The sequence below is a fragment of the Paenibacillus sp. JT31N7 genome, assembly GCF_059692095.1.
On record NZ_JCAUAT010000005.1, the window covers coordinates 1 to 115,343 of the forward strand.

The 115,343-nt window shown below is 55.5% G+C and carries 102 protein-coding genes, 1 pseudogene and 2 riboswitches (1 of these 105 running past the window's edge); of the genes and pseudogenes, 26 read left to right on the forward strand and 77 right to left on the reverse strand.

The features are described from left to right. Nucleotides 1–353: 353 nt before the first annotated feature. The 9 genes from AC58P5_RS20470 to AC58P5_RS20510 all read right to left on the reverse strand — a co-directional run bounded on the left by AC58P5_RS20470 (nt 354) and on the right by AC58P5_RS20510 (nt 17,110). Nucleotides 354–3,389 (reverse strand): DUF5704 domain-containing protein, encoded by a 3,036-nt coding sequence (locus tag AC58P5_RS20470; RefSeq protein ID WP_497389820.1) that lies wholly within the window; start codon nt 3,387–3,389, stop codon nt 354–356. 526 nt (nt 3,390–3,915) lie between these two features. Continuing rightward, nucleotides 3,916–5,190 (reverse strand): S-layer homology domain-containing protein, encoded by a 1,275-nt coding sequence (locus tag AC58P5_RS20475; protein WP_497389822.1) that lies wholly within the window; start codon nt 5,188–5,190, stop codon nt 3,916–3,918. A 293-nt stretch (nt 5,191–5,483) separates the two neighbouring features. Further along, nucleotides 5,484–6,890 carry an NCS2 family permease gene (locus tag AC58P5_RS20480; protein WP_497389824.1) on the reverse strand — a complete coding sequence of 469 codons (1,407 nt, stop codon included), beginning with the start codon at nt 6,888–6,890 and terminating at the stop codon, nt 5,484–5,486. 186 nt (nt 6,891–7,076) lie between these two features. Beyond that, a riboswitch (purine riboswitch) is annotated at nt 7,077–7,176 on the reverse strand. Nucleotides 7,177–7,348: 172 nt separating this feature from the next. After that, nucleotides 7,349–8,893, reverse strand: a complete 1,545-nt coding sequence (guaA, locus tag AC58P5_RS20485; RefSeq protein ID WP_497389826.1) for a glutamine-hydrolyzing GMP synthase — start codon at nt 8,891–8,893, stop codon at nt 7,349–7,351. 64 nt (nt 8,894–8,957) lie between these two features. After that, nucleotides 8,958–11,930, reverse strand: a complete 2,973-nt coding sequence (locus tag AC58P5_RS20490) for a DUF4129 domain-containing transglutaminase family protein (protein ID WP_497389828.1) — start codon at nt 11,928–11,930, stop codon at nt 8,958–8,960. Next, nucleotides 11,917–13,764 (reverse strand): DUF58 domain-containing protein, encoded by a 1,848-nt coding sequence (locus AC58P5_RS20495; RefSeq protein ID WP_497389830.1) that lies wholly within the window; start codon nt 13,762–13,764, stop codon nt 11,917–11,919. Before AC58P5_RS20495 ends, AC58P5_RS20490 begins: the two co-directional genes overlap by 14 nt. A 9-nt stretch (nt 13,765–13,773) precedes the next feature. Beyond that, on the reverse strand, nt 13,774–14,754 hold the full coding sequence (locus tag AC58P5_RS20500) for an AAA family ATPase (protein ID WP_497389832.1): 981 nt from the start codon (nt 14,752–14,754) through the stop codon (nt 13,774–13,776). Nucleotides 14,755–14,816: 62 nt separating this feature from the next. After that, nucleotides 14,817–16,193 carry a polysaccharide deacetylase family protein gene (locus AC58P5_RS20505; protein WP_497389834.1) on the reverse strand — a complete coding sequence of 459 codons (1,377 nt, stop codon included), beginning with the start codon at nt 16,191–16,193 and terminating at the stop codon, nt 14,817–14,819. A 146-nt stretch (nt 16,194–16,339) separates the two neighbouring features. Then, nucleotides 16,340–17,110 (reverse strand): nucleotidyltransferase domain-containing protein, encoded by a 771-nt coding sequence (locus tag AC58P5_RS20510; protein ID WP_497389836.1) that lies wholly within the window; start codon nt 17,108–17,110, stop codon nt 16,340–16,342. A 162-nt stretch (nt 17,111–17,272) separates the two neighbouring features. On the opposite strand from AC58P5_RS20510, the gene AC58P5_RS20515 reads away from it, so the two are divergent. Next, on the forward strand, nt 17,273–18,433 hold the full coding sequence (locus AC58P5_RS20515; protein ID WP_497389838.1) for a Gfo/Idh/MocA family protein: 1,161 nt from the start codon (nt 17,273–17,275) through the stop codon (nt 18,431–18,433). A 29-nt stretch (nt 18,434–18,462) separates the two neighbouring features. On the opposite strand, the gene bcp is transcribed toward AC58P5_RS20515, so the two are convergent. From bcp to AC58P5_RS20540, 5 genes are all read right to left on the reverse strand, one after another. Then, complete coding sequence (gene bcp / locus AC58P5_RS20520; RefSeq protein WP_497389840.1) at nt 18,463–18,927, reverse strand: thioredoxin-dependent thiol peroxidase; 465 nt, start codon at nt 18,925–18,927, stop codon at nt 18,463–18,465. A gap of 167 nt (nt 18,928–19,094) precedes the next feature. Continuing rightward, nucleotides 19,095–19,832, reverse strand: a complete 738-nt coding sequence (locus tag AC58P5_RS20525; RefSeq protein ID WP_497389842.1) for a hypothetical protein — start codon at nt 19,830–19,832, stop codon at nt 19,095–19,097. Between the two features lie 154 nt (nt 19,833–19,986). Next, complete coding sequence (locus tag AC58P5_RS20530) at nt 19,987–20,772, reverse strand: ABC transporter permease (protein WP_497389844.1); 786 nt, start codon at nt 20,770–20,772, stop codon at nt 19,987–19,989. A gap of 3 nt (nt 20,773–20,775) precedes the next feature. Further along, nucleotides 20,776–21,570 carry an ABC transporter permease gene (locus tag AC58P5_RS20535; RefSeq protein ID WP_497389846.1) on the reverse strand — a complete coding sequence of 265 codons (795 nt, stop codon included), beginning with the start codon at nt 21,568–21,570 and terminating at the stop codon, nt 20,776–20,778. After that, the gene (locus AC58P5_RS20540) at nt 21,563–22,645 is read right to left on the reverse strand and encodes an ABC transporter ATP-binding protein (RefSeq protein ID WP_497389848.1); all 1,083 of its coding nucleotides are present in this window, start codon (nt 22,643–22,645) and stop codon (nt 21,563–21,565) included. Before AC58P5_RS20540 ends, AC58P5_RS20535 begins: the two co-directional genes overlap by 8 nt. Nucleotides 22,646–22,920: 275 nt before the next feature. On the opposite strand from AC58P5_RS20540, the gene AC58P5_RS20545 reads away from it, so the two are divergent. Beyond that, nucleotides 22,921–24,015, forward strand: coding sequence for an LCP family protein (locus AC58P5_RS20545; protein WP_497389850.1), 1,095 nt, complete (start codon nt 22,921–22,923; stop codon nt 24,013–24,015). Nucleotides 24,016–24,140: 125 nt separating this feature from the next. Beyond that, nucleotides 24,141–25,451, forward strand: a complete 1,311-nt coding sequence (locus AC58P5_RS20550) for a glutamate-1-semialdehyde 2,1-aminomutase (RefSeq protein WP_497389852.1) — start codon at nt 24,141–24,143, stop codon at nt 25,449–25,451. 301 nt (nt 25,452–25,752) lie between these two features. On the opposite strand, the gene AC58P5_RS20555 is transcribed toward AC58P5_RS20550, so the two are convergent. The 7 genes from AC58P5_RS20555 to AC58P5_RS20585 all read right to left on the reverse strand — a co-directional run bounded on the left by AC58P5_RS20555 (nt 25,753) and on the right by AC58P5_RS20585 (nt 35,111). After that, the gene (locus AC58P5_RS20555) at nt 25,753–27,519 is read right to left on the reverse strand and encodes a sensor histidine kinase (RefSeq protein ID WP_497389854.1); all 1,767 of its coding nucleotides are present in this window, start codon (nt 27,517–27,519) and stop codon (nt 25,753–25,755) included. A gap of 42 nt (nt 27,520–27,561) precedes the next feature. Next, a complete protein-coding gene (locus AC58P5_RS20560) occupies nt 27,562–29,133 on the reverse strand; it encodes a response regulator (protein WP_497389856.1) in 1,572 nt (523 codons plus the stop codon). Between the two features lie 93 nt (nt 29,134–29,226). Beyond that, a complete protein-coding gene (locus AC58P5_RS20565; RefSeq protein ID WP_497389858.1) occupies nt 29,227–30,867 on the reverse strand; it encodes an extracellular solute-binding protein in 1,641 nt (546 codons plus the stop codon). A gap of 91 nt (nt 30,868–30,958) precedes the next feature. Then, complete coding sequence (locus AC58P5_RS20570; protein WP_497389860.1) at nt 30,959–31,855, reverse strand: carbohydrate ABC transporter permease; 897 nt, start codon at nt 31,853–31,855, stop codon at nt 30,959–30,961. A 25-nt stretch (nt 31,856–31,880) separates the two neighbouring features. Then, the gene (locus AC58P5_RS20575; RefSeq protein WP_009676918.1) at nt 31,881–32,849 is read right to left on the reverse strand and encodes an ABC transporter permease; all 969 of its coding nucleotides are present in this window, start codon (nt 32,847–32,849) and stop codon (nt 31,881–31,883) included. Nucleotides 32,850–33,058: 209 nt separating this feature from the next. Beyond that, on the reverse strand, nt 33,059–34,078 hold the full coding sequence (bioB, locus tag AC58P5_RS20580) for a biotin synthase BioB (protein WP_497389862.1): 1,020 nt from the start codon (nt 34,076–34,078) through the stop codon (nt 33,059–33,061). 274 nt (nt 34,079–34,352) lie between these two features. Next, nucleotides 34,353–35,111, reverse strand: coding sequence for a sugar phosphate isomerase/epimerase family protein (locus AC58P5_RS20585; protein WP_497389864.1), 759 nt, complete (start codon nt 35,109–35,111; stop codon nt 34,353–34,355). A 171-nt stretch (nt 35,112–35,282) separates the two neighbouring features. Between AC58P5_RS20585 and AC58P5_RS20590 the strand changes: the two genes are divergently transcribed. Continuing rightward, the gene (locus tag AC58P5_RS20590; RefSeq protein ID WP_497389866.1) at nt 35,283–36,176 is read left to right on the forward strand and encodes an AraC family transcriptional regulator; all 894 of its coding nucleotides are present in this window, start codon (nt 35,283–35,285) and stop codon (nt 36,174–36,176) included. Nucleotides 36,177–36,465: 289 nt separating this feature from the next. On the opposite strand, the gene AC58P5_RS20595 is transcribed toward AC58P5_RS20590, so the two are convergent. From AC58P5_RS20595 to AC58P5_RS20640, 10 genes are all read right to left on the reverse strand, one after another. Next, a complete protein-coding gene (locus AC58P5_RS20595; protein WP_497389868.1) occupies nt 36,466–36,696 on the reverse strand; it encodes a hypothetical protein in 231 nt (76 codons plus the stop codon). A 59-nt stretch (nt 36,697–36,755) separates the two neighbouring features. Continuing rightward, nucleotides 36,756–37,391, reverse strand: a complete 636-nt coding sequence (locus tag AC58P5_RS20600; RefSeq protein ID WP_497389870.1) for a hypothetical protein — start codon at nt 37,389–37,391, stop codon at nt 36,756–36,758. Nucleotides 37,392–37,553: 162 nt separating this feature from the next. After that, nucleotides 37,554–38,414: an inositol monophosphatase family protein gene (locus AC58P5_RS20605; RefSeq protein WP_497389872.1), complete on the reverse strand. Its 861-nt coding sequence runs from the start codon at nt 38,412–38,414 to the stop codon at nt 37,554–37,556. A 144-nt stretch (nt 38,415–38,558) separates the two neighbouring features. Further along, nucleotides 38,559–39,053, reverse strand: coding sequence for a S24/S26 family peptidase (locus AC58P5_RS20610; protein ID WP_497389874.1), 495 nt, complete (start codon nt 39,051–39,053; stop codon nt 38,559–38,561). Continuing rightward, entirely contained in the window at nt 39,053–39,880 is an 828-nt protein-coding gene (locus tag AC58P5_RS20615) for a hypothetical protein (protein WP_497389876.1), read from the reverse strand. Before AC58P5_RS20615 ends, AC58P5_RS20610 begins: the two co-directional genes overlap by 1 nt. A 207-nt stretch (nt 39,881–40,087) precedes the next feature. After that, nucleotides 40,088–40,864: an enoyl-ACP reductase FabI gene (gene fabI, locus AC58P5_RS20620; protein ID WP_497389878.1), complete on the reverse strand. Its 777-nt coding sequence runs from the start codon at nt 40,862–40,864 to the stop codon at nt 40,088–40,090. A gap of 220 nt (nt 40,865–41,084) precedes the next feature. Continuing rightward, nucleotides 41,085–42,086 carry a UV DNA damage repair endonuclease UvsE gene (uvsE, locus tag AC58P5_RS20625; RefSeq protein WP_497389880.1) on the reverse strand — a complete coding sequence of 334 codons (1,002 nt, stop codon included), beginning with the start codon at nt 42,084–42,086 and terminating at the stop codon, nt 41,085–41,087. A 273-nt stretch (nt 42,087–42,359) separates the two neighbouring features. After that, nucleotides 42,360–42,683 (reverse strand): hypothetical protein, encoded by a 324-nt coding sequence (locus AC58P5_RS20630; protein ID WP_042234930.1) that lies wholly within the window; start codon nt 42,681–42,683, stop codon nt 42,360–42,362. Between the two features lie 163 nt (nt 42,684–42,846). Then, the gene (locus tag AC58P5_RS20635) at nt 42,847–43,986 is read right to left on the reverse strand and encodes a D-alanine--D-alanine ligase (RefSeq protein ID WP_497389882.1); all 1,140 of its coding nucleotides are present in this window, start codon (nt 43,984–43,986) and stop codon (nt 42,847–42,849) included. Nucleotides 43,987–44,019: 33 nt separating this feature from the next. Further along, nucleotides 44,020–45,042 (reverse strand): amidase domain-containing protein, encoded by a 1,023-nt coding sequence (locus tag AC58P5_RS20640; protein ID WP_497389884.1) that lies wholly within the window; start codon nt 45,040–45,042, stop codon nt 44,020–44,022. 252 nt (nt 45,043–45,294) lie between these two features. Here AC58P5_RS20640 and acnA point away from each other — a divergent pair, with 252 nt between their 5' ends. Next, nucleotides 45,295–48,003, forward strand: a complete 2,709-nt coding sequence (gene acnA / locus AC58P5_RS20645) for an aconitate hydratase AcnA (protein WP_497389886.1) — start codon at nt 45,295–45,297, stop codon at nt 48,001–48,003. Between the two features lie 209 nt (nt 48,004–48,212). Here the strand turns inward: acnA and AC58P5_RS20650 are convergent, their stop codons facing one another. From AC58P5_RS20650 to AC58P5_RS20660, 3 genes are all read right to left on the reverse strand, one after another. Continuing rightward, nucleotides 48,213–48,416 carry a DUF1272 domain-containing protein gene (locus tag AC58P5_RS20650; RefSeq protein ID WP_497389888.1) on the reverse strand — a complete coding sequence of 68 codons (204 nt, stop codon included), beginning with the start codon at nt 48,414–48,416 and terminating at the stop codon, nt 48,213–48,215. A 361-nt stretch (nt 48,417–48,777) separates the two neighbouring features. After that, complete coding sequence (locus AC58P5_RS20655; protein ID WP_497389890.1) at nt 48,778–49,728, reverse strand: cation diffusion facilitator family transporter; 951 nt, start codon at nt 49,726–49,728, stop codon at nt 48,778–48,780. Nucleotides 49,729–50,250: 522 nt separating this feature from the next. Beyond that, complete coding sequence (locus AC58P5_RS20660) at nt 50,251–50,991, reverse strand: IclR family transcriptional regulator (RefSeq protein ID WP_497389892.1); 741 nt, start codon at nt 50,989–50,991, stop codon at nt 50,251–50,253. A gap of 297 nt (nt 50,992–51,288) precedes the next feature. On the opposite strand from AC58P5_RS20660, the gene AC58P5_RS20665 reads away from it, so the two are divergent. Both AC58P5_RS20665 and AC58P5_RS20670 read left to right on the forward strand, forming a co-directional pair. Further along, nucleotides 51,289–52,302 (forward strand): alpha/beta hydrolase, encoded by a 1,014-nt coding sequence (locus AC58P5_RS20665; RefSeq protein ID WP_497389894.1) that lies wholly within the window; start codon nt 51,289–51,291, stop codon nt 52,300–52,302. A 68-nt stretch (nt 52,303–52,370) separates the two neighbouring features. Further along, on the forward strand, nt 52,371–54,137 hold the full coding sequence (locus AC58P5_RS20670; protein ID WP_497389896.1) for a Fe-Mn family superoxide dismutase: 1,767 nt from the start codon (nt 52,371–52,373) through the stop codon (nt 54,135–54,137). Between the two features lie 123 nt (nt 54,138–54,260). On the opposite strand, the gene AC58P5_RS20675 is transcribed toward AC58P5_RS20670, so the two are convergent. The 22 genes from AC58P5_RS20675 to AC58P5_RS20780 form a co-directional block, all read right to left on the reverse strand. Continuing rightward, nucleotides 54,261–55,046: a DeoR/GlpR family DNA-binding transcription regulator gene (locus tag AC58P5_RS20675; RefSeq protein ID WP_497389898.1), complete on the reverse strand. Its 786-nt coding sequence runs from the start codon at nt 55,044–55,046 to the stop codon at nt 54,261–54,263. A 228-nt stretch (nt 55,047–55,274) separates the two neighbouring features. Next, on the reverse strand, nt 55,275–56,459 hold the full coding sequence (locus AC58P5_RS20680; RefSeq protein WP_497389900.1) for a saccharopine dehydrogenase family protein: 1,185 nt from the start codon (nt 56,457–56,459) through the stop codon (nt 55,275–55,277). A 186-nt stretch (nt 56,460–56,645) separates the two neighbouring features. Then, complete coding sequence (phnW, locus tag AC58P5_RS20685) at nt 56,646–57,773, reverse strand: 2-aminoethylphosphonate--pyruvate transaminase (RefSeq protein ID WP_497390405.1); 1,128 nt, start codon at nt 57,771–57,773, stop codon at nt 56,646–56,648. Between the two features lie 43 nt (nt 57,774–57,816). Then, nucleotides 57,817–58,662, reverse strand: a complete 846-nt coding sequence (gene phnX / locus AC58P5_RS20690; RefSeq protein ID WP_497389902.1) for a phosphonoacetaldehyde hydrolase — start codon at nt 58,660–58,662, stop codon at nt 57,817–57,819. Nucleotides 58,663–58,782: 120 nt separating this feature from the next. After that, entirely contained in the window at nt 58,783–60,543 is a 1,761-nt protein-coding gene (locus tag AC58P5_RS20695) for a putative 2-aminoethylphosphonate ABC transporter permease subunit (RefSeq protein ID WP_497389904.1), read from the reverse strand. Between the two features lie 18 nt (nt 60,544–60,561). After that, complete coding sequence (locus tag AC58P5_RS20700) at nt 60,562–61,605, reverse strand: putative 2-aminoethylphosphonate ABC transporter ATP-binding protein (protein WP_497389906.1); 1,044 nt, start codon at nt 61,603–61,605, stop codon at nt 60,562–60,564. A gap of 71 nt (nt 61,606–61,676) precedes the next feature. Next, nucleotides 61,677–62,783, reverse strand: a complete 1,107-nt coding sequence (locus AC58P5_RS20705; RefSeq protein WP_497389908.1) for a putative 2-aminoethylphosphonate ABC transporter substrate-binding protein — start codon at nt 62,781–62,783, stop codon at nt 61,677–61,679. 258 nt (nt 62,784–63,041) lie between these two features. Next, nucleotides 63,042–63,629, reverse strand: a complete 588-nt coding sequence (gene folE, locus AC58P5_RS20710; protein WP_497389910.1) for a GTP cyclohydrolase I FolE — start codon at nt 63,627–63,629, stop codon at nt 63,042–63,044. Then, on the reverse strand, nt 63,619–64,227 hold the full coding sequence (locus AC58P5_RS20715; protein ID WP_497389912.1) for a TetR/AcrR family transcriptional regulator: 609 nt from the start codon (nt 64,225–64,227) through the stop codon (nt 63,619–63,621). Before AC58P5_RS20715 ends, folE begins: the two co-directional genes overlap by 11 nt. A 94-nt stretch (nt 64,228–64,321) precedes the next feature. After that, nucleotides 64,322–64,564, reverse strand: a complete 243-nt coding sequence (locus AC58P5_RS20720) for a YneF family protein (protein ID WP_497389914.1) — start codon at nt 64,562–64,564, stop codon at nt 64,322–64,324. Between the two features lie 78 nt (nt 64,565–64,642). Next, nucleotides 64,643–65,674: an HD-GYP domain-containing protein gene (locus AC58P5_RS20725; protein WP_497389916.1), complete on the reverse strand. Its 1,032-nt coding sequence runs from the start codon at nt 65,672–65,674 to the stop codon at nt 64,643–64,645. Continuing rightward, complete coding sequence (locus tag AC58P5_RS20730) at nt 65,671–66,267, reverse strand: methylated-DNA--[protein]-cysteine S-methyltransferase (RefSeq protein WP_497389918.1); 597 nt, start codon at nt 66,265–66,267, stop codon at nt 65,671–65,673. The genes AC58P5_RS20725 and AC58P5_RS20730 overlap by 4 nt, the downstream gene beginning before the upstream one ends. Before the next feature lie 72 nt (nt 66,268–66,339). After that, nucleotides 66,340–67,587: a tRNA epoxyqueuosine(34) reductase QueG gene (gene queG / locus AC58P5_RS20735; RefSeq protein ID WP_497389920.1), complete on the reverse strand. Its 1,248-nt coding sequence runs from the start codon at nt 67,585–67,587 to the stop codon at nt 66,340–66,342. A 148-nt stretch (nt 67,588–67,735) separates the two neighbouring features. Further along, nucleotides 67,736–68,344, reverse strand: a complete 609-nt coding sequence (lepB, locus tag AC58P5_RS20740) for a signal peptidase I (protein WP_497389922.1) — start codon at nt 68,342–68,344, stop codon at nt 67,736–67,738. Between the two features lies 1 nt (nt 68,345). Then, nucleotides 68,346–68,897: a DUF402 domain-containing protein gene (locus AC58P5_RS20745; protein WP_497389924.1), complete on the reverse strand. Its 552-nt coding sequence runs from the start codon at nt 68,895–68,897 to the stop codon at nt 68,346–68,348. Nucleotides 68,898–69,185: 288 nt separating this feature from the next. Then, complete coding sequence (locus tag AC58P5_RS20750; protein WP_016423621.1) at nt 69,186–69,617, reverse strand: GNAT family N-acetyltransferase; 432 nt, start codon at nt 69,615–69,617, stop codon at nt 69,186–69,188. 384 nt (nt 69,618–70,001) lie between these two features. Then, nucleotides 70,002–71,324, reverse strand: a complete 1,323-nt coding sequence (locus AC58P5_RS20755) for a 6-phospho-beta-glucosidase (protein ID WP_497389926.1) — start codon at nt 71,322–71,324, stop codon at nt 70,002–70,004. A 23-nt stretch (nt 71,325–71,347) separates the two neighbouring features. After that, nucleotides 71,348–72,310 carry an N-acetylglucosamine kinase gene (locus AC58P5_RS20760; protein WP_497389928.1) on the reverse strand — a complete coding sequence of 321 codons (963 nt, stop codon included), beginning with the start codon at nt 72,308–72,310 and terminating at the stop codon, nt 71,348–71,350. A 54-nt stretch (nt 72,311–72,364) separates the two neighbouring features. Further along, the gene (locus tag AC58P5_RS20765; RefSeq protein ID WP_497389930.1) at nt 72,365–73,393 is read right to left on the reverse strand and encodes a LacI family DNA-binding transcriptional regulator; all 1,029 of its coding nucleotides are present in this window, start codon (nt 73,391–73,393) and stop codon (nt 72,365–72,367) included. Between the two features lie 63 nt (nt 73,394–73,456). Beyond that, on the reverse strand, nt 73,457–74,836 hold the full coding sequence (locus AC58P5_RS20770; RefSeq protein ID WP_497389932.1) for an ABC transporter substrate-binding protein: 1,380 nt from the start codon (nt 74,834–74,836) through the stop codon (nt 73,457–73,459). A 31-nt stretch (nt 74,837–74,867) separates the two neighbouring features. Next, a complete protein-coding gene (locus AC58P5_RS20775) occupies nt 74,868–75,752 on the reverse strand; it encodes a carbohydrate ABC transporter permease (RefSeq protein WP_497389934.1) in 885 nt (294 codons plus the stop codon). Continuing rightward, nucleotides 75,749–76,642 (reverse strand): carbohydrate ABC transporter permease, encoded by an 894-nt coding sequence (locus AC58P5_RS20780; RefSeq protein WP_376129824.1) that lies wholly within the window; start codon nt 76,640–76,642, stop codon nt 75,749–75,751. The genes AC58P5_RS20775 and AC58P5_RS20780 overlap by 4 nt, the downstream gene beginning before the upstream one ends. Nucleotides 76,643–77,059: 417 nt before the next feature. Between AC58P5_RS20780 and yfhS the strand changes: the two genes are divergently transcribed. Further along, nucleotides 77,060–77,248 carry a mother cell protein YfhS gene (gene yfhS, locus AC58P5_RS20785; RefSeq protein WP_497389936.1) on the forward strand — a complete coding sequence of 63 codons (189 nt, stop codon included), beginning with the start codon at nt 77,060–77,062 and terminating at the stop codon, nt 77,246–77,248. Between the two features lie 94 nt (nt 77,249–77,342). Further along, a complete protein-coding gene (locus tag AC58P5_RS20790; protein WP_009676925.1) occupies nt 77,343–77,957 on the forward strand; it encodes a superoxide dismutase in 615 nt (204 codons plus the stop codon). 380 nt (nt 77,958–78,337) lie between these two features. Here AC58P5_RS20790 and mutY read toward each other — a convergent pair whose 3' ends face one another. Next, nucleotides 78,338–79,654 (reverse strand): A/G-specific adenine glycosylase, encoded by a 1,317-nt coding sequence (gene mutY, locus AC58P5_RS20795; protein ID WP_497390407.1) that lies wholly within the window; start codon nt 79,652–79,654, stop codon nt 78,338–78,340. Nucleotides 79,655–79,994: 340 nt separating this feature from the next. Between mutY and AC58P5_RS20800 the strand changes: the two genes are divergently transcribed. Then, nucleotides 79,995–80,549, forward strand: coding sequence for a hypothetical protein (locus AC58P5_RS20800; protein WP_497389938.1), 555 nt, complete (start codon nt 79,995–79,997; stop codon nt 80,547–80,549). A 262-nt stretch (nt 80,550–80,811) separates the two neighbouring features. Here AC58P5_RS20800 and acpS read toward each other — a convergent pair whose 3' ends face one another. From acpS to AC58P5_RS20845, 9 genes are all read right to left on the reverse strand, one after another. Beyond that, nucleotides 80,812–81,198 carry a holo-ACP synthase gene (gene acpS / locus AC58P5_RS20805; protein ID WP_497389940.1) on the reverse strand — a complete coding sequence of 129 codons (387 nt, stop codon included), beginning with the start codon at nt 81,196–81,198 and terminating at the stop codon, nt 80,812–80,814. Nucleotides 81,199–81,666: 468 nt separating this feature from the next. After that, a complete protein-coding gene (gene nadE / locus AC58P5_RS20810; protein ID WP_497389942.1) occupies nt 81,667–82,476 on the reverse strand; it encodes an NAD(+) synthase in 810 nt (269 codons plus the stop codon). A 132-nt stretch (nt 82,477–82,608) separates the two neighbouring features. Further along, nucleotides 82,609–84,894, reverse strand: coding sequence for a glycosyl hydrolase family 18 protein (locus AC58P5_RS20815; protein ID WP_497389944.1), 2,286 nt, complete (start codon nt 84,892–84,894; stop codon nt 82,609–82,611). 509 nt (nt 84,895–85,403) lie between these two features. Further along, a complete protein-coding gene (locus AC58P5_RS20820; protein WP_009676320.1) occupies nt 85,404–85,838 on the reverse strand; it encodes a BrxA/BrxB family bacilliredoxin in 435 nt (144 codons plus the stop codon). Nucleotides 85,839–85,963: 125 nt separating this feature from the next. Continuing rightward, nucleotides 85,964–86,092, reverse strand: coding sequence for a hypothetical protein (locus tag AC58P5_RS20825; protein ID WP_497389946.1), 129 nt, complete (start codon nt 86,090–86,092; stop codon nt 85,964–85,966). Between the two features lie 275 nt (nt 86,093–86,367). After that, nucleotides 86,368–87,066: a PspA/IM30 family protein gene (locus AC58P5_RS20830; RefSeq protein WP_497389948.1), complete on the reverse strand. Its 699-nt coding sequence runs from the start codon at nt 87,064–87,066 to the stop codon at nt 86,368–86,370. Nucleotides 87,067–87,068: 2 nt separating this feature from the next. Then, nucleotides 87,069–87,581 (reverse strand): PspC domain-containing protein, encoded by a 513-nt coding sequence (locus AC58P5_RS20835; RefSeq protein ID WP_497389950.1) that lies wholly within the window; start codon nt 87,579–87,581, stop codon nt 87,069–87,071. Between the two features lie 3 nt (nt 87,582–87,584). Then, nucleotides 87,585–88,247: a PspA/IM30 family protein gene (locus AC58P5_RS20840; protein WP_497389952.1), complete on the reverse strand. Its 663-nt coding sequence runs from the start codon at nt 88,245–88,247 to the stop codon at nt 87,585–87,587. Between the two features lie 35 nt (nt 88,248–88,282). After that, entirely contained in the window at nt 88,283–88,576 is a 294-nt protein-coding gene (locus tag AC58P5_RS20845) for a LiaF transmembrane domain-containing protein (protein ID WP_497389954.1), read from the reverse strand. A gap of 225 nt (nt 88,577–88,801) precedes the next feature. On the opposite strand from AC58P5_RS20845, the gene AC58P5_RS20850 reads away from it, so the two are divergent. The 3 genes from AC58P5_RS20850 (at nt 88,802) to AC58P5_RS20860 (ending at nt 91,945) form a co-directional block, all read left to right on the forward strand. Continuing rightward, complete coding sequence (locus AC58P5_RS20850; RefSeq protein WP_497389956.1) at nt 88,802–89,869, forward strand: metallophosphoesterase family protein; 1,068 nt, start codon at nt 88,802–88,804, stop codon at nt 89,867–89,869. A gap of 290 nt (nt 89,870–90,159) precedes the next feature. Then, nucleotides 90,160–91,434 carry a BaiN/RdsA family NAD(P)/FAD-dependent oxidoreductase gene (locus tag AC58P5_RS20855; RefSeq protein WP_497389958.1) on the forward strand — a complete coding sequence of 425 codons (1,275 nt, stop codon included), beginning with the start codon at nt 90,160–90,162 and terminating at the stop codon, nt 91,432–91,434. 184 nt (nt 91,435–91,618) lie between these two features. Continuing rightward, entirely contained in the window at nt 91,619–91,945 is a 327-nt protein-coding gene (locus tag AC58P5_RS20860) for a DUF3139 domain-containing protein (protein WP_497389960.1), read from the forward strand. A gap of 356 nt (nt 91,946–92,301) precedes the next feature. Here the strand turns inward: AC58P5_RS20860 and AC58P5_RS20865 are convergent, their stop codons facing one another. The 3 genes from AC58P5_RS20865 to AC58P5_RS20875 all read right to left on the reverse strand — a co-directional run bounded on the left by AC58P5_RS20865 (nt 92,302) and on the right by AC58P5_RS20875 (nt 94,812). Then, nucleotides 92,302–92,781 carry a hypothetical protein gene (locus tag AC58P5_RS20865; RefSeq protein ID WP_497389962.1) on the reverse strand — a complete coding sequence of 160 codons (480 nt, stop codon included), beginning with the start codon at nt 92,779–92,781 and terminating at the stop codon, nt 92,302–92,304. Between the two features lie 98 nt (nt 92,782–92,879). Beyond that, nucleotides 92,880–94,094: an ABC transporter permease gene (locus AC58P5_RS20870; protein WP_497389964.1), complete on the reverse strand. Its 1,215-nt coding sequence runs from the start codon at nt 94,092–94,094 to the stop codon at nt 92,880–92,882. Between the two features lie 19 nt (nt 94,095–94,113). Next, nucleotides 94,114–94,812: an ABC transporter ATP-binding protein gene (locus AC58P5_RS20875; protein WP_497389966.1), complete on the reverse strand. Its 699-nt coding sequence runs from the start codon at nt 94,810–94,812 to the stop codon at nt 94,114–94,116. A 132-nt stretch (nt 94,813–94,944) separates the two neighbouring features. On the opposite strand from AC58P5_RS20875, the gene AC58P5_RS20880 reads away from it, so the two are divergent. The 3 genes from AC58P5_RS20880 (at nt 94,945) to AC58P5_RS20890 (ending at nt 98,676) form a co-directional block, all read left to right on the forward strand. Continuing rightward, entirely contained in the window at nt 94,945–95,259 is a 315-nt protein-coding gene (locus AC58P5_RS20880; RefSeq protein WP_497389968.1) for a hypothetical protein, read from the forward strand. A 200-nt stretch (nt 95,260–95,459) separates the two neighbouring features. Further along, on the forward strand, nt 95,460–96,413 hold the full coding sequence (locus AC58P5_RS20885) for an aldolase catalytic domain-containing protein (protein WP_497389969.1): 954 nt from the start codon (nt 95,460–95,462) through the stop codon (nt 96,411–96,413). A gap of 166 nt (nt 96,414–96,579) precedes the next feature. Then, the gene (locus AC58P5_RS20890) at nt 96,580–98,676 is read left to right on the forward strand and encodes a hypothetical protein (RefSeq protein ID WP_497389970.1); all 2,097 of its coding nucleotides are present in this window, start codon (nt 96,580–96,582) and stop codon (nt 98,674–98,676) included. A 551-nt stretch (nt 98,677–99,227) separates the two neighbouring features. Further along, nucleotides 99,228–99,423, forward strand: a riboswitch (cobalamin riboswitch). A 5-nt stretch (nt 99,424–99,428) separates the two neighbouring features. Here the strand turns inward: AC58P5_RS20890 and AC58P5_RS20895 are convergent. Further along, nucleotides 99,429–99,626, reverse strand: coding sequence for a hypothetical protein (locus tag AC58P5_RS20895; RefSeq protein ID WP_497389971.1), 198 nt, complete (start codon nt 99,624–99,626; stop codon nt 99,429–99,431). Between the two features lie 86 nt (nt 99,627–99,712). On the opposite strand from AC58P5_RS20895, the gene nrdI reads away from it, so the two are divergent. From nrdI to nrdF, 3 genes are all read left to right on the forward strand, one after another. Then, nucleotides 99,713–100,072 carry a class Ib ribonucleoside-diphosphate reductase assembly flavoprotein NrdI gene (gene nrdI, locus AC58P5_RS20900; RefSeq protein WP_497389972.1) on the forward strand — a complete coding sequence of 120 codons (360 nt, stop codon included), beginning with the start codon at nt 99,713–99,715 and terminating at the stop codon, nt 100,070–100,072. Next, nucleotides 100,059–102,143: a class 1b ribonucleoside-diphosphate reductase subunit alpha gene (gene nrdE / locus AC58P5_RS20905; RefSeq protein WP_497389974.1), complete on the forward strand. Its 2,085-nt coding sequence runs from the start codon at nt 100,059–100,061 to the stop codon at nt 102,141–102,143. The genes nrdI and nrdE overlap by 14 nt, the downstream gene beginning before the upstream one ends. Nucleotides 102,144–102,367: 224 nt before the next feature. After that, a complete protein-coding gene (gene nrdF, locus AC58P5_RS20910; RefSeq protein WP_497389976.1) occupies nt 102,368–103,327 on the forward strand; it encodes a class 1b ribonucleoside-diphosphate reductase subunit beta in 960 nt (319 codons plus the stop codon). 444 nt (nt 103,328–103,771) lie between these two features. Here nrdF and AC58P5_RS20915 read toward each other — a convergent pair whose 3' ends face one another. The 4 genes from AC58P5_RS20915 to AC58P5_RS20930 all read right to left on the reverse strand — a co-directional run bounded on the left by AC58P5_RS20915 (nt 103,772) and on the right by AC58P5_RS20930 (nt 108,420). Beyond that, nucleotides 103,772–105,145 (reverse strand): TolC family protein, encoded by a 1,374-nt coding sequence (locus AC58P5_RS20915; RefSeq protein ID WP_497389978.1) that lies wholly within the window; start codon nt 105,143–105,145, stop codon nt 103,772–103,774. Between the two features lie 142 nt (nt 105,146–105,287). Then, complete coding sequence (locus AC58P5_RS20920) at nt 105,288–106,514, reverse strand: ABC transporter permease (RefSeq protein ID WP_497389980.1); 1,227 nt, start codon at nt 106,512–106,514, stop codon at nt 105,288–105,290. Further along, complete coding sequence (locus AC58P5_RS20925) at nt 106,495–107,784, reverse strand: HlyD family secretion protein (RefSeq protein ID WP_497389982.1); 1,290 nt, start codon at nt 107,782–107,784, stop codon at nt 106,495–106,497. Before AC58P5_RS20925 ends, AC58P5_RS20920 begins: the two co-directional genes overlap by 20 nt. A 66-nt stretch (nt 107,785–107,850) precedes the next feature. Then, on the reverse strand, nt 107,851–108,420 hold the full coding sequence (locus tag AC58P5_RS20930) for a TetR/AcrR family transcriptional regulator (RefSeq protein WP_497389984.1): 570 nt from the start codon (nt 108,418–108,420) through the stop codon (nt 107,851–107,853). 232 nt (nt 108,421–108,652) lie between these two features. On the opposite strand from AC58P5_RS20930, the gene AC58P5_RS20935 reads away from it, so the two are divergent. Further along, on the forward strand, nt 108,653–109,354 hold the full coding sequence (locus AC58P5_RS20935) for a response regulator transcription factor (RefSeq protein WP_497389986.1): 702 nt from the start codon (nt 108,653–108,655) through the stop codon (nt 109,352–109,354). Then, on the forward strand, nt 109,344–110,711 hold the full coding sequence (locus AC58P5_RS20940; protein ID WP_497389988.1) for a sensor histidine kinase: 1,368 nt from the start codon (nt 109,344–109,346) through the stop codon (nt 110,709–110,711). Before AC58P5_RS20935 ends, AC58P5_RS20940 begins: the two co-directional genes overlap by 11 nt. Before the next feature lie 222 nt (nt 110,712–110,933). Here the strand turns inward: AC58P5_RS20940 and AC58P5_RS20945 are convergent, their stop codons facing one another. After that, nucleotides 110,934–111,431 carry an Hsp20/alpha crystallin family protein gene (locus AC58P5_RS20945; RefSeq protein ID WP_497389990.1) on the reverse strand — a complete coding sequence of 166 codons (498 nt, stop codon included), beginning with the start codon at nt 111,429–111,431 and terminating at the stop codon, nt 110,934–110,936. Nucleotides 111,432–111,585: 154 nt separating this feature from the next. On the opposite strand from AC58P5_RS20945, the gene AC58P5_RS20950 reads away from it, so the two are divergent. From AC58P5_RS20950 to AC58P5_RS20970, 5 genes and pseudogenes are all read left to right on the forward strand, one after another. Continuing rightward, the gene (locus AC58P5_RS20950) at nt 111,586–111,813 is read left to right on the forward strand and encodes a spore germination protein (RefSeq protein ID WP_103996433.1); all 228 of its coding nucleotides are present in this window, start codon (nt 111,586–111,588) and stop codon (nt 111,811–111,813) included. Beyond that, nucleotides 111,810–111,989 (forward strand): annotated as a pseudogene (locus AC58P5_RS20955) (spore germination protein GerPB); the annotation flags it as partial. The gene AC58P5_RS20950 and the pseudogene AC58P5_RS20955, both read left to right, overlap by 4 nt. Nucleotides 111,990–112,380: 391 nt before the next feature. Further along, nucleotides 112,381–113,079 carry a spore germination protein GerPC gene (gerPC, locus tag AC58P5_RS20960; protein WP_497389992.1) on the forward strand — a complete coding sequence of 233 codons (699 nt, stop codon included), beginning with the start codon at nt 112,381–112,383 and terminating at the stop codon, nt 113,077–113,079. Then, nucleotides 113,076–113,258 carry a spore germination protein GerPD gene (locus AC58P5_RS20965; RefSeq protein ID WP_009676346.1) on the forward strand — a complete coding sequence of 61 codons (183 nt, stop codon included), beginning with the start codon at nt 113,076–113,078 and terminating at the stop codon, nt 113,256–113,258. Before gerPC ends, AC58P5_RS20965 begins: the two co-directional genes overlap by 4 nt. A 3-nt stretch (nt 113,259–113,261) precedes the next feature. Next, nucleotides 113,262–113,747 (forward strand): spore germination protein GerPE, encoded by a 486-nt coding sequence (locus AC58P5_RS20970; protein ID WP_497389994.1) that lies wholly within the window; start codon nt 113,262–113,264, stop codon nt 113,745–113,747. On the opposite strand, the gene AC58P5_RS20975 is transcribed toward AC58P5_RS20970, so the two are convergent. Both AC58P5_RS20975 and AC58P5_RS20980 read right to left on the reverse strand, forming a co-directional pair. Then, nucleotides 113,729–114,427, reverse strand: a complete 699-nt coding sequence (locus tag AC58P5_RS20975) for a response regulator transcription factor (protein WP_497389996.1) — start codon at nt 114,425–114,427, stop codon at nt 113,729–113,731. The genes AC58P5_RS20970 and AC58P5_RS20975 overlap by 19 nt on opposite strands. Then, on the reverse strand, nt 114,424–115,343 hold the 3' portion of the coding sequence (locus AC58P5_RS20980; RefSeq protein ID WP_497389998.1) for a sensor histidine kinase. The gene runs 559 nt beyond the window's last position; only the last 920 of its 1,479 coding nucleotides appear in the window; its start codon lies beyond the right edge, outside the window; the stop codon is at nt 114,424–114,426. Before AC58P5_RS20980 ends, AC58P5_RS20975 begins: the two co-directional genes overlap by 4 nt.

Consider the following 115,343-nt stretch of genomic DNA (forward strand, 5'->3'; position numbering starts at 1 on the left):
AAGCTCAAAAATTCGTTGCTGACGAGAATTTCTTCTCATTAATGTCTCGATTTCTCGAGACGCTTCAATCACTCGTTGTTCAGTTTTCAAAGGACAATCTTGTAGGACCTTGCGGCCTATGTCGTTAGCGCTTGTCTCAGCGACAACTTTTATACTATAACACAGTCACACTCATTTATGCAAGCTTTTTTTTGTAATTCTTTTTTCGCGGCGTGTTTCGTTGTTGCCGGCAAGAAGTAACTTTACCAGCATCCGACGTCTTTTGCAACAACCATTTTGTGGAAGAGGAAAAGAGCCTTGATTCCGACTCTTTTCTCTGCCTACTTTTTGCTAACAATTGTTTGACCTAATGACTAATGAGTACCGTTAGAGCCGAAATCATCGTAGCTCGAAAGATCTCCATGATAAAAAACAATGTCTCCGTCCGTCACCGGGAATGTATGTCCCTTTATGTCGGTAACGCTATGCACGCCCCCCTCCATCTGCCATTGGTTATTCAATGGGCCATGGATATATTGTAGATAAGGCATGCTTACAGCGCCTGCACGGATGCTTTCAATATTGAAGTTCACAACGATGTAACCATTCCGTAAAAAGATCGGCGACCTATCGTCAAGTGTCTGTTTCCGACCATAGGTGGCGAGGTCGGTTCCTTTCGGTACGGCATAGACCGCTGCAGGCAAGCTGTACTCCCCGTACCATTTTTGATCGGAAGCGAGAACCCGGGCGTTATCGACTCCCGCCGGAATGTTTTGCGTCCCCCCAATAAAAGTCCGCACCTGCCGGGACAAAATGAGCCAATGATAAGTTCCGATCCACGTCGGATTGGCCGCTTTCTTCATATAATCGACCGTAAATGCCGCACGGTTCGTGAAGGAACCCGGAGCCTGATCGAAAAGATACCCCGCCGTCTGCTCAAGCTCCAGCGCACTCAAATTCCGAAGCCGGTCGTTTAATACGACGAAACGCTTTTCCTGATCCTGCTGAGAACCGATGCGGACGAAAGGTTGATTCTCCGTATGATAATACAAATCAACGGGCTGTCTTTTGCCTCCTTCATTAGAAACGAAATAAAACGCAGGCGTAATCCGCACACCATCGTCCGAACCGAACATATTGCCCTTGGTCTTGAGATCAAACTTGATATGATAGCCTGTTTTAACCGAAATGTTCTTATATCCCGCTTCGGGGTGGCTTCCCGGATGAATCGGGAGGATGAAGGGATAGCCTGTCGGCCGCGGTTGACCGTCGATCCCTTTTGCCCCTATCCAATATTTCGTGCCCGTGTGTGCTGCGCTTCCTTTAGCCTTACGAAACACGTTTTCCCAATTGTAGTCTGCAATGTCCGTCACTTTAAAATCATAAAGTCGTCCGATCACATCGACCGGAACCGTATCTGTGGCAACGTGATGAGTCAAGTTCAGGTTAGCCTGCGGTTCTGTCGTAAACGATGCCGGAGCATTTTCCGCAATAGAGCGAAAAAGAACGCTGTAAGGCCCTTCGTCGACCCAAACAGGCATATAAAACGCGGCAGTCAATTGTCCTACCGGTATGTCGATCCACGTATGTTTCGGTATGAACTTCATAGAAGCGTCGTAAGTGTCAAACGGGAACCACACTTGTTTCTGCCTAGTGTACTTGGCGTACTCACGAATTCCGTAGCCCGGGATGCCGAGGTGCGGACCCGTTGTGGGAACGGTTACGCTAAAAGGACGGTCAAGGATAAGCGCTGAGCGGTCATAGGCAGGCGTCGTTTTCTGATTATGCGCCTGATCGTCCGAAACCGAAGGCACCATAATGACCGGCGTGTGAACCGTGACGGGATTGATTCCGGGGATGTCGAAGGTTTTGTCCGTTCCTCCTTTAATATTCCCGGGAAGAAGCGTGTAAGCGATTGTTCCGTTTGTGGGCTGGGACTGCCGATTGGCCAGCGTTTTGCTGATCACGTAGCTGGCCTCGTAAAGAGTATCCGGACCAATCCTTGCAGGCTCCGGAATAGGCTTGGGTACTGGAGCCGCGGCGTCGTGAATCCGGTTGTCCATAAGCGTGACCCCATTAAACACGAGGAGATCATTGCTCACTTTGTTAGCGCCGACCGCAGCTTCCGCAGCAGACTGAAACAAGCCGGTCTCATTCATAGGCGGGCCTCCGCCGGTACCCAAGTTTACGTAATTGCAGTTGGCGGGCTGTACGTGAGAGGATACCTCGTCTTTATTCGTGCTTGTTAGGACGGGCGGCGTGTAATTTTTAGCGTCCAAGGTAACCGAACCGCCATATCCGCTAAGAGCATAGTTGCTGAGGCGCGCCTGCTTGAGACGGTAAACCTCCAGGTTATCGATTTGCCAGTAGCCGTAAGGGCGCTTCACGGTCATCGTTTGAGTAACTGTCTGGCTCATGGGAATCGGAATACCGGGTGGAGGAATGGGAATGGTCCATACATACGTTTTGGTGACGGGGACGCTATAGGTGACCTCTCCGGTCATGTTGGTAAATTTGTTTTGAAAGAGGTAGTGGAGGCTAAATACATTGGCATAGAGGTTTTCGGAAGTGGGAATGCCTTCGAGGACGTTAAAGGTTTCGGCACCGCGCTTGTCGGCACGAAGCATGCCGCTTGCTTGAGGATCCATGGAGAGGCCGTTTTGCGAGGGGCCTTTTGCCGGCGGATTGATCACCGGGCTGCATCCATTGGTTCCTCCGCCAGTACCCGGACTTCCTCCTCCTGAGGAGCCGCAATCTTTTACCGTCAGCGTGACCGATTTCTTCTCATCCAGATGCTGAAGATCATCTTTAAAATGCGCTGTTATTTCCGTTGTTCCTGCTGCTGCTTTCAGGGTGATTTTGCCCGTTTGATCAATGGCTGCGATGGAGGGATTGGAACTGGTCCAAGTAAGTTTATCGTGTTTTTGAAGGGGCCAGGAGGTGCCGTCCGGCTTAGTAAGCACGGCTTCCGCCTGCTGAGGAGAGGAATCGGAGGTGCAAAATTCGGGCTTCGGGAGATTGATGACAAGGCCGGGGTCTGTCGTAACCGTAATTTCAGCAGCATCCGAGATGCGGTAATCGCCGTTATCCCAAATGGCTCTTACCTTAACTTTACCGGCCTTCTTTCCTTGAACTTGTCCCGAGGCATTCACAGTCGCGATGGTTTCGTCCTCGGATTTCCATGTAGTTTCGGTTGTTCGAGTAGCCACGTCAACTTCTTTTCCCCACTCGCTCGCTCCCCAGTCTTTTGTTTTGACGTTTGCCTGGAGTTGAACTTTTTGACCTACGGAAATGGACGAGTCGGGGGTTACGTTGATTTCTTTTTCTTCATAGATGTCTCCTGCCCAGGTGATGTCGACTGGAGTTTCGTACATGACCACTACTTTCGGGCAGCCATTCGGCCTCTTCATAAACTCCCTGTAGTCGGATTCGATATAATCCATACCTGTATAGGTATTTAACAAGGCGTAACTATCGTTGATTATGTCGGGTTTTGATCCTGGAATGACGGGTTCATATGAAACTGCATCGTGATATGTAACCTCATACAATCGAACTTTATCAACTTTATCACTTTGAATCGTCCTACCGTTATACTCCCATGTTTGGGCTTTCCATTTCGATAAGTTTATATCATCTTCCATGGATGACTTTATGGGAAAAGGATTATCACAAACTTTATTCCACTCTACATCTTTTTGTTTAGTACCGTTTGAATAATCGGCTCGGAATTTCCCATTATCTAATTGGTACCAGTATACACCAGGATTAGCGGTCACACTTCCCGAAAGTGCCATTTTATTATTAGAACTCTTTGACAATTTAGGGGGCTCCAATGCTCTTGCAATTTGGATAGAGCAACATAAAATCAAAAGAATTTGTAATCCAATTATAGTGATAAATTTTGCTTCATCGTCACTTCTTCTTATCCCTTTCTTATTGTGATAAGTATATCATTACAAAATCGTTATTATCGGCTGTTAGGCTATAAGAAAGAGATGGTCGATTTTCAGGTAAAGTAGTTTGTATAACTTGCGAAACCCAGAAAAATTCATCTTTGCTGCTATTAAGAAGTTCATTGTTATCTCGATTGGATAAGGTCTTTAAACCAAAACGATTAACATTGTCTCCAAGTAACCTTGTAGATGAAGTGATTCCATTTCCCATCGAATTCCCCAATTCTAAATTAGTTAAATCTTTAACGTTGGATTGAACTGCAATTTCACTATACAAAACATACTTACCTTTTTGGTACTTCTCAACATTTTCAAGAAACATAGGCTTATAAATGCTGACATTGTTGTCATTATCGGAATCCACTGCGATTACGCGGTTGATTTTCATTGTACCGATGCCGCCTCTGAGAGAAATATTTTTGCCTCGAATAAAAGAAAAATCTCGGATTACACCGTTATAATCCATCCCGTACTTATACTTCGTTATAGTCGTCAAATTAGACCCTGTAATCCCCACCTCTCTCAGCTCGTTAAGCGCCTTGTATTGTTCGGCTTTGTTGCCTTCCACCTCCATAAAACGCATCAAGATGGCGGATACTTCCGCTCTTGTGGTCGCTTGGGCGAGCCTGAAGGTGCCGTCTTCAAACCCCTCCACGATGCCGGTGCCTTTTACAAGAGCCACGTAAGGAATCTGCTTGTTGGAAATGCCCCCTTTGTAGGTTTCCGGTGTCGGCAGCAGGGTATCCGCCGTGTCCTCCAATGCCTGCTTAAAGCTTGACTCCGATTGGACGAGCCCCGACGAGATCCATTTGATCATTTCATAACGTGTCAGTTCCCGGTCGGGTGAAAAGCCGTCCTTATAATCGCTTTGGTCGATAAAACCGAGAGCAGCAAGTTTATTGACCTCCGTTTGGCTCCAGTGGTTTTGTAAACCCCGGAGTGTGCTTTCAGCCGGTACTCGATCTGCTTTCTGCTTTGTAGCCCGGTTCAGCATAGCCGCGAATTCGGCACGCGTAATTTTCCCGTCCGGATGAAAGGTGCCGTCGTTATACCCTTGTACCAGGTTAAGCTCGGCTGCCTTCCGGATGACCGTTTCGGCCCAGTGCCCCCCTACATCGCTAAAAGACTGGACCGGAACAGCTACGGCAGACCCGGCCGTAAGACCAACTGCTTTGGCATCATGCGGAAACAAAGCAGCCGTCCCCAAAAAGATGGCGGCTCCCCAGCTGCTTTTGCTTTTTTTGAAAAAAACCATTAAAAAACCTCCTCGGCACATATTAAAAATAGAATTAGGCACAGCAAAACAAACATAGAGAGCAAAATGAACAGCCAGCTTTAGCTTGTGTACAGCAATAAAGAGATAAAGGATGACAGGAAAGGAGTTAGAAGAGGCGAGCGGGAGGGCTGAAGAGGAAAAACAAAGGCACAAAACCTAGTATATACGATCCATCAAAATTTGGAAATAGTGAAAATATAATCAAATACATAAACATAAAAAAACCGGCCTTTCGGATTCAATCCGAGGCCGGTCCGTGGCTTTGCAACCCTTTAACCGCTCACGCCTATAAACACGTAGCGCGCGATAACGAGGACGAACAATACCCACATGAGCCAGTGAATGCTGTGTTTCTTTTCAACGCGGCTGCTCAGCTGAGAAATAACCGCCAGAATGACATAACCTACAATGCCGAGAGAAATACCGTTGGCAATGCTGTAAGTGAAAGGCATGAACGTGATGGTCAGGAACGCCGGAATCCCGATCACGAGATCCTGGAAGTCGATGTCACGCACCGCCTGCATCATCAGAACGCCTACGACGATCAAGGCCGCGCCTGTCGCGGAACCCGGAATCAAAGCGATAATCGGCGCGAAGAACAGGGCGAGAATGAACAGGATACCCGTCGTGAGCGAAGTCAGACCGGTACGGCCGCCTTCCGCTACACCGGCGGAGCTTTCCACATAAGCGGTTACGGTACTTGTACCCAGCATGGCGCCGCCGCTCACTGCGAAAGCATCGACGAACATCGCTTTACCGACGCGTTTGTTGCCTTCTTCTTTGTTTTTCATGATGCCGGCACGGTTAGCCGTACCCACAAGTGTTCCGAACGTGTCGAACATTTCGACGAACGTAAAGGTCACAATGACCGATACGATGCCGACGCCCATAATACCGGCAAAATCAAACTCCCAGAAGTTAAGCTGGCCGAGGTCAGGAATCCAAGGCGTCTGCGGATTATTCAGCGAGCTCAGGTCAACGTATCCCATCAGAAGAGCGATAATCGTCGTGCCTACAATTCCGAACAAAATCGCACCGCGTACACGGAGCACCATCAGAATGGAAATCAGGACGAGGCCGATCAGGGCCATAATCACGTCCGGGCTTTTGAAGCTGCCCAGCTCGATAACGGTTTCGAAGCCCTTAAGCGGAGTAAACTGGCCTTTCGGAATATCGTTAACGGATTCAGCCGCAATCGTCATGAGACCGGTATTTTTCAACCCCACGATGGTGATAAAAAGACCGATACCCACTGTAATCGCGTGCTTGATTCCGTCCGGAATCGCGACGAGCAGCATCTGCCGCAGTCTTGTAATGGTCAGAATGATAAAAATGATCCCCGAGATAAAGACGGCGGTCAGAGCCATCTGCCAAGTAATCGGGTTGCTGGTGGAAGCGGTGGAAACCACGACAGTCGCAAAGTAAGCGTTAAGTCCCATACCCGGCGCCAGTGCGACCGGAAAGTTCACGAACAGACCCATGGCGATGGTAAAAATACCGGCGGCCAGAGCCGTCGCGAGAAATACGGGATACCACTCCATGCCTGTTTTGCCGAAAGCGGTCAAGATGTTCGGATTAATAACCAGCACGTAAGCCATAGCCATAAACGTGGTGATGCCCGCCATAATTTCGGTCCGTACGTTTGAGCCGTTTTCCTTTAATCTAAAAAAACGATCCATTGCAACGAAATCCCCCTTAAATTGGATGAGAACAACAAAAAGCCCGGGCGACGTTTTATCACCTGGGCCGGTTGCAAGAAAGAGCGGCTCCCACAGTCATCGGTCACTTCCTTTGGAAATAAACTTCCCTAATTTGCCGGAGCAAATTCGCGATCGTCCATTTCAAAAAGAGGCGCCAAAGGCCGCTGGGCTGCACGTTCTTTTCGTAGCCAGATCATTACGGTGACCTCGTAGAAACTTCCGGGCCAATCCCCGGAATTATACGAAAAGCATTCAATTTTGTCATTCCTCTTCATTCTAGTAAGCGAATCGGATCTTGTCAATACGGAATAACGAATATTTAACTGGCAAAAAAGAGTTAATGTTCGGGATTTTTTCCATGTGGGACGGAGAAGAATGGAGGCGATAAAAAAGGCCAGAGCCCTTTCGGTAAGGGTCCGGCCTTGTCTCTTTTTATGCTATTCCCATTCAATAGTTGCAGGCGGCTTCGACGTTACGTCGTAAACGATACGATTGACGTTGTCCACTTCGTTGACGATCCGCACGGAGATTTTCTCCAGGACGTCCCAAGGAATACGCGCCCAGTCGGCCGTCATACCGTCGATGGATGTAACGGCACGGATGCCTACGGTGTAGGAGTAAGTCCGGGCATCGCCCATAACGCCAACGCTCTTCATGTTAGGAAGAGCCGTGAAGTACTGCCAGATTTCCCGGTCGAGACCGGCTTTGGCGATCTCATCGCGGAGGATCGCGTCGGAATCGCGGACGATCTTCAGCTTTTCTTCCGTTACTTCGCCGAGAACACGGATCGCAAGACCCGGGCCCGGGAACGGCTGACGCCAAACGATGGCGCCCGGAAGGCCGCATTCTTCGCCGACTTTGCGTACTTCGTCCTTGAAGAGCGCCTTCAGAGGCTCGACAAGCTGGAACTTCATGTCTTCGGGAAGTCCGCCTACGTTGTGGTGAGATTTGATTGTGTGAGCCGTTGCCGTGCCGCTCTCGACAATATCCGTGTACAGCGTACCTTGAGCGAGGAAAGCGAAATCGCCCAGCTCTGCGGATTCTTCTTCGAAGACGCGGATAAACTCGTTGCCGATAATTTTGCGTTTCTGCTCCGGATCGCTCACTCCGGCCAGTTTGCCGAGGAAGCGGTCGCGCGCGTCGATTTTGACAACGTGCATATCGAACTTGCCGACGAAGGTTTCCATTACACTCTCGGCTTCATCTTTACGGAGCAGGCCGTGGTCGATGAACATACAGGTCAACTGATCGCCGATTGCTTTGTGAATCAAGATGGCTACAACGGAAGAATCTACGCCGCCGCTCAGTGCGCACAACACTTTACGGTCGCCGACTTGTTCGCGGATATCGCGAATCGTATCTTCGATGAAGCTTTCCATGCTCCAGTCACCGGTGCATTCGCAAATATCGAAAATGAAGTTGCGGATCATTTCGTTGCCTTGCGCCGAGTGGCGGACTTCCGGGTGGAATTGTACGGCCACTATGTTTTTATCCGGGTGGCTCATCGCCGCGATCGGACACGTTTCCGTACTTGCGTCAAGAACGAATCCTTCCGGCAGATCGCAGACATGGTCCCCGTGGCTCATCCAGACCACTTGCTTGGAATCCAGATTCTTCGCAAGACGGCTGTGAGACTGGAATTCAACTTCCGATTTGCCGTATTCGCGCGTAGCGGCGCGTTCCACTTTACCGTTCAGCTGGTGCGCGATCATCTGCATGCCGTAGCAAATGCCCATGATCGGAATGCCGAGATCATACACACCAGGGTCTACGACCGGAGAACCTTCTCCGTATACGCTGGTCGGTCCGCCCGAGAAAACGATCCCTTTCGGGTTCAGTTCGCGGATTTTGTCCGCTGAAGTATTGTAAGGGAGCAATTCGCTGTAAACGCCAAGGTCGCGAATGCGTCTGGCGATCAGCTGATTGTACTGCCCGCCGAAGTCTAAAACGACAATCAATTCGTGTGATTTTTGGATATCCATGGTCCGCCTCCTAGTATAATCTTGATCATTATATATAACAAAGGCGGATGAATCAAGGCATACTCTAGCCTTCGATCCGCTTCCAAAGCTCCAAAATGCGCCCTTTGCCGATAATCCCGGCGCCGCTGCGGTCGTAGCGGACTTCCTCGTACAAAGAGGCAAATTCCTCCAGCGCCCGTCGGCGGCCGGGATCAAGTCCCGCGAGCCCCGCGACGTACTCCCGGAGTGTCTGTTGCGGGGCAAGGCGGCCGTGGCTGCGGAACACTTTCAGCCACAGCCGCTCCATTAGCGCCGTGCTGCCCGTGCCGCGGCGGAGTGCCGCGCTCTTGCGCAGCGGCGCCTTGTATGCGCGGCGCGGGACAAAGCGCCGCAGCAGCCAGACCGCGCCCAGCAGAGCGAGCAGCGCGGCCGAACCCCGGGCGGCCGGCGAATCGGCCGCCCGGGCAAGTGCGGGCAGCAGCTCTGCTGCCCAAGGGCTGGCCGTGTCCGTCTCCTCTACCGGCGAGGAGAGGGCTGCGGGCACGGCCTCGGCTCCGGCGCCGGACGGAGCCGCGAAGCCGGGCGTCGGCTCGAACGCGAGCCAGCCGGCGCCCGGGATGTACGCTTCGGCCCACGAGTGGGCGTCGCGGCTGCGGACGGTAACCGCCAGGCTGCCGTCCGGGCCGCGCTCGCCCGCTTCGCCGGGGGCGAAGCCTTTGACCCAGCGGGCGGGAATGCCCGCCGCGCGCAGCATGACGACCATGGCCGACGAGAAATGGTCGCAGTATCCCAGCTTGTCGACGAACAGGAAGTGGTCGACAAAGTCTTCGCCGGCGGCGGGGAACGTCGGCTTGTCCATGCTGTAGCGGTACTCCGAGCGGAGGTACCGCTCCAGGGCGAGCGCCGCCGCGAGGCGGTCCTGCCCGCTGCCGGCGGTCACGCGCTCCGCAAGGTCGCGGACGCGCTGCGGCAGCCGGTCCGGGAGCTGGAGGTAAGCGGCGAGCTTGGCAGGGACACCTGCGGTTTTGCTGCTGCCGGGGGCGGCTATGCTGTCGGCCGCCGTGTTCCGCTCGAGGCTTCCGGCTTCCGCGCTTACGGTTTCGCTACGGCTGCCGTTGCCTCCGGCAGCGGGAGTACGACTATCAGCCGCCGCATTTGCTTCGCTGCTGTCAGCAGTGCCGGATCGTTCGCCCGCGCTTTCCGTACGGTCAGCATTTGCACCGCTCGCCTCGGGGCCGGGTCCGCTGACGGCACCTGCATTTGTTTCGCTGCCGCTTGCAGCGTCAGTATGCTCGTCTGCGGTTCCCCTGCCGCTGACGTTTGTGCCGCCGGCTCCCGGGGTGCTATTCGCTGCGCCAGAGTAGTCACCTGTGGTTCCCGTATCACTGGCGTTTCCGCCACTACTACCTGAACCGGAACCGCCTCCTGCGGTCCCCATACCCCCGGCACTTTCGCCCACGGCCCCACTCTCTCTGCCATCTCCGCTATTCCCCGTTCCAAGCCCGCTGCTGCGCAGCCCGCTTCTGATTTCGGCGTCGCTCACTGGCGTGAACGAGGATGCTTGCGGGCCCGGCTCAGGCATGGACCAACTGCTGCCGAATGCAAACGGTTCGACCGTTATCCGGTAGGAATGCAGCGGATCGTCCGTCACGGGGAGGGAAATTTTGCCGCTTTCTTTGTTCAGCCAGAGGGCCTGCGGCTTCACGGACTGGCCGGAAGTATTTCGGGCATCTTCCAACTTCAAAATTTGGCCTCCGGCAAACAACTGCATCCCCAATTGCCCCGAAATCCCAGTAACCTCCTGGGTATAGGGGACTTTCGCAGTTGCGGCTGCATCAGTAGTTTCCCGAACTGTCGAAGCTGTATTCCTTTCTTCCGGGGACTGTCCGTTACCGGCCGCTGCGGACTCGGTTTCTTCGGGCGACCCGCCCCCGTTAGAAACCGAAGTCTTTCCAGCCGAAGCCGTGTAGCCCGGCAAGTCCGGGAATGCCGGACGGAGCGTGCCGGAAGACTGAGACCAGCCCCGCCCGTCATAGACGCTCTTGGCTTCCCCGCGCCAATACGCGAGAGCCGGTGTCCGGGCAGTGAACACAACCCGGTTGTCGGAAATCAGCGCACCGCCCAACACGGAATCATCGGTTCCGTATCCCGAAATTCTCAGGGAGGAGGATGAGCCGTTTGCCTGTCCGGCGCCTGAACCCGCATGCCCTCGCGTAAGCGCAGCCCACTTGTCTGCGGCGGCGGACCAGCTCAGGGGCTTCATTTTTGCCGCCGATCCGGCTTCGCTCGCTGCCCAGGTACCCGCCGCATAGAAAACGGCCGCAAGAAGGATACTGAGGCCCATCCACGGCAAAGACCCGCCTCGGCCGGTTTCAGCGATGCCGAATTGTCTCCGCAGACGGGGAACGGTCAAGCCCGCAAGCAGAAGCAGGCCAAGCACCCCGGTGCGGATCAAACCGGGTGTCGTGTCGATACCAAAACCGGCCTGGAGGAGCACCAGATACGCGCCGGTTGCGGCTGCAAACCAACCCCCGTTTTGCCGATGCAGGAGCAGTTGATGGGAGGCCGAAATAAAAGCGGCCGCACCGAACAGAAACAGCAGCGACTCGGTCAATCCGCTAAGTGCGCCAAGTTGACCGGATGCCATATAGTCGAGGTCAGTCAAAAACGTTTCCCAAAGCCGGGCCGGCCAAGCGCCGAAAGGAAATAGCTCCTTTTGAAACTGATAGCCTGAAACGGCGGCAATTCCGACCAGATTAAGCGTCCACAACAGCGTAAAGGAACGCACGCCGGCTGAAAGCAGCAGAAAGTATCCGAACATCACCGCATAAGGAGTGATGCCGAAAGGCTGGAACTCGCCGGCTCCGAGAGCAAGCGGATTCAGCCATTCGAGCAGAAGCATATACCAAATCACCGTCAGCGCAGCGTCCCGGATCCAGGAGGTTTTCCCTTGATTTCCGTTCTCTACGAGGCGGCTTGCGGCTTTGTTCTTTCCAGAAGAAGCCACGGAACCCGCTGCTTCATAGGATGAAAAAAGCGGCTTTTTAACCCATTGCATCTCCCGCCCCTCCCTCTTTTTGCTTCTCTTTATCCGCTAGGATGCCAGGAGGGACAGACGAATGCTCAGTAAAAAAATCCGAACTTCCGTACAATGGGGATTCGGGCGCCAGATAAGCGTTCCTGCCGGGTCTCTCCGTCTCTTTAACTCCCGCGGAATGATCGGCAGATACAGGAACTTTCATCCGTTTCGCTTTATCTTTTTTCATGAAAAATTTTTGTTTATTGACGGCGGAGCCAGATCTTTTCGTGCCTTGTCTGTTTCCGGCGTCCGTTGCCTCGGCCATTAATCTATCTTCTTCTGCGGCAAAACAAGCCACCTCTACCCCCGCTTCACGCAGCACGGAGAGACGTCTTTGCTCCAGCGGCGTAAGCATGTGCATTTTTGAAACGTACACAATCTGAAGGGGGCGTCTTGCGGTTTGCAGCTCCATAGCGCACCTAATTACGGCTTCATCCAATCGCGAAGTCAGATACAGCAGCGTGACGCCCGGGCCTCTGGAAGCATGCTCCTTACGCAGCATATGAAGCCCTTTGCCTGTCTCGCCCCGGACGGCCGCAAGCAGTTCCAGAGGCGCGTTTGCCAAGGGAGCCGAAGCCCCGTCATCCGGGTCGAACGAGGACGCGCCCCGGAACCCGGGAAAGCTGTACGGCTGCGCCGTTTGAGCAAGTACGGCCCTTTCCCGGAAGGAGGTCCCCGTAACGATTCCGCCGGTTCCCGTTCCCGGTTCAAGGACGGCATAGGCGGCGAGACGAATCCGCTTCTCCAGCATGGCTTGTCCCATACGACAAGGGCCGGATGCCGAATGTTTGCCGAGAGTATGTTTCCTTTTGCCGAATGTAAGGCGGCGTGTTGCTTGCGGATATTCATCTGTTCTATCCGGATCATTCCATTGCGCCCGGCCGGAATCCGTTGTTTTCATGGTACTGCCTTCGCCGGTTTTAGCCGTTTCTGCGGTTTCGGCCATTTTTCCGCGAAAGCCTCTGAAGCCGCCCATACCGCTCCTACCCTTCATGCTGTTTATACCCTTCATGCCGTTCATACCGCTTCTCCCGTCTTTCCCGGCCAAATGCGTGCAATCGCACCCGGCGGTGTCCGCTCCCCCGCAGTCCGGGTCCGTGTCGAGCACGATAATCCGCGATGGTTTAACCACCCCGGAACGCACCTGCGTCTGCAGCGAGCCTGTACGGGCGGTCGCTTTCCAGTCGATCCATGACAGGGGATCTCCCGCGCCATAGGCCCGTATGCCGGCAGACACGCCGGTTGTACGGAGCCTGGACGGCTTCCCGCGGCTTTCGCTTTCCGCACCCGGCACGCCGCGCAGTCCGAAAGATTCAGGCGCCGGATAGGCCGTGAAAGCGGCTTCCGATTTCACGACGCGCCTTTTGGTGAACAGCCCGAATAAATCTCCGCAAAGCAGTTCTGTCCGTTCCAAAACGTACTTTCCCCTCCCTAAAGCGTCCAGGCTGTATGAAAGTGAGACAGTCGACGCGGTCCAGGGAAAACAAAGCAGCGACCTGCAGCTGCTCTCTTCCCGCCCCTCATGCACCCAGTGTTCGCGGACGACCATCCAGCATACGGGCAGCAGAGAGCGCTGAGTCACGACAAGCTTCACTTCCGCGTTCTGACCGGCAAAAAGCCTGGACGCCCCGAGGCTGCGGGAAACCTCCGCCCCGTTAAGCGTGAAGAAAAGGACGCAAGCGCCGGAGACCGCATTCGCCCAGAGCAGGCACTCGATGATCAGGGGAGCCAGTCCCCCGAAAACGAGGTAAAAGGCATGCGCCCCTGCCGCTCCCGCAACACTCCCCGCCAGATTCAGCCAAGATTTCATCATAGCGTCCTCCTAGCGGACAGCCGCAAAGCGCAGCACGGGAATCGGCACCGATGCGACGGCCGCTTCCACCGCCGCGCGCGGGGTCCTGCCGCCGATAAGCGCGTCGGTCGAGGGCAGCAGCCGGTGGGCGAATACGGGCACGGCCAGGAATTTGATGTCGTCGGGCACGACGTAGCGGCGGCCCTGCATCAGCGCCCTGGCCTGAGCGGCCCGCATCAAGGCCGCCGATGCTCGGGGACTGGCTCCCAGCCGCAGATCGGGATGCCTCCGCGTGGCCGCGGCGAGGCTTACGATGTACTCGCGCAGAGATTCGTCGACGTTGACGGTGGCGGCCTCGTTCTGCAGCTGCACCCATTCCTCCTGCAGAAGAACGGGTCTCAAGCTGCCCTCCGAACGCCGTTGAAGCTGCTGCTCCAGCATGCTGACTTCGTCCCCGTGCTCCGGATAGCCCAAAGAAAGCTTCATCAGGAAGCGGTCCAGCTGCGCTTCGGGAATGGGATACGTCCCCTCATGATCGAGCGGGTTTTGCGTGGCGAGCAGCAGAAAGGGCTTCGGAAGCTCGTAGGTGACACCGTCCACAGTTACGCTGCGCTCCTCCATCGCTTCCAGGAAAGCCGCCTGCGTCCTGGGCAGAGCGCGGTTCAGCTCATCGGCCAGAACGAAAGGATTCATAATCGGTCCCGGTCTGAATTCGAAGGCGGCGGTTTGCGGCTGGAATACGGAAACTCCCGTAATATCCGACGGCATTAAATCCGGCGTGCACTGAATTCTTATACAGCCGCAGCCTACAGTGGCCGCCAGACTGCGGACAAGCAGCGTTTTGCCTACGCCCGGCACATCTTCCAGAAGGACATGGCCTCCGCACAGCATGGCAATGACGCTTTTCTCGATCACATCCCGTTTGCCGAAAACGACTTTGGCGACTTGGTCGACTACTTTTTGAAGAAGAGTATGGGGCTGGTCAAATAAGAACGTCCGATTGGAAATCACGGGGAAAGCCTCCTAGTGAAATGATATATTCCCAGTGTTCCCCGTTCTCTATGGAAATAGACTTACAGTTTGCTAGTAAAAAGAGCGGTTCCGCCGGATACCGACACTTCCCTCCCGCTTTCATCCGCGCGATAGTCCAGTATGTCCCCGCCCAGCAGCTCTACCGTCTTCCTCAGAGGGACATATAGAGTCCCGTCGAGAAGGCGCATATTCGGCAAATGATAGACGGCCGTCACCTCAGCCAACAGACGGACCGACAAGGTGTAATCGCGCAGATTGTAGTCCAGCCGGGTAAATCCGTAGTCGACGCTCGCCGTCAAGGCCGCCTGGTCCCAGCTGACCCTGGCCCCCAATTGCTGCGCAAGCACCCGCAGAGGCACCTCAAGCCGCTCCTCGCGGAAAAGAGCCTGCTCGGGCGGAAGCACCGTTCTCCTTCCGTCTACGGTCAGCGTCAGAGGAAGCTGCGGTTCCGCCTGCCGGGGCCGGATGGAGCCCGCTCCTACGGCCGTTTCTGCGCCGGACGGGACAGGCGTGCGCCCGCCGGAAACGGAGGCGGCCCAGTCTCTCATCGCGGCAGCCGTCCGGGCGAATTCCGCTTCGCCGGGTGCGCTCCGCTGCCACCGCTCGGCTTTGCGGACGGGGAACTGCGCGGGCTTCACCCCGTCGTCCAGCTTCGCGAAGGCGTAGCCCTTTTCCCTGAAGTACCGGATGACCTCCGGGAGCGCTTTTACCGTTTCCTTATGCCCGGTGCCGTCATGAAACAAAACCGTCAGCTCGTGCTTGAGCGGAGCTTTGCGGACCGAGCGGATGATTTCCGCCGCGCGAACGCCCGTACGTTTGGAATCCTCGCTGTCGATATCCCAATCGTAAAGCGTATACCCCGCTTCCTTCATGTAGTAGAAGTAGAAGGCATCGAAATTCTCGGCAGTCCCTCCCGGGGCACGCACCAAGCCGGTCCGGAAACCGGCCGCTTTCTCGATAGCCCGGTCGGTTTGCTCGATCTGCTTCCAGAAGCCGTTGTAATCCGAGTACAGCTTCTTGTAGGTATGATCATAGCTGTGATTACCGAGCGCGTGGCCCTCGGAGACGATCCGCTTGACCAGCTTCGGATTTCCCTCCACATGCTCTCCGACGACAAAAAAGGTGGCGGAGATGCCTTCTTTGTGCAAAATATCCAGCACTTCCGGCGTATATTTGCTCGGTCCGTCGTCGAATGTCAAATAGACCGTCGGCTTGTCGGAAACAGCGTAGGACCGACCAGTGGTTACCTTATTACCCCCGCCTTTAAGCGCTTCATAAATATTCTCTGCCGGGTCGCCGTCCGCTTCGGCCGCATAAACTTTTTGCACAGGCTGTATAGAGGGAAATTCAACGAAAATAAGGAGAAGGATAAGAGCGATCCGGGTGAAGCAAAAGTGGGGCAACTTCGTTATCGGCATGACAATCCCTCCGCATTATTCAATCATTTAGCTGCTGATAGAGTATATGAGAGAGTTGCCGAAGGTATGCTTTTGCGCGTAAAAAAGAGCCCGGCTGACGCCAGGCTCCCATACATAAGCGGTATGCGATTCGTAAATCTAGCATTTTATTTCCAGACGAGGGTTAAATAGCGGCGGTATACATCGTCAAGCAGAGGCGTCGGGTCCGCCAGCTCCGCCTTGCTTGCCGCGGCCACCTCCGTCAGATGTTCGATCTCTTTCCCGATGAATGCGTGAATCTCCTCGACCCTTGCTTCGAGGTCCAGCTCTTCCCCCGCTATTTTTCTCCTTAAAAGCTCGTTTATCTGATCTCTCAACCCGGATTCGGGCAGAAGCCTATCTACCAGCTCCTGAAAAAGAATAGGCGGGTTCGTGTCGTTCTCCTCGATCCATTTGCAGGCCAGAATCGGACGGAGCACGTAGAAATATTTTTTGATACGGACCTGGTCCCTTTGGAGGTATTCCCGGAAATTGCCCTTCGCCATGCTCAGATAATGATGAAGAGACGCCTTGGGCGAGAACACCTCGCTGCGGAGGCGAAGCATCTCTTCCTTGAAGCCGTAAGCTTCCTGATAGACAATATCCGAAATCAGCCACTCCATAAGAGGCGGATTCGATTTGCGGAACAGCTTCAGCGCCTTCCGGATGTCCCAGCCGTTTATATCGAGCATCTCGTTGATCGGCACTTCGATCACGTCTCTTTTATCGTCGATGGAAAGATACCACTCCGGTCTGCGGACATAAACAAACCGGACGTCGTAGTCGCTGTCTCTGGAAGGAAAACCCCAGGCGCGGCTTCCCGACTCTACGGCAAACAAGACTTTTACCTGCTCGTTCTCTTCGATTTCCCTTAATTTTTCACGTATGACCGCTTCCATAAAAGCCCTCCGGTTTCCGAAATTTTTCAGTTCTTCAATCAATCCGGCGCTTTTTGGGGTAAAAGCAAATTAAAAGCTTAATCCCTAACCTGCTGCCTGTTCCAGGGAGCTGAACGTTAGCGCAGTTAACCAAAAACCAGACTAATTAAAGAGGTGAAACGAATGGGTGATATTAAAGTCGGCGTGATCGGGTCCGGTTTCTCGGCAATGGCCCACATCGAGGCCCTCCAGCGGGTGCCTTCGGTTCAAGTCGTTGCGATTGCTTCATCACGGCTGTCGCATGCGGAAGAAGCGGCGGCCCGTTACCGGATTCCCATGTATTACGGGGACGCCATGGAGCTTATCCAGGATCCGGATATCGACGTTGTACACAACTGCACGCCCAATCATCTGCACTACACGTTCAATAAGGCGGCTCTCCTTGCCGGCAAACATGTCTTGTCCGAAAAGCCGCTCTCCGTTACCGCCGAGGAGTCGGATGAACTGCAGAAGCTTGCGCGGGAAAAAGGTCTCGTCGCCGGCGTGGCGTTTATTTACCGCCACTATCCCCTCGTCGAGGAAATCAAGCAGCAGATCGCTTCCCGGACCTACGGCAAGCCCCACTACGTGCTGGGCGGTTACCTCCAGGACTGGCTGCTGTACGAGACGGATTATAACTGGCGCATGGATTCGCGCCTCAACGGACCTTCCCGGGCGATGGCGGACATCGGTTCCCATTGGTGCGATACCGTCCAGTACGTGCTGGGCACCCGGATCGTGTCGGTCTTCGCGGACCTTGGAATCGTCCATCCCGTGCGGTATAAGCCCAAAGACGAGCGAGCCACTTTCACGAACGCGGCGCCCAAACCGGAGGATTGCGAACGCGTCGAGGTGGACACCGAGGATTTCGGGTCCATTCTGGTCCGGTTCGAGGACGGCACCAAAGGCGTCTTCTGCATCTCCCAGGTCAGCCCCGGCCGCAAAAACAAGCTGTATTTCGAGATTTCCGCCGAAAAAGGCGCCCTGCGCTGGGACCAGGAGGAAGCGAACCGGCTGTGGATCGGCTCCAGGGATGTTCCCAATCAGATCCAAATGCGCGATGCCAGCCTGATGAGCTCCCAGGCCGCCTCCATCACCCATTATCCCGGCGGTCATGAAGAAGGCTGGCCCGACGCGCTTAAAAACCTGCTGCTCGACTACTATTCTCTCATCGGCAAGCGCAGAGCGCGGACGACGGACGAAACCCGTTCCAAGTTCGCTACCTTCAATCAGGCCTGCGGTGTGATGAGGATCGTCGAAGCGGTCCTGCAAAGCCATGAGCGCCAGCGGTGGGTGGACGTGTAAGTTTCGTAAGCGTGTTTCTTCAAAACCGCTTAGTTTTCCTTCAGATAAGCCAGCGCTTCCTCGATATGGCCTTTGACTTTGACCTTGCGCCATTCCTTGACAAGGATGCCTTCTTCGTCGATGAGAAACGTCGAGCGTTCGATTCCCATGAACGTTTTACCGTACATGCTCTTCTCTTTCCAGACTCCGTAGATCTCGGCTACCGCGTGATCTTCATCGGCCAGCAGCAGGAAAGGCAGGCTGTACTTGTCGATAAATTTCTCGTGCCGTTTCAGGGAATCCGTGCTGACGCCCAGAATGACGGCGTTTAAAGACTGGAATTCCGTATGCTTGTCCCGGAAATCACACGCCTGAGTCGTGCATCCCGGCGTCATGTCCTTCGGGTAGAAATACAGGATCACTTTTTTTCCTTTAAAATCGGACAATTTCACCTGCTGCCCGGTATTGGCCGGCAGTTCGAAATCCGGTGCTTGCTGCCCCGTGTTTATACTCATATCGGGAGCCTCCTTCGGTTCGTCGTTTTTGCATTAGTTTCCATTATACTCATCTAGCGGATTTATTGGAAATCGAGTTCAGGCCCGGTACGCAAAAAGACCGGCAGCGTTGTCCGCTGCCGGTCTTTCTTTCATTCCCATGACCGCATTGCTGCATGCCGCCGTTCTTACTCGGCCTGCTCGGTTTGGACTTGCTTCTGATCTTTCTTCTGAGGCTTGTCGCCCTTCTTCGCATCCATAAATTTCTCCAGCGAAGGAGTCAGCTCTGTTTTCAGCTTCTCGAGAAGCTGCTCTCTCGTGATACCTTTGGCCTCTGCAATCTCGGCGACGGTTTTACCGGCTTCCTGCTGCGTTTTCAGCTCTTCCTTGGTAATCCCGAGGATAGCTGCAAGCTTCTCCGGATCTACAAAGCCGCCTCCACGTCCGTGTTTACCGCCTTTGAAGTTCTGCAAGCCGGTAATCGTGACGGCATGCTCGATGCGCTTTTGAAGGTTGGTTTTCAGTTCGGCTGCCTTTGTGCTGTCGATTTTGCCTTCGGTTACTTTGGCATCAATCTCTTTCGTGGAAGCTTCCACCAGCTTCTTCACCAAATCCGCCTGGCTGATGCCTTTGGCTTCGGCAAGCTGGGCCAGAGACTTGCCCGCTTTCAACTCGGTGATCAAGGCGTTTTCTTCCAGACCGAGAACGGCTGCCGCATCCTTCAGGTAAGATCCCGGACCGCCGAATTGTCCGAAAGGTTTGCGGTCCTTGCCGTCATGCTTGAATGGAGCCGATTGCCGAGTCGGCGTCTGGCCCGAATCGGTGCTGTCGGCTGCGAATACTTGGCTGGAAAGAGCAGCTCCTCCGCCGAGCAGAAGTGCTGCGGCCAATGTGGATACCATCAATTTGCTGCGTGTTTTATTCATCCTTATTTCCACCTTTCAAATGGGGGGCTTGTTTATGCTACATCCCAAGTATAGGCAGAAATTATGACGGAACTTTTACACCAAACTTAGCGGCACCTAAAACTTTGCTGAAAGCAACCTGAAAATTGTGGCACTTTCCGTTTCACCCGAAGAATCAGGACCCCGCCCCGCGGTAACGTTTGACCCCGATGTTCCATACGCTTAGGCCGATCGTTATGAAAATAATCCCCATGACCGGCGTCAACAGGGCAAAGCCCTTCCAATTGAGCGGATCCAGGAAATAAGCCGCCGGATAAAAACCGACGAAAGCGAACGGCAATATCCAAGTCAGAATACCGCGCAGCAGCTTGTTGTAAATCGTGACCGGATAACGCCCGTAGTTCTGGATGTTCCAGATCAGAGGCATAATGCCGGTCGGCGAATCCGAGAAGAACGCCAGCGCGCTCAGCGAGACGTAAATGCCTCCGTATATCAGCACACCCGATACGACCAGCATCAGCATGACAAGCGGATCGCTCCAGTGGACCGGCAAATCGAGCTGAACCCACGAGTAGATCATCACGACCAGTCCGGCGAGAGCGCTGAACAGAGCGGCCGGGTCCATGTTTTCCAGCATAACCTGCCACAGGCTGTGGGCCGGACGGGTCAGAATGCGGTCCATTTCCCCTTTAACGATGTAACGCTCGCTGAAATTCCACAGGTTGAAGATCGTGGAGAACAACCCGTACGGGATCATAAAGAAGCCGTAAATAAACAAAATCTGATCGCGGTTCCACTCCCCGAGGAGCGCGGTCTGCTGGAAGACGACGAGAATAAACACGAGGTTCAACCCGTTGAACAGCAAATCCGAAACGACCTCGATCCAGAAATCCGAGCGGTAGGTCAGCCGGGTTTTCAAATAATTTTTCAGGTAATCGAGAATAAGCGATAAATAGAACATGCGTTAACCCCCCTGCACGAACAGCCGGGTTCTTGCTTTATGCCACATGAAGGCAATCGGCACAAGAAGCACGACGAACCAGATGACTTGGATCGAAACGGCCTGCCATACGGCGCTTCCGGTCAATTTGCCGGTAATCACCGATCCGGGCAAATAAGTAATGGCCTGAAACGGCAGCCATTCCAAAAGCTTCGCCGTCCAGCCGGGGAACATCGTGATCGGCAGGATCAGCCCGGAGAACAAATCGACCGCCACACGCTTCATCCGCATCATACCCTCGCTGTTTTCCAGGAAAAAGGCGGACAATCCCGTCATAATATTAATCTGGGAATTGATTAAGAAAGCAAACAGCAGCATGAGCAGATAGACGAGCCACAAGGAAATATCCGTCGGCAGCTCGACCGGGAACAAGAGTGAGACGATCACGAGACCCGGCGTCGTAAAGAGAAGAAACCGGAATATACCTTCTCCAAGACCCTGCATCATTTTGTACACGACATAATTGTAAGGACGGATAAACTGGATCGCGACGCTGCCGTCCCGGATTTCATTGGCTATTTCCCGGTCCAGGTTATTGAAGTAAAAAGCTCGGCTCATCCAGGACACGACGATATACGTCGTCATCTGCCCCAGCGTCTGGCCGCCCAGCGTTTCCTGACTGCCGTAAATCGCCTTCCACAGAAAGTAGTAGGAACCGATGTTGAGCGCGTACACCAGAATGCCGCTGTAATAGTTAACCCGGTAGGCGAGCATGGTTATGAACCGGATGCGGATCAGCTCCACGTAAGCCTTATACATGCGGCACCGCTCCTTTGTCCTCTTCGGCCCCGCTGCCCGGCTCCCCCGCTTCCGGCGAGGACGGCTTACGGACTTCGGCCGAACCGGATTTATAAATTTCGCGGACGATATCGTCGGTATTCGTCTCCAGGATGCGGATATCCGCAATCTGGACGACACCGACGATACGAGCCAGAACGTCGGACACGTTCGCGCTCCGCTGCGGGATGAACACACGGGCGTCCAACGGGCTGTCCTGCTCCCAGGTCACGTCCAGACCTTCCGTGAGCAGCTTCAGACTTTCAAGCGGCACCGGGTCGTTGAACTGCAGCACCACTTCCTTGCCTTTCCCCCACGTCTCCTTCAGCTGATCGAGACCGCCGTCGTAAATGATGCGTCCGTCGTCCAGCATGATGACCCGCGAGCAAAGAGCTTCGATGTCTTGAAGATCGTGCGTGGTAAGCAGGATAGTCGTCCCGTAGCGCCGGTTCAGCGATTTCAGGAACTCGCGGATCTCGGTTTTCACCACGATATCGAGCCCGATCGTAGGCTCGTCCAGGAAAACGATCGCGGGGTTGTGCAGCAGGGAAGCCGCAAGCTCGCAGCGCATCCGCTGGCCGAGGCTGAGCTTCCGGACCGGTCTGCTCAGCAGCTCGCCCAGCTGGAGCCGGTCGGACAGCTCGTCCAGCCGCGCTTTAAAATCGTTTTCCGGCACCCGATATACTTTCTTGAGCAGTTGAAACGATTCAATGACGCCGATATCCCACCACAACTGGCTCCTCTGGCCGAAAACGACCCCGATGCCTTTGACGAAAGCTTCGCGTTCCTTGTAAGGGATATAGCCGTTCACCTGAAGATGGCCCGAGGTGGGAACGAGAATGCCCGTGAGCATTTTGATCGTCGTCGATTTGCCGGCGCCGTTCTCTCCGATGTAACCGCAAATCTCTCCCTCGGGAATTTCAAAACTGATATCTTTAACGGCCGTAACCTGATTATATTCACGGTCGAACAGATCGCGAAACGCTCCTTTGAGCCCGCTTCTGCTTTTCTGCACGCGGAACTCTTTGCGGAGATCTCTCACTTCGATGGCTGGCATGTTTTCCTCCTGCTGTTTAGTTGGACTGGGAAACTTTGAAAGCCCTGTGAATTCATGTGTAACTTGCGGCAGAGAAGAAGTTGCCCCTATAATGAAATACATGAGTTCGCCATTCCCACCCCTCATCATACAACAAAAGAGCTTTTTGTAAAAACACCCGGAGGCAGCTCCGGTACAAATCGCGGGAATACGGAAGCCTTGTTTCAGCGGCCGGATATCCAGTTAATCATGTACAGACAACGCCTACTTTTTAGATAGAAAGGGAATGAACTCACATGCCGAAGCCTAAAAAAAGACGGGTAAGACCGTGGCGGATGCTGATTGTCGCGATTGTGTTCGCCCTAATCTGCACCGCAGGCTATTTTGCTTACAGCATATACAGCTTCGCCGATAACATTAACAATAAAGACGAGATCGGCAATTTCGATCCGATCTACCAGGGAGACGACTATAAACCTCCTGTCTGGGAGGGAACCGGGCGTGTGAACGTGCTGCTGCTCGGCGCGGATTCCAGAGGTGTGGAGAACGGGGAGCCGCCGCGCTCCGATACGCTTATGATCGCCTCCATCGATCCCGTGACCAAAAAAGCCTCCCTGATGTCGATCCTCCGGGACACCTGGGTCAAAATCCCCGGCAACGAGGAAGGCCGCATCAACTCGGCCTTTACGATCGGGGGGCCGAATCTGGCGATGAAAACCGTCAGCGAGCTGACCGGGATTCCGATCCAGTACTACTTGTACACGGATTTCAAAGGCTTTATCGCCCTCGTGGACGCCATCGGCGGAATCGATCTCGAAGTCGAGAAGGACATGAAGTACACGGACGCCGCGGACGGGCACGTATTCGATATTAATTTGAAAAAGGGCATGCAGCATCTGGACGGCCAGACCGCTCTGCAGTACGTGCGGTTCCGTCACGACGCCCAGTCCGACTACGCCCGAACGGAACGCCAGCGCAAATTTTTGACGGCCGTAGCCGATAAAATGCAGACCACGCAGTCTATAATCAAGCTTCCGTCCATTTTGAAAAAAATGGAGCCTTACATTCATACGAACCTGTCGGTCGGCGATATGCTCAAGCTCGGCTCGCTTGCTTTCGATGCCAGGGCCAAGGGAATCCAGAGCATCCAGCTGCCTCCCGAAAATCTGCTCATCGAGCGGAGAATCGGCGGCGCACAGGTACTCTCCGTCGATAAAACGAAGCTCAAACGCTATCTGGACGATGTGTTCGAGGGCATGGCGGACGTTCCCGGAGCAGGAACAGGAACCGGCACGGGTACCGGCTCAAGTTCGGGCAGCAGCTCGTCCGGCGGCGGTTCAGGAAGCACGACTTCCGGAAACTCCGGCACCACCAAGAACTCCAGGCAGTAAAAGCTTTCTAACGTGACCGTCTCCTCCAGGGAGACGGCACGTTATTTTTCTTCCCGGCCTCCGCCATTCGGTGTTAGGCTATAGAGAACACGATCCCACTACATAAACAAAGGAGTTACCAAGCCATGAATCATACACGTTCCGAAAAGCTCCATGAAGAAGCGCTCCAGCACATTGTCGGCGGAGTCAACAGCCCTTCCCGTTCGTTCAAAGCGGTCGGAGGCGGCGCTCCCGTATTTATGAAACGTGCGGAAGGGGCCTACTTCTGGGATGAGGACGATAACCGATACATCGACTATCTCGCCGCGTACGGGCCGATTATTACGGGGCACGCCCATCCGCATGTCACCGAGGCAATCTGCCGCGCCGCCCGCAACGGCACGCTCTACGGCACTCCGACGGAGCTTGAAATCACCTTCGCCCGGATGCTGAAGGAAGCCATTCCGTCGCTGGACAAAGTCCGCTTCGTCAACTCCGGCACGGAAGCCGTCATGACGACCATCCGCGTGGCGAGGGCTTACACCGGCCGCACGAAGATCATCAAATTCGCCGGGTGCTACCACGGCCATTCCGATCTCGTGCTCGTCGCGGCCGGCTCCGGCCCATCCACGCTGGGGACGCCCGACAGCGCCGGCGTGCCCGCTTCCATCGCGCAGGAAGTCATCACCGTGCCGTTCAACGATATCCCGGCACTGGAAGAAGCCCTGGCGCGCTGGGGCGACGACATCGCCGCGGTGATGGTCGAGCCCATCGTCGGCAACTTCGGCATGGTGATGCCGAAGCCGGGCTTCCTCGAAGGGCTCTGCGCCGCCGCGCGCGCAAACGGCTCCCTCGTCATCTACGACGAGGTAATTACCGCGTTCCGTTTCCATTACGGAACGACGCAAACCTACGCGGGCCTGAACAGCCGGCCCGAGGAGATCGAGCCCGACCTTACGGCGCTCGGCAAAATCATCGGCGGCGGACTGCCGATCGGCGCTTACGGCGGCCGTAAGGAAGTGATGGAGCAGGTCGCTCCGCTCGGACCTGCGTACCAGGCCGGCACGATGGCGGGCAACCCCGCCTCCATCTCCGCCGGCATCGCCTGCCTCGAGGTGCTGAGGCAGCCCGGCACGTACGAGCGCCTCGAGCAGCTCGGCGCTAAGCTGGCGGACGGCCTCCGCGAATCGGCCTCCCGCCACGGCGTCGCGCTGACCGTGAACCGCATCGCCGGCGCGATCTCGACGCACTTCTGCGACCATCCGGTCACGAACTACGACGAGGCGCAGGATACGGACGGCGAGCGGTTCGGCCGCTTCTTCCGGCTCATGCTGGAGCGCGGCATCAACCTCGCGCCGTCGAAGTACGAGGCGTGGTTCCTGACCACCGCGCACACCGACGAAGACGTGGCGCGCACGCTGCAGGCGGCCGACGAGGCCTTCCGCCTGCTGGGCTGAAGCTTCGGGGCGGAAGAGGCGTTCTTACGGCGTCTCCACGCAGCCCTGTCCCCGTCTCTTGTCCGTCGCATTTGTGATGCCGGTGTAGGCCCGAGCTTCGTATCCGCGTGCACGAAAAGCCGGACATCGGCTCAAGCGGCCGCTCCATTCGCGCCGTAAGCGCCGCCTTACGCCCGCTGAGGTGCGCACCGCAGCGAGAGGCCCAGCCTTTGCCGTTCACAGAGACCGCTTCGCTTGCGCAGCCTGCCCCCATACCAAAAGCTCCCGCTCTGCTTAGGCAGACGGGAGCTTTTTTGCATGGTCACCCTCGGTTCTTCTGGTGCTTGTAGGTCGGTATGCGCAGCAGCACGGCGGTGCCGATTCCGGGGCGGCTTGCCAGCGAGACGCCATATTTTTTGCCGAAATGAAGCTTGATCCGCTGGTCCACATTGCGGATGCCGTAACCGGATTCCACCTCAGCCAGAGGATCGAAAAGCTTGCGGAACCGGTCCTGCGGGATACCGTTGCCGTCATCGATGATTTTCAGATGAATATCGTCGCCGATGATTTCCCCGCTGATCCGGATGTGAATGTGATCGCCGCACCAGGCGTGCTGGAGCGCATTTTCGATAAAAGGCTGCACGATGAGCTTCACCGTATCGTACCGGTTCACTTCCGGCTGGATATCGAAGAGGACCTCCATGCGGTCGCCGTACTTGATCGATTGAATGTCCACGTAAGCCTGAACCTGTTCCAGCTCCTTGCTCAGCGGGATGAAGGTGCGTCCGTCATTGAGGGTCAGCCGGTAAAATTTGGCCAGTCCGATCACCATCCGGTGAAGCTTGTCGATATCGCCGAACCGGGCCAGACGGCTGATGGACGACAAGGTGTTATACAGAAAATGCGGGTTGATCTGCGCCTGCAGCGACTCCAGCTCCGCCTCTTTTTTCTGGAGATTCGTGAGATAGACTTCCCGGATGAGCCCTTCCGTGTGCTGCCCCATATCGTTCAGCGCGGCCGCAATCTGGGCAAATTCGTCCCGTCCTTCGTACGCCATCCGCTTGCGGAATTCCCCTTCCCTGAACGCGTGCAGGACGGAGACGATTTTGGTCACCCTTTTGGAGAAGAACCGCGAAAACATCCAGCCCACGAAAAAAATGACCAGAACGGAAATCAGACACACGATCGCCGTCAGCATCCGCACTTTGTCCGCATCCTGCTCCATGATCGCGGTAGGAACGAGCGAAACAACGCTCCAGTCCAGTCCTTCAAGAGGCTGGCGCAGTACGAGATGATTTTTAGTCCACGATTCATCCCATGTCTTGCCTGTCATGTTCGTATCGGCCGCCGACGAGTAAAGGATGTCTCCCTGGGGACCGACGATATAGATGGCGCTGCCTTCCCCGACTTTCGTATAATCCACGCTTTCAAAAAGATCCTGCAGATGGGCGGTAACCCGGATGAAGCCGATCTCCCTCAGCTCCACCCCGTTGGTCGTATCCACGATTCTGCGCAGCAGAGAAAGCCGGCCGAAGCGGGCGTCGTCCTCGATCTGCCGCCACTGCATCGTCGTTCCGTAGCGCTCGGGCGGAAAGCTCTTATACCAGTCCGCTCCCTCGATCCGGTTCATATGGTAGAGCTCATACAGCTTCCCTACCGTCATAAGGGGATCGATATTCTCGTGATTGTAGTACACTTCCGGCAGGGTTTCATTGTGCAGATAGACGGATAGCCACAGCCTAAGGCTGCTCGATTGAATAGTCTGCATCATTTTGGGAAGGAGGTAAGTCGTCGTCGCGTCGTAGCTTACCCAGCCCTCTTCGTAATGCTTTAAATGTTTGGCCAGCGTCGTATCCCCGTAAATCATATTCGTCAGACGTCTCGTATCCTCGATTTTGTACTGGATATTGTCTCTGATCTGTCTCATCGTGCCCTGCACGCTGCTCTCCGCCTGCTCACGCACCGACTTCACCAAAGTAGAAACCGCGAACGAGCCTACAATGATCACCGGCACGAGAATGCAGAGCGCGTACGAAAGCATGAGCTTATAGCCGAACGGAACGAACCGCCGGCGCCCTTCCGGTTTCATCCGTTCCGGCTCCTTTCCTGCATCCGGGGCGCATCCCCGCCGTTAGTGGCTTCTTCTGAACTGCATGGGGGTCATACCGAACGTTTCCTTGAACTGCCGGCTGAAATAAGGCAGATATCTGTAGCCGATCCTGTCCGCCACCTCGTAAATCTTAAGCGTGGGATCTCCCAGAAGCTCCTTCGCCTTCTCCATCCGCAGAGCAATCACGTAATCGCTGAAATTTTGGCCGGTTTCTTCTTTGAAGACATGGCCGAGATAGTTGGGGGAAAAAGAAAAACGGTCCGCCACGTCACGCAGTGTCACATTCTCCTGGAGCCGTTCCTTGATGTACTCCATCATATCGCGGATCAGCTTGCGGTTCTTGCTCTGATTTCCCATGTTCAACTTCTCCGAAATTTCGAAAAGCATGCGTCGCATCCAGCTCCGTATGTCCTCGATGGTTTCGAATTGCAGCAGGATGTCAAGGTTTTGCAGCTCCATCCCCAGCAGCGTGAACAACTGCTCGTTTCTCGTCTGGAGATAGCCGTCCAGCTTGACGATCAGGTATGTGGCGAAGTTATGGATCGTAAAACGCGACCGCAGACAAACCGCCACGTTAAACAGCCGATCGATTTCATCATGAATGCCGACCAGGTCATACTGGACCATCGCGGTGAACAGAGCGTCGAGCCGGAATTCAAGCTGCTTGGCGTCGGCGATTTCTTCCTTCGGAATTTCGCGGGCCTCTATAATCTTCGCTTTGCCGTAGAACATCTTGGCATCGAGTGCGGCGAGCGCCTCACGGTAAGACTCCTGCAGAGACGCCGGATCGCCAGCCGGGTTGCCGAGCCCGATCGTAATCGTAAAAGGAAAATGCTCTTTGACGTAAGCGATCACTTCCTGAAGCTCTTTGATCCCCTTCTCATCGGCCGTAACCAGCAGGCCCAGGCGCTGCTTCGTAATCCGGCACATATGGGTGATTCCGCGCGGCCGGCACAAATCCATGATTTGTCCGCCGAAATCGTTAAGCATATCCTGGCGTTCCTTGGCCGTATACGGATTCAGCTTCCACGACAGATCGTCGGTTTCCAAAACCGCGGCCCGGATGGGATACCGGATCGGTTCCAGACCTTCCTCGGTCAACAAGTCATCGAGTTCCTGCCGGCCTGCCGTGCCTTCCAGCAAACGAAACACATATTCATTGTGCACAATCGGTCTCATCTGCTCGAAGGCCCGTTCCGTTTTGCGGCGCTTTTGTTCGCGGTTGAGATCCCCGATAATCGTTTCCAGCGATTGGATCAGTTCGTTATCATCCATGGGCTTTAACACATAACTGCACGCTTTCAAGGAAAGCGCTTCCTTAACATAGCCGAAATCCTGATGCCCGCTGACGAAAATAACCCGCAGTCCCGTATGCCGCTCCAGCGCCTTACGGGCCAGCTCCAGACCGGTCATGCTCGGCATTCGTACGTCCGTCACGAGGATATCGACCTTCTCCTGTTCCATAACCCTTACGGCATCGAAGCCGTTATTGACGGCCCCGACCACATGAAGACCGAGACGCTCCCAAGGGATGAAAGTCTGCATGCCCTCCAGGTCCAATATTTCATCATCTGCCAGCAGCACGTTATACATGTGGTTCTCCTTTCCCGGCGAATAGCAAAAGAGGTATACCCCAAGTATACCTCTTCTGCCCGCCTAGGCGGCATTAAATTTCCAATCAACTTCTTATTTGCCGATTTTTTTCTTGTTTTCCTGCCAGCGTTCCGTTTGGTATTTCAGCAGTTTGGCGTATCCGGCAGCCTGAGCGTCTTTCTCCGCTTTATCCATGATGGATGTCACTTCCGCATCGCTTTTCGCGAAGAGAGCTTTCGCGCGGGATTCGGTGAAGATATCCTTAACCCGCTGCTGTACCATACCTTCTTCCGTGTTGGAAGGCGGATCGAGATTTACGAACTCCGTACGGTTAAATACGGTTTTCCATGCCACTTGCGTCTGGTTTCGTGTTTCCCAGCTTTGCTTTTCAGGAGGAAGCTTCAGCTCGATATCCGTCTTCGCCGTATCGATGTAGGTCGTATTGCCGACCCATTGCAGGTTGACGAGAGAATCCATCAGCTTGGCGCGTCCGGTTGCGTCGCTGTAGTATTTATCCGTGAATTTAGGTGTGCCTTTCTCGTCTACGCCCTTCCAGTATTCGCCTTCAGGACCCCAGAACATAACGCGCTGTCCTTCTTCTCCGGTCATCCAATCGAGGAAGGCAAAGATCGCTTCCGGATTTTTCGCGCTCTTCGTAATAACGTTTACGTTCCAGCCAAGTGTTGCGTAGTGGCCAGGGAATACTTTGGTTTTGTCCACGCCTTCTTTATGAACCGGCCAGATCATTTGGTAGCCAGGGTGGCTCGGATCCTTCGTTTGAAGAGCCGTCGTGCCTTTGGAGCCGAATTCCGTCACGCTGGAAGCCGCCATAACCGCAACTTTGCCGTTGTTCACTTTCTCGTCGATCTGGTCTTTCGTTTGAGTCAATACGTCTTGAGTAATCAATTTCTCACGGAAAAGCTTGCTTGAGTAAGTCAGAGACTCCCGGTAAACCGGATCCGCGAAGATCGATTTCAGCTCGTTGCCTTCCGGAACGGCACGCATGGAGATGTTCGTGACCGGATGATCGTTGGCGAAGCCCGGGTACATGATTTCAACGTTCTGCGCCTGCACGCCGGAATCGAACGGAGTCACGTCCGGATATTTCGCTTTCACTTGTTTCAGGTAAGCGTACAGATCATCGTAGGTTTCGAGCTTCGGTTCGCCCAGTTCTTTGTAAATTTTCAGGTTGATCATATAACCCGCGTTGCCTGCAGGACGCTGCGTATACCAGTTCGGGAACTGATAGAGCTTGCCGTCGCTGGAGCGCAGCATGTTGAGAGTCGCTTCTCCCGCCCACTTCTTCAGGTTAGGATATTTGTCGAGGTATTCGTCGAAAGACACCAGCATGCCTGCCGCACGCAGTTTCTCTACCTGGGCTCCGCGCTCCAGCCAGATGACATCCGGCAGCTCTTTGGAAGCCATCAGCGTATTGAACTTCTGCTCGGAGTTCCCGCCGTTAGGTACGCCCGTTACGTTGACTTTCTTATTTTCTTTTACCCATTTTGTAGCAAGATCCTGGCCCCACACCGGCATAGTGAACCAGTCGTAGTTGCCGTAGAAGCTGATATCCAACTGCTGCTCGCCGAACTTCACTCCGGTCGATTGAGTAGTACCTGGTTTGCCGGAATCCGAAGCAGCCGGTTTGCCGTCGCTGCTGCAGCCGCTAAGCACCGCGATGGAAGACAGCACGGTAATGAGCGTGAGCGAGACCCCTTTTTTCCATTTTGCCATTTGTGACACTCCCCTTATATCGATATTATAATCTATGTGGTCAATCGTGTTGCACGTGGTTGCGCTTACATTCCGTTCGAAAAGCGAAGATCTACTCCTTGAGGGAGCCGATCATAACGCCTTTGGAAAAATATTTCTGAACAAACGGATAGATGAGCATAACGGGCAGGGTAGAAACGACCATCGTGGCCATCGACAACGATTTGGTCGTAATCGACTGCATCTTGGACAGTTGGGTCAAAGCCGCAGAGTCGAGATTGGAAAGCTGCTCCGACATAATATTGGAGTTCAAAATTTGTCTCAGCAACGTTTGTACCGGGTACAAATCGGTGTTGTTCAGGTAGATGCTGGGCAGAAACCACTCGTTCCAGTGCTGAACCGCCGTGAACAGTCCCAGCGTGGCGATAACGGGCCCGGACAAAGGAAGCACGATCCGGAAAAAAATCGACCAGGTGCTGCAGCCGTCCAGCTTGGCGGCTTCTTCAAGCCCCGCCGGAATACTCCGGAAGAAAGTCATGAAGATAATCATGTTCCAGACGTTGATCAGTACCGGCAAGATCATGACCCAGAACGTATCCATCAGGCCGAGGCCCCGGATCAGCAGGAAGGACGGGATCAGGCCGCCGGTGAAATACATCGTGACCACGGCCATAACCATGTAATATTTACGGAAGACAAGATCGCGCCGGGACATCCCGTAGGCGAAGATGGAGGTCGCCAGAATGCCGAAAATGGTTCCCATCACCGTGCGGCTGATCGTAATCAGGAAGCCTTGAATGATCCTCTTGTCTTCAAAAACGATGTTGTAGTTTTCCAGTGTAAATTCACGCGGCCAGAAGGTGATACCGCCCATCATCGTGTCTTTCCCGCTGTTGAACGAAATGACCACCGAATTCCAGAACGGATACAGCGTAATGAAGGCCAGAAGTATCAGCAGCGTATAAATGACGACCGTCATGAAGCGGTCCCCAAAGCTTGCTCTCAACATGTTGTGCCCGCCTCTCTTTCTCCAGCTACCATAGACTTTGCCCCGTTCTGCGGGCAAGTAAGTTGGCGCCGCTCAGCAGAACAATACTGATCACCGCTTTAAACAATCCGACTGCCGTCGCGTAAGAGAACAACTGGTTCTGAATGCCGGTCCGGTATACGAACGTATCCAACACGTCCGAGTATTCACGAAGGACCGGATTCGCACTGAGCAGAAGAATATCTTCGTATCCGCCGTTGGCGCCCGCGTTCATCAGACTTCCGATAGCGAGAATGAGGAAAATGATGATGACCGGGAAAATGCAAGGCAATGTAATCAGATAGATTTGCTTAAAACGCGACGCTCCGTCGATCGAGGCGGATTCGTATAAAGCCGGATCGATTCCCGCGATAGCCGCCAAGTATACGATTGAGCCGAACCCGATATCTTTCCATATCCCCGTGGAGATCAGGATCGTCCAGAAATATTCCGGAATAGCCAGGAAGTTGATCGGCTCGTCGATCATGCTCAACTTCTGCATAGCGATGTTCAAACTTCCGTTGTCCGTGGACAGGAAGGACGTCACGAATCCCGCTACGACAACCCAGGATAAGAAGTGAGGCAGGTACGTGACCGTTTGTACGACGTTTTTGAAAAACTTGTTCCGGACCTCGTTCAGCATGAGGGCCAGTATAATAGGCGCCGGGAATGCGATCAAAAGCTTGAACAAGCTGATCATGATCGTGTTTCTCATGACCCTCGGAAAATCAGGAGACTCGAAAAACATTTTAAAATGCTTAAGCCCTACCCAAGGACTTCCGAAAAAACCGTTGAAAAGATCATAATCCTTAAATGCGGTCAACACTCCGTACATCGGAATGTAATGGAAGATAAGAAGAAAAACAATCCCTGGCAGTACCATGAGCTGAATATCCCACTGTTTGAAAAAACGCTTCCATATCGACGGGCTTTTCGCCTCTTTACTTACGCTGGTTTCTACTGCAACTTGTGCCATTGTCTCCCCCCTTTCCGGCCTTAGCCGATAGACTAATTGTATACGCTTTCGCTTTGTCCGCCCATTTGACGGAACAACGAAAATTAATACTATTCAATGCAATTCACATTGATTTGTATAAAAATGCAAAAAAAGCAGAGGGCGTTCTGCCCTTCTGCTCTTTTTCCGCTCGAGATTTTCCGCTGCGTTAATTACTTAAAAAAGACCGCCTACAAGGCGCACAGTTCGATCTCGAAGCCGAGGTCCTCCAGCATCCGGTGGTCTTCGCCGGCTTCCTGGCCTCCCGTGGTCAGATAATCCCCCAGGAAAATGGAGTTCGCCGCATACAGGCCCAGAGGCTGCAGCGATTTCAGATTCACTTCCCGGCCGCCTGCGATGCGAATTTCCTTCGACGGGCAAATCAACCGCATGAGCGCGAGAATTTTGAGGCACTGGCGGGGGTTCAGGCTCCGCCGGTCCGCCAGCGGCGTGCCGGGAATCGGGTTCAGGAAGTTGACGGGAATGGAGTCGGCATCCAGCTCACGCAGCGCGAAAGCCATCTCCGCAAGCTCCTCGTCCGACTCGCCCATTCCCGCAATAATTCCGGAGCAGGGCGACATTCCGGCCTGCTTCGCCTGCTCTACCGTCCGGACCCGATCATCGTATGTATGCGTGGACGTAATTTTGGCGAAATGGGAAGCACTCGTGTTGAGATTGTGGTTGTAACGGTCCACCCCGGCTTCTTTCAGGCGCACAGCCTGCTCGTCCGATAAGATGCCCAGACAGGCGCAAATTTTCAGGGGCATTTCCCCTTTAATGGCCTGCACGGCTTCAATTACCTGATCCAGCTCACGGTTAGTCGGTCCTCTGCCGCTGGCCACGATGCAGTAGGTGCCCACCTTCATCTCCAGCGCTTTCCGCGCCCCCTCGATGAGAACATCCTTCTCCAGAAGCGGGTACTTGGTAATGGGAGCCTTGGACACGATGGATTGAGAGCAGTAGCCGCAGTCCTCGGGGCACAGTCCGCTTTTCGCGTTAATAATAAGATTGAGCTTAACCTTGCGTCCGTAGTAATGCTTGCGTACACGGAAAGCCGCCTGCATAAGAGGCAGCAGCTCATCGTCGTCGGCCCGGAGTACGGTCAGTGCCTCTTCCAGCTCGAGCTTCTCGCCCCGGAGCGCCTTGTCCGCGTAATGATCCCATCTCGCCAGGATTCCCGCTCCCGCCGCCGTTTGTAGTTCCTTATGCATGCTCAGCACATCCTTTCCTGCCAAAAAAAAGTTGAATAATCATCCGAATTTTACATGCCATAAATTTCGCCCGGCCATTAATTGTTAACCAAATAAAATAAATAAAGGTTTACAATCAGGTTTATTGTAACAGGATTTCCCCTACACGGGAAGTTATTTCCTGATTCCTAGGTAGTACAGACAAATCCGTCCCCTCTCATGGCTACAAAAAAAGAGCGCCTCCCCGAAGGGAAGTGCTCTTCCTGAAACGCCGGAACCCCGGCGGGTTAACTGCTTACCGATAGTTTTGGCGCAGCCATTCCCGGCTTGCCGCAATGCTTTCAAACGGCGGATTCTGGCATTCGTCCTGTTCGACGATGAACCACTTCGTGCCGATTTCTTCGGCGGCGGCCAGCACCGGCTTCAGGTCGACTTCGCCTGTGCCCAGCTCAACCGTGAGCAGCTTGCCGTCTTCCTTGCGCAGGTCTTTCACGTGAAGAAGCGGCGTTCTGCCCGCATACTGCTTCATAACCCCGATCGGATCGAAGCCGGCGTTATGAGCCCAGCACACATCCAATTCCACGAACAGTTCATTTTTCGGGAGCGCGGAGAAAAATGCGTCAAACATCGTCTGATCGCCGATTTTCTCTTCAAACTCGAACGAATGGTTATGATAGCCGAAGGCGATTCCGTGTTCCGCGAAACGTCGGCTGCTCTCCTTGAGAATGTCCACGATTTCACGGAAGCCTTCCTCGGTACGTTCAGGCGGAAACCAGCCGGGGCAGGCGACATACTTGCTGCCGATGGCCACGTTCATTTCGATTTCTTCATCCAGGTTTTCCTGAAGACGGTGAATGCCCACATGACTGCCGACCGAAGTCAGGTTCAGTTCTTTCAGAAGTTCACTCAATTCACGGGGAGAAAGTCCTCCGTAACCGGCAAATTCTACCCCTTCATACCCGAGCTCCGCCACTTTCCGCAAGGAGCCTCTGAAGTCTTTCTCCGTTTCCGAACGCAGGGTGTATAACTGCACGCCAATTCCGATCTTTGTCATCTACGATCACCTTTCCTCTGTCCTGGGTTATGGGGATGTCGGAAGGGAAACGCTTCCCTCCGCTAAAAAACCTCTCCTTCTATTGATACCATACCTCGTTTATAATGAGAATGAATGATCCACGCAGAACATGAACTATTTCGCTAAATTATCAAAAAGGAACGATGCCTCGTGACAGGAATTCAGGACCCGGCGTCAGCCGTTAAAGATGAGGTCCATATTTTGTCCGCCGGTTATTCGGTGCACCGCAAGCCTTTCGTCTCCAATCAGCGGGACGGAATCCAATACTATTTGCTGCGTCTTCAGACGGAAGGCACCTGCCAGGTTTGGCAGGAAGGCCGCTACGTAACCGCAGAGCCGGGCGATCTTCTGCTGTACCGTCCCGGAGACGCTTACGAGCTGCGCATCGGCAGCCAGCACGAGACTTTACCGCCGGACGCCGATACCGTATACAGCGGCGATTATTACCTGATGTGCAGCGGAAGCTGGATGGATGCCTGGTGGGAGCGCTTCAAGAGGCCCGGCATTATCCGGGTCGGCCTGGACGACAGCTGGCTGAACATCTGGCGGGAAATTTTCCGCGAACGCCGCCGACTGCACGATAACCTTCAGGAAATCGGCGATTATCTCGTTCGCGTGCTCTGCCTGTCGCTGGACCGCGTCATCGGCGATCTCGCGGATCTGGGATCGTTTCCCCAGAAGCCGCGCTTCTCTTACATGGTCCAGCGGATGAAAACGTACATCGAGCAGAATGCCTCGGAGGCCTTCACGCTCCAGGATCTGGCCGACCACGTCGGACTAAGCACCTCGCGCGCGGGTCACCTGTTCCGCGAGACGTTCGGCCAGTCCGTCATGGATTACGCCATCGAGGTGCGGATCTCGATGGCGTGCGAGCGCATCCGGTTCGGCGCGATGACGCTGGAACAGGCTGCGGAATCGTGCGGCTTCCACAGCTATTCGTATTTCCACCGCACCTTCCGGGCGCGGATGGGCCTCTCTCCCCGCGAGTACCGCGACGGCAAGCTCGGCAGCCTGGAGAAGCCTCAAGAACACGGCGTGACTTGAGCCGCGGGAAGGCGCTCCGACTTGAGGCCGGGCCTGCGGCCTTGCGGCGAGATGCAGCAGCTGAGGCGCTGAAGCCGGAGCGTTGGTCGGTGCCGGCGCTGCAACGGAACGCTTATGTCGAGCGTGGGCGCAGTTGAAGCACTGCAGATAAGGCGCAGCCGAAAGGCAAACTAGTGACGACGCTCAGCAATGCTCGTGGCTGCATCTAGGCTCCGGCCTATACCAGCAGCTTGTTTTCTCTGCCGTACAGGTAGATACGGGCCGTACCTAAGCCGCCGTTCTCGCGCTGCTACCACACGCAGCTAGGCATAACCGCTTCGGCTGTGCCGTACCGGCCGAAATAGCGGCCAAACCAAAACAGCCCTTGTCCTCTCCCGGACAAGGGCTGTTTTCCTGCTGCGCCGAAACGGCATTTTGTATCTCTCCATGCGGCAGCTTGAAGTATCGGCACCATAAGCCAGCGCCCACGGCGGAGGTCCCCTTGTGCATGCTCCTGCAGATGCACCATCAAGCCGCTCATCCGCACTGCTCCTACGCGGCGCGGACCCGCTTGCCTTCCCCGAACGGCTTCGCCGACGGCTAAGGAGCGACTTTAACCGCTTTGACCCAACTGACGTCTTTGCCCCATTTTTTCTCGTGGTACGAGAAAAGAATATAGGTGCGGCCGTCTTTGGGGTCGGTGCCCGAATCGGCTCCGGCTCCGGCATCCTTGGCGTAATAGCGTACTTTCGCCGGGAAAGACTCGCCGGTGTAGACGAACCCGCCGGACATGCCCGCCTTCTTCGCTTCTTCTTCGTTTGTCGACGCGCCCGTAAGCCGCCCGATCATTTCCATCGCACGCGGCATCGTCACGGTATCGGCGCCGAAGGCGTAGCTCTCCGGCTTCTGACCTTTGGCGAGCGCGTCAGGCGCGGGCTCCCAAGCGGCCACGGTGCCGTTCTGAACGTAAGGATACACCTTATAGCTGTATCCTTCCTGCTTCAGCGCTTTACCACCGGTGCTCTCCAGCTCTACCTCGACCACCGTAGCGTACGCCGCGGCGGCGGATGCCTGGGACGGCACCTCCGCAGGCTTCTCCGCCGCAGGCACGATTCGGGCGCGGAGCTTAACGTCCTCGGGCGCCAGCGTCGGATCTATGTTGAAACGGATCACCGCGTATATCCCGGCAGCCAGGCACAACAAAATGAGCCCGATCAGCCATTTTCTTCTATTCATCCGTTCCCCTCCGTTTCTCTCTTTGTCCATGTTACTTCCTCCGCACAAAAAAAACAAACCCCGAAGTATCCTTCGGGGCCTCGGGCCTAAGCCTTCGCATTTCCTTGCGTCCCGGTACCTAAGCAGGTTCCGGCAGCGCCTCAAGTAACAAGTCCGAAAAGCCTATAAACCTGTAGCGCCGGCCTGCTGAAGCTCATTTTGCAGCTCATCGTGAATGAGACCGTTTGTCGCCATCACATTGCGTACGCCAAGCGTATAAGGCTGTCCCGCCGTATCGGTTACACGACCACCCGACTCCTGGACGAGCAGCGCGCCCGCCGCTATATCCCAGGCATTCAGCCCGATTTCGTAAAAGCCCGACAGACGGCCCGCCGCCACGTAGGCCAAATGCAGCGCCGCCGAACCCGCATTGCGGAGATTGCGCACCTTCGGCATGAGAGCGTTGATACCGGCCAGGTTGATCGGCAGAGCGCCTTCGCGGTCGGCGGGGAAACCGGTTCCGACCAGACTTTCGGACAGCGCCGACTCACCCGATACGCTAAGCTTAGCGGCTTTCAGATAAGCACCCTTGCCTTTTTCTGCTACAAACAATTCGTCGCGCATGGGATCGTAGACCACGCCCACAATCACTTCGCCTTTGTAAGCAAGCGCAATGGACACGCTGAAGAACGGAAATCCATGTATAAAATTCGTCGTACCGTCGATAGGATCGACGATCCATAAGTATTCGGCATCGCTCACATTTTCCAGTGCGGCCGCCGACGCCTCGGGCCCCGGCTCCACGCCTTCCTCGCCAAGAAACGCATGATGGGGAAAATGCGTCAGAATCAGATTGCGGATCATTTTCTCCGATCCCTTGTCCACTTCCGTTACAAGATCGTGGGAGGAATACTTCACATCCACCCGGCGGATTTCACCCACCCGGCTCTTAATCCACTCGCCCGCCTTCGCGGCGGTATTGATGGCGACGGCCGTAAAGCTTTTGCCGCCGACACGGTAAGGTTCCTGATTTACAGTCGTCATTGGATATCACTCTTTTCTCTCGCAATCTAGTATAGTTCTAGTATAGTAAATGAAACGAATTCCGTGCCACATCGTTTCACCCAAATTTCCTCGTAGGATCTGCCAAAAAAATAAACCCGCACGCGCGGCGCATTCATCCACCGGTCAATTTCCCTGCCCGCGAAGCCTTCTCGCAACCCGCGATGCCAGACGGAACCCCCGTGACAGGGCCGGAAAAGCCGTCATGATCCGGCCCCGGATACGGAAGCCCGGCGAAAGCCTCGACGATACGCGACCGTCCCGGCTTATCGTCTCCAGCCGGGCCAGCACTTTGGCGGCGGGCACAGGCGGGTCGAAGCCGATATTCGCGTCGCCCTTGCAGAGCAGCGGGGCCCGCGGGCCTTCTCCTCCCCGCCGGATCAGGCGGTGGGCGATAAGTCCGCCCTCTTCCCCTTCGAAGAGGACGATATCGCCTCTCCGGAGATCCGCGGCCGCCACCGGCACGAACGTGCAGACGCTGCCCTCGCGGATCAGCGGCCGCATGCTCGTGCCGCGCGATGGAATCTCCACACGCCCTTTAAGCTCCAGGGCGCGCCGTACGACAAGCGCCTCCGCGCCGAGTCCTTCGCTTCCGCTGCGGCTGTGCGCTTCGCCGCCCATCAGACACCGGCCTTCCGGGGAGCGATGACATTCCAGAAGAGATCGTTCTTCTGGAAGAAAAGCTCGCGGACCGGTACCCGCTCCAGGAAGCGCATGCACAGCTGCATCACCGCGCGGGTCTCCTCGGCCCCCGTCGTCCAGAAGAAAACCTGGCTCATGACGATCGGCAGGGCGTCCGCCGCTTTCATCGGCTCCGTCCGGACTTCCTCCGACTGCCTGAGCACGTACATCCCTTCCAGCGGAGCGGCCGGAATGCCCTCGCCGATATCCCAGCGCGAATCGCTGCGGAAAGGCGAGTTGTACGCCAGCGCCCCGGCTCCGCCGCCCGGTCCCGCTTCGGGGAGGGCAATCACCGTCGCCTCGTCGCTGAGCAGGACACGCGGCCTGGACAGCAGCGCGGCCGTCGATTTGCCTGCTCCCGACGGACCGGCGAACAAGTAGCCCCTGCCGTCCTGAACGGCGCACGAAGAATGCATCAGCAGGCCCAGCCCGTTGCGGATGAGAAAAGCGCTGTAGACGTTCATCAGCGCATGCTTCAGCGCAAACTCGTCCTGAACCGCCAGAGAGGCCGCCGTAAGATCCTCGTCCGCTTCGATCCGGTAATCGGCCCGGGTGTAGATAACCTTGCCGCCGCGCTTCTCCACGGCAACGTCGAAATCGACAAACGGGACGCCGTAGCCGCCCTTTATGTTCAGCCGCAGACTCGGCTCTTCCCCGTCGTCCCCGAAGCCTCTATCAAATGATTCTCTCAACCACTCACCGAGTACCGGGGAGTCCGTTTCAATGCCGATCCGCTCATTTCCGATCCGGGTCAAAAAACGCGCCATGGAAAGTCCTCTCTTTTTGCAAAATAAGCTTGATTTTCATAAATTTTACCTGATATCGGACCGCTTCACAACATCAAAAAGCACAAAAACCCCACCAGCCGGCGCCACCTTCCCATTATCTCAAAGGTGTAACCGCCCAAAGGGGGGTTTTCATGTATGTATGGAGTTGCAAATTCGGAAGGACTATTCCTTGCAGGCAGCGCGGTTTTACGCGCCTACGATGTTGTAACCGCCGTCTACGTGAATAACTTCGCCGGTAATGCCGCGGGACAGATGGCTCATCAGGAACATGGCGGTATCGCCGACTTCCGCCGTTTCCGTCGTTTTGCGCAGCGGCGCTTTTTCTTCCACCTGATGCAGGATGGAGTTGAAATCTTTAATGCCCTTGGCTGCGAGGGTACGGATCGGACCGGCCGAAATGCCGTTCACACGGATACCGTGCTGGCCAAGATCGGCTGCCAGGTAACGTACGCTTGCTTCCAGCGCCGCTTTGGCCACGCCCATCACGTTGTAGTTGCGCATAACGCGTTCCGCGCCGAGGTAGGTCATCGTCATGATGCTGCCGCCCTCCGTCATAAGCGGATACATGTGCTTAGACACCGCAACCAGCGAGAATGCGCTGATATCCTGTGCCAGAGCGTAGCCGTCGCGGGACGTATCCACGAACATGCCTTCCAGCTCTTCCGTGCGTGCGAACGCGATGCTGTGCACCACTCCGTGCAGAACGCCGAACTCGCCTTTGAGCGTATCAGCCAGGCGTACGAGATCCTCGTCTACCGTTACGTTGCAGGGCAAAATAAGCGAATCCGGAATATTACCGGCCAATTTGCGTACACGCTCTTCCACACGCTCGCTCTCAAAAGTGAATGCGAGACGCGCGCCTTGAGCCGCCAAAGATTGCGCAATCGCCCAGGCAATGCTGCGGTCGTTGGCAACCCCCATAACCAGAATGTTCTTGCCGTTCAATAAACCCGATGTCGTCATTCGACAATCTCCTCTCGGTTCGAATTGGACAATCCTTCACTTTAACAAGGTACCCCATTTGACCGGCAAAGACAAGAAGAACACGGCAAAAACATGCAGCTTTACCGGATTAACGCGGAATTCTGGAGATTTTTATAGTTTTAAGCGGAAAAACACAGCCTATGTGGGTCATAATCTCGCAGAGTCCGATTCCCTTGCCTTCGTCGCATCCGGCACGTTCCTACGGAACGTTTATTTGCACGGAAGCCTCCGTAAGCACTTCTACGTCTTTTTCCTTCTCCAGATCCTTCATCAGACGGAAAAGGGCGGCATCCTTCATTTTGGCTTCAATCATAACGTCGAGCCGCGGAGTGCTTCCTGCGATGCCTCTGAAAAATTCCAGCAAAGGCCCAGCCTCCACATAATCCGCATGGCTCCGGATGTCTTTATCGTTCTTCGGGCTCGACACATGGATTTTGGGCGGCAGCGGCTGATCCCCGCTATCCGGAAGCGAGACGCAGAGCTGCCCTTCCCATGTCGCCTGTATCCGGGGCCACAGCTCCAGGATGTCCTCCCCCTCGTTATTCACTTGATGATGGTGGACATCGAGTACCATGGGCACTCCGACCTGCTCGCAGATTTCCAGCGTTTCGCGGGCAGTGAACGTTTTGTCGTCGTTTTCCAGAGTGAGACGGCGCCGGACGCTTTCGTTCAAATCGGCAAAATGAGCCAGAAACCGCTTGGCCGCTTTCGGTTTGTCTCCGTAAGTTCCGCCTACGTGAATGTTGAGCTTGGCGTCCTCTCCGAGTCCCATCGCCTCCAGCATCGCGGCATGCCGCTCAAGATCCGCGTAAGATTTGAGCAGGACATCTTTACGAGGGGTGCTGAGCACCGTGAAGTGATCGGGATGGAAGCTCGTCCGCATCCCGTGCAGCTTGGCGTAATCCCCCACCTCTTTAAATTCTTCGGCAAGAGCCGGAATAGGATCCCAGCCTCCCAGCATTTCATGGCCGAGCAGGGGAATCAGTTTGGACGAATAGCGGTAAACCTTGATATCGTAAGCGCGGTTATGCCTAAGCAGCCGCAGTGTATTGTGAAGGTTCTCGGCTCCTATTCTCTCCAGCTTGCGGACAGCCGCCTCCCGGTCGTTCAACTGGCCGAACAGCGTTGCCGTCATCGTCTTGGACGGGGACGCATTCTTCACTTCCGTGGACATCGCCACATACCCCAGGCGTACGATCATGGCCGTTGGTCACATCCTTGCTCCTGATTGGTCTTTATTGATAAGATGCCCAGAATAAAAGGCGCTACTATAATTATGAAGGTAAAATTTTAACGATCCGAAATTTCAGCGGCCCAAAACAAAAAGCAGCCGTTTTCTCAACCGGGGCCGAGATCAAAGCTGCTCTTCCTATTAAAGTATAAAATGGATGAAACGGGCCGGAACTTGTTTCGGTTCCTTGGAATCGGACGTTTTTTCTCCGATCCATAACGGTTGTCCGAAACGGTCCGCCTTTTATTTGCTCCCTTGTTCGCCGAAAAACATCTCGTCGGCCAGCGCGGTCTGCACGCGCGCCTCTTCCTCGGTCAGCTTGCGCACCAGATCCATCTCCACGAGGGTAACTTCATCCCCCTGAAAAGTGATTTCCGCAATGGAAGCGCTGATCTTCACGATAGCCACCGCCTCGTTGGCCGGCGAGTATGCGATTACTTTCTGGCCGGTCGGATACACGCGGAACCCGCTTTTGCGCATTTTACAGCGCCCGTATTCCAACAGCTCGTACAGTTCCTGCTCGGATTTGAATTTGCATACGGAATTAAATTCGGTCTGAAAGCCCATAGCACCCTCCCGGCTGATCGGAATAGTAGTCGTTTCCTAAAGCGCATGCGGGAAAGCCGCTCTCCGCCGTCGGCGTGAGCCTCCGGTTTCCCGGACCCGCGGGTTGTACCTGCGGACGGCAGTCTGCTTCCCCTGCATGCGAAATCGGTGTCCGGCAAAGCCGTTACTCCACCGTATATTTGATTTGCTGTTTGGCCGCGTGGCGTTCCAACGCAAGCCGGATGAGATCGTCCAGCAGCTCCGCGTAAGGTTTGCCGGATTCCTTCCAGAGAAGGGGATACATACTGAACGGGGTAAAGCCCGGCATGGTGTTGATTTCATTAATATAGATCTGCCCGTCCGTCCGGGTCAGGAAGAAATCGACCCGCGACAGGCCCGATCCGTCGATGGACTGGAACGCCTGGATGGCGAGTTCCTGAATCTGCGCGGCTGTTTCTTCCGGCAGATCCGCCGGAATGGCCATCGTCGATTTACCGTCGACGTATTTGGCCTTGTAGTCGTAAAACTCGCTGGAAGATACGATCTCGCCCGGAACGGAGGCCAGAGGCTCTTCGTTGCCGAGGATAGCGACTTCAATCTCCCGGGCGTCCACGAATTCTTCCACAATCACCTTCCGGTCAAACTGGAAGGCAACCTCCACCGCTTCGATCAGCTCCTGCCGGTTGCGGGCTTTGGAAATCCCTACGCTCGAACCCAGGTTGGCCGGCTTGATGAAGCACGGATAGCCGATGGAAATTTCGGTTTCCATCAGGAAGAACGGCTGGTCCTTCTCCCACTGAGAGCGGGTGAAGTGCCGGTACACGCACTGCGGGAGCCCCTCCTGCGCGAACATCTTCTTCATGGCGACTTTGTCCATTCCGACGGCCGAGGCGAGCACGCCCGCTCCCACATACGGAATGTTCGCCATCTCAAGCAGCCCCTGGATGGTGCCGTCCTCTCCGAAGGTACCGTGCAGCAGCGGCAGCACGACATCGACAGCTTCCGCCCGGGCTGCTTCACCCGCAGCGGCCACTTCGGACAGAACGCCGCCCGCCTGGCTCGTAAGGCCGGAGAAGAAAGGAGCCAGAGCCGCACCCGCCGCTTCGCTCTCTGAAGCGTCGAAAGCGAGCAGTTCCTTGCGCTCCACCTGGCCGTTCAGAGCCGCTCCCCGGCGCCACTCCCCCTGCTTTGTAATATAGAAAGGAGTAATTTCATATTTCGATACATCCAATGCTCCAATGACGGCATGCGCGGTTTGCAAAGATACCTCATGCTCCCCGGATTTACCGCCATAGATCAGTCCTATCCGCAATTTCCGGCTCATGTTTCCCCTCCGCCTGATTTCCATAATCTTTATTTATCCATCCATTTCATCCGAAACACGGACAAAGGCGTACCGGGTTTTATCCGTCCACGCGTACGAGTCCTTATAATCCCAGTAGCGGTGCTTGCTGCTGACGGTATGCGCATTAACGAGCGGCATGCCGCTCGCATCAAGTGCGGTTACGAACGTATTGTGCTGAAAACGTCCGTCCCCGTCCCAGTCATAGCTGATAAAATCGCCCGGCCTTAGTTCGGCGGCCGAGGAAACGAGCGTTCCGCTCAGCCCTCTGCGGGAAGCGGGTACGTAAAGCTGAAGAGCCTGGGCGACCGCCCAGCTGTAACTCCAGAGCTCGCGGCTGCCCTGCTTGCCCCCGTACCACCAGCCGGCGCCTCTTTTTCCAGTATAGTTCATCGGTGTCCCCCCTGCAAAGAGACATTGGGAGACGTAGCTTGTGCAATCCACTTCGAATTCAATAAAAGCCGGGTTGTACCGGTTCCACCAGGCGTCCGCATATTTGACCGCTTTGCCGCGGTCGTAAAGCTTCTTCCGGGTTTCAGGGTAAGTTCCGACATGGTTCAGTATACTATAATTCAGGTAGGGCTGCGACGAGGAGATTTCACCTTCGGGCGTGTAAACTCCTTCCTCGGCCAGCCAAGAGTATGGTTGTCTCGTTTTTTCCCGCTCACTCTCCCGGGCCGAAATCTGCACGATTTTCCAGCGCGCCCCCTTACGGATCAAGCCGACCCGTTCCCGGATGACGATGCCTTCCTTCCGCTCCCTGCCCCCTTGTTCGTAAAAAAACTGCCGCTGGCACTCGACATCCGCGGTAACGCCTTCCCCGTGTTCGTGCACATGCTGCAGCTTGAGCCGCATTTCCCCCCGCAGCGCCTTGACTCCGCGTTCTTTGCGGCTTTCGATCAGCCTGTTGTACCGGGCGTCAGTTTCCCGGCTGAACCGTTCGTCTTCCACAATGTTAGCCATCAATCCGGCCGACGCTTCCGTTTCCGCCGTATTGCGTGCGTGCAGATAATCGTACAGCGCTGTTTTCCAGGACATGCCTTTCCCTCCCGAGAGCCTACAGTCCGTTGCGGGGACCGGCCTTATACGCATGGATATTCGCTTAAATATATGAAAAATTTCAAATAAAAATGAGTCATTTTATTCTTTACGCGGCAGGGGGAACACGGTATACTAAGGATATAGCGAAATATGAAATTAAGTTTCATCAGATGAAACACCAACCAATTAAACGTAAGACCCGGACAAATTTCAATTCGCCATTTCAAAGATCATAAGGGAGGCTTTGCAATGCCGCAAAAAGACGCTTTTAACGTACGCAAGCAGTTGACGGTAGGCGGTAAATCTTACTACTATTACAGCCTGCAGGATCTTCAGCAGCAATTCGCCGGAATTTCCAAACTGCCTTTCTCCATTAAAGTTCTGCTTGAAGCCGCGATCCGCCAATACGACGGCCGCGCCATCACGGACGAACACGTGAAGCAAATCGCAACTTGGGGCGACGAGAACGCCGACCACAATAAAGAAATTCCATTCATTCCTGCCCGTATCGTCCTGCAGGACTTTACCGGCGTACCGGTCGTAGTTGACCTCGCGGCAATGAGAGACACCGTTGCACGCGCAGGCGGAGACCCTAAACGCATTAACCCGCTCGTACCGGTTGACCTTGTAATCGACCACTCCGTTATGGTCGACGCTTTCGGTAACGGTATGGCGCTTGAAACCAATATGGAGCTCGAATTCGAGCGTAACGAAGAGCGTTACCGCTTCCTGCGCTGGGCGCAAACCGCATTCGATAACTTCCGTGCAGTACCGCCGGCTACCGGTATCGTTCACCAGGTAAACCTGGAGTATCTCGCTTCCGTTGCGGCTACCAAAACCGTAGACGGTGAAACGACCGTATATCCGGATTCCCTGGTAGGTACAGACTCCCACACCACCATGATCAACGGTCTCGGTATCGTAGGCTGGGGCGTAGGCGGTATCGAAGCCGAAGCCGGTATGCTCGGACAGCCGCTTTACTTCGTAACGCCGGAAGTTATCGGTTTTAAATTGACCGGACGTCTTGCGGAAGGCGCAACGGCGACCGACCTTGCCCTTACCGTTACTCAAACTCTTCGCAAGAAGGGCGTTGTCGGCAAGTTTGTCGAGTTCTTCGGTCCCGGCCTTGACGATCTCGTCCTGTCGGACCGTGCAACGGTTGCCAACATGGCTCCTGAGTACGGCGCAACCGTAGGTTTCTTCCCGGTTGACCACAGCACGCTGGAATACCTGAGAAACACAGGCCGCAGCGAAGAGCAGATCGCTCTCGTTGAAGCTTACTATAAAGCGCAAGGCATGTTCCGTACGAAAGACTCGGAAGAGCCGATCTACTCCGATGTAATTGAAATCGACCTTTCCACCGTTGTACCGAGCCTTGCAGGTCCTAAACGTCCTCAAGACCGCGTCGAGCTGACGGCGATGAAAGAATCTTTCAACGACATCCTGCGTACGCCTGTAGACAAAGGCGGATACGGCCTGTCCGACGAGAAAATCGCCGAAGAAGTCGAAGTGAAATACGCGGACGGCAGAACAGCCAAAATGAGCACGGGTGCCGTTGTAATTGCAGCGATTACAAGCTGTACAAATACTTCCAACCCGAACGTTATGCTCGGTGCGGGCCTTCTCGCGAAGAAAGCCGTAGAGCGCGGTCTGAAAACGCCGGCTTACGTGAAAACTTCCCTGACTCCGGGTTCCCTGGTCGTTACCGACTATCTGGAGAAAGCCAACCTGCTTAAACCGCTTGAAGAGCTCGGCTTCTTCGTGGCGGGTTACGGCTGCGCAACTTGTATCGGTAACTCCGGTCCGCTTCCGGACGAAGTGAGCCAAGCCGTTGCCGACAACGACATGACGGTCGCTGCCGTTCTGTCCGGTAACCGTAACTTCGAAGGCCGCGTTCACGCACAGGTTAAAGCGAACTACCTCGCTTCCCCGCCGCTGGTTGTCGCTTACGCGCTGGCAGGCAACGTGAACATCGACCTGACGAAAGATCCGATCGGCTACGGCACGAACAACGAGCCTGTCTACCTGAAAGACATCTGGCCGACCAACAAAGAAATCGAGGAAGCTGTCGCGACAGCCGTTACGGCCGAAGCTTTCCGCGAGAAATATAAAGACGTGTTCCGTGCCAACGAGCGCTGGAACCAAATCGCGGTACCGGAAGGCGAGCTGTACGAGTGGGACAAAAACTCCACTTACATTCAAGAGCCTCCGTTCTTCCAAAACCTTGGCCAGTCCCTGGACGATATCAAAGACGTCCGCGGCGCCAAAACGCTTGCGCTTCTTGCTGACTCCGTTACGACGGACCACATCTCTCCTGCCGGTAACATCAAGGTAGACAGCCCTGCGGGCAAATACCTGATCGAGCATGGCGTGGACAAAAAAGACTTTAACTCCTACGGTTCCCGCCGTGGTAACCACGAAGTCATGATGCGCGGTACGTTCGCGAACATCCGCATCCGTAACCAAGTGGCTCCGGGCACCGAGGGCGGCGTAACGACTTACCTGCCGACCGGCGAAGTGATGTCCATTTACGACGCTTCGATGAACTATCAGGATAAAAATACTTCCCTCGTTGTTATTGCGGGTAAAGAGTACGGAACCGGAAGCTCCCGTGACTGGGCGGCTAAAGGTACGCTTCTGCTCGGCGTCAAAGCCGTTATCGCAGAAAGCTTCGAGCGTATTCACCGCAGCAACCTGGTAGGTATGGGCGTACTTCCGCTCCAATTCCTGGAAGGTCAAGGCTGGAAAACGCTTGGTCTGACCGGCCGCGAAACGATCGAGATTTCCGGCTTGTCTAACGATGTGCAGCCAGGTGAGCAAGTAACCGTAACGGCTACCCGTGAAGACGGCACGTCGTTCGAATTCAAAGCTATCGTTCGTCTGGACAGCATGGTGGACGTGGATTACTACCGTAACGGCGGTATCCTGCAAACCGTACTCCGTCAAATGATGTACTAAAAACCAACGCTTACTATAAGCATGTAATAAAAGAGAGCCCGTCACGGGCTCTCTTTTTTCTGTTAAATTGGCTGATTCTTTTCCTATAAAGCTCGTGCGGCACTAAAAAGAAGAGCATGCCTGGAGCACTTACTGCTTGCTTCCTGACCCTTTTACGAGCTTAATAATCAGGGACCTTACTATCTCTCGCGCTTCCCTTCTCGTTCTTCCTAGCCCAGTGGACAAGCTGCTGCAGCGGTTAACGGCGCACGCGGTCTTCGTACCAGTTCTCCCGAACAGTTGGGGCAGACGTGCTCCCTCTCTTCCGTACATTTTTTGCAGAATGTGCATTCATGCACGCAAATATAAGCTTCCGAATGAGCGTCAAGCGCGTGTTCGCAAATTTGGCAATCCGTTTTCATGGCAAGTCCCATATCCCTATCCCCTTTAAATACGAATGTGATCCTCAATGCGATGATCTAACTTAAGTGTATAAAAGAAAAGCCGGCGCATACAGGCATCTTCTAAACCTTTAGGGAGGGAGAGAGCTTATAAATTTTAGTAAACGGTCTTGCAAAACTTAAATTTTAAAATCAGGCTCCGGCGTTCGTAGGAGCCGCTTTGTATGGCATAGAAAAGACGGCCCTTCCTTCCCTAGGAATGCCGTCTTCGTTACTTTTCCCTTGCTCCCGTTAACCAGGTTATTCGCTGCTGCAATGAGTGACTCATGGACGAGCCCCGTTCTTTCTTGAATGCGTGGCTCCGGGCCGGACATTCGTCTACCAGCTTTCAGCCTTAAGTCGAACCCGGTAATCCGCCTGTGCAGTCTTTGCTGTCCCGGCCGGCATCCGGGTTATTTTCCTCATCCGGGTACCACGGATTCAGATGTACAAGCACCTCATCCACTTCGGGATGTTTGGCCCGGATCGCTTCCTTGATCTTGCGCCCTATATCATGCCCCTGCTGAATGGTTAACGTTCCCATGATACCGATCCGTGCATCCACGAGTATGTAGTGGCCGTGTTCGCGGGCACGCAGCCGGTCGATGCGTTTGACGTCGGGAAACGACTCGATGATTTCCTTATACTGCTGCAGCTTGGCGTCCTCGACGTTCGTTTCCATTAGAATATTGACGGCTTCCATCCCCATCGTATAAGCGAGCTTGATGACGAGAAAAGAGACGATAATTCCGGCTGCCGGATCCCCGTAGGCCAAGAAAGGAATAGCTAAGTAATCCCCGGCCAGGGCCAGCGCGATCCCCGCAGAAGCGGCAATGGAAGCATACACGTCAGCCAGATGATCGTAAGCCGTGGCAATAAGGCCTTTGCTGTTCGCGGCCCTGCCCAGCCTCATCGTATATACGTACAGCCATTGTTTCCAGCCCAGGGAAATAACCGCCGCGATCAGAGCGAGGACATGAGCTTCGCCCGGCGGCTCTAAAAGCGCCATAACCGCATGATACCCCATGTAGATCGCCGCGGCGCCCAACAGAAGCGCGACGGCCCCCGAGCCGATCACCTCCGCTTTGCCGTGTCCGTAAGGATGATCGTGATCGGCCGGACGATTGGAAATCCGCATGGAGCTGTAGGCCGTTGCCGTTGCAATCACGTCTCCGGCATTATGTATTCCGTCAGCAATCAGAACCTGGCTGCCGGATAGGTAGCCGACGACCAGCTTAATGCCCGTTAGGACGACATTGCTAATCAGGCTGATCCAGATCGCAATCATCGACTTGCGCTGTTCCATCAACCCGTCTCCTTCCGTATGTTCCGATCTAGTATTGCCCCCGAGATGGGATAAAATGCCTGAATGCGTCTTTCTCTGCCGAATATATGGGAAAAAAGGCCGGGCGGAAAAGCGGGACTCTCCTGCCTTTCCCTTCCCGTACGGGCGAGCGAAGGCCAGCTGGCACGGGCTCAGCTGGCCTTATCTATTTGTTACGCCGCCGCGGCGGGTTTGAAACAGCGGGCCGGCCGCAGGCCTTACCCGCTCCCGGACAGCGGCCTTCCGGCCGAAGAACGCTACCGGCAGTCAGTTCTCGGGCAGTTCTACGGCTGTTCTACGGCTGTTTCAGATGTTTTCAGATGTTTTCCTCTGATTTCAGCTGCTTTCGGTTCTGCTTTCGGTCCTGCTTTCGGTTCTTCCTTCAGTAGTCCCCCGACCGTTCTCGGGCACTCATCTCTGAGCTTCTCCGGTAATCCCGGCCATCCTGTTCCGGATTGCCTCGTATCGGATTGCCTCGCACGCCCATACAACCGCCATGCCGCGCTATCTCAGCATGGTGCCCATCCGCCGGGCCGCCTCCATCACGACCGGAGCCTGCTCCAGCATGGCCTCCAGCGTGAGCCGGTTGGACGGCCCCGACACCGCCAGCGCGGCCACGAGCTTGCCCGCGCGGTTGAACACCGGAGCGGCCAGCGCCGCCGCTCCCGGTTCGCGCTCCTCGACGCTGGTGGCGTAGCCCGCCTTCCGCGTCTCGTGAAGCTGCTGCAGGAACGGTTCCCGCAGGATGCCCGCAAGCTCGGCCTCCAGCATCGCCTGTTCCTGCACCTCCGCCTCGCCGAAGGCGAGAAGGACCTTGCTCGATGCCCCGACGAACAGGGGCATTCTCGCACCGACCGGCGCGACCCGTCGGATCGCGTGGTTGCTCTGTACGGCCTGGACGCGTACGCGTTCCCGGCCGTCGCGCACGTACAGCGAGATCGTCTCGTTCACCTGATCGCGCAGGCGTTCCATCTCCGGCAACAGGATCATGCCGGGGTCGTCGCTCTGGGACATGTGCGCGGCAAGCTCCCAGATGCTGAAGCCGAGCCTGTACTTGTCTCCGTCGGATTCCCGCACAAGGAATCCCTTCGCCTCTAGAGACGCAAGGAGACGGTAAACCGTGCTTTTATGCAAAGAGACTTTCGATGAAATCTCCGTTAACGTCAGTTCGGTTGCGTCGGTATAACACAGGAGTACATCCAGTGCCCGTTCCACGGCGCGGACGGTCGATTTTGCTTCCTCCATCGGGTTTCACCACCGCCTATTTTTGTTTCACATAGTGAAACTCTGTTTCTTTTATTATACTTGATGAACCCTCGAAAGGCAAAGGAAAAAACCGTCCGAAACCCTTGTATTACAGCGAGATTACAAGACAATTAACATTGTGTTGCACATATTGACGAAGTGTGTAAGTTGACATAATATAAGAGTACCACGAGGTCCTTTTCAGAATATTTAGTTAATTATAAACCTTCTAATTTTCAGGTTCCTACTAACTAAATTCTCCTACAAAGACCCATTCTCCAAAGGAGGGAACCTTATATGAGCATGAATCCCATTAATTCGACTCCCCTTCAACCCGCACCGCTGGAACATATTCCGGTTAAATCGATTTCACGACGCAAGAAGGTTATCCTGCTTTCTCTTCTCTGCTTCTTCGTGCTCTGTTCCAGTCTGATCCTCGGCTTCCACGGTTTTATCGCCTGGACGCTGGCCCGGCCTACCATTGCGCCGTTAAGCTCGAACCCTGTGAAAGCGGCCGGTCTGCCCTATCAGAACGTTACGTTCCCCAGCTCGAACGGCAGCAGTACCTTGAGCGGCTGGTACATTCCGACGGCCCAGGCTTCCTCCCAGACGGTTATTTTCTCGCACGGGTACGGCGGCAACCGCGAAGAACTGTGGGTTCCCATCTATTCTCTTGCCAAAAAGCTTCATGACAGCGGATACAACGTGCTGATGTTCGATTACGGCTACGTCCATCCCGAAAATGACCGGATCGTTACGGCCGGTATCCAGGAATCCAAAGAACTTCTTGGGGCCGTTAATTATATTAAAGAAAAAGGCTCCGAGCGCGTCTATGTATGGGGCTTCTCCATGGGAGCGGGCACAGCCCTCCAGGCCGCCCTGCAAACCAAAAATATCGACGGCATGATTCTGGACAGCACATTCCTGCTCAATCCCGATACGCTTTATCATAATATGAAACAGTATGTAAATATTCCTAAATTCCCGTCGCTCCCTCTTGTCCGTGTATTTTTCCCGCTTCTGAACGGGGTCAACATGAATCAGATTCCGTATCAGGCCGTCACGACCCATGAATATCCGATGCCGATTTACTTCATTCACGGCGATGAGGATGAACGGGCTCCACACGATATAGCCGAAGGAGTTTATAAAAATCAGCACAATGTGTTCACCAACTACTGGATGCTCCCTACGGGCAAACATGAACTGATCTACTCCGCGAAACCCGACGAATACATCACCCGTACCTTCGGGTTCCTGAAAACAATCTCCCGTCCCCAGCTTTCGGAATCGGGTTTTGTTGAAATGTAAGTAGAATAGGCCAATCCCTCCCTTGAATATGGATAGGAATAACGTTGATTCCGGGGAGGTTAGTCCTGATGCTTTCGGTCTACGGCAGCTTGATGCCGCTTAGGATCTTAGAAGAAATCCGTTTCTGGAAAACCCAAGAGAAGGAACACACCGTCGTTATCCGCGAACTGGTCCCTACGCTGGAGCCCGCCTATGTGCAGGCGCTCAAGGACTGGGAGGAAGTTTTCGCCAAGACGGAGGCGGCTGCCGTACAGTGGGTGGAATGGGCGATCCGCACTCAAAATCCCAACGATCCCTTCCTTCAGCAGCAGCTGCGGCAGCTGATCGATGTCTCCACCAAGCAGTCGGTTCAATTCATCGAATTTTTGCAGATTGTTGAAAAAGAAAGCAAACCCGTCAGCTCGAATCCCGTTGTCAAAATCGTCATCGAGCACATTATCCGCGAGTCGGAGTATTTCCTCGGCACGCTCAAGGGGCTTGAAACCGCCCAGAAGAGCAGTCCTTACGGAACGGGGAGCTGGGGCTTCGGCGTGCCCGGCCAATGGCCGCCGGGCGGACCTCCCGGCCTTGGCGGCTACGCAGGCCAAGCCGGTGACGGGCCGGGCGCTTTCGGAGCACCCGGGAGCTCGGGATTTCCCGGGGCACCGGGAGGATGGGGCTCGCCCGGTTATTACGGACCGGGCGGCGTAATCGTGCCCGGTACGGGCTTCGGCGGCGGGCCGGGCTATAACCTTGGCGGCTCCGGCTCGCCAAGCACATCCATCAGCGGCGCCGGCAGCTCGCTGAATGGTGTCAGCACGCCGCCGGTCGGCGGAGGAGCCGGGACCGGTCCTGGGCAGTACGGGCTCTACGGCGTCCCCGTCCCCGGTCACGATTCGGACGGTCCCGCAACCGGAGGATTACCGGGTTATTCCTCCGGCAGTCCGGGCTTCCCCGTCCCGCAGACGGGCGTAGGCCCCGGACCCGGAACGAACGTGCCTCCCGGCTTCGGCGTCGGGGCGCCCGGTCCTCCGGCGAGCTACACGCCGGGACCGTCCGCTTATCCCGGCGCGGGGATCGGACCTGTCGGGCCGGGTGGCCCCTGGGACACCCGCACGGAGGGCGACCGTCCGCCCCTAAGCGATCTGGCGGCGCAGAGCGGCGCAGCGCCGCCTACGGCCCATACGGCGGGGCAGGGACAGACCGCTCCGGCTCTGGCGCCTTACAAGCCCGTACCCATAGGCGGGCATAAGCTTCCTCCACTGCCGTACGCTTACAACGCTCTGGAGCCTCATATCGACGAGGCGACCATGCGCGAGCATCACGACAAGCATCACAAAACCTATGTCGATGATCTCAACAAGGCCGAGCAGATGCTTGCGAAAGCCCGCGACAGCGGAGACTTCGATCTCGTCAAGCATTGGGAGCGGGAACTGGCCTTCAACGGTGCGGGCCATTACCTGCACACGATTTTCTGGAACATCATGAAACCGAACGGCGGAGGGAAGGCTTACGGTCCGATTGCCGCTGAAATCAACAAATCGTTCGGCAGCTTCGACCGGTTCAAGAAGCAGTTCACCGAAGCCGCCAAGAAAGTGGAGGGCGGCGGATGGGCTATTCTGGTTTGGAGCCCGCGCAGCCACCGGCTTGAAATTTTGCAGGCGGAAAAACACCAGAATCTGTCCCAATGGGACGTCATTCCACTCCTGGTACTTGACGTGTGGGAGCACGCTTATTACCTCAAACATAAAAGCAATCGTGCCAAATACATCGAAGACTGGTGGAAAGTCGTTAACTGGGATCATGTTAACGAACGATTCGAGCCCGCCAGCAAGCTTACCTGGCTTCCTTATTAAGGGGCGAAAACGGAAAAAACAAAACGTCCCCGGCTGCTTTCCGGCAGTTGGGACGTTTTGTTTGAGTTCATGAGCAAGGTAAGGCTAACCCGAAACCAGCCGCCGCTTTCCTTCGCTGACGGTTTATTCCGCCACAACCCACTTCGTATCTATTGCCTCGAAATCCCGGTTCCACTCGGGCGGATGTTCCGTATCGCAAATAACCGCGTGGATCTCCTTTAAATCCGATACTTTGTAGAAGTGCGTCTTGCCGTTCTTCGTATGGTCCATCAGCGCGACCGTCTGGGCCGCATGTTCCATAAACTTCCGGACAAGAAGCCCACGCTCGGCATCGTAGCTCGTTAACCCGCTTTGCGGATGGAGCCCGTCGACGGCTACGAACGCTTTGTCCACGTAGAAGGATTCCATCATGCTTTCGGCTACCGAGCCCGATGCACGGTAATGCTTCGCATTGATTTTGCCCCCGATAAAATAAATGTCCCCGGAGAACATCTCTTTGTTCTTGTATTCGATAAGCAGAGACAAGGCAGGCACCGACGGCGTCAGAACGGTCAGATTCCGTGTATTCGCCAAGTAATTGATCATCTGCAGAGTCGTCGTTCCGTCGTCGATGACGATCACGTCGTTATCGCGCACCATTGCGGCGGCTGCCCGTCCGATCCGCTTCTTCTCCTCCGCTTTCGTGACTTCCCGGTTAAAAGGGGAGGGTTCTTCCCTCATGAGGTCAAACTTGACCGCCCCGCCGTACACGCGCTTGAGCTTGTTTTCCTGCTCCAGCTCCTCCAGATAGCGCCGGATCGTTTCCGAGGAAACTTCGAAATGTTCCACCAGTTCGTGTGTCCGGACTTTATTGTGAAGATTGAGTAAGTGGAGGATGTGTTCCTTGCGTTCTTCCCCTACTAGAGACACATGCCCGCCTCCGTTCTTTCGGTTCTGTGATAGCTTCCGGATTCATTATACCCAACCTTGCGGGAGGGCGACAGCCTTTTATGGATACGGCAATCATTATGAGTTCGGGAGCGGTAAACCATTATACAATCAGCCGTTTGAATGATCGGCCGTTTCATTTTTTTATCTTCGTTCTGTATCGTCGCACAAAATCAACTGCGCAGCCGCGCGGAAAGATACCGGCTACGTTCACGCCCGGACCGGTTCCCGTTCCATCAACACTTCCGTGTCCTGATGGACGCGAATGCCCCGCTTCTCCAGCTCGGCGAAGACCGCCTGCGGCTCGAAAGCTTCTTCCGGCGTCAGGATACCCGCGCCGTTAACCCGCCCTTCGGCGATCATAGCGGCCGCAATGGCCATGGGAATGCCAACGTTCCGGGTGTAGGCGCGAAGCCCTTCCCAGCCCGGCACGGTGCCGTCGGAGGCCGGATGCGTATGCGTTAGCGTCAGCCGCATCGGCACGCCGTCTTTGACACCGGTGACTTCGATATGCAGCGCGTAACCGTACAACTCCGTCTCCGAGCCTTCGCGGGAGCGGTACAAATATTCGCTGATACAGTCCATGATGCCGATTTCCGTACCGTTGACCCGGATCTTGTCGTTGCGCATAAACCCGTACTCATAGAGAGCCTTGACGAGTCTCATATTCGGCTGCGGCCAAGTACCGCGGACTTCGATCAGACGGACCTCTTTCTCCGCCAGAGCCTTCGCCAGCGTTTTCGTTTCGGCATGCGGGATGATATATTGAACCGAATTGCCGTAAGGCTCGGGGAGCCGGATTTCACGGGGACGCGCAAACGGCGGAACCTGAATGAACTGCCCGTTTTCGTACACGACGCGGCCCGGAAGGTTCGGATCGTACTCATAGGTCGTCGTTTCCGTAATGGACCTCGAAAAAGCGATCGGCCGGTAAGAGCCGTGGCTGACACGGACGGTATCCACCGTATCGAGCTGCGAGGCGGCGTGCATCGCCATCATCTGGGTTACGCCCGGGGTCATGCCGAAGCCGGGTACGCAGGTTTTGCCGTGCCGCTCGAACAGAGCCGCCGAAGCGTCTTCGTCCCCGAAGCCGTTCAGATTGATGCCGTGGCAGCCGGCTTCCGCTATGCACGCCGTAGACAATCCGTTAAGCGTAATCGCCGTACCGTCCATGACGATATCGTAGCCCCGCATCTGCGCGACGGTCGCTTCTTTGTCATAGACGTTCACTTTGATGAAATCCACGCGCGGATCGTTTAGTTCCCGCACGATCTTGCGCCCTTCTTCTTCGTTAAAATCGGCGACCGTAATTTGCTCGAAAGCGGAATACCGGACAAGATCCAGTATCGCTTCCCTGCAGATCCGGCCCGCTCCGCCCAGACAAAATGCTTTCATGATGCTGTCCTCCCCGGCAAGTGATCATTCCGACTGTAAAAGCTTTGTCCGCTGTTGACCCGGATATTGATTCGGGTCTTGATGCGGGTTTCGATTCGGGTCTTGATTTCTGTTCCGATCCGGAATATGATCCCGGTTTCGGTCCGGGCTTTATCCCGTTCGCTTTAAATCCCGCGCCCTCCCGACTCAGTTCGGGGCTTCAGCTGCCTTTTCAACAGTGCTTCCGGTGACGCCCGCTATCGTGCTTACAAGCCGCCGCATGTCGGCCGGATGAATATCGCCGATCGAGCCGATGCGGAAAGTCTGGACGGCGGATATTTTACCCGGATAAATGACGAACCCGCTCTTTTTCAATTCCTCGTAAAAAGCAAGGAACGTAAAGCCGGGCGATCCCGGATAGTAAAAAGAAGTGATGAAGGGAGACTGTACGGACGGGTCCAGCAGCGGCCGGAAGCCGATCGCTGCCATCCCCTCGGCGAGTATCCGCTGGTTCTCGGTGAAACGCTGGTGGCGGGCTTTAATGCCGCCCTCGTCCTCCAGCTCTTTCAGCGCCTCGTGAAAAGCTCTCACCACATGTGTGGGAGAAGTGAATCTCCACTTGCCCGACTGCTGTTCCATCGTATTCCACTGGTCATACAGATCCAGGGACAGAGACCTTGCCTGCCCTTCGCAGCGCTTCAATTCCTCCGTGCGCGCCAGTACGAAGCCGAAGCCCGGAACGCCCTGAATGCACTTGTTGGCGCTGCTGATCAGGAAATCGATGTTCAGCTCGCTCATGTCCATTTCAATGCCGCCGAACGAACTCATGGCATCCACGATAAAGGTTTTGCCGTATTTCTTCGCCGTGGCGCCGACTTCGGCTATCGGGTTAAGCATGCCCGTCGTCGTTTCCGAATGAACGACCGCCACATGGGTAACCGCCTCATCGCGCCGCAGCAGTTCCTCCAGCTCACCGGGACTGACCGGGCTGAGCTCTCCCGAATCGAGAACGGCCGTCTCAATGCCGAGCACGCGTGCCATCTGGACGATACGGTCTCCGTAAGCCCCGTTCGTCAGCACCGCCAGCTTGCCTCCCGGCGGGATAACGGAGCCGATGACGGACTCCACGCAGAACGTTCCGCTGCCCTGCATGAGCACGCAGGTGTAGCCTTCCGCACGCCCTGCCCCCAAAGTGACGAGGCGGGCGCGGATATCCTGGACCAGTCCGTTGTAATCCCGGTCCCAGGTGCACCAGTCCCGCAGCATGGCCGCCTTGACCCGCTTCGTGGTCGTAAGCGGTCCCGGCGTCAGCAGCAGGTATTCGTTGTCCGGCATCGCCGAGTACATGGTGTCCGTCTGTACCATTTCCGCTTCCTCCTTACGCATGACGCACACCTTCCGGCCCGGCAGAGGCAGCCGCTCCCGCAGATACGCCTGCGCTGGCCTTCAAGCGCGCTTCAATCAATTCCAGCACCTCATCCAGTTTGCCTACGGATTCAATCACATAGTGGGCTCCCGCTTCATAAAACCTCTCGCGCACTTCCTCGCATCTGCGCTTCAATTCCTCCGGCGGGCAGGCCGATACCTCCGCTTCGCTCATACCGAGCTCACTGCTCCCGAGCACAACCCCGACCGTCCAGACTCCCGCGTTCAAGCCTTCCCGGATGTCGCTCAAGGTATCTCCGACTTTCACGACATGATGAAGCGGGTAAACTCCGAGACGGATGCAGTTTTCGTAGATCATCCAGGGATACGGACGGCCCGCAGGCATCTCCGTAGGCGTCACGAGCACATCGGGACGGTAGCCTTTTTTGCCGGCTTCCTCCACCACGATGTCCATCATTTCTTCGGTATACCCGGTTGTGGACCCGATTTTGATCCCCCGTCCACGCAGTCTTTCCATGAGTTCCAGCACACCCGGAACCGGTTCGCAGTGATTGCGCAGCGAGGCGAACAGGAGCGGCTCGAAATCCGCATACAAGGTATCCACGTCGCGGTCGCCGGGGCGGCTGCCGAATTTCTGTTCCCAGAGGTCCGCCACGCGAGGCATTTTCGTAATCTCACGGATGTGATCCCATTTAAGGAGCCCCATCGGTCCGCGTGCTTCCTCCTGCGTAATTTCTATGCCTTTGCGGCGGAAAATTTCTATAAATACGTTCATGGGAGCAAAGCAGCCGTAATCGACGGTCGTGCCTGCCCAGTCCATAATGACGGCTTTTATCATGTCGAATCTCCTCCTGATAACGGGCCGTTGCGGCTTATACGCCGGTCCGGCTCCGCCTACGGTTTGATGAAGTAAGGGCGTTTATACTCTATCGGGTTAACGGTCAAGCCCGTTAAAAAATTATTTCCGCTGCCAGGCGGAAGCCCGGTTCCGCATCACTTTCGTAAGCTGCTCATAGCCGATCCTCACGACAATGTTGGTCAGCAGAATGAGGACGGACATGGCGGCGGCCGGGGCGGTATCCCCCGCATCGTCCATATTGACAACGGCAACCGAAGCCAGCTTGAAATCGGCGGAGTACAGAAACACGACTGCCGACACGGTTACCATGGAATTCACAAAGTAATAAACGAACATTTCCAGAACGGCCGGCAGGGACATGGGAACCGTTACCCGTGCGAATGTCCGGTAGAACGGAACACGCATCGATTCCGAAACCGTCTCGAATTCCTTATCGAGTTTCTTGAGCGAGGCTGTCGCCGTAATAAAAGGAACGGCATAGAAATGCACGATGTTGGCCAGAACGACGATCCAGATGGTGCCGTAGATCCCGTTCAACGGATTGTCCGGCCGGTTGAAGAAGAAAATAAAAGCAAGCCCGATTACCATTCCCGGCAGCGCGAGCGGCAGAATCGACAGGAAATAAGCAAACTGCCGCAGAGCGTGCCAGTGGCGCACTTTTTCAATAAGATAAGCGAAAACGAACGTAACCACCGTACCTAGCAAAGCGGTATAGAGAGCCGCCTGCATGCTGTTCCAGAAAGGAGCCAGACCCTCGCCGGCCACGGATGTGAAGTCGAAATGATTCCACGTAAACGACAAATCATAGGGCCACACCTTAATCACGGAAGCGAAAATTACGGCGCCCAGCAGGAGCAGGATGGCGCCCCCGGTCAAGCTGCAAATCACGTAAAACACGGCGTTGCGCCAGCTTCCTTTCTGAACCTGATAGGGAACCGATTTGGAGGAAACGAGCGCCTTCTGCCTGCGTTCCACGAAACGGTCCACCGCAAAAGCCAGAATAGCCGGCAGTGTAAGCAGGATGCCTACGGCCGCGCCCATCGTCATGTTCTGCTGGCCGATCACCTGCTTGTAAATATCCGTCGCAAGCACATTGTAGTTGCCTCCGACGATTTTCGGGGCGCCGAAATCCGTAAAGCTCATCGTAAAGCAGACGAACAGAGCGCTGATGACGCCGTATTTCACGCTTGGCAGCGTTACGCTCAGAAATGTTCTCCACTTCCCCGCCCCAAGCGTATCAGCCGCTTCGTACAACCGGTTGTCGGTTACCGCCAGCGACACGAGCATGATCATCATCGCCTGAGGAAAGGTGTAAGCCACTTCCGCCAGTACGATTCCCACAGGACCGTACAGGCCGATATCCAGCCCGGCGGGCAGAAGACCGAACAAACCGGTCGTCACCAGCCCCTGGTTGCCGAACAAATAAATAAGACCGATCCCGTGCATCATCGTCGGGGCAAAAAGAGGGAGCAGCGCAATATAGCGGAAAAGCGTCCTGCCTTTGATATCCGTACGGGTCAGCGCATACGCATACAAGAACGCGAGGCTGACAGAGATGACTGTAGTGAGTAAAGACACGTTCAAGGTATGGAGCAGGGAACGGAGAAGGGCCGGTGTCGTGAAATACACGACAAAGTTTTCCAGACCCGCGAACTGCCCCGTCTTATCGTAAAACGCTTTGGAAAACAACCCGATCAGGGGCAGCAGCACCGTAAAGGCCAGCACCGCGATCATGAGGGCGATAAGAGCCTGCTGTATCCGCTCCTCTTTGCCGTGCCGGCGCCTGATCCTTCCTCCCGTTCCCGTAAGACTGGAACGAAGGTCTCTGGCGGCGTCCTGCACCCTGCGTACGATCATCATGACAAGGACTCCTTTCTCTTACTTCGCCGCGGCCTGGGTCTCGAACGCGATAAGCCGTTCTTCCGGCAGGCGGAGCGACAGCTTCTTATTCTTCTCGAGGCCCAGCTGCTGGTAATGCTGGGCGGACACGTGAATCGTCATCGCGCGTCCGAGCGGCTCCCCGCCGCTGTCCAATACGTCCAGCATGACGTGATAGAAAGGTCCGCGGAATTCGATGCCGCGGACGACGGCCGGTATGCCGCCGCGCGAACCGGGCTCTTCGGCGCCGATATGCTCGGGCCGGACCGCCATCATGCCGGCGCCGCGCACGCCCCTTCCCTGGAGCTCGGCTCCGTCCAGGAAGTTGATCGCGCCGATGAAATCGGCTACGAACGGCGAAGCCGGCCGTTCGTAAACCTCTCTCGGCGTGCCGATCTGTGCGACCTCCGCATTGTTCATCACCACAATGCGGTCCGCCATCGTCAGCGCCTCCTCCTGGTCGTGCGTCACCATGATGGTCGTGACGCCGATCTTCTCCTGCAGCGCGCGGATTTCTCCGCGCAGCTTATGCCGCACCTTGGCGTCCAGCGCCGACAGCGGCTCATCCAGCAGCAGGAAGTCCGGGGACAGCGCGACGGCGCGCGCCAACGCGATACGCTGCTGCTGGCCTCCCGAGAGCTGGGACGGGTACTTATCCCTCATCTGCCAGAGGTCCACCAGGTCCAGCGATTCTCTCAATTTCTCGGTGATATCGCGTTTGCCGAGCCTCCGGCTCTTTAGGCCGAATGCGATGTTCTGCGCTGCCGTCATGTTCGGGAACAAAGCATACGACTGGAACACCATGCCGAAATTCCGCTGAGCCGGAGGAAGAGCCGTGATGTCTTTTCCTCCTGCCGATATCGCACCCGTGTCCGGGTGCTCCAGCCCGGCAATGATGCGGAGCAGCGTCGTTTTGCCGCAGCCGCTGGGTCCGAGCAGACAGACGAATTCATTTTTGCGGACATCCAGGGAGATGCTGTCCAAGGCCGTGAAAGAACCGAATGTCTTGCGGATCCCCCGGATCGATAAGTGAGCCTGATTCATGTGTTCCTCTCCTTCCGGCTGCCGGCTTAACGGTTCTGACTTGTTGCCGCAAGCGGGATTACCGCTATATTTTAGGATTTGGGCTCGCTCTTGGCGTTGTAGCGTTTTTCCCACTCTTTCAAAATGCTGTCTCTATTCTTCGCCGCATCGTTCAGGTCGTATTTGATGAGCTGGCTGAGCGGGTCTTTGGAGTAGCCTTCCGGAATCGTGCCGGAGCCGTCGTTCACACTGATGATCGCATAGTTCTTGTTGTAGGCTTTCATCGCCTCGTCGCTGATCGCCCAGTCCAGGAATGCCTTCGCTTCGGGCTTAATCGCCGCTTTCTTCATCAAGGCGTTCGCTTCCACATCCCAGCCGGAGCCTTCCTGAGGGAATACAACCTCAACCGGCGCGCCTTTCTTCTTCTCCTGAATGCCGCGGTAACCGAACGAGATGCCGATCGGGTATTCTCCGGCAGCCGCCATCTTGGCCGGCTTGGAACCGGAGTGCGTGTAGACGGCGATATTGTCATGAAGTTTGTCCATGAACTCCCAGGACGGACCTTTGCCGTAGAGCTGCTGCCAGCCCGTTACATCGAAAAATCCCGTTCCCGAGGAAGCCGGGTTAGGCATCACGATCATGCCTTTGTATTCGGGCTTGATCAGTTCCTGATAAGTCTTCGGAACCGGAAGCTTCTTCTTCTCGAGTTCCTTGGTGTTGACGATAAAAGCCGTTTCCCACGCGTCGATGCCTACCCATTTTGCCGGAGAGCCGGTGCTCTTGAACATCGGGGAGACACGTTCGATCCCTTTGGGCGAGTAGTCCTCCACCATGCCGTTCTGATCGAGCACAAGCAGGCTTGTCGCCGCTACGCCCCAGACGACGTCCGCTTGCGGGTTATCCTTCTCGGCCAGCAGCTTGGCCGTAATGATGCCCGTCGAATCCCGGACGATATTTACCTTTACATCCGGGTTCGTTTTTTTGAACGATTCGAGGTAAGCTTTAATTTGATCGTCTTCAAGTGCGGTGTATACCGTCAGGTCGCCTTTCAGGGCAGCGTTTTGGGAAGTGCCCTCATTGCCGCCCGCTTTTTCCGGGGGGGTGGTCGCGGCGCCCGCTTCGCTGCCGCTTTTTCCGCAGCCTGCCAGAAGGGAAATCGCCATAAGAAGAGTCAGGCAAAGTGAAGCTGTTTTTTTCATGACCGTCGTTCATCCTCTCGAATGTGTAAAATGGGTTAAGCTGCGTAATGGATTCGTTTCTCTTACAGTTGCTATAGTAAAGAAGTTTTGTAAACCCACGATTAAATACAAGTAAAGATTGTGTGTTTAATTTTTTTTAATTGTTTTTAGTTGGTATTTGTTCGTATATGCACAACAAAAAAAGACAGCCTTCTACGGCTGCCTTTCTTGTCTTCTTGCTCTTCGGTTGGTTTGCTAGTTGGCTGGCTTGCTCCCGAATTACTTAATCAGCGACAAAAACTCCGCCCGCAAAGCGGAATCCGTCCGGAACGAGCCGCGTACGGCCGACGTGACGGTTTTACTGCCGGGCTTCTTCACGCCGCGGGAGCACATGCACAGATGCTCGCCTTCCACGACGACCATAACGCCGTGCGGCTCCAGCACCTCGTCCAGTGTGTTGGCGATCTGCGAAGTAATCCGCTCCTGCACCTGCAATTTGCGGGTGATGGCTTCGACCAGACGGGCGAATTTGCTTAGGCCCGCAATCTTGCCGCTCGGAATATAGCCCACGTGGATTTTGCCGAAAAACGGCGCCATATGATGCTCGCACTGGCTGTAATACACGATGTCCTTGATGATGACGAGTTCCTCGTGCTGCTCATCGAAGGTTACCCCGAGCACGTCGAGGAAATCCGCCTCGTATCCGGCGAAAATCTCCTCGTACATGCGGGTTACACGCGCCGGAGTATCCAGCAGTCCCTCGCGTTCCGGGTTCTCGCCGATCAGGCGCAGAATCTCCCGGATATGCCCTTCAATCTGTTCGCGGTTATCCGCGACCTTCGTGTTTTTGTATTCTTTAGCCGGCATGTTGCTCTCCTTCCGATCCGTTCCCTATGATATGATTCACCAGCTTGCCGCCGTATTGCAGCGCGAAACTGCTGCGGTGCGCTTTGCCGAGAAGCATACCGCCCTGCAGCAGTGCGGTCAGCGCAACAGCCGTTTCCCTGGCTTTCATGCCACGAAGGTTGATCCCTTGATTAGCCGCCCCTTCCTGCAGGCAGGCTTCGATTCTATTCTCTATGTCTTCGAGAAAATCCACCAGCAAGCGCCGCAGTTCTTCGTACCGTTCCCCCAGTTCAAGAACCAGGTTGCCGATATAGCAGCCCCTGCGGCAGTCATGCTCTTCCGCTGCGGCCTGCATGAGGCGGAACAGCCGTCCCAGTCTCTCCTTCGGCTCGAGCGTCCGGTTGTCCAGCGACGGCCCGAATATCTGCTCCTCCATCAGCGCAATCTTCTGCTGAATGACTTGCCGGCCAAGCTCTTCCTTGCTCTTAAAATGGTAATAAAAGTTACTTTTCACTACGCCGCACTGGGAGAGAATTTCTTCCAGGCCCGTAGCCTGAAAGCCTTGCTCGTGAAAAAGCTCCATGGCAGCAGCGATAATTTTGTCTTTGTTGCTGGGCATAAGCCAACCACCTCTGGATAATACTGGTCCGTTCTATTCAAAGGGCCGAGCAGCCTGTGAGACAGGACTCCCGGCCGCTTTTCATTCGGATTTTTTATTTGGATCTTGCATTTTTATTCGGCTTTTTGGTAGTCAGGTTCTGGTTCTTCATCATGGTCTGCACTTTGTTCATCTGCTGCTTGTTCATGTTGTAGCCCATCTGCTTAGCCATTTTCTGGATCATTTCCGGATTGTTCTGCATCGATTCGAGCTGTTTACGGAGATAGAACACCCCGATAAAAAAGCCTCCGACCAGTCCCGCGATCAAGGTCAGAATCGGAATGATAATTTGCCACATCCTGCTTTTCCCCCTGCGTTCAAAGATTGTTTTCAGACAAACCCATCATAGCATTATAAAGCCGAAAATCCAAGCATCTCAGGCCAACACGTGTTCGATAAAAAGCGTCGTGTGTTTCGCCAGATCCATTTCCTTCACATCGTACTCTTTGCCGCCGTCCTGTTTGATGATGCGGACCACCGGACGGCCCGGCAGGCCCCGGTGCTGGCCGACCACAACACCCGTTTCGCGGGTGGACAGACGCACGGAAATACCCGTCGGATAAACCGATACGGTGCGCAGGAAGTGAATCAGGACTTCCCGGTCCAGTTTCGTGCCCGCCATAGCCATCATGTGTTCGATCGCCACATGGGGGAGCAGCCCCGTGTCCAGGCCGCTGCCGTGGAGCAGATTGTCGTAGGTATTGGCCGCACTGACGATTTTCGCGTACAGATGAATCTGCTCTCCAAGAAGCCTGCGCGGCTTACCGAGCCCATCAGGCGTTTCGTGGTGCTGGAACGCGACATGCGCGATAAGCAGACTGTATTCCCGCTTGGCTTTAAGCAGTTCGAAGCCTCTCCACGTATGATTAAGCCGCTCGTCCTTGCCTTCGTCGTCCGTAATCCCGTCCAGCTTGCCTACGTCGTGAAGCAGCGCTCCGATAGCCAGCTCTTTCAGCTGCTGCGGATTCAGATTCATATTCATTCCGATCAGCGTAGAAATCATACAGACGTTGAGCGCATGGAGGTACATGTCATTGTCTTTCGTGCGGATATCCGTGAGTTGGATCAGAACGTCTTTGTTTTTTAAAATTTCTTCCAACAGTGTATCCACGTTTTTGCTCATGTGGCGTGTGTTGAAGTCTTTACCGGACCGGATGGAATCGAATGTATCCAGCATTTGCCGGATGACGATCCGCTTCGTTTCCTCGCTGACGACCTCCGGAATTTCGATGTCGTCCGTTTGCGGGTCCTGGATATAGAGCATGGATACCCCGATGCGCCTTAACGTATTAATCATATAGACGGTAAGCTGAACCCCCTCGGCCAGCATGACCGCCCCGGACGCCGTAAAGATTGTCTTTCCCAGATATTGTCCCGGTTCTATGGAATCAATAGGAACATATTTCATGCTTTCCACTCCCGATTCTTCGATGTATGCCGGACATCCGCCGGCGACCAGCCCTCAAGCTCAAGCAGGCTCGTCTTGACGGGAAGTCCGCCCCCGTATCCTACCAGTTGCCCGCCTGCGCCGATTATGCGGTGGCACGGGATGACGATCGGTACCGGGTTGCGGTTGTTGGCCCCGCCGACCGCCCTGACCGCTTGAGGCGATCCGATGGCGGCGGCGATGTCTTTATAGGAAGCGGTAGCTCCGTACGGAACGGACAGCAGCGCCGTCCAGACCCGGAGCTGGAACTCCGTCCCCCGCAGATCGAATGCGAGGTCGAACGAGCGTCGCTGTCCGCTGAAATACTCCTCAAGCTGTTCACGGATTTCCCGGAGTCCTCCGGGACTCGGAACAACGGTGCCGCCCGGAATCCAGCGGTCCTTCCATTGTTCCAGCTTGCGGACGGCTTCCGGCTCACTCCCGAATTCGATCGCGCAGAGTCCCGTCTCCGTCCTGGCGAGAAGCAGAGGGCCGATTGGGGAATCCAGCGTATCGGTTTCTATAAGAACAGGTTCCCCTGTCGTCGCGACCGTTCTCCTGCTGTTGTTGTCCATCCCGCATCCCTCCGCTTGTGGTAGTTGGCTGTTGACTCAGCCGGCAGCACGCCCGTGCTTAACGCACTGCGGCTACTCCGCGGCCGTTGCCGCTCCGGCGCCGTCCGCCTGTGGTCCGCCGGCTTCTTCGGCGCCCGGATCGCCGCCGCTTTGCGGGAGCACGCCGAGCTTCCGCGCCGCTTTGTCCAGCTCGGCAAGCACCGCTTCGTCGCGTTCGCTGCGCTGCGCCCGCAGCACGGCGTCCAGCGCCGCCCCGCCCCCGATCTTGCCGAGCGACCAGGCCGCCGTGGCCCGAAGCTCCGGACGCGGATCGTCCTTGAGCAGGGAAGCGAGCACCGGAACGGCCGACCGGTCCTTGAAATTTCCCAGCGCGAGCACCGCATTGCGCTGAATGGGCTTGCGCCCTCTCCAGGCCGCCGAGCTTCTTCCGAAGCGCTCCTTGAATTCCCGGTTGCCCATGGTGAGCAGCGGAATCAGCAGGGGCTTCACGACCTCGTGATCCGGCTGGAGATCCTCGTGGTGCGTCCAGTTCTTGCCCTTGTTCACCGGGCAGACGATCTGGCACGTATCGCATCCGTAAAGCCGGTTGCCGATCTTCTCCTTGAACTCGTCCGGAATCGTTCCCTTCGTCTGCGTCACGAAGGAGATGCACCGGCTGGAGTTCAGCTGGCCGGGCCCGACAAGCGCTCCCGTCGGGCAGGCGTCGATGCAGATCCGGCATTCCCCGCACTGGTCCATAATAGGAGTATCGGCGGGGAAAGGAAGATTTGTAAGCAATTCGCCGAGGTAGATCCAGGAACCCCACTCGGGAGTAATAACGGCGCAGTTTTTGCCGACCCAGCCGATTCCCGCGCGCTCGGCCACGGCGCGGTCCACGAGAGCGCCGGTGTCGACCATGTCCATAAACCGGACCCCTTCGACGCGCTCTTTCAGAAACGCGCCCAGGCGCTTCAGGCGCTCCCGCAGGACCAGGTGGTAATCGTCCCCCCAGGCGGCCCGAGCGAGCATGCCACGGTAAGCTCCCGCCTCCGAGCGGGGCGGGTTGACCAGCTTGGAGGGATAGGCGACCGCGATAGCGATGATGGATTTGACCCCTTCGAAGCTGCGGTCCGGGTTAACGCGCTTCTCGATATCCGGTTCTTCGAATCCGGATTCGTAGCCCTTCTCGCGGTGCTGAAGAAGAATATCCTTCAAATCGTGAAAAGGCTCCGCCGAAGCGAATCCGATTTTATCGATTCCGAGCGAGGGCGCCGCCTGGATGATTTCCTGCTTAAGCAGGAGCAGCTCCCTTTCGGAAGCATCCGCAAGTGTTATCCGCATGCTCTATCCCTCCTTCCGTATCATCTAAGTTGAGTTGAAGCTGCCAGACGGACCTGCCGACGGCAGCGTATCTGCAGCCTGTATTTCTGCGCGTGTGCCCTTTAAGTATCTGAAGCTTCTATGGCTTGTTCATGGCCCGAAACTCTCCCTAGAGACTTTCCAGAGCGTCTGAAGGCCATAATATCCATTCTGCCCGTCCGACCAGCGAACTAACGGCTACCGGACCGAAACTCCGGCTGTCCAGGCTCGCTCCGCTGCGCCGGTTATCGCCCATGACGAAGCAGTAACCGGTTCCTACGGTAAAAGGACCGTAATCGCCGTCCCCGATCCTTGCGTCCGTATACGGCTCCTTCAGCTCTTCCCCGTTTACGAAAACCCTGCCGTCCGTAATTTCAAGCCGGTCACCGGCCGCAGCCACGATCCTTTTGACCAGATAGGGGCGGGTCTTCTCCATGCCCGTCCCATCCGGTTCTTTCAGGACTACGACGTCTCCCCGGCTGAAACTTCCGGTCCAAGAAGCCGTTTTATTCACAAAAAGCCGCTGCCCTTCATGCAGGGTCGGCTCCATCGATATTCCGCGGACGGCGGAAATGTTGAATCCGTACCGCTGAATAACGGCAGCAGCCAGTATAATCACAACGAAAGTCCCCAGCCTGCTCCAGTTTCTTTTCCCGGAACTACGGCCGCTTCCCTGCACTCCGCCCGTCTCCGCTGCGGGTATGGAAGAAGACCGGGGTTCCCGCCCGGAATCCGTCACTTTACGCCTCCGTTTCCCTGTCCTTCCACAGCTGATAGTACCTGCGGACGTTTTCGTCCCCGAACGGGGCGTCCTCTTTGCCGATCCGCTTCAGCAGGGAGTCCAGCCCCGCCTGCACTTTCGACTCGACCAGCGGAGGATACCGGTACAGCGCCTTATGCTGCTCGTACTCCTCCCGGTCCACGACATGAACGTCGCCTCCGGCCATCCGGATCACATCCAGATCGTAGTCGATGTAGGTGATGACGTTGCCCGCCCGGTAAAACGGAGAGGCTACGTTGCAGTAGTAGCGCACGCCCCCCTCTTCGAGAAGAGCGACGATATTGTACCATTCCCCCGGTATAAAAAAAGAGACGCCCGGAATCCGACTTGTCCATTCCTTCCCGTCCGCTTCCCGGATTTTCGTCTGGTTGTTGATAAACACGTTCATGTTTTCTCTCCGGTGTTCGGGATGGAGCTCGTGCTGGGGCACTTTCCAGTTCTCCAGCCACATCCGGTGCAGGTGACCGTCGTGCTTAAAGCTCTTAATGACAAAATGCTCGAAAGATTCCATTGAAATTGCCCCTCTATATAAACCGTCTCATCCGGCTAATGCAGCTTATGCTCATGAATTCATGGTTATTGTCGGTTATTTTAAATTCGATCAGGTTGAAAACGATTGAAACGGAATTGCCGATACCCGCGTAGAAAAACTAAACGCAGCGACTAAAAAAGCTCCCTACGGAGCCCGTTCTTCCCGGCAAAAAAGAAGTGGTTACAATAAAAGCATACCTTCCTCCCGGGAGCGGAGCCTGTCCGCCAGCGACAAAAAGATATGCCTTCATTATACTATAATTGACCCCTACATGCTTGCTTTCTTTACAATGCTGAGCCGGTTTGCCGTTCTCGTAAAATCGGAGTGGTTGTATCCCGCCGACTCGTAAACAGGCAGCACCAATTCATTGTGATGATCGACTGTGACAAGAATGCGTTTAACCTTACGCTGCATGAAACGCTGCTTCATTCCTTCAATCAAAGCCTTGCCGATTCCCTTGCGGCGATGCCCGGGTGCAACTGCCAGACGGTAATAGTACCCTTTGTTATCATCAATGGTCCCGATTACCATACCAACCAGCTCATCCTGCTCTTCCGCAACCAACACTAATTCGCCGTCCCACGACAACTGCTTGGCAAACGCCTGCATCGTTTCCTTGTAACAAGGATCGCTGAGCGCTTCCTGCAGCAGACCGGAGATCGAGCTGTAATCAGACAATCGAAAAGAACGAACACGCATGAGGTCCACTCCCACAATATCAATTTTTCGGTGTAAAAATAATTTTACGACAAAAATCGGCGAAAATCCTCCCTTTTTTTCAAAAAACACCGGCTTTTCTTAATAATTCTCTTGAAAGCGCTTAATAGGAAGCGTTTACATACGTTTTTGTGCTTTTTTTCGCCTAAAAAGTCCTTCTTCTTCCAGTCGTTTCATAGGACCTCAAACCTGGAAGGGCCCATTTCGGTCGCCTTCTTCTTTCAACCTTTCGGAAGGCTATTTGCTGCGCGCACAAAAAAACCGCCGGGATTTTCCGGCGGTTCATTCGCTTCATTCCATCAGCGGAATTGTCTGTTCGATTGTCGATCGTTCATTTTGTCCGAAACCAATTAGGGCCGTAAACTTTTAAACGTTCGAATGTTCGGCTGCGGGAAAGAAATTAGGCAGATAAGCACGGTTCTGCTCCAGCATTTCATCCAGCATCTTCTCGGCCGTGTTGACCGAGGAAATGAGCGGATGATGGGCAAGCGCCTGGAGGGCGATACTTCTGTCTCCCGTAATGGCAGCCTCGATCGCGAGGATTTCGTACGTTTTCACCGCATGGATCAGGCCTTTGACGGCCTCGGGCACGCGGGTCACCGAAAGCGGGATCGGTCCCTGCCGGGTCACGACACAGTTCACCTCGATGCTGGACTCGTTCGGAAGGAAATCCAGAATGCCGTCGTTGCGGACGTTCAAGGTCTGAATATCCCTTGTGTCGTTGTAAAGGGAGCACATCAGGTTAACCGCCGCTTCGGAATAGTAGGCTCCGCCGCGCTTCTCCAACTGTTTCGGCTTCTCCGCCAGATCCGGGTCCTTATAGAGCTCGAAAAGCTCGTCTTCGACCCGCTTGACGACCTCGGCGCGCGTGCCGTCCTTCTTCGACGCCTCGATCTGTTCCTCCAGCATTTCATCCTTCAGGTAGAAATACTTGAGATAGTAGGATGGCACCGCGCCCAAACCGCGGATAAAGCTTGCGTTCCATTCCATTTGGGGCACGTTTTTGGCGGAATATCCGCTGCCGCTGCCGACGAGCTCCTCCAGCTTCGATTCCCCGTTCACGGTAATCTGTGTGATCCAGTGAAGGTGATTGAGACCGACGAACTCGGTATAAATGCTCGACGCCGGAACGTCGTATTCTTTCATCAGCCATTTGTGCATGCCGATCGGAGCGTTGCAGAGGCCGATCGATTTGATGGAGCTGTGCTTGGAGATAGCCTCCGTCACCATGCCTGCCGGATTCGTAAAGTTGAGCAGCCAAGCGTCTGGGCACAGTTCTTCCATGTCGCGGCAGATATCGAGCAGAACCGGTATCGTCCGGAACGCCTTCATCATGCCTCCCGGTCCGGTCGTTTCCTGACCGATGACGCCGTATTTCAGCGGGATGGACTCGTCCCAGGCGCGGGCTTCGAGCATGCCGACACGCATTTGCGTGGAGACGAAGTCTGCGCCCGGCAGAGCTTCCCGGCGGTCCAGCGTCAGATGAACCTGGATCGGCAGGCCGGATTTCTCGACCATGCGCTTCGCCAGGCTGCCGACGATGTTCAGCTTCCATTCCCCCTGCGGGATATCGACCAGCCAAATTTCGCGAATCGGCAGCTTGTCGTAATTCAGAATAAATCCTTCCACGATTTCCGGTGTATAAGAGGAACCTCCACCGATGACGACGATTTTTAAGCTTTTGTCCATCTCTCTCACTCCCCCGATTTGGTTTACATCTTTAACTGTTTCAGTTTCTCGCTGACTTCCTCGCTGACCGTCAAGCCGCCGCGTTCCATCGCAAGCAGCACGGAACCCACTACAGGCTCGGCGTCCAGCCGGCGGATCGTGCTTGCCGGAGCCGCTTTCTTCGCCGCGTCTACGATATACTTCTCGACGTAGTCGCCGTTTCCGCGCATCAGCACGCTGCCGGCGAGCACGACGTCGAACTCTTCCTCGGCCATGCCGAGCTTATTCACGATCGCTTTGACCGAGAGGCCGATTTCCTCGCCCTGCTCCTTCAAAATATCGCGGGCAACCCCATCCCCCTGACCCGCGGCCGTGAAGAGCAGCTTCGCGAGCTCCAGCGGAACGGATTTGTTATGGTCGAGAAAATCGTGGAACATGTCCCTGACCGTTTCGTAGCCGAGCTGCTCCAGGACAAGTCCCGTCAGCAGGGTCTGCTCTCCCCGTCCGTCCCAGGCGCGGACGACCGAGCGGAACGCTTCGACGGCAAGGCCGCCCCCGCCGCCGAAGTCGCCGAACGTGTACGTGAAGCCACCGCACTGGTAGGCTTCGCCCTGCCGGTTCATGCCCGAGCAGTTCACGCCGCTGCCGCAGATGGCGACGACGCCGTAAGGCTTCGTGGTGCCCGCCCGCATGGCGACGATGGTATCGCAGGCGAGATCCCAGTTCGCGAAGCCGATCGGCTCCAGAAGCTTCCGCAGGATGCGGAAGTCGATCTCGCGGTCCGCCCCCGCCAGACCGAAGTAAGCGAAAGCGATATCGGCTTTCGTCAGGCCCGCCTCGCGGAGCGCCTCGTCCACGGCGCCCCCGATGCTCGCGGCCGCCCGGTCGTGATGAATTTGATGATTCCCCATGCCGCTTCTGCCGGTGCCGACCACCCGGCCGGTTTCATCGGCGATAACCGCGTAGGTTTTGCTGCCTCCCGCATCCATTCCCAAGTAATAGTTCACAGTTCTCCATCTCCCGTTTCATGCAATTATTCTTCTATTTCACAGCTCCTGTTTTTATCTATCTACTTCGAGTGTTCCGCTCTCCGGAGACGCCGTGGATTCGCGAATGATCAATTTCGGCTCCAGCTTCACCGAAACATTCCGTTTCTGCGTGCCGTTCACGATCTTCAGCAGCAGCTTCACCGCTTCCTGTGCCATCCCCTCGGACGGCTGACGGACGGTCGTCAGCCGGGGATGAATCGCCGACGAGAAGGCTTGGTCATCGTAACCGATGACGGAAAGATCGCGCGGCACATGAAGTCCCGCGTCGCGGAAAGCCTCGATTACGCCCAGCGCGATGAAATCGTCGGCGGCGAATACGGCCGTCGGCCTCTCGCCCTCCGCCAGCCAGCTCTTGGCGATGTCGAAGCCGCTTCGGATATCGAAATCCGAATCCACCAAAAGAAACGGGGAATGCCCGGCTTCCGCCATGGCATCGATATAGCCCCGTTTCCGCTCCCTGGCGCTCCGGTAGAGTTCGGGACCCGCGATATGCGCGATTTTGGTGTGCCCGAGACTCAGCAGGTGACGAGTCGCCTCCAAACCGCCCATATAGTTATCGACGTTAACGACCGAGGCGCTCATGTCCTCCTGCTGGTTATCCACCAGCACAAATGGGATCTTTTTCCTTTTCAACTCCAGGACATCGTTTTCCTCCTTTAGAGGGGAAAGAACGATAATTCCGTCCACCCTGTCTTCCTGATACAGAAAGTTGCTGCCTTCGCCCCAGTCGGAATCGCTCGTGTCCGGTCCGATGGATAGGGCCAGGAAATAGCCGTGTTCCTTCAGCGCATCGTTCACGCACTTGACGATTCCGTCGAACAGGGAATCCTGCAAAGTCGTAAGCGTAAGACCGATCACGCCCGTCTTCCCTCTGGCCAGGCTCCTTGCGGCCGAATTGGGCCTGTAATCGAGCTCCTTGATGGCCTGGCGCACTTTCTGCCGGTTGTTTTCCCTCACCGTAGGCGAGTCGTTCAGAACGCGGGAGACGGTGACCACCGATACTCCCGCTCTTTTTGCAACGTCAAATATGCTTATTTTCATCCAATCGAACTCCCAACGTCGGAATCCCACCATGCAGCGGGGCTGGTCAAGAGTCCGACTGTGTTATTTTTTCTGCCTTTTCGCCAAAACGTCGTTGATGTGCTTCTCAAGATCCGGCATGACTTCGTCGACCGATTTTTTGCCGTTCTCGATCGGCTCCATTTCGTTCTTGATGATCGTGTTAAGCTCCGCGTAGCCCGGGATCATGTGGTTCCAGGACTCTACACCGTACTTCAGACCGCCTTCGTACACGTTCTTGAGATCTTTCGGATCGATATTCTCGAAGTAGCTGAAATACTTCTCGCCTGCTAGCGAATTCGCCGGCGGCGTGCCTCCGCTGAGCTCGACCGCTTTCTCCTGCGTTTCTTTGGAAAGCTGGAATTTAATCCACTCCAGCGCTTCCTTCGGATGCTTGGAGTCTTTGAGGATGAACAGGGGATCGACGAACAGCACGTCTCTCGCTTTCTCGTTCTTCCCGGCCGGTACGGCGGCTACGCCGACTTTAAAGCCGAAATCGTTGGAGCCGGCGAGAAGCCAGGCGCCGCCGACGGACATCGCCACTTTGCCTGCGGCGAACGGATCTCCGCCTTCGCCCGCGACAGCTTTGGTCGTAACGGGATCGATCATGCTTTTGTCTTTGTGCATCATATCGAACAGCGTCCGGTAAGCTTCCTTTACCTCAGGCGAATTGAACTTGGAAACCTCCGGGTTGCCCCCGTTCTTCGTAAACGTTTCTTCCGGATACGCGCTGGCTCCGAAATAAAGCGGTCTCATATCTCTTTCGGACCAGCCCCAATCGATACCGTACTGGGTATCGTTCAGGTTTTTGGATATTTTGGTCAGCTTCTTGGCGTATTCCTGCATCTTCTCGAATGTCCACGATTTGTCTTCATAATCGGACGGAGGGTACGGAATTCCTGCCTTGTCAAACATATCCTTATTATATACGAGAACAGATACGTAACTATAGACAGGAATTCCATAAGTTTTGCCATTGACTTTGTAGATATCCATCAAATGATCCGAAAGTCCGTAGTCGGAAGGCTTGAAGTTGTCTTCTTTCAGTAGATCCGTTATGTCGCGGACCAAGCCTTTGTTGTAATATTCCGCGAAGCCTGCATCTCCCCAGTGGGAAGTTACGTCCGGCGAATTGCCTGCGGCTACCATGCTCTGCAGCTTCGACTCGAACTGTTCGTAAGGAGCTTTTACCACCTTGACCTTTATATTGGGGAACTTCTTCTCGAATTCCGGAATGAGCTGCTCCACGTAGGCTTTATCCGGCGCATCCTGGGTGTAATGGGTGATCGTTACGGTTTCTCCCGACTTGCCGGAATCGCCCGTTCCCTCGGTCTTCTTGTCTCCCCCGGAACAGCCCGCCAGCGTTACCGACGCCGCCAATACCGCCGCGAGCGTCATATGATACGGTTTTCTAGTCATCCACATTTCAGGTAGACCTCCTTATAGTTTCCCTCTCTTATTTCACACCCGTCAGCACGATGCTTTGTACGAAATAGCGCTGCGCGACGGAAAATAAAACCAGAATCGGTACCAGCGCCAGCAGAGATGCGGCCATAACGACGTTCCAGGAAGGAGGGCGCGTGGTCGAAGACACCATGCCGGCCATGCCGATCGGCAGAGTAAACTTCTCGGTCGAGTTCAGATAGAGCACCTGCCCGAGCAGGTCGTTCCAGCTCCAGATGAAGGAGAAGATGGCGACGGTCGCCAAGGCCGGGCCCGACAGCGGAAGCGCGATGCTCCACCATTGGCGGAGTTCCGAGCAGCCGTCGACTTTGGCCGCTTCGAAAAGCTCGTTGCTCAGCGAGGTATAAAACTGCCTGAGCAGGAATATAAAATAGGCGGAGCCCAGAAAAGCCGGAACGATCAGCGGCAGGAACGTATCGATCCAGCCGAGTTCCTTGAACAAGATGAACTGCGGGATCATGACGGCCGGATAAGGCAGCATCATCGTGGCCAGCAGAAAAGCGAAAAGGGCGTCCTTGCCCTTCGCCCGGTACCGCGAAAAGCCGTAAGCGACCAGTGCGGAGGAAAGCACCGTGCCGATCACCGTCATAATGCCGATGAGCAGGCTGTTCTGATACCAGGTGAGAAAATCGAGCTCGAACAATTTTTTGAAGTTTTCCGTTACGAATTTATCCGGTAGGATCGTCGGGGGGAATTTCAGCGATTCCGCCCGCGTTTTGAAAGCCGTGGACAGCATGTGAACCGACGGCAGAATCATCAGGACCGACAGGACGATCAGCATTGCGAAGACGAACCAGTCGAACCACGTCCTGCGTCCCGCCTTCAGCTTCGAAGGTTTATAGGCCCGACCGGGCTGTGTATGCAGCGTGCCGCTCAAACTCCGTCTCCCCCTTCGTAATGAACGAATCGTTTAGAACCTTTCATAATAAGCAGGGCAAGAACCATGACGACGATCAGCAGCAGCCAGGCCATCGCAGAAGCATAGCCCATTTTGAAGTTCTTAAAGGCGTTCTGATACAGATAGTACACATAGAACATCGTCGAATAGTTCGGGCCGCCCTTGGTCATGATGAACGCTTGGGTAAAGACCTGAAAAGACTCGATCAGCCCCATGATCAGCTGAAAAAGGAACACGGGCGAAATCATCGGCAGCGTAATATGCCAGAACGAGCGGAGGCGCGTTACGCCGTCCAGTTCGGCCGCTTCGTACAGACTTGGCGGCACGCTTTGCAAACCGGCCAGGAAGATGACCATTCCTCCGCCTACCGTCCACAGCGACATGAGCACGAGAGCGAAGATGGCCCACTTCTCGTCGAACAGCCAAAGCGGCCCGGGAAGCCCCAGCAGGCTGAGCCCCTGATTGAGAAGCCCGCTCTGCGGATTGAAAATCCACATCCAGATCAGAGCCATGGCGACACCCGAAATCATGCTCGGGAAATACATGACCGTCCGGAAAAAACCTTTGAACGGGATTTTCTGATTGAGCAGGAGCGCAAACAGAAGCGAAAGCCCGAGCTGGATCGGAACGCTCAGCAGCGTATAACGCACGGTAGCCCAGATGGAAATCCAGAAGATATCATCGTGGAACAAATCGACGTAGTTTTGAAAACCGACCCATTTCGGGGGATTTACGATGTCGTACTCGGTAAAACTGTAATAAGCCGATGATACGATGGGATACAGGGCAAACAGAACAGCTCCGATCAGCCAGGGTGAAATGAAGATGTAAAACCAGAGCGTTTGGTGCCTTGCCGTTTTGGTTTTCATGGCATCCTTCCTTTCGAAAGTTAAAACGCTTTAATTTTAGTCCGAAAATAAAAGACATGATTTCCATGTAAACCGATTCGGATTTCTGGATTTTATGCCCATTTTTCAGCCTAAAACCTCGCAAACCATTTCAAATTCCTCTTCTGTTATTCGTGTCAGCTTGTTCTCGAAAATTAAAAGGGTTTAACTTTTATAGATTTAAGATAAACGCTTTCATGCCGGGTGTCAATCCCTTATTTGCTTTCGCGAGCAAAAAGATACAGCGCTTACAAATCCTATTTTAAGGAAAACGTTGTCCTTTCCGGTTCTTCTATCCCTAACCCCCGTCTTCTTCCCATCTTCCCGCCGCCTCCTTGCAGAAAATTTCTGATAATAACTCTGCTTTCCGGCCATTCTTATAGATGGAGGTGAAAAAAAATGGCACAGCAGGAAAGACGGCATCTGCACGAACTGAGTTCACTGGACGCTTCCGCCTGGGATGAAGAGGAATTATCCTATCACCATTCCGTAATGAGCGAGCTGTCTCCCTGGCTCAACGCACAGGGTACGGCTATACATGCGCAGGTCATCCGGGAGATCGAAAAAAGGCGGGAAAATACGGTCTAACCGACTTAAGATACATAAATGTTGATTTACTATCAAAAATCATCTTATAATAAACAGGTAAGTGTTAACATATTGCTTAGGAGGTATTTAAATCATGGCACATCAACTACCGGCTCTACCTTACCCGAATAACGCACTGGAACCGCACATCGACGCAACAACGATGGAAATTCACCACGACCGTCATCACAACACATACGTAACGAACCTGAACGCGGCACTTGAAGGTCATGCCGACCTTCAAAACAAATCCCTGGAAGACCTGATCAGCGATCTGAACAGCATTCCGGAAGCGATCCGCACTGCAGTACGCAACAACGGCGGCGGACATGCCAACCACTCCCTCTTCTGGGAAACCATCGCTCCTAACGCCGGCGGTCAGCCTACCGGCGCTTTGGCTCAAGCTATCGACAGCGAGCTGGGCGGTTTCGATAAATTCAAAGAAGATTTCGCCAAAGCGGCTACTACCCGTTTCGGCAGCGGCTGGGCATGGCTTGCGCTGGGCAAAGACGGCCAGCTGAAAGTATACAGCCTGCCTAACCAGGACAGCCCGCTCTTCGAAGGCGACACTCCGCTTCTCGGACTGGATGTATGGGAGCACGCTTACTACCTGAAATACCAAAACAAACGCCCGGACTACATCTCCGCTTTCTGGAACGTTGTTAACTGGGATGCCGTTAACAAGCGTTACGAAGCCGCAAAGAAATAATTCCGGTATACGCAAGACGCCCTCCTCAGGCGATAAGCCTGGGAGGGCGTCTTTTTTTATATTCGGCTGTATGTGTCTACGGGAATGTGTCTATAAGAATGTGTCTATGGAATTGTGTTTATAAGGCGCAAGGGCTGTCTGCCGTTTCCGGTGCGGTGCGCGCTCCTCGTGCTCTGCGCCGCTCGGGAGCGGGACATACGGTGCAAGGAAGAACCGCCTGCCGGCGAGCATGATCTTACCGAACAGATCCGGCAGCGAACGGGGACGCCTAGCTAACGACCTATGAGCCGAGGGAGCCGCGAAGGAACGGTTTAGAGCCGTTGTTCCGCTTTACGTCCCGGTGATGCGCATTTAGACGGCAGCAGCCGGAAAGGCCGGGTCTACTTCCCCGCCCATCCCCCCTGCTCCTCGGCGTACATCTTCAAGACGCGCAGAAACACGTTCGGGAACGCGTAGCGCTCCAGCTCCTCCGGCGACATCCAGCGGTAGCGGTAAGGCAGCTGCCCCGCGGGAGCGCCTCCCTGGCCGCCGAGCCGGCACCGGTACACCTTCATGTCCCAGTAGAGATGGCTGAAGGTGTGGTTCGTATCGGCGATCCAGCCCTGCGGGAGCACGTCCACGTGCTCCTCCTCGGCCAGCGCGACGCGCAGCTCCTCCATGCTGTGCGCGTCGCCCGGCCAGGCTGCGGGAGCCTCGCTCCCCGCAGCGGCTTTGCCGCGGCGGCCCCGCTTCGCCGGCGCTTCCGTCCCGGCGGCCCCGAGGGAGCCGGGCGACTGTGCCTCCGCCGGCCTGTCCGCGCCGGCGGCAGCTGCTGCGGCTTCATCCGCCGCAGCAAGAAGCAGTCCCGGCCCATCCGTCGGGCCGGGAGGTTCCGCTGCCGCGAGAGAGCCGTGGGCGCCGCCGGAGGCGGTCGCCCGCAGCTCTACGTGCGGCAGCTCCCACATGCGGGCGAGGAGGCCCTCCTGGGGCCGCTGGCGGATAAGAATCCGCCCGGCGTTCTCGCCCTCGCCCTCGATCAGGGCCACAAGCCGCCGTTCCGGCTTGGGCGGCTTGGCCTTGCTCTTCACCGGCAGGGTCTCTTCCCTGCCGGCAAGCCGGCCCGAGCAGTGGTCCATGACCGGGCAGGTCAGGCACTGCGGCGAGCGCGGGGTGCAGACCATGGCGCCGAGTTCCATCAGCGCCTGGTTGAAGTCCCCCGCGGAGCCTTCGGGGATGAGATCGCGGGCCAGCCGCTCCATCCCCACTCTTGCGGCGGGCTTCGCGATATCGTCCTCGATGAGGAAATAGCGCGAAAGCACCCGCATGACGTTGCCGTCGACGGCGGGCTCCGGCTTGTTGTACGCGATGCTGAGAATCGCGCCCGACGTATACGGGCCTACCCCTCTGAGGGAGGAGATGTCCTCTTTCGTATCCGGCACGATGCCCCCATAGCGCTCGTGCACCTCGCGTACGGCCTGCTGGAGGTTTCTCGCGCGGGAATAGTAGCCAAGGCCTTCCCACGCTTTCAGAACCTCATCCTCCGGGGCTTCGGCCAGCGCCTCTACCGTCGGAAACAAATCTACGAACCGGTGGAAGTACGGAATCACCGTATCCACTCTCGTCTGCTGGAGCATAACTTCCGAAATCCAGATATAATACGGGTTGCGGCTGCGTCTCCAAGGGAGATCGCGGCGATGTATCAAATACCACGCCAACAAATTGGCGGAGAAAAATTGTTTTTGTTCCGTCGGGTATTCCGCCGGCGGTGTTTTATCCGTTTTGGATGCCGACTTCGTTTTCTTCGGCTTTTCCGGAACTTGTCCTTCTTCAGCCGCTATCGGCTCCTTGCGTTCCTGCTGCCGTTCAAGCTCTGCCACCTGGATTCCCTCTCCTCTCCGGGGCTCACACGTTTTGAACACCCACAACCTTTTATTATAAAGCAAATGAGGAGAGGATGGAACTGCCTGGCCTTTGCTTGTTTTTGCGGGCTGAATTGGGTATTCTTGTCGTATTCGGACTTTTTCGGATGATTGGATTCGGGAACGGAGGTTGTACAAAATGAAAGAAGCCCGAACGGCACCCGGCAGACCAGCCGTGATCCCTCCCGGCTTTCGCTGGCTCGCTCCTTATTTGGCTGTATGGGGCATTCAGGGAGTCGTCGCGGCAGCGGTCGATTTCTTTCAGGAATGGGTCGATTTAGACTGGCTCGCGCAGGGAGTATTCGCAGCCGCCGTGCTTGCCAGCATCGTGATTTGGGTAAAACTGCGCCGTAAAACCGGCGCCGCACGCGAAAGCTCCATCACTATGGTTATGCTCGCCTTTCCCGCCGTTATGCTGATCGGCGCCGTAGCCGTGCTCGAATATGTACAAGCGGTCGGCCCTTATTTCGTCGCGCTGCTGAGGGCGTTCCTGCTCTCGGTCGTATTCGTTCTGCTCGGAGCGGCCGCCGACCGCCGTCTCTTCTGGCTCGGCCTGTGGCTCTTCGCGCTTACGATCGTGATGGCCCTCTGGTATTTGGGCTACTCCGGCGTTATTTTGCAGGGAATGAGCGGGCTCAGCCTGCTCGTCTGCGCCTGGTCCCTGACAAGGCCGCTCGCGCCTGCAAAGGGATAGCCGCCGGTGGTACCGGACAAGCTATCCGCTTGGCACACGGGCCTTATACAGGCGCTCCACGCACACCTGCGGCCTTTGGCGCCGCGCCGTCAAGACAGCTTCCGGTAACGGGCTGTCTTTTTTTTGCGCCGCGCTGCCCGTGACGCGCTGGAAAGCTTCATTTATATGACAACTCGCTTGCGGCCTTCCCTGCGACTTTATATATCCGCAGCCTTACGTACACGCCTTTATAGGCGCCGAACCGATCCCAACCTTTTGTCGACTAAGGCCGCTCGACAACCGCGTAGGCCGCCGCCATCGCATCCGTATGCGTGATGCTCAAATGAATGACAACGTCCTGTCCGAGGCCCAGACGCTGCCTCGCCCCCTCGGATAAGAAACAATGGGGCTTGCCCGATTCGTCCGGAAGAACGCTGACGTCATGAAATCCCGCCTGGCGGCCGATTCCGCACCCAAGCGCCTTCACTACAGCCTCTTTCGCGGCAAAACGCCCTGCCGTAAACTCCGCCAGCCTGCCTCTTTTTCGGGCTGCAAGCTGCTGTTCTTCTTCCGTTAAAATCCTCCGCATGAACCGATCTCCGCTCTCTTCCCGGAGAAGCCCCGCTACACGGGCGATGTCAACCATGTCCATTCCAACCCCGATAATCATTTGTACCCCTCCGTTACCCATCGTTTTTCCGGTTCGTTCACCTTGCCTGATTGTGGCACGGCCATTCCGCAAGGTCAAGCCGGGGCGTCTTCTTCCCTATGCGAAGATGAGAAAGCCGGTCAAAACAACCGGAATTGCTGTCCGGCCGGCATCATGCTTAACCATCGCCATGTGACGCCGAGCACCGCACGCTGGGAGCTTCGCGCGGTATAGAAGGGGTTCGCCCCGCCGCTGCTTTCCGGACTCGCAGGGGGTCCGCATTGGCTTCGCTTGTGTTGATCTCCGCCGTACCTTGTTCCGCTCTGCTAAAAAAGTAACGTAATCACTCCCTTCCGTTCCTTGGTGAAACACGTGCATAAGCAAAAGAAGCGGAAGAGCTCCGCTCTTCCGCTTCTTTATCTCTTTTTACGAAAAAAAGAGTACGTCTCCGAAATACACCGGCCGGGCAGGCTCTGCCCGAGTCCGGATTTAGATGCCGGGAATGCGGCCGCGCTTATGTCTCGTTTTCATATAATGCTTCTCGAGTTTTTCCGCGGCGGTCGGATCGATCGCTTTGCCTTCCAGATAGTCGCTGTTGTCCTCGTAGCTGACTCCAAGCTCCTTCTCGTCCGTCTGTCCTTCCCACAGTCCGGCAGTCGGAACTTTATGCAGCACACTGTCCGGAACGCCCAGTTCGGCCGCCAGAGCGCGTACCTGGCGTTTGTTGAGGGAGCTGAGAGGAGTGATATCGACCGCACCGTCGCCCCACTTCGTAAAGAAGCCTGTAATCGCCTCGGAAGCATGATCCGTACCGACGACGAGCAGGTTCATTTCGAAAGCGATGGCATACTGCACGACCATCCGTGTTCTCGCCTTCACATTGCCCTTGCCTTCTTTACTCATATGGCGGGAGTCGCCCGCATTTTTCAGACCGAACTCGACTTCGAGCGCGATCTCGTTCACCGCTTCTTCGATATTGGTTTCCATGCGGTATTTAAGATTAAACGCTTCTGCCGTCGCGTAGCTGTCGTGAATATCCTCTTGAGTCCCGTACGGCTGGAAAACGCCGACTGTCTTATACTCTTTGCCGCTTTCTTCCGTCATCTCGTCCGTCGCTATTTTGCACAGACCGGCGGCTACCGCGCTGTCGATGCCCCCGCTGATAGCGATCAGCAGCCCCGATACGCCCGCCGTTTTTACATACTGCTTCAGAAAATCCACACGTTTACGGATTTCTTCCTGAACGTCGATCTGCGGTTTGACGCCAAGCTCTTCGATTATCTCCTGCTGCAAGCCCATTAAAAAAATCCTCCTTCTCCACACCTAAGGTTTGAACTTATCTTACCACAAAGAAAACCGCCCCAACCACCAAAAGGATGGCCAGAACGGTTTTTCATGTCAGGTTACCTCACTTCAAAAATCCCTGGCGGCTTAGCTGCCCGTTACCACAATGTTCGTCGGCTGGGCTTTGACAAGTCCCGCGCCTCCGAAAGTAACGGTTGCTCCAGGCTGAAGCGTGTTGTTCCAGCCTGCGCCTTTGATCACGAAGTGGTTATTGGCGGAGCTGACGATGGACGCATCCCAGACGGAGGTGATGCTGCCCGTGTAATCGAATTCCAGCTTCCAGTTCGTGATCGGGGTCGTTCCCGTGTTTTTGATGGAGAAGCTGAAGTTGTAGCCGGTTCCCCAATCGCTCGTTACGGTGAAGGTCGGCTGAACCGGAGAGCCCGGGTTCGTCGCTGGGTCCGTCGTAACGGTTACGGAAGCCGGTGCGGATACGTTGCCCGCCGCATCTTTGGCTTTAACCGTGAACGTATAGGCTGTGTTCGGCGTAAGATCGGTCACGTTGAGGCTTGTCGCCGTAGTGGAGACGGTTTTCGTGCCGTAAGTGACGTCATAGCCCGTAACGCCTACGTTATCCGTCGCTGCTGTCCAGCTAAGAGCTGCGCTGGTCGATGTTTTACCGGTGGAGACGAGGTTCGTGACCGCTGTCGGAGCCTGCGTATCCGGGGTTGTCGTTCCGCCGTCCGTCGTTACGTTTACGGAAGCCGGGGCGGATACGTTGCCTGCCGCATCTTTCGCTTTTACGATGAACGTATACGCGGTATTGGCCGTCAGGCCCGTGATGTTGGCGGCGGTTCCCGTCACATTGACTTTCGTCGTGCCGTAGGACACTTCGTAACCGGCTACGCCCACGTTATCCGTCGCGGCCGTCCAGCTCAAGGCTACGCTGGTCGACGTTTTGCCGGTAGAGATCAGATTCGTGACCGCTGTCGGTGCCTGAGTATCCGGAGTTGCCGGAGTCTGAAGGTCGGCGGCTACTTTATCGAGCAGCTTGACGGTGCAGGAGAATTTCGGGCTGGTGCGGCAGTCGGAGCTGGTTTCCCAGAACATCGCGCCGGCCAGGCCCTTGCTTTTGATATAAGCCGTTTTGGCGGCAATGGATTGCGTGTCTTCATAGGAGATGAACGTGCCGCTCGTCGGGTTGAACAGATACGGCGTTTTGGTCGTGTCGTTCCAGTAGCGGGTGAAGCCGTTCTTGTTTACGTAGTTGGCCATGAGATCGCCGTAATCGAACGTGCCGCTGTTGCCGGACGCCCAGTCGTCCCATGTGCCGGTCGGCAGAACGTTGCCGTCCCAGCCCCCTACGCAGGTCTGATACTGGCCGTCATTGTTCGGTCCGGGAGGGCAGCCCTTCCAGCCCTTGCCGTAGAAAGGAAGACCGAGCACCAGCTTGTCGGCCGGAACGCCCGACTGGAAGTAAATATCGATCGCGTCGCTCGTGTTGAACTTCTTGATGTCGCCCGTGGACGGATCGTTCGGGTCCGGGTAAAGCGCCGCGTTATGGTTGGTCGACTTTTCCCAGCCGCCATGGAAATCGTACGTCATGATGTTGATCCAGTCGACGGTTTTGGCGATCTCGGAAAGCTCCGTATTGTTCGCATACTTCTGGCTGGCGCCGGACGCGATGGTCAAGAGGTATTTCTTGCCGTCCGCCGATCCTGCTGCGTCCAGTTTCTCGCGGACTTTTTTGAGCAGAAGCGTGTAGTTCTGCTTATCCGCAGGGCTGTAGGTGTTGCCGGACAGGCCGCCCGCTACCGGGTACTCCCAGTCCAGATCCACGCCGTCAAAGCCGTATGTGCGGATAAACTCGACAGCGGAATTGGCGAAAGTTTCGCGCGTTGCCGCGCTCGCGGCCGTTTCAGAGAAACGGTTCGACCAGGTCCAGCCGCCCACGGAGATAAGCGTTTTGAGCGACGGGTTCTTTTTCTTGAGGTCGCGCAGACCCGCAAAGTTGCCGCAAAGCGCCTTCTGGTCGCACTCCTCGTACGAGTAGCCGGCGTACGGCGTATTTACGTCCGCCCACGGCTCTCCAAGCACGATCGTTCCGTTCGGAACGGATTTAGACTGAAGGGGCACGTGAGAATCCGTACAAGACCAAGTCTGCTTGTTAGGGCTGTCGGCCGAATTGTTTCCGTGCACCCCGCCCCAGCAGATGTCCGCAAAGGCATAATTCAAATGAGTCATTTTGGAGCCGTCGATATCTTTAACTTGATAATTGCGGCCGTAAATTCCCCAGGAAGTAAAATACCCGACGATTTTGGCCGGTTCGGCCGCCGAGACCCTGCCCGCGCCCGTGTTGAACAGAGGGAGCAGTGCCAGCAGGAGCGCAAAGAAGCTCAGCCAGGTCATTTTTATTTTTTTGTTGCTTTTCATTCATTTCCCTTCTTTCTCGTAAAAGTGGACAATCTTTTCGAACTTTTAGAAAACGCTTTCAAAAAACCTCCTTTTGATTGCTGCGTCCTGCCGCTTTGTAATCAGCGTCATGCCGCCGTCTGTACTTGCGCCGCTCATCCCGATTTTTATCCGCTCCATCACCTCCTCCGGGCCGCATGAAGAAATCATGCCCGCCTCCGGATTCAGCTGTTCATTTTACACTCACGTCCACGGACGCTTCCGATCCCGGAAAAAAATTTACAGCCCGGCTTAAAGCCTTGCCTCTCTTTTTCTCCATTTTGGAAACGCTCTCTTTATATTAAAACTTTACTCAATTCGTCCCGGGCGGGATATAGTCCGATGTGCCCAACGTGTTAGGGCGAAATGACTAATTTAAGCCGTACGCCGCCGAGGCCGTTCCGCAAACAAGAAAAAAGCCCCCGCTTCCGTCAAAAGACGGCCGCAGGAGCTTGTTCTATTCGGAACGGACCGGCTAAACGGCCGCGTTCTTATTTGCAGTACTTTTCGAAGGCATCCGTCAGATCGCCGGCTATCATGTCGGCGGAACGGTCTTCGATTTGGTGGCGCTGGATAAAGTGCACCAGCTGGCCGTCTTTAAACAGCGCGATCGAAGGCGACGAAGGCGGATAAGGCGCCAGATATTCGCGGGCTTTAGCCGTCGCTTCTTTCTCCTGACCGGCAAAAACGGTGTACAGGTGATCCGGCTTCACTTCGTTCTGCAGCGCTTTGGCAACGCCAGGACGGCATTGGCCCGCCGCACAGCCGCAAACGGAGTTGATAACGAGCAGCAGCGTTCCTTCCGAATTTTCCAGCGTTTCCGCTGCCTGCTCGGGCGTCAGAAGTTCTTTCACGCCGATGCGGGTCAGATCCTCACGCATTGGTTGTACCATGTCTCTCATATATGAGTCAAAAGACATCACCATAATCGGTTCACTCCCCTGTGATCAATGTCATGGACATTTTCTTTTCCATTCCATTATACAATCGCGGGAAAAGAAAGCAAAGGGGCTGGATAAGATCCATCGCGTCCGCAAGGCCCTGAATACCGCTACGTCGCGGGAAAATTCGGTCCGTTCAATTTTTTATCGACGCCGCCGGATTCGGACGGGGTGCTTTTGCGGTGTTTGTTTTCTTTTTCGTGAATATCCTGCTCTTTGGAGTTGTTGGATTTAGCCATTCGGGGTTCATCTCCTTTCTTTTTCCGTAGTATGCGCTCCGCGTTCGCCTGCAATTCGCCTACTCACCCGTACGGTGCCGCGTCGTCTGATCGGTCAACCAACCGGAAACGGACAGAAAAAAAAGCCCCCGGAGTCCGATCTCCGAAGGCAAGAACAGGTATAGCTGTACAAGAGGTTCCGCTTATCGCGGGTAAGAACCGGCCGGAGGCGGCGGAATTCCTGCTCTGAATTCCGGTGCCCGCCGGTCAGTCATAAAGCTGCGTGCTTCAGGCGATTACTTCTCGGCTTTCGTTCCGCCGATTTTGTTCTTCAGCTGCTGGAGCTGCTCGTCGACTTTGGCCTGCTTGGCGGAGTCAGACGGGTTGTAGCTGGATGCGCTGCTGTAGCCGGATGCCGGTACGTAAGGCTTGCGGGCAATGTCCGCTTCCACTTCCAACTGAATGATTTTCTCCTCGATGCGCTGGAAGCCTCTGGAGGCATTGCCGCTTTCGATCACGCCGTTGTAGCTCACCTGAGCCATTTGCTTTTTCGCTTTGGCCAGCTGTGTGCGGGCCACAAGCTCGTTGCGCTTGTTGCGCAGCTTGTAATACTCGTCTTTCATTTCGTGAAGCTGTTGGGTCAGTTCAGACGCTTGACCTTTGGAAGCTTCGTGAAGATCGGTATACTCGGCGATTTTCTCGTCGTGGTACAATTTTTCCTCAAGCGCTTGGCGGGCCGCTTGCTCCTCGCCGTCTTTCAGCGCGGCCGACGCTCTGCCTTCACGGTCGGCGGACAGGCGTACGCTTTCTTCCAGGCGCTGTTTCAGCTTGCGCTCGTTGGCGATTTGCTTCGCCACGGTCACTTCCGCTTTCGCGATTTCTTCTTCCATGTCGCGGATATACTGGTTGAGCATAACGATCGGATCTTCGACTTTATCCAATACCTCGTGAATAGACGCCTTTGTCATATCTTTAATTCTCGAAAAAACTCCCATGTTTATACATCTCCTTTGGAATCGTTATTGGTTGGTTTTTGGTGCTTTTCCAGGCGGTCGAGTTTGCCGCGAAGCTCCTCGATTTCGCGCTGCATCGCTTTTTTCTCGATATCTTTCATCATTTCATCAATATTATCGGCCTTAGGCGCTCCGAAAGAGGAACCCGCGGCGGACTGCTGTCTGCCGTTTCTGGCTTCTTTGCCGTTCCAGCCGTTGTAGGCCTGGTTGCCGCCGTAAGAGCCGCCGTAGTTATTGTTGCCGTTGCCGTAAGGACCGTAGGAGTCTCCGCCGTACGGGCCCGGTCCGTAAGGACCGCGCGGTGGGTCGAAGCCCGGTTCCTTCGGAACGATAAAGCTGGCGATGAAGTAAAGCAGGATCAGCGAACCGCTGGTGATGAACACCGCGACGACTGTGAGCAGCCGCAGCAGGGTTGCATCGACGTTCAACACTTCCGCAAGTCCGCCGCAAAGTCCCGTTACTTTCTTGTCGGTGCGCGAGCGGTATAGTTTTCTCATGTATTATGACTCCTCCCGGTTAATCTTGCGGCGCAGCGCCTCAAGCTCCTTCTCTAAAGCCGGATTCGAGTTCTCCGAGCCGCCCTCCCGGGTTGTACGGCGCAGATCGCGTAGGACGTGTGCCTGCATCTCCATATCGGATACGTGCTCTTCCATCCGGTAAAACATGCGGGGCGACGAGGAACCGTCTCCGTAACCCAGGCGTGAGTTCAGCCGCTGCTGCAGTCTGGCCGACTCCATACGGGCCATGTAGTAGCCCCGCTTGTCGAGCACTTCCTGGTAATCGGCACGCATGGCTTGAAGCTCTTCTTCCAGCTCGGCGGCCGACTGTCCCGCCTGCTCGTAGAGGCCGCGGTACTGGTCGCTGCGCTCTTCGGCCTGAAGCTTCTCGTGAAGGATGAGGCGGGCCATGTTCTCTTCGCCCGCTTTCAGGGCGAGTGCGGCCTGCTGCTCGCGTTTCTCTTTCGTTTCCAGTGCACTTAAGTATTGTTGTCTCAGCGAGGAGGCATGTGCCGAACACTGCTGAAGCAACCGCTCGCTTTGCATGAGCTGTTCTCTCTTGGCCGAGAGATATTGGTCGATCAGGCGGATGGGATCCTCGCTTTCCTCCAGCCGCTCGTTCAGCGTTGCTACCGTTATATCACGAATTCGTTTCAGAATGCTCATTGTTTTTACCACCTTCTTTTATCAGCGTCTTGGCCTTATGAATTGGATGTGCCTTTCAGCATCGATACACCGAACGCGATCAGGGCGACAGCGATCAGGATAATGAACAATGTCGTCATTTTGCCTAGAAGGGCGAAGATCCCGAGGAGGGCGATTACCCAGCCCAGCTTGCTGCCTCTCTGAATCCCGAAGTAGCCGACCACGACCATTCCGATCGGAATCAGGTAACTCATAATCGGTCCCAGGTGAATGCCCAGTTTGCCGAGAATCAGCCAGGCTCCGAATGCGATCAGCACGATCGCGAGGCCCATGTTAGGATTGCGTTTCATCTTTTTGCGTCACCGCCTTTCGTTGTCGTTGTCTTATGTCTTTATTCTAGACGACAGCGGCATTCGCCAAAACGGACTCGCGGCGGTTTTTGGTCCTGGACCTAAGTCGGGGCCGATATCAGACCTCAGGATAACCGGCTACGGCCCGGGACTTACGCATAGAAAACAGGCGGCGAGGAACACTAACCCAAATGATCCTGACGATGGAAACGGAGGGAGTGTGCCGTGAAACATTTTCAGCGTGCCGCCGTGGTTTTTCTGGCCTGCTGCACAGCTGTCTGCCTGCCGCCTCTGGGCCGGCAGACGGTCCCCGAGGCAACAGCCCTGCTTGCCGCAGCGGCCCCGCAGCAGCCCGGGCAGCAGGCCGGACCCGGAGCGGACGGCGGACGGCCGTCTTCTCCGGAAGAGACGTCCCGGGCACTGCTGACGTTTTCCGTGCTGAGCGACATTCATATCGAGGCGCACGATAAACTGTCGCAGGATCTCCTGCGGGCGGCCTTACTGGATCATGCCGCTCTTGCGCCGGAAAGCGGCATGATGGTGCTTAACGGCGACTTGACCGACGGCAATCCGGCGGATTACAACGCGCTGGCGGCGGTGCTGAACGCCATGCCCCATCCGCCCCTTCATGCGACGATGGGCAACCACGAGTATTACCGGATGTGGCGCACGCCGTTCGGCTCTATCGATACGTCGAGGCTTAATCCGTTCTGGAGCACACGGCAGGCGATCGGACTGTTCACGGACTGCTTCGGCTACGAGAAGCCGTACCATGCGGCGGAAATGGCCGGGTACACGTTCATCTTCCTCAGCGGAGAAGGTTACCGGGACGTCGTTAAAGATACCCTGGAAGACGCATACCTGTCAGTGGAGCAGATGAACTGGCTCGGCGGCCGCTTGTCCGAGGCCTCCCGGACGCATCCGGGCAGGCCGGTCTTCGTTTTCCTGCACCAGCCCCTTGTCCATACGCTGAAAGGCTCCGGGCGGGAGCGGGGCGTAACGGACTATAAGGCGTTCCGCCACGTATTGGCGGACTATCCGCAAGCCGTTCTTTTCTCCGGCCATTCCCATTACGACTGGAGTCTGGGCGGCCAGGCGGCCCGTACCGGCTTTCTCTCCGTAGGCTCTTCCTCGGTACGGAAAGTGCTTGATTTTGAAGAAAAGCCGGTACATCCTCCGAAGAGCGAGAGTCTTCTTGTCCAGGTATACCCGGACAAGCTGGTCATCCGGGTCCGGGAGCATTACAGCCGGTCGTGGATCGGTTCCTACGTTCACAAGCTGAACCTTTCCTGAACACGCGGCCGGTTCCTGTTCCGACCCTTACCTTATATACGCTGCCGTCTAATCCTGAGCTGCATTTTAAGCGGCCCTATATAATAAGAAAAGAGAGAAAGCTGGACGGTCTTTTCGTTTCCTGGCTCGTCGCGGAAGCTGCCGCGGTTCGCCCCTTTCCTGATCGCCCGCCGGTCCCTTCCAATTTTGCCTCCATACACCCTTCGAAGGCTCGGCCCCTATCGGTTTGAAAAGCGGACGATCCGTGATATGATCGAATAAAATTCGAAGGTTCAGGGAGTTTACACTACATGATTTACGATGTCATCATAATCGGCGGCGGATCGGCGGGACTTATGGCCGGCGTTGCCGCAAGCGCGGACGGAGCCAATGTGCTTCTGCTGGACAAAGGCGACAAATTGGGCCGGAAGCTCGGAATTTCGGGCGGCGGACGGTGCAACGTCACGAACAATAAGGAAATGGACGAGCTGATCCGGCACATTCCCGGCAACGGCCGTTTTTTATACAGTGCCTTCTCGCATTTCAACAACCAGGATATTATCGCTTTCTTTGAAAATCTCGGCATCCGGCTGAAAGAGGAAGACAACGGGCGCATGTTCCCCGTCTCCGATAAAGCCAAAACCGTCGTAGATACGCTGATCCGCCAAGTGCGCAGCCAAGGCGTGTCCATCCGGACCAACTGCTCCGTAGACCGCGTGCTTTACGAGGACGGGCGGACAACCGGGGTGCGGCTGCAAACCGGGGAGACGCTGCGCGGCAAATGCGTGATCGTTGCCTCCGGCGGCAAGTCCGTGCCTCACACGGGTTCGACGGGCGACGGATACGCTTGGGCCAAGGCAGCCGGACATACCATTACCGAGCTTTTTCCCACGGAAGTGCCTCTTACTTCGGCCGAGCCTTTTATCAAAAGCCGGGAACTGCAGGGCTTGTCGCTGCGCAATGCGGCGCTGACGGTATGGAACGCCAAGGGCAAGAAGCTGATTACCCATCAAGGCGATATGATTTTTACGCATTTCGGGATATCGGGCCCCATCTCGCTGCGCTGCAGCCAGTTCGTCGTCAAGGAGCTCCGCAAGTCGCAGAAGGACAGCGTCGAGCTGACCATCGACCTGTTTCCCGACCAGAGTACGGAGGAAGTGTACGAGCAGACGCTGGCACTCGCCGCGGCCGAACCGAAACGGGCGATCAAGAACGTGCTAAAGGGCGCCGTCTCCGAGCGGCTCGTTCCCCTGCTGCTCCGTAAAGCCGAGCTGGACGAGGCGCTCACCCACGCCAACCTGCCCAAGCAGAACTGGATGGAGCTGAGCAAGCTTCTGAAAGCTTTCCCCCTTCGCGTTAACGGAACTTTGTCGATCGAGGAAGCCTTCGTCACCGGCGGAGGCGTGAACTTGAAAGAAATCGATCCCAAAACGATGGAATCCAAGCTGACGGAGGGCCTGTTTTTTTGCGGCGAGGTTCTCGATATTCACGGGTATACGGGCGGCTACAACATTACGGCGGCTTTCGCCACGGGGTATACGGCCGGCAAGCATGCGGCCATGCGGGCGGAGGAAGCGAGAGTTTAGAGGTACGAAGACGGATGTGTAAAAAGAGAACGAGAAAAACCAGCTCTCCTTCGGAAGGGCCGGTTTTTTGTCGTTCCTCCCTATTACAGATTGAGGAAGTTTCGAAAGAAACTTTTCATCAAGTCAGCGGGTAAAATATGTAATTAATTCCCTGCAAGTCACAAGAAGGAAAGGAGGGAGCTGTTTGAAAAAAATATTAGCTATTTGCGGAACAGGATTAGTCTTTCTTGTAATTGTTATTTTGGGTGTAATATGCACAAATGAAAAAAAAGTAGAGAAAGAATTAAAAAACTATCTCATCCAAGAAAAGCAATACCGGGAAGACGACATAGCTCAAGTAAGCTCGAAATTTGGAAAGATGCCTCAATATGCGGTATTTGTTATTTTTAAAGATGAGCCTGAAGTTACTTATTCTTATGTCAAAAAAGATAATTGGATTCAATTGGGACCCAGTGACGGAGAAATTCTATCCGGCAAAAAATTTAAACATATAGATGATAGAGCACATTAACCGTAAAAATAGGCCCTGCAAACTTAAGTGAAACGGACTCTTGATAGTAAAGAAAATTTTATAACCGCTAAAAAAGTAAAAAAGCTGCTCCGTTACAATATCGGAAACAGCTTTTTGACTAGGCTTTTTTAGTCATCCAGGATGGTACTTGTCCGTCTTCAACGGATGTTTTTTTGTCAAGCGCAGACGCTGGCCAAGCTGCCGCGGATCGACCGTATTTCTTACGGATTCCGCCGAAAAGCAGTATGATGACGGGGCCGCCGCGGACCATCCTCACAGGGCGCTCCGCCTCTTCTGTGTTCCAAGAACTCGAAGGAAGTCCAACGGACAATCGGAACCCACCGGGCGGCTCCGTTTCACAAATGAATGCCCGCCGAGAACCGGTCCAGATCGTCGTCGGACGGGTCAAACTGCCGCTGAGACTCCTCGTACGAGCCGACGGCCCCCGCGTCCGCTGCGCCGGAATAAGCGTCCGGGACGCTGCCTAGCCCGTCCACGCTGCGCACAGCAGCCAGGGCTCCTTCCGGCGCGTCCTCTTCCGGATCCTGGATCAAGTGAGCGGGAATCCGGATCGTGTCGAGATCGTACGCCGCCGCGTAAGCTTCGGGTTCGCTGTAGCTGACTGCGGCAGGCGGCGCATCGATCAGCTCGCCCGCATGGGCCTGGGCGATCTGCATGGCGGAAGCAAGGTCCTGCCCTTCCACATGGATGTGCAGCGCCGGCTTCCCCTCGGAAGCGCTGACGCCGGGCCGGTAGCCCAGTTCAAACAACGTATCATAAGCAAGCCGCATATCCTGCTCCTGCGGAAATTCAAAAAAAATCGGTGTGTCGCTCATAAGGCATCCTTTCCGGTGCTGTCAAATCCCGCTGTGCGCTCTTCGTACCGAGGGCGCACGTTTGCCGGTCGCCCTTAGTGTTCGCCAAACATTGGCGTTTAATACCAAATGGTCACCAGAAAGGCGGCGGCATACGCGGCGGGCACGGAAAGCACAAGAGCCGCGATCCCCAGCGGCAGCGAGATACTGCCGCCCGCGACAAGCCCGATCAGCGCAAGTCCGGGCACGGCCAGAGCGAACGACGCTTTGCGGAGCGCCTCCTGCTTGCCGATTTCGCTCCACGCGAACATGCGGAAGAAGGGAGCGCCCAGCGTTTCCCGCGCGACCGACTTCATCCAGTAGGCCAGCACGAAAGCGGCGACGGCCCACAGGACGACATGCATCGGACCGGGAAGCCGCCACGCGGCGAACGCGAGCACGGCCGTCAACTGGGCGTACAGCTTCCACTGGCCGGGCCGGCGGAGGACCGACTTGACGAGCGAATCGGCCAGAACCGCCGACGCGCCCGTCCCGCGGACCACCCGCTGCGAGCGGCCCAGCACCAGCGGAGCCCGGCGCTGCCGCGGCTTTTTGCCCTCGACGATGCCGCGGAGCATCAGCGAGGCGAGCTTTAGCCTCGCCTCCCGCTCCCGCTGCACGTCGGGATAGAACGCTCCCGCCGCCCGCAGACGGCGGCGGCAGAGCGGAACCGCGGCCGCAAGCAGGAGCGGCCCGGCGAGATAGCCCGCGGCAGCACCCGCCAGAATCAACTGGACACAGGCCCAGTAGATAAGAAAACCTGCCGCGAACAGCACGATGGAAGCGGCCACGCGCTTCCATCCGGTCCAGGCGAGCGCCGCCAGCTGGCGCAGCAGGCCCAGGTTCACCTTGGCCGCGTAGACGGCCAGGAACAGGGCCGCCAGCTTCAGCGCGCCGCCCGAGCCTTCCGCGCGCAGCAGGGGCAGCAGAGCGCCGGCCAGCAGGGCCGTCGTCAGCGCCTGCAGCCCGAGCGAGTACAGGAGCCCGCGGCGCTTGATCGCGGGCATCCAGCCTTCGCTGCGGACGAGGAAGAGCTGGTCCGCTTCCTCGATGAAGAAGCGGATGGTGCCGGACCAGGCGAACAGATACAGGAAAACGGCGACCAGCGAAGCCGGAATATAGCCGAACCATTCGGGCGGCGTCCGCCACCACGCCGAATAATAAATGAAGGCGAAGATCAGAGCCGGAACGACCAGATAGACGGCCACCGTCCAGTCCACCGCCGTACGCAGAATGCGGTACTGGTAGATCCAGTCATCGAACAGCCTTCGCTTGAATAATTTTGCCGGTGTCATATTCATTTCCTCCCCCGCCTCAAACCAGCGCATGGAAGCAGTCGAAGAGAGTACCGTCCGGCAGTCCCGACTCCTCACGTACTTCGTCAAGCGTCCCCTGCGCCACGATCCGGCCTTCGCTGAGCAGCAGGAACGAGTCGCAAATGCGCTCCGCCGTATCGAGCACGTGAGTGCTCATCAGAATACCCGCTCCCCTCTCCCGTTCCTTCCGCAGCAGCTCAAGGAAGTCCTTCGTCGCCCTCGGGTCCAGTCCGATGAACGGCTCATCGACAATGTACAACGAAGGCCGGTTAAGGAAACCGATGATGAGCATCACTTTCTGCTGCATGCCTTTGGAGAAGGCGACCGGCAGCCGGTGCCGGGCATCCGACAGCCTGAACTGGGCCAGCAGCGCCTCCGCCCGTTCCTCGAAGACCGGGCGCTCCAGCCCGTAGGCTGCCGCCGCAAGCTCCATGTGCTCCCACAGCGTGAGCTCCTCGTACAGGACCGGCTGCTCCGGCACATAAGCCACCGAGGCCCGTCCGTCGGCAAATTCAATGCGCCCCTCGACATCCTTCAGCAGGCCGAGCATGCTCTTGATGGTCGTGCTTTTGCCGGCGCCGTTGGGTCCGATCAGACCGATCAGCTGGCCCTCCAGGATACGGAAGTCGATATCCCTCAAAATCGCTCCGGATTCGCCGTATCCCGCCTTTTTTATATGAACTGAAGCTTTTTCCAAATAAATTCCTCCATTTCCGTGTCCAGCCTGCGTCTATCCCTTTTCAAACGGGGTATGCATATTCTATAGTAGAAGTATAGCAGAAATTTATCCGGCTTCATGTTTTCGATTCTGAGTGTGAGGTGTCCGCGTATGCACAATCACAATTCCTCCGATATCGACAGCAACAAATCCGCCGCCATGTCCGCTTACCTGATTTTTTGTCTGCCGCTGATGGTTGCGAAGCATTCCAGATTTGCGATGTACCATGCGAACCAGGGGCTGCTGCTCCTGCTCTACGCCGTTTCCGCGCATCTGATGCTCGTGCTGCTTCCGGGTGTGGAGAACCTGCTTATGCCCCCCCTGGACATCTCCGTCTTCGCGCTGGCTTTTATCGGGATCCGGAACGCCCATGACGGCAGAATGAGACCGCTGCCACTCATTGGTAAATTTGTTCTTGTCCGGTAAATCCGGACTTACAAAAGGCGATATGCATGCCGGCACGTATAAAAAGGCGGAATCCCTTCAGGGGACCCGCTTTTTTATTTGACCGTCTGTCAGTTCTTTCATTTGTCCGACAATTGCGCCGATTGATTGACATCCCTTATCAGATGCGTGATAATATAGCAAAAAGTTGAGCCGGTATGCGGCTTTTGGAGGGTACCGAAATGAAACACGATCAGCATAAAATTCTCGATTGTACGATACGCGACGGAGGACTCGTCAACAATTGGGATTTTAGCGTGGAATTTGTTCAGGATATGTATCGCGGCTTAAATGCAGCCGGCGTTGAATATATGGAGATCGGTTACAAAAATTCGGCCAAGCTCCTGAAAAGCGACAATGCGGGCCCGTGGCGTTTTCTGAATGAGGATTTCCTGCGTGAGGTTATCCCTACCAAAAACGATACGAAGCTTTCCGCGCTCGTGGATATCGGCCGCGTCGACGAGAACGACATTCTCCCCCGCGAGCAAAGCCAACTGGATCTGATCCGCGTGGCTTCTTACATTAAAGATGTGGACAAGGGTCTGCAGCTCGTACAAAAGTTCCATGACATGGGCTACGAAACGACGCTGAACATCATGGCGCTTTCCCATGTGATGGAAAACGAGCTCAACGAAGCGTTCGAGCTCATTAACAAGAGCCCGGTCGACGTGGTATACGTCGTCGATTCGTACGGCAGCATGAATCATAAGGACATTGATTACATGGTCAATAAATTCCAGCGCCTTCTTCCGGAGAAGAAGCTGGGCCTTCATATGCACAACAATATGCAGCTCGCGTTCTCCAACACCATCGTCGGTGCCGAGAAAGGCGTCGAGTTCCTCGACACCTCCGTCTACGGCATGGGACGCGCGGCAGGCAACTGTACCACCGAGCTGCTCGTCAGCTACCTGAAAAACCCGCGTTACGATGTGCGTCCCGTCCTGGACCTGATCGAGCGCCACATGGTCGCCATGCGCGAGAAAGTGGAATGGGGCTACATCATTCCTTACATGGTCGCCGGAACGCTCAACGAACATCCGCGCGTAGCCATGGCTGTCCGCAACACCGCGGACAAGGACAAGTACGTCGATTTCTACGACAAGCTGACGACGCCGGAAACTATCGCCAATAATTAATAGCATTAACGAGATCCTTTCCTCCGGGAAGGGATCTTTTTGATTTTTCCGGCTTCGTAAATTTGAAATCCGTCCATTAACTTTCGTTAATATCCTTAAAAATTTTGGTTTGGTATAGTGTTCCATGGAAAAGAAACGCCACCTTATTAACCAATGGAGTGAGACCATGTCTGCCAAAACCAAACACGATGCTTTTGAGGAGTTTTATACGAAGGCATCCAACACCGGACCGGCTGCCGGCACGTTTTTCAACAATAAAGCTTATCTTTTTTACACGAACGGGAATCTGTTGGATCTCATCTGTATGGAAACTTACCTGGGCGACGATAAACAGGAAAAGGTCAGGATCGTGAAGAACCCGAACAAAAAGAAAGGGCCGCTCGGGATCGAGTATTTGACCAAAGTGGCCTATGGGGGCGACGGGGTCAGCGGAGGCCGGATACCCGCTCTGGCAGCATGCGCGCATGAAGGCGTCCTGTACTTGTTTTACGCGGATCAGAGGGGGGCGCTCTACCAAATGACCTCCCAAGACGGGATCGAGTGGTCATCGGCTCTTCCCTTAAGCGAGCGCATGCGCCTTCGGACGGACAGCCGGTTCGCAGCCGTGTCGGCCGGAACCCGCTTGTATCTCATCGGCTCCGGTGCGGACAGCAAGCTGGCACTGAACTGGACGGATGACGGGGGGCAGACGTGGGAGCGGACGGACGCCCGTGAACAGCGCCCGGCGAAAGACGGCAAGGCGGAGGAAATCAGGATCGCGGACGTCACTCATACGGCGGCTTGCAGCTACCGGGACCCCGGCGGCGAAGTGCGGATCATGGTCGGCTACATTCAAAGAAGCCCGGATACGAAGTCGGTCATTTCCCGCAAAAAAGAAGCTTTAAAAACGTGGCTCCTGCACCACGAGGAGAATGCACCGCCCCGGAAAGTAAATGAACCGCGCGCCCTAGCGGAAGGTGAAAACGTCAGCCACTTCGCGATCGTTCCGGGATCTATCGAGAACGGCTGTACAGGCAGCGTTCTTCAGCTGTTCGTCAGCGGCAAAACCGCATACGACGTCAAAGCGAGAAGATTTGAATACTCCATCCCTACGGGAGTCTGGTCGCCCCCCATTATTCGCGACTGGGGGCACATGTCGACGCCTAACGGGCACCATGTCGACGCCTTCCAGTTTTTCAAACCTACGGACGAGGGACATATCCGGTCGGAAATCTGGTTTACGCAGACGTTCGACGGCTCCGGTATGAACAAGCATCTCGGAATAGGCCGGTATCGTTCCGACCGGCTTACCTTGATGGACACGTTTACGAACTGGGCCAACGATGACCATCTTACGTTTCTGGGCGTTGTCGAAAGCCCCCCTCCCCACGTGCTGAACGGTTCCGAGCTTAAAGATTCCATCTGTTCCTTCCGGTTCAAGTGGTCGAAAGAGGAGCAGGCGGCGGTATCCGCGAAGTACAAATTCGTCGCTTCTCTCAATTTTAGCGGGAAATTTCCGGTCGTAGGAATCGGCGGCGAGCTGAAGATCGCTTATGAACGCGCGCGGTCCGTCACTTCCGAAATTAAGAGCATCAAGGAATTTTCGATTGAGCTGTATCCGTCTTCCACCAAAAAAACGGCTACGCATTTGTATATCCGGCCCAACATAACCAGACATACCTACAAACTGGCGGATTGGCAAAAGAATGACCTATCCGTGCAGCTCAGTCTTTTCTCCGTATCGGATCTAAGCATTGAAGCCCGCAAAGGCAAATTTTTGAACACGTTCCCGAGGCAGCCCGATCCGAACCACATCGAAAATTATGTGCAGCGGTTTACGGAATTGCCCGATTATGCGGATAAACAGCTATCGTTCAGTATGCCGGTCAACTGGTCGGAGTCCATGAAAATCGAAGAAAACTTTATTAAAGTGAGCAAAACCATCACCTCCGTTTCCAACAGCGTATCCGTTGAATGCAAGCCTGCGGGCAAGGCTCCCGGCGATGTATTTTCGATCGGTGTAGGGTCCAGCTTCATGTACACGTATGAAGTGAACGTATCCACCCAATTTTCATCGCAAATGGGCTGTACGGTCCGTTACCCGAATCCGCGTACGGATGAACCGGACGATATCAGCGAAGTGAAGCTGCTCATGTATGTTTTTTACCCTGACCAAAATAAAACAGACCACTGCTACTGGATTCCGGAGGAAACGAAAAGCCAGTTTCCCTGGTGTGTGGCGTGGTCCGTGGATGAGCTGGTTAAGCAGGGCAGCGGCCAATAAGGCAGCCGGACAGAACGGTGGGAGTACCCGTCAAGCCTGACCGCATGGTTTTGGCCGGCAGCGACCTAATCAGCTGTTTACGGCTTCAGAAAGGCTCGTCTTCTGATTTATGTTTTTGCTCATCTGATTCCCGGTGTGTACATCAAGGATTTTTTATCCGCCCTTACCCTGTCTGTCGCTTTGCATGTGATCGAGTGGATACTTGCAGGCATAATGATCCTCTATAAAAAGAACAACAAAAAGAATTTAAACCTGTAAAAGGATCAAGCTCCGTTCGTGAGGAGCTTGATCCTTTTTCATGGCGTGCATGAACAATCCCCCGCTCAGCGCATCAAAATCCGCTTGGATGCACGTCACTCCGCCACCTGCAAAATTTGTCGAAATAAAAAGAATCCGAAATAAAATCTCGCCCGTTTATGGGCAGGTTATCACACCTTTTTCGCCTTATATCTCGGTTTTTCTCCCCTTGTTGAGTCCTTACGCACAGTTGACAAACCACAATATATTGAGGTAAATTCATATCTATCACCTACATATTCACTATATATAGACTATATATAGATTGGACAGGTTTCCCGCCTATCGGGCGGGAATCAAAAGGGAAGTCCGGTGCGAATCCGGCGCGGTCCCGCCACTGTCAACGGGGAGCGCCCCACCCATACCGCCACTGACGGATGCCGTCGGGAAGGCCGCGGAGGGGCGCAATGAACCTGGAGCCAGGAGACCTGCCTGTCTGAAAGACACCGCTGAACCTACGGGAGATAGGGAGGTGTCCGGACGTTTTTCACATGCAGCCGCATAGCCCGGCTGTCCCCCTCTTCCGCCTTCGGGCGGGGAGACGGGCAGCCGGCTTGTACGCGCGGCTTCAGCCAGCCTTTTTGCAGAGCCGTCATCGGCGCGCGAAAGGGCTGGAAGCTGACTGTGAATTTAGAGCCGCTCTTTGTCACCAAGGGGCGGCTTTCATCCGGGCGCGCCGACTACTTCCCGTGGTCGGCGCGCCCCGTATTTTTGATAGAGTGGAAAGGAAGATGCTTCCATGCTGGTAGTTTACGATTCCCGTACGGGAAATGTTCAACGATTCATTAACAAGCTGAATGTGAAGGCCGTACAGATCGAAGAGGATTTGACGATCCAGGAGCCGTTCGTCCTTGTTACCTATACGACCGGATTCGGTCAAATTCCCGGCAAAGTGCTGGACTTTCTGAAACATCACTCTTCCCTTCTGCGCGGTGTAGCCGCAAGCGGCAACCAGAACTGGGGACAATCTTTTGCCCTGAGCGCCGACCGCATTTCATCGGCATACGGTGTTCCGGTGCTTGCTAAATTCGAACTTTCCGGCACGTCTAGCGACGTGGAACGATTCCATAAAGGGGTGCGCCATCTTGAAGCATATTGAACTGAACAACGAACTCATGATACCGGGGGAAGACGGATTTTACCGGCTGGAGAAAGACCGCGAAGCGCTGGACGCCTTCCTTGAAGAAGTGCAGGGACAGACCGTTCCTTTCGGCAGCATCAAAGAACGTTACGATTATCTGATCGGCGAAGATTTCTACGAAAACGTGTACGAACATTACACGCTGGAGCAGATCGAAGCCATCCACGAAACCATCCGCGAAAGCGGCTTTAAGTTCCAGTCCTACATGGCCGCTTCGAAATTTTATAAAGATTACGCCCTGCGTACCAACGATAAAAAGCAAGTCCTCGAATCCTACGAGGACCGTGCCGCCATCGTCGCCCTTCACCTCGGTGAAGGTGACATCGGCAAAGCCCAGCGGATCGCCAAGGCGATCATCGAGCAGCGCGTCCAGCCGGCGACGCCGACGTTCCTGAACGCCGGACGCAGCCGCCGGGGCGAAATGGTCTCCTGCTTCCTGCTGGAGATGGACGACTCCCTGAACTCCATCCAGTACGTCATCGGTACCTGCATGCAGCTGTCCAAAATCGGCGGCGGCGTAGCCGTCAACATGTCCAAGCTGCGCGGACGCGGCGAGCCGATCAAAGGCGTCGAAGGCGCCGCGAAGGGCATCATGCCCGTCATGAAGCTCCTTGAGGATGCTTTCTCCTATGCGGATCAGATGGGTCAACGCCGGGGCTCCGGAGCTGTCTACTACTCCGTATTCGGCTGGGACATCATCGAATTCCTCGACTGCAAAAAAATCAACGCGGACGAGAAATCCCGCATCCAGACGCTTTCCATCGGCCTGATCGTGCCGCAGAAGTTTTACGAGCTGGCCGAACAGAACAAGCCGCTGCATGTGTTCGCTCCGTTCTCCGTCTACAAGGAGTACGGCCGTCACCTCGACGATATGAATATCGACGACATGTACGAAGAGCTGCTCGCCAACCCGAACGTGAAGAAGAAAGTCGTGATGAGCGCCCGCGACATGCTGACCAAGATAGCTGTTATCCAGCTGGAATCCGGCTATCCATACATCATGAACCGTTCCAACGCGAACCGCGGTCATGCCCTGAAAGACATCGGCAAAGTGAAAATGTCCAACCTGTGCACGGAAATTTTCCAGCTTCAGGAAACGACGGAAATCGGCGATTACGGCCAAGGCGATATTATCCGCCGGGACATTTCCTGCAACCTCGCTTCGCTTAACATCGTGAACGTGATGGAAACGAAAAGCATCCGCGATTCCGTCCACAGCGGCATCGAAGCGCTGACTTCCGTCAGCGACAACACGACGGTCGCGAACGCGCCTGGCGTTGTGAAGGCGAACAAGGAGCTTCATTCCGTCGGTCTCGGCGCGATGAACCTGCACGGCTATCTCTCGAAAAACCGGATCGCTTACGAAAGCCCGGAAGCGAAAGAGTTCGCGCGCGCCTTCTTCATGGCCATCAACTTCTACTCGCTGGAAAAGAGCATGGAAATCGCACGCGACCGCGGTATCACTTTCGCCGATTTCGAACGCTCCGAATACGCGAAAGGCACCTATTTCGCCAAGTACGAAGAGAAAGATTACCGTCCGGAATCCGATAAAGTCAACGCACTTTTCGAAGGCATGGATCTCCCATCGCCGGAAGACTGGAAAGCCCTGAAAGCACAAGTCATGAAGCACGGCCTGTACCATGCTTACCGTTTGGCCATCGCGCCGACGCAGAGCATCTCGTACGTTCAAAATGCGACTTCCAGCGTCATGCCGATCGTCGATCAGATCGAAACGCGTACGTATGCGAACTCGACCACTTACTATCCGATGCCTTATCTGTCCAAGGAGAACATGTTCTTCTACAAGTCGGCTTACCGGATGGACCCGTTCAAGATCATTGATCTTATCGCGGAAATCCAGGAACATGTGGATCAGGGAATTTCAACGGTGCTGCACGTAAACAGCGACATCTCGACCCGCGAGCTGGCCCGCAACTACCTGTACGCCGCTAAAAAAGGACTGAAATCGCTCTACTACACCCGCACGAAGCGGTTGACCATGGAAGAATGCCTGAGCTGCTCCGTTTAAGAGAGTGCCGGGTTACCAATAGATTATTTTAAAAGAAGCCGGCTTCGCGAAAGGAACGTAAAAAACGCTCCGTGCAGGCCGCAAACATACGTATGGCGCTATCCCCTATAAGCAGCTTTATGCAGGGCCGGAACTTGTAAGCCCCGTATAAAGCTGCCTATGGTTATGCACGGCAGCGACTGATGCCGGATTTGCAGCGCGCCCCATCCAAAGGAGAGAAAACGATGAAAGCCGTCAATTGGAATAAACCCGACGACGATTACACCTGGTCGTTTTGGCAGCAGAACGTGATGCAGTTCTGGACCGAAGAAGAAATTCCCCTTTCCGACGATAAAATGGTCTGGATCGAGATGAGTCCGGACGAGCAGGACGTCTACAAGAAGGTTCTGGGCGGCCTGACGCTGCTGGACACCCTTCAAGGCGGAGTCGGCATGCCGAGACTCGTCGAGCACATGGACGGCCTCCAGCGCAAAGCGGTGCTGTCGTTCATGGGCATGATGGAACAGATTCATGCGAAGTCCTACAGCAGCATTTTCACGACGCTGGCGAGCAACGAGGAGATCGACGGTATTTTCCGCTGGGTTGAAGAGAACGGACGTCTGCAGCAGAAAGCGGATCTCATTAACCGCTACTATAACAGCATCCAATCCGACAAAGACCTGTATCTGGCGATGACGGCTTCCGTTTATCTCGAAAGCTACCTGTTCTACAGCGGCTTCTTCTACCCGCTCTACCTGGCCGGACAAGGCAAAATGACGAACAGCGGCGAGATCATCGACCTCATTCTGCGCGACGAAAGCATCCACGGTCTGTACGTCGGTACGCTTGCGCAGGAGCTGTTCGCGACTCTGAGTGAAGCCGAACAACAGCAAGCCGCCGAAGAACAGATCAAGCTGCTTCTGGAGCTGTACGAGATCGAGAAGCTCTACACCGAAGAGCTGTACACTCCGCTCGGCCTGCAGGACGATGTGCTGCGTTACGTGCGTTACAACGCCAACAAAGCGCTGATGAACCTCGGACGCGATCCTTATTTCCCGGAAGAGCCGGTTCATCCGGTCGTTCTGAACGGAATCCGGACGCAGACGAAGCAGCATGACTTTTTCTCGAAAAAAGGCAACGGCTACGTCCGCGCCCTCCGCGTCGAGCCGCTTAGCGACGACGATTTCAGCTTCGAAGGGCTGTAAGCCGCTCCGGCGGCGCCCGCTTTCTTCGCGGCCCGGCGGGACGGACCCGCAAGCGGCCGGATACTCGAAAAAGACGAACAAAATTGGAGATAATTTTGTTCGTCTTTTTCGTGTTCGGCTGCGGAGCTGCCGGATGCGGGCGCCCGCCGTTCCCGGCGTGCGGGTGCGATGCTCCGGCAGATCGCTTCGGCCATCCGTCTGCTTATGCTCCGGCAGGAACGCTTTCGCTCTAGGCATACGGCTCATCATCGCCTGCGATGCATCATGATGCCTCCGATAATGACACTCGGGTTTCGGCGATTAGCCTTTCAAATAAATAGAAGGGACCGATCCTAAGGACCAGTCCCTTCTATTTATTCCATTCATACTAAAGTTCATATACATTCAACTGCATAAAGTCTCGGTATCCATTCAGCGGCATAACCTTTCGCTAATAGGCGCCTTTTACGAAATAAATCCTCTATCCATCGCTTCGGCCTTGCGCACCAAGGCGAAATATTTCAGCTTGGCTCCCTCCAGCGTGGTTTGAGCCTGTTGAAGCTTAAACGAAAATTTATCATAATCATGCTTGGAGACAAATCCGTTCTCGTAACGGATTTTCATTTTAGCGACATCGGCCTGCACGTCTTTCAGGTTGCGCTGCTCGTTCAGCACGGTCTGATACGCGTTCTCGGCATCGCTGTAAGTGGCATAGATTTTTTTAACCAGCTCGGCTTTCGTCTGTTCCTGCTTTTGATAAGCAATCCCCGTGTTGACGTTTTGGTACTGGCCGCCGTACGTATTTTTGGTCACGGTGTTCTGCTGCTGCCAGATGGCTTCGTCGATGCCGTTGTGATCCATTTTCAGCTTAAAAGAATTGGCGAGCAGCGTCTCCGTGTCTTTCTTCACAACCGGCTGTACGTTTCCGGATACGGCGGCCGGCTCTTCTAGCAGCAGATCCGGGGTGTATTCCACGCCGATATCGAAGCAAAGCTGCACGAGACCCAAACGATAGTTGTTCTCCAGCGTCTGAATATCGTCGCCGATTTTGTTCACCGCTTTGCGGGCGGTTTCCACGTCTTCGGGAGAAGCGAGACCCGCGTCGCTCAGCACCTGGGCGCGTTTCATCTCTTTCTCCGCCACGCCTTTGTACTCGTGCATGAGGACGATTTGCTTCTTGGAGCCGAGAAGCTGCACATACTGCGCCGTCACCTGAAGCTTGATGCCCTCATTCGCTTCATCGGTCTGGAGCAGGTTGTTCCACATGTCCGTGTCGAGCTGATGCGAGGTTGTTTTCATCTGTTCGCGCTGAGCCTGCAAAATCTGGTTAATGCCATTAACCATCTGACCCTGGCCTTCGATGACTTTGTTCAACACCGTGTTGGTTTCGACAACCGGGCCGATCCAGAAGAAGCTGTCCGGAGTCGCTTTAGTCGGGTCGATCTGGTATTTCTTCATCGCCTCGGGCGTCATGTAGTCCTGCGGGGAAGCCGGAAGCTTATAACCTTCAAAGCTGCCGCCGTACAGGTTGTCACTCTGATCCTTGAGGTCGCTGCTTTTGCTTCCTAATGCGGCCGTTTTCAGATAGAGCAATTTCATGTTGTAGGAGTTGTTCAGGGTCCGTTCCAGCACGTTATCGAGGGTCAGCTTGCTGATTTTCTCCAGTGCGGGCAGGCGTACCTCGTCCTTATCGAGAGGCTTATCGGTTGTCGCGTGAAGTTGGACAAGGTTGCCGTCTTTGATTTCGTAGTAGGGCGAATGGGTATCCGCCGCCCATGCGGCCGGCATCATGCCGAACACAAAAGCGGACGCGGTCAGCGTAGCTATGATTTTTTTCATCGAAAATCCCTTCTTTTCCAAGGTATGATAAGAACTAAACGCAGGCTGAGGGACATGGGAACAAAAAGCGCTGATAACTGAAACTTATGTAAACGGCGCGCCTGCCTATATAAGCACAGCTTTCGCGCGCCGGTGATACACCTTATGTCGTAAGAGAGCTTCCTTCCGGCTGGACATCCGGCAGCCCGGCCGAAGCCGGCTCATCCGACTGCTTGCGGAACATGGCGAACCGAGTGAGCAGGAAGGCCGCAAAGTAAGTGATACATCCTGTCAGAACGAGCGCAATGCAGTCCTTGACGATCACGTCGTAACCGTTGCCTTTGACGAACACATGACGGACACCCTCCAGGAAATAGGTGAGCGGAAGCATATGGCCGAGGATACTCAGCGCCTTCGGCATCGCTTCAAACGGCCATGTATACCCGGACAGCATGAACGACGGAACCGCGATCAGCATCGCAATCTGGGTGGAGCCGAGCTGTGCGCTCGAGAACAGGGAGATGAAATACCCGATGCCGAGCACCGCAAAGTTGAAGCAGGCCGAGAGCAGCATAGCCATCAGAATCTGTCCGCGCATCGGAAGATCGAAGCCGAACAGCATGATCGTGAACACCACGACTGCATTCAGCATGCCGATGATAAAATAAGGGACCGATTTCGCGTAAGCGAGGCGCCACGGCATCTTTTTCCACTCGGCAAAGCGGCTCCAGAGTCCTCTTTCCTTATCGCGGGTAATGGTCAGGGCGATGCCGAGCAGAAGAACCTGCTGCAAAATCGCGCCCGCCAGGCCGAAAATCATAAAATCGCTGTAGTTGAACGTCGGGTTGTAAAGCACCCGGTAGCGGAACGGGACCGCGGAGAACGTCGAGCTGACCTGTTCATCCTGGAGGCCCTGCTGCTGAAGCTTCTTGCCGCTGACGCCGTAGCTGTACGTAGTCACGATCTCATTGGCCGCGCGAGTCGCGGAGTTGGAGATCATCATGTTCGCGCCGTCGATGAGCGTCATGACCGGCTGCACATCGCCGTGTTTGATGCGGGCTTCGAATTCTTTCGGAATAATGACCCCGACCTTCGCTTCTCCGCGGGAGATGGCTTCCGTCACTTCCGCCTCCGATTGGTAGGCGTTCACGACCTGGAACGTTTCGCTCTGGTCGAACGCCTGCACAATCTGACGGCTCAGTTGACTGTTGTCCTCGTCGAAGACGACGGTCTGCATTTCGGTTACTTTATGCTGGATATAAATCGATCCGAATAAGGTTGTGTATAGAATCGGCACGAGGAACAGAATCGCCATCAAGCGGCGGTCTTTGAAAATTTGCCGCCATTCCTCGGCGATCACGCTTCCGACTTTAAGGGGCAACGGTATCACCCGCTTTTCCTTCCCATTGTACGGTCATTCCCGTCAGAACCGATTCCGGCAGCTGAGACAGCTCGACTTTCACGCCGAACGAGCGGATATCGGTATCCGACGCGTTCTGCGTCGCTTTCTTCACGGCGAAGTCCGCGGCCGGAGCGACCGTGCTGACTTTACCGGTCACGGCGGCGCCGTTAGCCGTCACTTTTACGGTCACGGTGTCGCCCGCTTTCAGGCCGGCCGCGTCCGTTTCTTTCAGATAGAAACGGGCCCATTTCGTGTCCGTGGAAGTTTCCATCGTGAACACCGGGAAGCCGGAGCCTACCATTTCGCCCAGTTGAGCGGATTGGGAAATGATGATGCCGTCGGAAGGAGCAAGCAGCTGGGTGTAGCTTAGGTAGGTCTCGGCTTCGCTTTGGGCCGCCTGGGCCTGCTGCTGTCCGGACTGGGCGGATTTGACGGCGCCCTGCGCCTGCTGGATCGACGCCTGAGCGGCATTCACGTCGCCTTGACGGATTTTCACCTGATCCTTGTTCGCTTTAGCCAGCTCGACGGCCGCTTTGGCCTGTTCCAGCTGCGCTTCCGCGGCCTGGATTTCCTCCGCGCGCGGTCCCTGCTGGGCAAGCGCGTACTGCTGCTGCGCCACTTCGTATTTGGCTTTGGCCTCTTCGTAGCTGACTTTCGCTTTATCCACGTCCGTCTGGGCGACGAGACCCTCTTCTTTCATTTTTTTCACCCGGTTGTAGCTTTCTTCCGCTGTCTGGAAAACTTCTTTGGTCGCATTCAGCTGAATTTCCGCCTGCTTTTTCTCTTCCGGTCTCGCCCCGTTCTTGAGGGCGTCCACCTTCGTCTGCGCGGCTTTCACGACCGCTTCGGCCTGTTTCACTTGTTTCTCGGCCGTTTCCGCGGTCAGCGTCACCGCTTCCTGACCCTGATGTTTTTTCGCCTGCGCTGTCGCTTCGGCGCCCTTCGCTTCGGCGATTTTCCCTTGGGAAAGCGCTACGGCCGCTTTGGCCTGGGCTACTTTCGCCTCGATTTCCTGACTTTGAATCCGGGCCAGCACCTGGCCTTTCTTCACGGTGTCCCCTTCTTTGACCAGAATTTCGGTCACGCGGCCACCGGCTTTAAAGCTCGCGGCCACCTGATTCGCTTCGATATAAGCGGTCGGCAGGTTCGCCGGACGGTTCTGGGTGCTGCTCAGGGCTTCTTTGGAAGACAGCAGGAAAGTTCCCCCGCCGATCAATCCGGCCATCACTACGTATACAACAGGTCTAACAAACTTCATCTAACATTTCCCTCCCAGGATGCTTTCTCTAGTTCATGATTTAGGGTGTAAACGGACAAACCGCCCTTAGAGGGCGATTCCGTCCATCATATAAAGCTGGATTAAATCCGAAATCTGCTCGTTGGTAAGAGGCGGATGCTTTCTTTCCCAATCGACGAGCAGGACCAGGTACATACGCACCAGCACGAACGCGGTAATCTCGGGGTCGCACGGCTTGATGCTTCCGTTCGCGACAGCGATCTCCAGATGCTGCTTGATGTAGCCCGTGACGCCTTCCTCAATCTCGCGCAGAGCGTGCTGAGCCGCCGGAGTACCGAACTGGGCCACCTCCTGCGACAATTTCAGCAGCAGTTCGTGCTCCTTGCGGTAAACAAGAATGCTGTATGTAGCGGAATGCAGCTTCTCCATGATCGTACCGCCCTTGGAAATGCTGGCATCGGCCAGTTTTCTCATCTCGGCGATCAGGGATTTGACGATCTCGTTTAGCAAATCTTCTTTTGTCTCAAAATACAGGTACAGCGTTCCCTTCCCGACGCTGGCGATTTTGGCGATCTGATCGACCGTCGTTCCTTTGTATCCGAACAAAGCAAACGATTTTTTCGCCGCATCGAGAATGTTTTCGCGCCGCTGATCCATTCGGCACCTCCGTTATGACCAAAATCCTATTTTAGTTCTGTAGTCAAAACAATATCATCTTTGCTGCGCAAAATCAACGGGGCCCGCCAGCAAAACAGCCTTACATTTTTGCCCTTTTGTCTAAAAACGGGCCTCTTTTTAAAAATTTTGCCGGATTCCCGTTCAATTTTCACTCATTCCGTATGGAAACCGCCCCCTCCACAAACACTATCTGTAAAAGCGGAGGTGCAGGATGAGCAGCAAAATTTTGTTGGTGGAAGACGAGAGTAAAATTGCACGCGTCCTGCAGCTGGAGCTGCAGCATGAGGGGTACGAGGTCAGTCTGGCCGAGGACGGGCGCGAAGGTCTGGACATGGCGATGGCGGAGCCGTGGGACCTCATCCTGCTCGACATCATGCTCCCCGAGCTGAGCGGGCTGGAAGTGCTGCGCCGCCTGCGGCAGCAGTCCGCGGTCCCCGTCATCCTCCTGACCGCCAGGGACGCGGTGCCCGACCGGGTAAGCGGCCTTGACCAAGGGGCGAACGACTACGTGACGAAGCCGTTCGCCATCGAAGAGCTGCTCGCCCGCATCCGCAACCTGCTCCGGCTGACGACTCAACAAAGCCAGGCGGAGAACGAACAGCTTCTTCAGGCGGATGACATCGTCATGAACCTGAAGAGCCGCGAGGTTACCCGTATGGGTAAATCCGTCGAGCTGACGCCCAAGGAATTCGACCTGCTGCAGTACCTGCTCCAGCACAAGGGGGAAGTGAAATCCCGGGAAGACATCATCTCCGATGTATGGGGCTATGATTTCGTCGGCGATACGAACATTGTGGACGTCTACATCCGTTATTTGCGCCAGAAGCTCGAAAAAAATTTTCCCGGCAAGCTGATCCACACAATCCGGGGTGTCGGTTACCTCATTAAAGGAAGTGGCCCCGATGAGTCTTAAGCTGCGGTTCGCTCTGCTTCAGACCTCCCTGCTCTTTCTGATTCTTCTGGGTGTCAATTTCTTTATCTACTACCTTTTCATCGAAAACAATACACGCAATGAAACTCAAAATATCGAGCGCAAAGCGGCCAAGCTGCTGCTTCAGGAAAATGTGGTGCAGCATCCGGAATATTGGGAAAATCCTTTTCTGCTCAAAGACTTTCTCGTGGCCAACGAACTGATCCGGCTTATCGGACCGGACTCCACGGTGCAAAAAGAAATTTACACGGACGAAACGCTCCTTCAGCGTCCCGCCAAGTTTATAACGTCATCGGGCACGATCTCCAAGCTGGTCTCCACGGACAACGGCTTTTGTCTGTATGTGCTGGTGCCGGTCATGGAAAACGAGCGCCAGATCGCTTCGCTGGAAATCGCCCGCAAGCTGGTCACCCTGAACGATAACGTGCAGGTGCTGTTTCTCGCTCTTTTTTATACGACGCTCGGTGCGCTTGTCTTATCGGTCATCATCGGGTATATCTACGCCAGTCTGGTGTTTAACCCCATCCACAGGCTTGCCCAGACGATGGAAAGCATCGAACGGAGCGGGACATTCAGGCGGCTTGAAATCAAATCGACGCGAAAAAAAGACGAGATCGCCCAGCTCGGCCAGACGTTCAATGAAATGATCGGCCGGCTGGAGCAGCATTTCGAGCAGCAGAAACAGTTCCTCGCGGATGCCTCCCACGAACTGCGCACCCCGCTCACGATTATCGAGAGCTACGCCAGGCTGCTTAAACGCTGGGCCAGCAACGACCCCCAGCTTCGCGAGGAAGCGATCGAAGCCATTCTGAGCGAATCCGTCCGGCTGCGGGAAATGACAAAGAGCCTGCTCACCCTCGCAGATTCCGACGAAAGGCAGCGGACCGAATGGCAGGAATTCGAACTGCGCCCCCTGGTCCAGGCTACGGCCGCGTCCATCCAGCTGACGTTCGACCGCGAGGTCCGTCTGGATCTCCCGGAAGAGGATTTTCCTCTGAGGATGAAGGGCGACCCCGAGAAAATCCGCCAGCTGCTGATCATTCTGCTCGACAACGCGATCAAGTACAGTCAGCTGCCGATCGACATGATCGTCCGGGAACAGCCCCGTCACCTGCAGATCTCCGTCGTGGACAAAGGGATCGGCATCGAGAAAGAGGACATTCCGCAGCTGTTCAACCGGTTTTACCGCGTCGATAAAGCGCGCAGCCGCAAGAACGGAGGCGTCGGCCTCGGGCTTGCCATCGCCGAGAACATCGTCAAGCTCCATGCCGGAACTCTGAAGATCCAAAGCGAGCCGGATATCGGCACAGAAGTTCATGTCAGGCTCCCCAAGGATTAAGGAAACCCGGGGTCCGGGTCAACCGCTTTCGGACAACCGTTAGAAGACGTCAAAGAGAGTGCCCGGAGGAGCTGCACGGTACGCTTTCGGACCGGTCCCTTACGGACGCCGCTTCCGATCCTTTCGTCCTTGCTTCCCGCTGCAAGGAAACCCGGACAACCTGAGGCACTCTCTCCGGCGCATGAAAAAGGACCGGCCTTTGAAGGCCGGTCCTTTTTCATGTCAATACTCGATGTACGCCTCATGGTAGCTGTCTTTATACTTGCGCCTGCGCACTTGTATTTGCAGAACGCCTTCCTTGTAAGTGGCCTTCGCCGTTTTCGGAAGAACCGGGCTGGGCAGTTTAATGAGTTTTCTCGGTTCGTCCGTCAGCCCGAGTATTTTGACGTGACTGGTTTTCACCAGTACCTGCAGCGAACGCGGATCTTCGCGTTTCGGAATTTTTAACCGGACGAATACGTCCGTATGCGTTTCGAACGTATCGCCGTTCACGGGTTCCCGCGGCTGATGGGACGTTGTTCTCTGCTGCGCCTTCTGCTGAGACTTGGGCTGCGTCTGCTGAACGTCCGCGTTCATCGGGGGCGGCGGCAGTGTACGGTCGAAAACGTCACGCACGAACCCTTCGATCCATTTGATATTATCCATGTATTTCTGGGGCTGATCGAGAAATTTTTCGACATGCTCCCATTTAAGCCATTTATTCATGTCCGGCTGATTCATCGCAGCTCCCCCCGCTTCTTCAGCATTATATGAACGGGGACCGCCCGGAGGTGAACATTCTTTACGGAAACCGTTAAATCGGGGAAAGCAGTATGAACATCTGGGCGCTTCCCTACATAAGCTATAAAAGAAGACGCAGCAAAGGAGAACGCCTATGCCGGCCATCGTCGGAAACGTAAAAATACTGACTGTAGGCCCCAGCTCTGTCGTTCAATTCGGGGACTGCCTGGTCATATCGCCCAATAGCACATCAAAGACGTATGCAGGAGCAGGTTCTTTTAATACCGGTGATTTACCGCATGTATATAATGCTGTCAGCGCCACAAATACGAACGATAGTGATGCCATCGAAGCCGAGGCAAATAAAACGGCGACGGCATGAGCTGGACCATCCATCAGACGATTACGATCCATCAGCTCCGGGTCGATGCCGTGTCCAACTCCTCCGTCCTGCAGGTCGGGAGCGCGGGCAGCATCCGTGCGCTCTCGAACCAGTACAACACGGGCGGCTTCACCGCTCCCGCCCCGGAAGTGGGCAAGGGCAGCCTGGTCGGCTTCGGCGGAGCGGCCGGCGGCGGCCTTCCCGGCGCGGCGCCGGGAGGCGGGCCTTCCGGCACGGCCGGTCCTGCCGGGCATGGCGCGCCCGCCAAGCCGGCGGCGGGCCCCGGCTCCACCGGCGCCGCGGAGGCGGGGCCAGGAGCCGGCGGCCTGCTCGGGCCGGGCCCCCATCTGCAGCCGCCGTTCCCGCCGTGGATGCCGTGGCGGCCGCCGCAAGGCCGGGGCCCCTCCCGCGGCAGCTGACGGCGCGCTGCGCCCCGCCCGTGCAGGCGGCCTAGCCGGAGCGTCGGCAGCTCGCTCCCGCCGGGGCGCTTCCGCGTGCCGCGCATCACACTTCCGCCGGCTAATGAGCCCGGCGGCATTTTTGCGAAAGCGAAAGAGAGGTGAGGCTATGCACGGCTACGGGTCAGGCGACCCCAATCTGTATGCCTATCAGCTTCAACAGATGTGGACGCACATTCAGCGGCAGGAAGCCCGCATTGCCAAGCTCGAAGAAACCGCCGCAGCCATGCGCGGTGAGATCGAGGAACTGAAGCGGCAGCGCGGTATACATATCGACCGGATCGAATACAAATTCGATCAGTTGAAAGTAGAACAACTGGACGGCACACTGACGATCGGCGTCTCGCCCTCGACCGTGGACGAGATCGAAGATTTCGCCGTAAACGGAATGGACGCCTCTTTCCCGGATAACGGGGCTGCGCCTTCCGAAGGCTTCTATCCGCATGAAAGCCGGGAACCCGCACAAGCTGGCGAGGGCCGCCCGGCCGCGGACGAAGGAACCGCCAACCGGCACCTTCACGACTTTCTCGACCGCGAAGCCATGGAAGAGCTGATAGAGCTTGCGGCCAAGCGGCACTTGAACATAGGGGCGGACGAGAGCAGACGGGTTATGGACGATTTACGGCAGCAGATCGAAGCGAGAGTCCGGCAGTACGCCTCCTCTCCCGATCTCTTGCATGCGGGCGGGCAGGAGCCGCCGGGGAACGCAACGTGGAAACTCATCGAAAAAACAAAAGCCGACATACGCGCCGGCATCCGCAATTATTTGGCTCACTATCAGGAGGGAAAAGGAGATGGAAATCCGTGAAGGTAGATTTTTATGTGGAAAATAAATGTCTGCAGGTAGGCTCCGTCTATATCATCGGGGTTTCCAGTTCTTCGACCTTCCTTATCGGGGACACCGATTCCATCACCGCTTCGTCCATGTTCGACACCCCGCCGGAATCCGTCATAGTGGGACCGCTCGTTCCGCTGCCCCATACTTAAGCCATGGCCAGACGGCTGGTTTGGCTCACTCAGGCGAAAGTGCTCTCGGTTTCCAGCGCTTCCGTTTTCCAGGTCGGCGACAACGGCGGAATATACAGCCGGTTCAGAGCGCTCGCCCTTCAGCGGGAAATCCCCGTCTATCTGGATGAAGAAGGCGCGTTCGAAGCGTATCCCATCTTCGCCCGCCCTTTTCCCGAAGTGCGGTTTCCGCCGGAATCGGCAAAAACGACCTGCAGCCTCGGCCCCATACAAGTAGGTCCTGTCAAGGTGCTCGGCGTGTCCGCCTCGTCGGTGATGCAGGTAGGCGGCAGCGGTCCGGTCAGCCTGCAGGCGCGGATCAAGCATATCCGCCAGTTCCGGCCGATCGGCCCTTACACCAATCCGACGGGCACGATCGCCTACACCGGTTCCGGCGAAAATCTCGCGGCCGAAAGCGGGCCGCCGGAACCCGGGTCTTCCCCTTCGAACCCTTACGGCTTGAACCGGTAGCCCGCCCCCCAGATGGTCTCGATATAGGCGGGGTCCGACGGGCTCGGTTCGATTTTCTCCCGGAGCTTGCGGATATGAACCGTCACGGTCGAAATATCGCCGATCGCGTCCATGCCCCACAGGTGGTCGAACAACTGATCTTTGCTGAACACGCGGTTGGGATTGGTCGCCAAATGGTTCAGCAGATCGAATTCCTTGGTCGTGAAAGGAATCTCTTTGCCGTTGACATAGACCCTTCTGGAAGCCCGGTTGATGACGAGTCCGCGGATGCGGATTTCGTCCTTGTCCTGGTCCTGCTGCCCTTTCAGCCTCTCATACCGGGACAAATGCGCCTTGACGCGCGCCACGAGCTCTCCCGGGCTGAACGGCTTGATGATATAGTCGTCGGCTCCCAAACTGAAGCCGCGGATTTTATCCAGGTCCTCCTTTTTGGCGGAAACCATCAGAATCGGAATATCCCGCTCCACACGAATCCGCTCGCAGATGGCAAAGCCGTCGGTACCCGGCAGCATCACATCCAGCAAAATCAGATCGTAGTGTTCGACAAGGGCCCGCTGAAGGCCCGTTTCGCCGTGATGCTCCATATCGACCGTAAATCCGTCCAGCTCCAGATAATCCCGTTCCAGCTCGGCAATGCTTACATCGTCCTCGACGATCAGAATGCGTCCGCCTTCTTTCATGTTATCTTCCTCCCTTTCTCGTCCCGGTTTTTGCGCACGGTAAATTGAATGGTCGTCCCTTCTCCGAACCGGCTGTTGGCCCAGATCGTGCCTTCGTGCTCTTCCACGATCTGCTTCGCGATGGCGAGCCCCAGCCCGCTCCCCCCGGTTTGCGAGCTGCGTGACGGGTCCCCCCGGTAAAACCGGTCGAAAATATGCGGCAGTACATCGGACGGAATGCCCTGCCCGTTGTCGTGAATGCCGATTACCACGAATTCCGGCCGCTCCAGAACGAAGATACGGATGTGCCCTTCCGGTTTATCCCGGTACTTCTGGGCATTTTCCGTGATGTTCGTGAGCACCCTTCTGAGCTTCTCACGGTCGATTACGACCCTAAGCGGCTCCTCCGATGAGAGTTCCAGCGTAAGCCGGATTCCCTTTTTCTCCATATCGAACTGCATGTCTTCGACGCAATCCTTCAGATAGGCCGTTAAATCCGCCTCCTCGAACTGAAAGGGCAGCTTGCGCAAATCCAGCTTGGAGTACAGAAAAAGCTCATCGATCATCCGGTCGATATCGACCGTTTTGGAATAGACCGTCTGGAGATAGCGGTCGAATTTCGCCTGGGAGTTCGTGACGCCGTCCATAATTCCCTCCACGTATCCTTTAATGGCAGTCACCGGCGTTTTCAGGTCGTGAGAAATGTTCGAGATCAGCTGCTTCCGGTTTTCCTCGTACTGCATCTGAAGCTCGATGGACTCTTTGAGCCTGCGGCGCATTTCTTCGAAAGAAACGGCAAGCTCCCCGATCTCGTCGCTGGAAGCCGGACGCACCTCAATATCCAGCCGCCCTTCCTTGATGTGCTCCGCGGAACGCTGCAGGGCGCGGATCGGCGTAATCAGACTTTTTGACATTAGGTACGTCATCATCCCGTTCG

Excerpts from the sequence above, each read along its gene's own strand:
- AC58P5_RS20825 (WP_497389946.1), bottom strand. The coding sequence starts at position 86,092 with ATGGCTAAATCCAACAACTCCAAAGAGCAGGATATTCACGAAAAAGAA.
- AC58P5_RS20650 (WP_497389888.1), bottom strand. The coding sequence starts at position 48,416 with ATGGGACTTGCCATGAAAACGGATTGCCAAATTTGCGAACACGCGCTT.
- AC58P5_RS20725 (WP_497389916.1), bottom strand. The coding sequence starts at position 65,674 with ATGAAATATGTTCCTATTGATTCCATAGAACCGGGACAATATCTGGGA.
- AC58P5_RS20610 (WP_497389874.1), bottom strand. The coding sequence starts at position 39,053 with ATGGGCGGCGAAGCGCACAGCCGCAGCGGAAGCGAAGGACTCGGCGCG.
- AC58P5_RS20885 (WP_497389969.1), top strand. The coding sequence starts at position 95,460 with ATGAAACACGATCAGCATAAAATTCTCGATTGTACGATACGCGACGGA.
- AC58P5_RS20570 (WP_497389860.1), bottom strand. The coding sequence starts at position 31,855 with ATGTTGAGAGCAAGCTTTGGGGACCGCTTCATGACGGTCGTCATTTAT.
- yfhS (WP_497389936.1), top strand. The coding sequence starts at position 77,060 with ATGGCACAGCAGGAAAGACGGCATCTGCACGAACTGAGTTCACTGGAC.
- AC58P5_RS20665 (WP_497389894.1), top strand. The coding sequence starts at position 51,289 with ATGAGCATGAATCCCATTAATTCGACTCCCCTTCAACCCGCACCGCTG.
- AC58P5_RS20680 (WP_497389900.1), bottom strand. The coding sequence starts at position 56,459 with ATGAAAGCATTTTGTCTGGGCGGAGCGGGCCGGATCTGCAGGGAAGCG.
- guaA (WP_497389826.1), bottom strand. The coding sequence starts at position 8,893 with ATGGATATCCAAAAATCACACGAATTGATTGTCGTTTTAGACTTCGGC.
- AC58P5_RS20700 (WP_497389906.1), bottom strand. The coding sequence starts at position 61,605 with ATGAATCAGGCTCACTTATCGATCCGGGGGATCCGCAAGACATTCGGT.
- AC58P5_RS20555 (WP_497389854.1), bottom strand. The coding sequence starts at position 27,519 with ATGAAACCGGAAGGGCGCCGGCGGTTCGTTCCGTTCGGCTATAAGCTC.
- AC58P5_RS20670 (WP_497389896.1), top strand. The coding sequence starts at position 52,371 with ATGCTTTCGGTCTACGGCAGCTTGATGCCGCTTAGGATCTTAGAAGAA.
- AC58P5_RS20480 (WP_497389824.1), bottom strand. The coding sequence starts at position 6,890 with ATGGATCGTTTTTTTAGATTAAAGGAAAACGGCTCAAACGTACGGACC.
- AC58P5_RS20600 (WP_497389870.1), bottom strand. The coding sequence starts at position 37,391 with ATGAATAGAAGAAAATGGCTGATCGGGCTCATTTTGTTGTGCCTGGCT.
- AC58P5_RS20585 (WP_497389864.1), bottom strand. The coding sequence starts at position 35,111 with ATGACAAAGATCGGAATTGGCGTGCAGTTATACACCCTGCGTTCGGAA.
- AC58P5_RS20490 (WP_497389828.1), bottom strand. The coding sequence starts at position 11,930 with ATGCAATGGGTTAAAAAGCCGCTTTTTTCATCCTATGAAGCAGCGGGT.
- AC58P5_RS20550 (WP_497389852.1), top strand. The coding sequence starts at position 24,141 with ATGAATCATACACGTTCCGAAAAGCTCCATGAAGAAGCGCTCCAGCAC.
- AC58P5_RS20745 (WP_497389924.1), bottom strand. The coding sequence starts at position 68,897 with ATGGAATCTTTCGAGCATTTTGTCATTAAGAGCTTTAAGCACGACGGT.
- AC58P5_RS20635 (WP_497389882.1), bottom strand. The coding sequence starts at position 43,986 with ATGAGCCGGAAATTGCGGATAGGACTGATCTATGGCGGTAAATCCGGG.
- AC58P5_RS20780 (WP_376129824.1), bottom strand. The coding sequence starts at position 76,642 with ATGAAAACCAAAACGGCAAGGCACCAAACGCTCTGGTTTTACATCTTC.
- acpS (WP_497389940.1), bottom strand. The coding sequence starts at position 81,198 with ATGATTATCGGGGTTGGAATGGACATGGTTGACATCGCCCGTGTAGCG.
- AC58P5_RS20755 (WP_497389926.1), bottom strand. The coding sequence starts at position 71,324 with ATGGACAAAAGCTTAAAAATCGTCGTCATCGGTGGAGGTTCCTCTTAT.
- phnW (WP_497390405.1), bottom strand. The coding sequence starts at position 57,773 with ATGCCGGACAACGAATACCTGCTGCTGACGCCGGGACCGCTTACGACC.
- AC58P5_RS20935 (WP_497389986.1), top strand. The coding sequence starts at position 108,653 with ATGAGCAGCAAAATTTTGTTGGTGGAAGACGAGAGTAAAATTGCACGC.
- AC58P5_RS20845 (WP_497389954.1), bottom strand. The coding sequence starts at position 88,576 with ATGAAACGCAATCCTAACATGGGCCTCGCGATCGTGCTGATCGCATTC.
- acnA (WP_497389886.1), top strand. The coding sequence starts at position 45,295 with ATGCCGCAAAAAGACGCTTTTAACGTACGCAAGCAGTTGACGGTAGGC.
- bcp (WP_497389840.1), bottom strand. The coding sequence starts at position 18,927 with ATGAGTATAAACACGGGGCAGCAAGCACCGGATTTCGAACTGCCGGCC.
- AC58P5_RS20565 (WP_497389858.1), bottom strand. The coding sequence starts at position 30,867 with ATGGCAAAATGGAAAAAAGGGGTCTCGCTCACGCTCATTACCGTGCTG.
- AC58P5_RS20660 (WP_497389892.1), bottom strand. The coding sequence starts at position 50,991 with ATGGAGGAAGCAAAATCGACCGTCCGCGCCGTGGAACGGGCACTGGAT.
- AC58P5_RS20630 (WP_042234930.1), bottom strand. The coding sequence starts at position 42,683 with ATGGGCTTTCAGACCGAATTTAATTCCGTATGCAAATTCAAATCCGAG.
- AC58P5_RS20705 (WP_497389908.1), bottom strand. The coding sequence starts at position 62,783 with ATGAAAAAAACAGCTTCACTTTGCCTGACTCTTCTTATGGCGATTTCC.
- AC58P5_RS20970 (WP_497389994.1), top strand. The coding sequence starts at position 113,262 with ATGGCCAGACGGCTGGTTTGGCTCACTCAGGCGAAAGTGCTCTCGGTT.
- AC58P5_RS20770 (WP_497389932.1), bottom strand. The coding sequence starts at position 74,836 with ATGTGGATGACTAGAAAACCGTATCATATGACGCTCGCGGCGGTATTG.
- nadE (WP_497389942.1), bottom strand. The coding sequence starts at position 82,476 with ATGGGCTTGCAGCAGGAGATAATCGAAGAGCTTGGCGTCAAACCGCAG.
- AC58P5_RS20605 (WP_497389872.1), bottom strand. The coding sequence starts at position 38,414 with ATGACGACTGTAAATCAGGAACCTTACCGTGTCGGCGGCAAAAGCTTT.
- AC58P5_RS20510 (WP_497389836.1), bottom strand. The coding sequence starts at position 17,110 with ATGGAAGCGGTCATACGTGAAAAATTAAGGGAAATCGAAGAGAACGAG.
- AC58P5_RS20945 (WP_497389990.1), bottom strand. The coding sequence starts at position 111,431 with ATGAATCAGCCGGACATGAATAAATGGCTTAAATGGGAGCATGTCGAA.
- AC58P5_RS20880 (WP_497389968.1), top strand. The coding sequence starts at position 94,945 with ATGCACAATCACAATTCCTCCGATATCGACAGCAACAAATCCGCCGCC.
- AC58P5_RS20930 (WP_497389984.1), bottom strand. The coding sequence starts at position 108,420 with ATGGATCAGCGGCGCGAAAACATTCTCGATGCGGCGAAAAAATCGTTT.
- AC58P5_RS20765 (WP_497389930.1), bottom strand. The coding sequence starts at position 73,393 with ATGAAAATAAGCATATTTGACGTTGCAAAAAGAGCGGGAGTATCGGTG.
- AC58P5_RS20750 (WP_016423621.1), bottom strand. The coding sequence starts at position 69,617 with ATGCGTGTTCGTTCTTTTCGATTGTCTGATTACAGCTCGATCTCCGGT.
- AC58P5_RS20915 (WP_497389978.1), bottom strand. The coding sequence starts at position 105,145 with ATGAAAAAAATCATAGCTACGCTGACCGCGTCCGCTTTTGTGTTCGGC.
- AC58P5_RS20790 (WP_009676925.1), top strand. The coding sequence starts at position 77,343 with ATGGCACATCAACTACCGGCTCTACCTTACCCGAATAACGCACTGGAA.
- bioB (WP_497389862.1), bottom strand. The coding sequence starts at position 34,078 with ATGCATAAGGAACTACAAACGGCGGCGGGAGCGGGAATCCTGGCGAGA.
- AC58P5_RS20855 (WP_497389958.1), top strand. The coding sequence starts at position 90,160 with ATGATTTACGATGTCATCATAATCGGCGGCGGATCGGCGGGACTTATG.
- phnX (WP_497389902.1), bottom strand. The coding sequence starts at position 58,662 with ATGATAAAAGCCGTCATTATGGACTGGGCAGGCACGACCGTCGATTAC.
- AC58P5_RS20475 (WP_497389822.1), bottom strand. The coding sequence starts at position 5,190 with ATGGTTTTTTTCAAAAAAAGCAAAAGCAGCTGGGGAGCCGCCATCTTT.
- AC58P5_RS20840 (WP_497389952.1), bottom strand. The coding sequence starts at position 88,247 with ATGAGCATTCTGAAACGAATTCGTGATATAACGGTAGCAACGCTGAAC.
- queG (WP_497389920.1), bottom strand. The coding sequence starts at position 67,587 with ATGCGGATAACACTTGCGGATGCTTCCGAAAGGGAGCTGCTCCTGCTT.
- AC58P5_RS20525 (WP_497389842.1), bottom strand. The coding sequence starts at position 19,832 with ATGAATAAAACACGCAGCAAATTGATGGTATCCACATTGGCCGCAGCA.
- AC58P5_RS20535 (WP_497389846.1), bottom strand. The coding sequence starts at position 21,570 with ATGTATAAGGCTTACGTGGAGCTGATCCGCATCCGGTTCATAACCATG.
- AC58P5_RS20540 (WP_497389848.1), bottom strand. The coding sequence starts at position 22,645 with ATGCCAGCCATCGAAGTGAGAGATCTCCGCAAAGAGTTCCGCGTGCAG.
- AC58P5_RS20940 (WP_497389988.1), top strand. The coding sequence starts at position 109,344 with ATGAGTCTTAAGCTGCGGTTCGCTCTGCTTCAGACCTCCCTGCTCTTT.
- AC58P5_RS20575 (WP_009676918.1), bottom strand. The coding sequence starts at position 32,849 with ATGGCACAAGTTGCAGTAGAAACCAGCGTAAGTAAAGAGGCGAAAAGC.
- AC58P5_RS20835 (WP_497389950.1), bottom strand. The coding sequence starts at position 87,581 with ATGAGAAAACTATACCGCTCGCGCACCGACAAGAAAGTAACGGGACTT.
- AC58P5_RS20815 (WP_497389944.1), bottom strand. The coding sequence starts at position 84,894 with ATGAAAAGCAACAAAAAAATAAAAATGACCTGGCTGAGCTTCTTTGCG.
- AC58P5_RS20470 (WP_497389820.1), bottom strand. The coding sequence starts at position 3,389 with ATGAAGAGGCCGAATGGCTGCCCGAAAGTAGTGGTCATGTACGAAACT.
- AC58P5_RS20530 (WP_497389844.1), bottom strand. The coding sequence starts at position 20,772 with ATGTTCTATTTATCGCTTATTCTCGATTACCTGAAAAATTATTTGAAA.
- AC58P5_RS20730 (WP_497389918.1), bottom strand. The coding sequence starts at position 66,267 with ATGGACAACAACAGCAGGAGAACGGTCGCGACGACAGGGGAACCTGTT.
- AC58P5_RS20545 (WP_497389850.1), top strand. The coding sequence starts at position 22,921 with ATGCCGAAGCCTAAAAAAAGACGGGTAAGACCGTGGCGGATGCTGATT.
- folE (WP_497389910.1), bottom strand. The coding sequence starts at position 63,629 with ATGCCGGCTAAAGAATACAAAAACACGAAGGTCGCGGATAACCGCGAA.
- AC58P5_RS20505 (WP_497389834.1), bottom strand. The coding sequence starts at position 16,193 with ATGCCGATAACGAAGTTGCCCCACTTTTGCTTCACCCGGATCGCTCTT.
- nrdI (WP_497389972.1), top strand. The coding sequence starts at position 99,713 with ATGCTGGTAGTTTACGATTCCCGTACGGGAAATGTTCAACGATTCATT.
- AC58P5_RS20715 (WP_497389912.1), bottom strand. The coding sequence starts at position 64,227 with ATGCCCAGCAACAAAGACAAAATTATCGCTGCTGCCATGGAGCTTTTT.
- AC58P5_RS20495 (WP_497389830.1), bottom strand. The coding sequence starts at position 13,764 with ATGATGAAATCTTGGCTGAATCTGGCGGGGAGTGTTGCGGGAGCGGCA.
- AC58P5_RS20975 (WP_497389996.1), bottom strand. The coding sequence starts at position 114,427 with ATGAAAGAAGGCGGACGCATTCTGATCGTCGAGGACGATGTAAGCATT.
- uvsE (WP_497389880.1), bottom strand. The coding sequence starts at position 42,086 with ATGATCGTACGCCTGGGGTATGTGGCGATGTCCACGGAAGTGAAGAAT.
- AC58P5_RS20830 (WP_497389948.1), bottom strand. The coding sequence starts at position 87,066 with ATGGGAGTTTTTTCGAGAATTAAAGATATGACAAAGGCGTCTATTCAC.
- AC58P5_RS20820 (WP_009676320.1), bottom strand. The coding sequence starts at position 85,838 with ATGGTGATGTCTTTTGACTCATATATGAGAGACATGGTACAACCAATG.
- AC58P5_RS20695 (WP_497389904.1), bottom strand. The coding sequence starts at position 60,543 with ATGATGATCGTACGCAGGGTGCAGGACGCCGCCAGAGACCTTCGTTCC.
- AC58P5_RS20865 (WP_497389962.1), bottom strand. The coding sequence starts at position 92,781 with ATGAGCGACACACCGATTTTTTTTGAATTTCCGCAGGAGCAGGATATG.
- AC58P5_RS20640 (WP_497389884.1), bottom strand. The coding sequence starts at position 45,042 with ATGTCCTGGAAAACAGCGCTGTACGATTATCTGCACGCACGCAATACG.
- AC58P5_RS20925 (WP_497389982.1), bottom strand. The coding sequence starts at position 107,784 with ATGAAGTTTGTTAGACCTGTTGTATACGTAGTGATGGCCGGATTGATC.
- AC58P5_RS20615 (WP_497389876.1), bottom strand. The coding sequence starts at position 39,880 with ATGGCGCGTTTTTTGACCCGGATCGGAAATGAGCGGATCGGCATTGAA.
- AC58P5_RS20560 (WP_497389856.1), bottom strand. The coding sequence starts at position 29,133 with ATGTATAACGTGCTGCTGGCAGATGATGAAATATTGGACCTGGAGGGC.
- AC58P5_RS20655 (WP_497389890.1), bottom strand. The coding sequence starts at position 49,728 with ATGGAACAGCGCAAGTCGATGATTGCGATCTGGATCAGCCTGATTAGC.
- AC58P5_RS20720 (WP_497389914.1), bottom strand. The coding sequence starts at position 64,564 with ATGTGGCAAATTATCATTCCGATTCTGACCTTGATCGCGGGACTGGTC.
- gerPC (WP_497389992.1), top strand. The coding sequence starts at position 112,381 with ATGCACGGCTACGGGTCAGGCGACCCCAATCTGTATGCCTATCAGCTT.
- AC58P5_RS20890 (WP_497389970.1), top strand. The coding sequence starts at position 96,580 with ATGTCTGCCAAAACCAAACACGATGCTTTTGAGGAGTTTTATACGAAG.
- AC58P5_RS20800 (WP_497389938.1), top strand. The coding sequence starts at position 79,995 with ATGAAAGAAGCCCGAACGGCACCCGGCAGACCAGCCGTGATCCCTCCC.
- nrdF (WP_497389976.1), top strand. The coding sequence starts at position 102,368 with ATGAAAGCCGTCAATTGGAATAAACCCGACGACGATTACACCTGGTCG.
- AC58P5_RS20870 (WP_497389964.1), bottom strand. The coding sequence starts at position 94,094 with ATGACACCGGCAAAATTATTCAAGCGAAGGCTGTTCGATGACTGGATC.
- fabI (WP_497389878.1), bottom strand. The coding sequence starts at position 40,864 with ATGACGACATCGGGTTTATTGAACGGCAAGAACATTCTGGTTATGGGG.
- AC58P5_RS20515 (WP_497389838.1), top strand. The coding sequence starts at position 17,273 with ATGGGTGATATTAAAGTCGGCGTGATCGGGTCCGGTTTCTCGGCAATG.
- AC58P5_RS20595 (WP_497389868.1), bottom strand. The coding sequence starts at position 36,696 with ATGAGCGGCTTGATGGTGCATCTGCAGGAGCATGCACAAGGGGACCTC.
- AC58P5_RS20950 (WP_103996433.1), top strand. The coding sequence starts at position 111,586 with ATGCCGGCCATCGTCGGAAACGTAAAAATACTGACTGTAGGCCCCAGC.